The organism is uncultured Phyllobacterium sp., from assembly GCF_902479695.1.
Taxonomy (GTDB): Bacteria; Pseudomonadota; Alphaproteobacteria; order Rhizobiales; family Rhizobiaceae; genus Phyllobacterium; species Phyllobacterium calauticae.
Genome location: NZ_CABSQF010000001.1, coordinates 57,672 through 173,014, shown reverse-complemented (window position 1 = coordinate 173,014; position 115,343 = coordinate 57,672). Strand labels below are relative to the sequence as shown.

Here is a 115,343-nt window from a genome sequence, read left to right as displayed (position 1 = left end):
CATCGAGGGTGGGGCCGACGAGGCCATGGCTGTTCCGGCCATGCTTTCCGAAATACGCAAGGGGCAGGCGCAAGGCGTGGATGCCTATGTCATTGCCTGCTTCGATGATCCCGGCCTGCATGCGGCACGCGAGATTGCACGGGGCCCCGTGATCGGCATCTGCCAGGCCGCCATACAGGTCGCGATGACCATCAGCCGGCGCTTCACGGTGATCACGACATTGCCCCGCTCCATTCCGATCATCGAAGATCTGGTCAGTGCTTACGGCGCGAACCATCATTGCCGCAACGTGCGCGCCATCAATCTGCCGGTGCTGGGACTGGATGAAGACCCGGTCGAGGCAGAGCGTCTTCTCGTGCTTGAAATCGGCAAGGCGAAACTGGAAGACCGCGCGGAAGCGATCGTTCTTGGCTGTGCCGGCATGTCGTTGTTATGCGACCGGCTCAGCGCCGCGACCGGTATTCCCGTCATTGACGGCGTCACGGCAGCCGTCAAGGTTGCCGAAGCGCTGGTCGGGGCCGGATACAAGACATCCAAGGTGAATGGCTATGATTTCCCCCGGATCAAATCGCCGTCCCCCGCATCCAACGTGGAGCAGGTGGGCAATTTGGCGTGATCATCCGTCAAGGTAGCGGCCGATATGGGTTGCCTGCCGGGGCCGTTAAAGGTGCTCAGCCTTCAGAACGGAGACTGCAACTTCGCTGTTGTGAATATATTCATGGGCATCCGGTTGCCCCTGAATGAGCAGGATGAACAACAGGTCGGTCAGCGTCAGTTGCGCATCCCTTGCCGTGATGGATGAAGAGCGAACGCGTTCTTCATCGGCAAAGGTGTAAAGCCGAATGTCCGCGACGCGGCTCAGCGGGTTATCCTTCAGCCCGGTCACGGCAATGACGGTCGCGCCGCGCTGGCTGGCAAGCTCGGCAATGCGCAACGTCTCGATACTGTCGCCTGAATAGGAGAGGGCGAACAAGACGTCATCAGCGCCAAGCGTGGATGCGTTGGCCATCTGGACATGGCTATCACTGTCGTGCAGCACATTGCGCCCAAGCTTCATCAGCTTATAGGCAAAATCCCGTGCCACCAGCGAGGATGCGCCGACGCCTGCCATATGAATGCGCCGGGCCTTGCGCAGGATTTCCAAAGCGATGCCGATGTCCTTTTCATTGTTGACGGCAACCGTCTGCTGCATCGACAATTGTTTGCTGCCGATCAGTTTCTGCAGGATGACGAGATAGCTGTCGCCTATTTCGATCGTACCGTGGATCATTCCCGCCGGAGCTGTCCATTCCTGTGCCTTGGCTTCGCTGACAGCGAGCTTCAGCTCCATATAGCCGGCGTAGCCGAGTTTCTGGCTGAACTTCACCACACTGGACTGGCTCCGGCCCGTCTCCACGGCCAGAGCAGCCGATGACAGCCGCAGCATCTGATCCGGATTGTCGATGATGAACTGCCCGATCTGGCGATCGGCAGGCGCCATGGAGTCCAACTGTGCATTGATTTTCTGCAGTATAGACATGCGTTCCTTTGCGCGTTGGCCGTTCAGGCTGCTCGCGCCAAAGCGCGGACCTATGGAATAATCGGAGCCTCCAGGCTCGCCGAAATGACATACCTACCGTCAATTCAAAGCACTGGCTACTCCTCGCAATGGCGTCAGAAGCGTTGCCGATAAAAGCATCACGCCGCAAATAATCTGACGTAGAATAATATATTCCTAAATCAATTGACACCGTGGAATGATCAATTAGTTTTTGTGCATCGCCATGATGGTTGTGCCTTCTATGTCGGACGCAACCTGCAGGTGAAGAGGGTGTCGAACGAAGCCCACCCTATTTTCATGCTCCTCAGATCAGGCAGTGGTTATCATGGATAGATTACGGATCATCGGGGGAAACAGGCTGGAAGGCGCGGTGACGATTTCCGGCGCGAAAAATGCGGCACTCCCGCAAATCGCCGCTGCGCTGCTGAGTCCCTATCCGCTGGAACTGACCAATCTGCCAGCTGTCAACGATGTCGAGAACATGCTGGGCGTGGTGCAACTCCACGGCGCGCGCATTGACCGGTCGCTGCATGCGGCAACCATCGATACAAGCGCCGTTGTGTCGAAGGAAACATCCTATGACACTGTCAGGCGAATGCGTGCGACCATACTGGTTCTTGGGCCGCTGCTCGCCCGCTTCGGGCATGCCAGGGTTTCGCTGCCCGGCGGATGTGCAATTGGTGCCCGGCCCGTCAACATGCATGTCAGTGCACTTGCCGCGCTTGGGGCCGATATTGCCATCGAGAACGGCGTCATCGTTGCATCTGCGCAAGCTTCGCTGCGGGGAACGCGCATTGTTCTCAGTTCTCCCTCTGTGGGGGCGACCGAAACCGCCATGATGGCGGCCACCGCAGCAAAAGGTGAAACGGAAATCCTCAATGCTGCACGCGAACCGGAAGTGGTTGACCTCGCCGCCTGCCTCAGTGCAATGGGAGCCCGCATCGAAGGGGCCGGGACGCATCGCATTCTGGTGGCAGGCGATACGACGTGGCGCTCCGCCCGGCATGCTATCATCCCTGACCGGATAGAGGCGGGCACCTATGCAATCGCTGCGGCCATTACCGGCGGTCAGCTTGAACTGACCCATGCCCGTCTGGAGCATCTGGCTTCTGTTGTGCAGGCGCTTGAAACAGCAGGTGCCAGCGTCTGGCCCAGCGACCGGGGCCTGATTGTGTCTCGGGAGGGGCCGCTGAAGGCCGTTGACATCACCACGGAGCCCTATCCGGGGTTCCCCACGGATCTCCAGGCCCAGTTCATGGCATTGACGTGCCGGAGCCAGGGCGCATCACTGCTGCGCGAAACCATATTCGAAAACCGCTTCATGCATGTCCCGGAGCTCATGCGTCTGGGGGCGAACATAACGCTGCAGGGAACGACTGCGCTGGTGCGCGGCGGGGAACCGCTGCACGGTGCGCAGGTTATGGCGACGGATTTGCGGGCTTCCGTCTCGCTCGTCCTGGCGGGGCTCGTTTGTGAAGGTGAGACGATCATCAACCGGGTGTATCACCTTGATCGCGGCTATGAGCAGCTGGATCGCAAGCTTCGGCTCTGCGGCGCTGATATCGAGCGGATCAGCTCATGAGCGACGCCATGCATGAGAAATTGTTTTTTCTTGGCGTCGATGGCGGCGGCACGGGCTGCCGCGCCCGCATTGAAGACGGCTTTGGTGCGGTCCTCGGCCAAGGGCTCTCCGGACCCGCGACAACCCGTCTTGGCGTGGACGCGGCCTGGGCTTCCGTTGCCAGCGCCTTTACCTCGGCAATAGCGGAAGCCGGTTTCACGGAGCGGGAAACCGCACGCATGCATGCCGGTATCGGTCTTGCCGGCATCGGCCGCAAGGGCGCGCTTGAGGCGCTTCGGGCTATCCCTCATCCGTTTGCCAGCATCGCTTTCACGAGCGATGGCGTTGCCGCCTGTCTGGGGGCTCACTCCGGCGCGGATGGCGCGATTGTCATTGCCGGAACGGGTTCCATCGGTCTTGGTTTCGCCGGGGCGCGCGATCTGCGGGTTGGCGGGTATGGCTTTCCAATATCCGATGAAGGCAGTGGCGCGGACCTGGGGTTGAAGGCTGTCCAACTCGCGTTGCGGGCTTTTGATGGTCGCCACGAACAGAGTGCGTTGCTGGGCGAGGTGATGCAGCGGTTCCAGAACGACCCTGTGGAGGTGGTTGCATGGATGGATCGGGCGACGGCGACCGATTATGCCGTGCTCGCACCCATGGTGATGCGCCATGCAGATCAGGGTGACATGGTGGGGCGGCGTCTGGTTCAGGGAGCGGCCGAACAGATTGACTCCATCGTCCGCGCGCTGATCGAAAAAGGTGCGCCCCGCGTCACGCTTCTCGGAGGGCTGTCGACGCCGCTGGAGCCATGGTTGGCTCCCGACATTCGCCGCCGCCTGAAACCCGCCGATGGTGATGCGGTTTCAGGTGCGATCATTCTGGCGAGAAAATCGTGCTGAGACTTCAGACTACGACTGCCCATCATCATTGTCGGTAAGCGGGCTCAATCATGGCCGTCCGTTTGCGGAAGGCAGGTGAACTGCCAGTTTCAGCCGATGGATAAACGCGTCTGGTTAGGAATATATAATTCCAAATTTATATTGACATAAGGAATAATAAATCATAAAAAGTTAACATAAAAAGAATGAGAGCTGTTGCAGCAGGGAGCGAGCGGCCGCATTCCGAATGCGGAATAGACAATTCATGCAATGCGCGGACGACCCCGGTGAGATGCGATCTCATCGCTTTAGCCGGTATCGCATTTTGATCAAAAGCAGTTCTCCCGAAAGTTGGCCGATGACTGAGCAAGCGTTGATATCCGAGTTGGAAAAACTGGTCTCCGAGGGCCGAAATCCGCAGACGATGCAGATCGATCTTCTGCCGACTGCCGATATTTTGCAGAAGATCAATGATGAAGACAAAGGCGTGCCATCGGCTGTCGAGAAGGTTATTCCGCATATCTCTACGGCAGTTGACCGGGTCGTCACTGCCTTCCAAGCCGGTGGGAGGCTGATCTATATGGGAGCGGGAACCAGCGGCCGTTTGGGGGTTCTGGATGCGTCGGAATGTCCGCCAACCTTCGGCGTACCTGAAGGCGTGGTGGTGGGGCTGATCGCGGGCGGTCCCGAGGCGATGGTCAGGGCCATAGAAGGCGCTGAGGACGATCCGCACAAGGGGGAACAAGCGCTGCGGGACATTGGACTGACGGCACAGGATGTGGTTGTGGGTATCGCGGTCAGCGGACGCACGCCCTACGTGATCGGTGGGCTGAATTACGCCAAACAGGTAGGGGCTTCGACCGTTGCCTTGTCCTGCAACCCGGATTCAATCATTGCCGGAATTGCCGATATCGCGATTTCTCCCGTTGTCGGTCCGGAGGTTCTTACCGGGTCAACCCGGTTGAAATCCGGCACCGCGCAGAAGCTCATTCTCAACATGCTGACGACGGCCAGTATGATACGGATCGGAAAGAGCTATCAGAATCTCATGGTGGACGTGCACGCGAGCAATAAAAAACTCGTGGCCAGGGCGTCGCGTATTGTCATGCAGGCAACCGGTTGTACCACTGAGCAGGCGCGCCAAGCTCTCGATCAGACAAGCAATGATGTGAAGCTGGCGATATTGATGGTCAAAACGGGAATGGACGTGGAAAAAGCGCGGGTGGCGTTAAAAGATGCAGGAGGTTTTCTGCGAAAGGCGATAAATGCAAAGCCGTCGTAAGACCATGCCGGTTTAGCAGGAAGTAAAACGAATCAAGCGTCCATAAGGCCGCTCAAAATAGCTCCAGAGGGAAAAAGAAAAATGAAAAGGCGTTCAACAGCGAAACTGGTTTCTTGTCTTGCAATAGCTGCAGCCCTTGGCGTGGCGATGGTGGGTTCGCCAGCAACTGCGGCAACGCTGCGCATGGCCTGGTCGCAGGACGCGACGGGTCTCGATCCGCACAAGCAGACCGCATTCTCTTCCATAAGGCTGCTTGAGCTCATTTATGAGCCGCTCGTGCGTCTGGATGCCAATCTGCAGATTGTTCCGGCTGTTGCCGATTCCTGGCAGTTTTCGTCCAACGGTACGGAATTGACCTTCAAACTCAACCCGAATGCAAAATTCCAGAACGGGGATCCGGTCACCTCAGCGGATGTGAAGGCGTCATTTGAGCGTATACTCAACGAGACGACCGGTGCGGTGGCGCGGGCCAACTTCTTGTCGATTGCCAATATCGAAGCCGTTGACCCTCACACGGTGGTTTTTCATCTGTCCCAGCCGGATGTGCCGCTTCTGACGGCGATGACAAATCTGAACGCGGCGATCATTTCCGCGCGTGAAATTGAAAAAGGAGCGATCAGCACAACGCCTGTAGGTTCGGGGCCTTTCAAGCTTGAGAAGTGGGATCCGAATTCCCGCGAGATACTGGTCGCCAACAAGGCGTGGGCGGGAGGTGCAACAGGTGTCGAGGGCATCAATATCAGTGTTCTTCCCGACGAAACGGCGATCCTGGCGGCCATGCGCACCGGCCAGGTTGATTTTGCGCTGCTGAACGACCCTCTGATTGCAACACTCATCCCACGGGAAGAGCGACTGGTCCTGAATCGTGCGCCTGTGCTTGCCTATCACGTGCTGCAGCTTAATCCGTCGCGCAAGCCAATGACCGAGCTTGCGGTACGGCAGGCCATTTCCTGCGCCATCGACCGGAAGGAAGTTCTCGATACGGCTTCCCTGGGAGAAGGCAAGGTGACAGGCCCGATAACGACACCATCCTTTGCAACAGATCCCAACAGCCTGTTCTGTTACAAGCGGGATGTCGAGAAGGCCAAGAAACTCATGGCCGATGCGGGATATGCGAAGGGTTTCTCGGCCACGGTCATCGCGGCAACCGGCGAACCGCCAACAGCCGCCGCAGAGGCTCAGGTCATCCAATCCCAACTGGCCGAAATCGGCGTCAAACTCGATATCAAGGTCATGGAACTGAACGTCTATGTCGATACATGGCTGAAAGGCGATTTCGACATGGCTGTTGCCCTGAATGGCGGCAGCGCGGATCCCTATTCGATGTACAGCCGGTACTGGACCAAGACCGGAAACCTGCAAAAGGTTGCAAATTACATTGACGATACCCTGGATAGTCTCATGCAGAAGGGCCGCGCCGAGACCGATCCTGCAGCGCGCAAGGTCATTTTCAGTGATTTCGAAAAACATCTCGCAGAGATGTCTCCCTGGATCTGGCTCTATACCTCCTACAGCTATACGGCACAGCAAAAGAGTGTCCAGGGCTTCACTGCAACGCCCATCGGTTCGCTTTTCGGTCTCAGTAAGGTGACCGTCCAGCAATAGCTGGACTGGGATTGCCGATCACTTCTTACCCGGAGACGTTTCTGGATGGGTTATGTTACACGGCGTCTGGTGACGTTTCCGCTGGTTCTGATCGGCGTCTCAATACTTGTGTTCGTTGCAATCCGTCTCGTTCCCGGCGATTCCATCACGGCGATGCTGGGGACAGAGGCCGGACTATTGACGCCGCAACAACGCGTGGCGTTGACGGCCTATTTCGGCCTCGACCAGAATTGGCTCGTTCAATACTGGCACTGGTTGCTCGGGCTTTTCCGTGGCGATCTGGGTATCTCGGTCGCCTACGGAAAACCGGTGCTCGACGTAATATTTGATCGCTTTCCGCTGACTTTGGAATTGGCCTTTCTTTCCATGATCATCGCGCTTGCCATCGGTCTTCCGGCAGGGGTGTTCGCCGCAACCCATAATGGCAGGCCATCCGACCTGATAGTGCGCATCTTTGCCATGATCGGCCAGTCAACACCGAGCTTCGTTGTCGGCCTTCTGATTATCTACATGCTGTCTGTCGGCTTCGGCGCGCTGCCGACGATGGGAGAGTTTTCGCCCTTCTGGAAGGACCCGCTGCGCAACCTTAGCCAGTTGATCTTTCCGGCCATCACGCTCGGATTGGCATTTGCCGCTTCCGTCACCCGCATATCCCGGTCGGCCATGCTCGATGTCCTGAGCGATGATTATGTCAGGACCGCACGCAGCAAGGGGGCGTCGGCGCGCAGTGTCATCTGGCGGCATGCGCTGCCGAATGCACTTATCCCGGTCGTCACTCTCAGCGGTATGGAATTCGGTTATCTGCTGGGCGGCGCCGTTCTCGTCGAGAAGATCTATGCGCTGCCAGGATTGGGGCGCGTGGTTCTCGATGCGATATTGCAGCGGGATTATGCCCTGTTGCAGGGAAGCGTGCTGTTCATTGCCTTCAACTTCATGGTCGTCAATCTTCTGGTCGACCTCGCTTATTCGGCGCTCGATCCCCGTATTCGTTTGGGAGAACGGTAATGCGCATCCTCCGCGCGATTTTTGGACATACAAGCGGCAGAATAGGCGGGGCCATCGTCCTGCTCTACCTCGTGATCGCCTTGCTCGGCGTTATGGGTTTCACACCGCATGACCCGTTGATGCAGAACCGCCTGGACCGTCTGCACTCTCCCACCATCACCTATTGGATGGGCACCGACCTGTTTGGCCGCGATGTCGCCAGCCGTCTCATGCGTGGGGTAGGGCAGTCCTTTACGGTGGCCTTCCTGTCGGTTGCCTTTGCATCGCTTGCGGGAACTGTCCTTGGCCTGGCCGCGGCATGGTTCGGCCATCGGCTGGATGGCATCATCATGCGCCTGATGGATGTGTTGCTGGCATTTCCAGCCATTCTTCTCGCCCTTTTGGTTGTGGCCATTGTCGGACCGGGAACCTGGACCAGCGTTGTGGCGATCGGGATTGTCTACACGCCCATATTCACCCGTGTCGTGCGCGGGCCAGCCCTGTCGCTGAAGGCGCGTGATTTCGTTGACGCGGCGCGCACGTTCGGCAGCAGCCGCACATACATCCTGACGCGGCATCTCCTGCTCAATCTGGTGGCGCCGCTGACGGTTCAGATCACCTTGGCGCTGGCATGGGCTCTCCTGACGGAAGCGGGCCTCAGTTTCCTTGGGCTCGGCACGCAGCCGCCCGCATCGTCGCTCGGTCTGATGCTGAGCGACAGCCGCAATCTGATGGAAACAGCCCCATGGCTGCTGATCTTCCCCGGCCTTGCGATCATGGTGAGCATCCTTGGTTTCAACCTGCTCGGCGATGCGTTGCGCGATATCCTTGATCCGAGAATGCGGAGGTCAAACCCATGAGCCCGCTGCTCTCTGTCCGTGATCTGCACGTCGGCTTCGGCCACGACCCCGAGGTCAATCAGGTTGTGCGCGGCGTAAGCTTTGATGTGGCGGCCGGAGAAACACTGGCGATCGTCGGTGAAAGCGGCTCCGGAAAATCCGTCACGGCGCTCTCGATCAATCGGCTCGTTGATTTTGGCGGGGGGCGCATCGTCTCCGGTTCCATAAAGCTGAAACGGGCCGATAACAGCATTCTGGACCTGACGGCCGCGACGGAACCGCAACTGACAAAAGTGCGCGGCGCTGAAATCGGCATGATTTTTCAGGAGCCGATGACATCGCTCAATCCCGTGCTTTCCATAGGCACGCAGATTGAAGAATCCTTTCGACTCCATCGGGGGCTGACTGGAAAGCAGGTGCGTGCGGCTGCCAAGGACGCGCTCGATCGCGTGCGGATTCCGGACGCTTTGCGACGCTTGAAATATTATCCGAACCAGCTATCGGGCGGTATGCTCCAGCGCGTCATGATAGCAACGGCTTTGGCGTGCAACTCCCGTCTGCTGATTGCCGATGAGCCCACGACGGCATTGGATGTCACCGTGCAGGCACAGATCATGGCGCTTCTCGCAGAATTGAAGCGGGAAACCGGGATGTCGATGATTTTCATCACGCATGACATCGGCCTGGTCGCGGGAATTGCCGACAGGGTCATGGTGATGCAGAACGGGCAGGCGGTGGAACAAGGGGAGTTGAACCAGATACTCGATCACCCGCAACATCCCTATACGCAACATCTCCTGCATGCCGTCCCGCATTTCGCCAGCGGGCAGGCAGCGCGTACCGACGGCAAACGCGACAGCGAGGCATCGGTCGATCCGGCTCTCAGGGTTGACGGGCTTACGGTGCGGTTTCCGGTTACGTCAGGTGTTTTTCGCCGTCCCGCCGGTGCGGTTCACGCGGTGGAAGGCGTGGATTTTGATCTGATGCCAGGGGAAACACTGGCGATTGTCGGCGAAAGCGGCTCGGGGAAATCGACAACGGCGCGCGCCATTCTGGGTCTGACAAAATCCACGCGCGGCACCTTTTCTGCCGTCAGGCAGGAAGCCTCCGCACGGCAAAGCCAGCGGCCGGTGCAGATGGTTTTCCAGAACCCCTATGCTTCGCTCAATCCGCGGCTCTCCATTGCGAGCATTCTTGCGGAGCCGGTGATTGCCGCAGGCGGGCGGCTCGATGTCCAGACGCGTGAGAGAATGTCCATGCTGATCGAGCGTGTCGGCCTGCCGTCCAACAGCCTTGACCGCTATCCGCATGAATTCTCCGGCGGTCAACGCCAGCGCCTGTGCATTGCCCGGGCGCTGATGCTGAACCCTTCCGTTGTGGTTCTGGATGAAGCGGTTTCGGCGTTGGATGTGTCCGTGCAGGCCAAGGTATTGGATCTGCTTGTCGACCTGCAACGGGAATTCAATCTGGCCTATCTGTTCATCTCGCATGACATGGCCGTTGTCGAGCGGATCGCCCACAGGATTGCCGTCATGTATGCCGGACAGATTGTTGAAATCGGTCGTGCTGCAGCGGTGCTGGCAAATCCGCAGCATTCCTATACGCAAAGGCTCATTGCCGCCGTTCCGACGGTCAGCCGCCGCAAGGAGCACTTTGAACTGGATACGCGGCAGGTTCCGTCCCTGGTGCGCCAACTGGGCTTTGAACCCGATGCAGCCGACTGGACACATTTTGGTGCCGATCACAAGGCACGTACCGAAGCTCCACCATATTCGCAAACGGCGGGATAGATCATGAGTGCATCTGATCGTACGGAACAGTTCGCCAATGCCGCGCTTTCCCGGTTGTTCAATCGCGCTTTTGCACCACTTGCCAGTTGCGTAGCAACCAACCGCATCCCCGGGGGCGTGTTCGGCATCGTTGATCGGGATCAGCGCCGGATCATCCAGGCGATTGGCTCAGCTCAACTCATTCCGAATATCAGGCCGATGCGGATCGACACGTGGTTCGACCTTGCATCGCTGACCAAGGTCATCTTTACGACACCGCGCATCCTTGCTTTGGCGGAAGCGGGCATCATTGATCTCGACGCACCGCTCATCTCCGCGCTGCCGGATTTACGCCAATATGACGCAAACGCCTGGGAGCGGAAAATCACCTTTAGGCAATGTCTCGGCCATCAGACGCCCTTGCCGGCCGTTGGTCCGATATACACCTATGGCCGCGATCCGGATTTGCTGCGCAGCTTCATCCTGCAGCGTGAATGGCAGGCCGGGGAACCGGTCTATTCCGATATCAATTTTATTCTTCTGGGTTTTGTGTTGGAGCGCCTATCCAAGTGCTCCATCCGTGACATGGACCCAGGACCAGGTTTTGCGTTCTCTGCTGCATCTGATGCTGCGGCGGCCACCGAGGACTGCACTTGGCGGCACCGGGTGTTGTCGGGCGAGGTGCATGACGACAACTGCGCCGCCTTGCAGGGAGCCGGTCATGCCGGGCTGTTCGGAACGGCCGATTCCGTTCTGGATTTCGCGCAAGGTCTGCTGGATGGAACCGGAGCGTCCGAGCATGCGATCGCGCTCATGAAAGAACCTCTGTCCGCCAAACGCACCCATGGGTGGGAGCGGCCATATGAGGACTGGTCAGGCGGAGGATTGTGTTCTGCGAACACGATCGGTCATACGGGCTTTACAGGTACTGGCCTGTGGATTGATTTCGACAAGGGCAGGGCCTGGACACTGCTCACCAACCGCATTCATCCGACGCGCCATTTCGACAGTGGAATAACCTTGCTTCGGCAGGAAGTCGGCAATCTCGTCAACGGACAGTAGGAATTCAACCATGGAACCAATGTGGGCCGTTGGCCTGATGACCGGTACCGTACTTGACGGCAACATTGATGTTGCCCTGATCAAAACCGACGGTGAGCGCATAGAGGCGTTCGGCGCTTATGCGTTGACCCCCTACGACGCATCCGTTCGAAGCCTGCTGGAGGAGACGTTGAACCAGGCCCGTGCCTGGAATTTCAACGGTCCCGAACCGGTGATCTTCCGGCAAGCCGAAGAGGCACTGACGCGCGCGCAATCCGCGGCAGTCCGGGATCTGGTCAACGGTGCCGGCCTGACAATGGCCGACATCGGCATTGTCGGTTTTCACGGCCAGACCGTCCTGCACCGCGCACCTAAGGGCGGCCGTCTTGGCGCAACCCGCCAGCTCGGCGATGGCGAACTGATGAGCGCCATTCTTGGAACAAAGGTCGCCTATGATTTCCGCTCGGCTGATATGCGCATGGGCGGGCAGGGTGCTCCTTTGTCGGCGGCCTATCATGCTGCACTGCTGCAGGCTGCCGGGGTTGGAAACGACACCGCCATGCTGAACCTGGGCGGTGTTGCGAACATTACCTGGTGGGATGGCGATGGTGGCTTTGTCGCGTTCGATACAGGGCCTGCCAACGCGCCGCTCAATGATTTCGTCAAGTCGAAAGGGCTGGGTGAAATGGATCGGGACGGCGCTCTGGCTTTGGCTGGAACGGTTGACGAAGTACGCCTTTCCAAGCTCCTGCAGCATCCTTATCTGACAGCACCTTATCCAAAATCATTGGACCGCTTTGATTTTGGTGCGGAAATGGCCGATGGCCTCAATGCACGGGATGGGGCTGCGCTCCTGTCGGCATTTACCGCATCTGCCGTCGGGAAAGCGCTCGATCTTTTGCCGCAGCGGCCCGGCAGGCTGGTGGTTTGCGGAGGCGGCCGCCGCAATCCGGCGATCATGGCCATGCTTTCGGATCGTGCTGGCGTCGAGGTCTTGGCCGCCGAAGCCTTGGGTTTGCGCGGCGATGCGGTCGAAGCGGAATGCTTTGGTTTTCTTGCGGTGCGTGCTCTCAGGGACCTGCCGATCAGTTTCCCGACGACGACAGGCGTTCGCGAGCCCACGCGCGGCGGACGCATAGCAGGCTAGTGGAACGAATTTGACATTCGCATCCCATCTGACATGAAGCGCAGCATGCGAATGTCAGAATCGGACCACTAATCAGAGCTGTTTCTGCAGGAAGATGCGGTCACGCCCCATCGGAAAATCGGGCAGGGTGGCAAAGGTCTGGTATCCCTGCTTCTGGTAAGTCTTCGCGGCCCTTGGATTGAACGTATCAATATATGCGCCATGGCATCCGCGTGCCGCCGCTTCCTGTTCTGCGGCATCCAACATTCTGGCTGCCATGTGCTGTCCGCGAAAACTCTCATCCACCCACAGCCATTGAACGTAGAGCCATCCCCACGCGGTGTAGCCCGATATTCCACCGACAACCCTATCCGTTTCATCGCGCACAAAGACCGCAAGGGCCACTCTTTGGCTCGGCCCGACGTCGCCATCATTGAATGCCGTCAGCTGATCTCCCAGGAATTTGAGATCGGTTGGCGAGGGGGCTTCTGTGACTTCGAGATGGATGTTCATTCTACCGCATGGATAAGTCAGGTCAGTAAAATCAGGCTAGAATAATAAATTCCTGATTTCAATGTTCTATGGATATTTTATTCCTTTGGTGCCGTCACGCTGCCGGAAACCGGCCTTCAGCCGTGGTTGATCATGATATGGCGAACGGCCGTATAATCCTCCAATGCGTAGATCGACATATCCTTGCCATAGCCTGACTGCTTCACGCCGCCATGCGGCATTTCATTGGTCAGCATGAAGTGGGTGTTGATCCAGGTACAGCCATATTGCAGCCGCGATGCGGTTCTCATCGCCTTGGAAATATCTTTCGTCCAGACCGAAGAGGCGAGGCCGTAATCGCTGTCATTGGCCCATCTTACGGCCTCATCATCGGCACGGAAACGCGTGACCGAAACCACCGGACCGAACACCTCGCGCCGGACAATCTCGTCCTCCTGCGTCGCACCGGCAACGACGGTGGGCTGGAAGAAGAAACCATTGGTGCTGCCCGCATGGCCGCCCGTGGTAATCTCAATGTGCTTCTGTTCCGTTGCGCGCTCCACAAAACTCGCCACGCGGTCGCGCTGGCGGCTGGAGATAAGCGGTCCGATCTCATTGACCGTATCGTCGGCGTCATTGAAGCGGATGGTGGAGACGGCAGAGGTGAGGTCCGCCACCAGTTTCTCGTAGATGCCATCCTGCGCATAGATGCGGCAGGCAGCCGTACAATCCTGGCCGGCATTGTAATAACCGAAGGTACGGATACCGTTGACCACCGCTTCAAGGTCCGCATCGTCATAGACGATGACAGGCGCCTTGCCGCCCAGTTCCAGGTGAGTCCGCTTGACCGTCTTGGCGGCGGCCTGCAGCACCTTCTTTCCCGTGGCGATATCGCCGGTGATGGACACCATGCCAATCTTGGGGTGGTTGATCAGCGCGTTGCCGACCGTGTCGCCGCGGCCAAGAATGACGTTGACTACCCCTTCGGGGAGAATATCCGCCAGAAGCCGCGCCATTTTCAGCGCTGTCAGCGGTGTTTGTTCGGATGGCTTGAACACCACCGTATTGCCACCTGCAATAGCTGGCGCAAGTTTCCACGCCATCATCATCAGCGGGTAATTCCATGGCGCAATCGATCCGACAATGCCGACGGCATCGCGGCGGACCATTGAGGTATGTCCGGGCAGATATTCGCCGGCGACGGGCGCATGCATGGAACGGATGGCTCCGGCAAAGAACCGCCAGCAATCGATGATGGCGGGAAGCTCGTCATTGCGCACGGCGTTGATCGGCTTGCCGCAGTTGAGCGCTTCAAGCGCGGCGAAATCATCCGCATGTTTTTCAATGGCATCGGCAATCCGCAGGAGGTAACCGGAGCGCTCGGCAGGTGTCGTCAGCGACCACATCGCAAAGGCCCGTTCGGCCGCGTCGACAGCTGCATCAATCTGAATGTGGGAGGCTTCGGCAAGATCAATGATTGTCGCGCCGGTCTTCGGATTGAGGATATGTTCCTCGGCCTCGGTTCCGGCGACGAATGTCGATCCGATCAGCAGTTGCGTATCCATGTGTCGTTCTCCCATAGTCTTTGCATTATTTGCCGGAACCAGCGATCTGGTCGCCGTCGCGTGTGAGGTAATAGGCGGCAAGGATCGGCAGGAATGTCACCAGCACCACGACCATCGCGACCACGTTGGTGACGGGCCGCTGGCGCGGGCGGATGAGTTCCTGCAGCATCCAGATCGGCAGGGTGGATTGCTGGCCGCCGGTGAATGTGGTGACGATGACTTCGTCGAAGGACAGGGCAAAGGCGAGCATGCCGCCTGCCAGCAACGCCGTGCTGATATTCGGCAGGATGACATACCGAAATGTCTGGAAGCCGTTGGCACCGAGATCCATCGACGCTTCGACCAGTGAACCCGAAACACGGCGGAAGCGGGCGACCGCATTGTTATAGACAACCACGACGCAGAACGTGGCGTGACCAAGCACGATGGTCCAGATCGAGAAGGGAATGTCCGCCATGCTGAAGGCCGATCGCAGGGCAATACCGGTGATGATGCCGGGCAGCGCAATCGGCAGGATGACCAGCAGTGAAATCGTCTCGCGCCCGAAGAACCGGGTCTGGCTGACCGCGGCGGCGCAGAGCGTGCCAAGCAGCAATGCGACGGCCGTGGCGATCGAGGCGACGCGGACCGAGAGGCTCAGCGCCTGCCACACATCCGGTCGGTTCCAGGTCACCGCGAACCATTGCAGTGTCAGGCCGGGTGGCGGGAATTGGTAACTCTTTTCTTCTGTGGTGAAGGCATAAAGGAAAATCAGCAGGATCGGCAGATGCAGGAAGAGCAGCCCGCCGGCGGCGGCAATCTTCAGGGCCAGCGGAGCAGAGGCGGAACGATCAGAGCGCATCGAAAGCTCCCATTCTGCGGGCGGCCCAGAGATAGAGCCCCATAATGACGATGGGCACGACGGTGAAAGCGGCAGCAAGCGGGATGTTGCCCGCCGTGCCCTGCTGCGCATAGACGGCCTGGCCGATGAACAGACGCGAAGAACCGATGATCTGCGGAATGATGTAGTCACCCAGCGTCAGCGAAAAGGTGAAGATCGATCCGGCAACGATGCCGGGCAGAGCCAGCGGAAACAGCACATGGCGGAAGGTCTGCTGCGGGGTGCTGCCAAGATCGGAGGAGGCCTCGATCAGATTGACCGGTACGCGTTCCAGCGATGCCTGGATCGGCAGGATCATGAAGGGCATCCAGACATAGACAAATACGATGAAGGTGCCGGTATAGCTGACCGAGAGGGAATTGCCGCCGATCACCGGGAGTGACAGCCACGCATCCAGCAGCCAGAGCAGGTTCAGCTTGGTCAGGAGCCAGGTCAGGATACCTTCCTTGGCAAGGATCAGTTTCCACGCGTAAATCTTGACAAGATAGCTCGACCACAGCGGCAGCATTACCCCGAGATAGAACAGCGCCTTCCATTTTCCCCTGGCATAGCGCGCCGCATAGTAAGCGATCGGAAAGGCGATCAGTGCGGAAAACAGGGTCACGATCGCCGCCATGCACACGGTGCGGATGATGATGTCGAGATTGGTCTCGTTCAGCAGCTGCCCGTAGGTGGCAAGCGTGAACTCGTAATTCACCAGGCCCGAATAATCATCGATGGAAAAGAAGCTCTGCAACAGGAGCGCGAGCAACGAACCCAAATAGATGATGCCGAGCCACAGCAGCGGCGGAGCCAGCATTACTGCCAGGAAAACATGCGGATGTTTCCAGAAGAAATCCGATATGCGGCCGGCAAGACCGGACCTTTGCGTTGATATGGCCTGTTCGCCGGTGATGGCGCTCATCACACCGCCTCCATGAGATGAAGATCGGCCGGGGCAAAACTCAATGTGACCTTGCTGCCTTCTTCCGGAACAGGACTTGCCGCCGGGCTGGTCACATGAAGTTTGGTCCCGCTGACATCGACGGTGATACGGTTCGATGCACCAAGGAAGCTGCGCGACAGGACAATGCCGGACAGCGAAAGCTGGCCGTCCTTTTTGCCGGTAAGCTCAATGGCTTCGGGACGCAGGCTGGCGAGTTGCCGGCCCGCGCCAAGCTGGGTGACAAATTCCGGTTGCAGGATATTGGACGAGCCGACGAAATCGGCGACAAACCGCGTCTTCGGCCGCTTGTAGACATCTTCCGGCGTACCAAGTTGCTGGATCCTGCCTTCGTTGAACACGGCGATGCGGTCGGCCATGGACAGGGCTTCGCCTTGATCATGGGTGACAAAGACAAAGGTAATGCCGAGCGATTTCTGCAGGGTCTTCAATTCCTCCTGCATCTGTTCACGCAGCTTGAGGTCAAGCGCACCCAGTGGCTCGTCCAGCAGAAGGACTTTAGGCTTGTTGACGAGGGCGCGCGCAAGCGCAACGCGCTGGCGCTGGCCGCCGGAAAGCTGACCGGGCCGCCGCGTGCCGTACCCAGGCAGCTTGACCATGGCAAGCGCATCTTCCGCAGCCTTGCGCCGTTCTTCCCGCGCCACGCCCTTGACCATCAGGCCGTAGGCGACATTATCGAGGATACTCAGATGTGGAAACAATGCGTAGTCCTGAAACACCGTATTGACGTTGCGCCGGTACGGCGGCACGCCCTCCGCTGTCTCGCCGAAAATCTCGATATGGCCGCCGGTCGGCTGTTCGAACCCCGCCATCAGGCGCAGGCAGGTGGTCTTGCCCGAGCCAGAGGGGCCAAGCATGGCAAAGAATTCGCCTTCGGCAACAGCAAGATCAACCGCATCGACGGCGCGGACCGCTCCGAAATGGCGCGATACGTTTTCAAACAGGACAGCAGCTGTCATGTCTCACTCCATGTTTCAGGCATGCCTGCGGGGCGAACCAGGCACCGCAGCGTGACATCGGGGATCAGCGGCCGCCAATGACACCGATATAATCGGACACCCAGCGGTGATACGGTACGCATTCGCTCTGGCTTTCGCACTTGGCAACCGGCGTCCTCCAGAATTTGATCTTGTCAAAATCATTGTAACCGTTGGTGGCGCAGCCTTCGTCCGTGAGGAGTTCATTGCCTTTGCAGGCTGCACCGACGGATGGATTGGCGCCGAACCACGCGGAAACATCGCCTTGCACCTTTGTGGAAAGGCTGTGTTCCATCCACATATAGGCGCAGTTCGGATGGGTGCTTTCCGCATGCAGCATGGTCGTATCAGCCCAGCCGGTCGTGCCTTCTTCCGGGAAATTCGAAGCAACGGGTTGCTTTTCCGACTTCAGCAAATTGACCTGGAACGGCCACGAACCGGAAGCGACAACGCCTTCATTCTTGAAGTCATCGACCTGGATCATCGCATCGTGCCAGTAACGACCGGCAAGCTTGCGCTGTCCGCGCAACAGCTCAAGCGCTGCCTTGTACTGGTCTTCGTTCAACTCATAGGGGCTTTTGATGCCAAGTTCCGGCTTGTGGAACATCAGGTAGTTGGCGGCGTCGGCTATATGGATCGGACCGTCATAGGCCTGCACGCGGCCCTTGTTGGACTTGCCGTCCGGCAGGGTCATTTCCTCAAAGACAACGTTCCAGCTCTTTGGCGGCTTACCTTTGAAAACCTCGGTATTGTACATCAGGACGTTCGGACCCCAGACATAGGGCACACCATAATGCACGCCCTTGACCGTGTACCAAGGAGCATCCTGCAGGCGTTTGTCGATTGTCTTCCAGCTCGGGATAAGATCAGTGTTGATGGGCTGGACGCGTTTGCCGGCCACGAGGCGCAGCGAGGCGTCACCGGAGGCGGTCACGAGATCGAAGCCGCCTTCGTTCATCAGCGCCACCATCTCGTCCGATGTGGCGGCCGTCTTGACGCTGACCTTGCAGCCGGTTTCCTTCTCGAAGCCGGTAACCCAGTCATAGGCCTTGTCGGTGTCGCCGCGCTCGATATAGCCGGCCCAGGCAACGATGGAGAGTTCGCCTTCGCCCTTGCCCAATTGCTTCAAGGCTTCCTGAGCCATGACCTGCGTGCAGAAGGCAAGCGAAAGGGTCAGCGCTGTGCAGGATTTCAGAATCTGCTTCATCTCGAAATCTCCCGATTGTGGTGCCGCCTTTGCGGCGTGTGTTCCCGGGAGAAAAAGTGCCTCTCTTTTGCCGCTTTCGCAAATTCATTAATCAGAAGGGCGCTATCGGTTTTTCCGATATCATCGCGTACGGCCGCTGCGTAGCGCTTCGGCGATGCCGACAAAGTCACGCGCCGCCTGCGGTAGGCTGGATCCCTTGCGCCAGACCATGCCTACCTGCACCACCGGGAGCGCGCCGGAAACGTCACGGCTTTCGATGCGGTCGCCTTCCAGCGACCAGGGGCGGTAGACCAGATCGGGCAATAGCGCGATGCCCGCGCCAGTTGCCACGAGGCTGCGGACGGCTTCAACGGACCGGGTACGGAAAGCGACGTGCGGACGGGCGCCCAGTGCTGTCAGCAGCTTGCCGGTGTTTTCCTCGATTTCATCGACCGTCAGCATGATCAGCGGTTCCCTGACGATGTCATTGATGGAAATGATATCGGCGCTGACCAGGGGATGGCCAAGCGGCAGCCAGAGCCGGTAGGGCGAGGTCTCGATGATTTCCGCCTGCAGGGCCATGCGGTCGCGCAGGTTGGAAATGACCATGACGGCGACATCCAGCTCGCCGCCGATCAGCAGGTGTTCGAGATAAGAGCCATTGTCCTCGATGGCGCTGACCTCCACTCCCGGGCACGCACGGCGATAGCGGGCGAGCAGATCGGACAGGACATAACCGGCGACGAGCGAGGTGACGCCCAATTGCAGCTTGCCGGCATCGGTCGGTCTGTCCTCGGAGAAGGAGCGGCGTGCGTCGGAAACGTCGGCCAGTATCTTGGTGGCATGGCGCAGGAACTGATGGCCGTTATAGGTGATGTGCAAGCCGCGTGGGTGGCGTTCGAACAGCTCGACGCCCAGATCGGTTTCAAGTTCCTTGATGGCTTCGGTGATGGACGACTGCGAAATCGACAGGTTCTGCGCGGCGCGGGTGATCGAGCCCTGTTCCGCGACCGCGACGAAATATTGCAATTGCCGGAGTGTGAATGCCATGCACGGATTAATACCGGCAAAGCGGAGCATGGCAAGCGGTCTGACGCGGGACGACCCATGCGCGCCAGACCGCCCGTTTCTATCAAACGAGCTTTATGATGTGCGGCAGTTGGGCGCCCGCCACCACATTGCCATCGGCCGCAAAAAGATGGGCCTTGGCCGGATCAAAAAAGGCCTCCAGCCTTTCTCCAACTGCCACCTGTCCATCAAGAACAACCGTAATGGTTTGTCCGTTCGCTGCGGTCGCGTAGACCACGGTTTGACCGCCCAGGCTCTCGACCAGCACAACTTTCAACGGACCGAGCGCGGCACCGGTATTGGGGTCGATGGTGATATGTTCAGGGCGGATACCCAGTGTCATCGGGATGTCCGGCCGCCCGCCCGCTGCTGATCCAGTTGCGTCAGCATCTACCTCGATCTCTGCGGCGGAGATCTGCAGGAAGTTCATTTTCGGCGAGCCGATGAAGCCGGCGACAAACAGGTTGCGCGGATGATTGTACAGATCAAGGGGTGCACCGACCTGTTCGATCCTGCCGTCGCGCAAGACAACGATCTTGTCCGCCATGGTCATCGCCTCGACCTGGTCATGGGTGACGTAGATCGTCGTGTTACCCAATCGCTGCTGGAGTTTGGCGATCTCCACGCGCATCTGTACGCGCAGTTCCGCATCCAGGTTTGAGAGAGGTTCGTCGAACAGGAAGATTTTCGGTTCGCGCACAATGGCGCGGCCAATGGCAACACGCTGACGCTGCCCGCCGGAGAGCTGCTTCGGCTTGCGGTTCAACAGCGGTTCAATTTGCAGAATCTCAGCGGCCCGCTGAACCCGTTTTGCTATTTCAGCCCGCGGCAGCCGCGCGGTTTCGAGACCAAAAGCAAGGTTCTTGTAGACGCTCATATGGGGGTAGAGCGCGTATGACTGAAAAACCATCGCAATTCCCCGCTCTGACGGCGTGACAGCATTCATGCGCTCGCCGTCAATCAGCAGGTCCCCGTCGCTGATGGCTTCAAGACCTGCAATCATCCGCAGCAATGTCGACTTGCCGCAACCGGACGGACCGACGAAGACGGTGAATTCGCCGGGATCGATCGTCAGGTTGACGCCGTGGATGACCTGAAGATTACCGTAGCTCTTTACAACATTCTGGAGCTCAACTGCGGTTGCCATGCGGGACCTCATCAGTCTGACGGAATGCGGCGGGAACCCAGCTTTCATAGTTCGGGTGGTCGTTCGGAATTGGCAACTCCACATCCTGGTGCGTCAGTGATGAATAGTAGAATGCGGTGACCAGTTCGAGTGCCCTGCGTGAATCGGCGCTTGTCACCGGAAGCGCGCTATCATTTTCAAGCGCATCGAAGAACCGCGCCATTTGTGTCTGGAAGCGCGACGGAACATGCTTCCAGTCTTTGAGCAGGGCGTCGATCTTGTCCTTCGTTGCCTGATCCCGTGGCAGGATAACCCAGGGTTTTGCGCCGGGGTTATAGGCCTCGTGGTCGCTTTCGAACGTCACGTGCTCGAAGGTGAGACGGATACGGGTGATTTCATCGGCAGAGCCCAGGGTGGCGGTGAAGCTGGCAAGCGCGCCATTGGTCAGTTCGATCGAGGCGGTGACGCAGTCCTCCACCTCGATCTTGTTGACCCTGGTGGCGACCCGGCCAAACAGACGTTTGATGTCGCCCATCAGATAATTGAACAGATCGTGCTGGTGAATGGCGTGTGTCATCAACACACCGCCGAGTTCCGTTGCCCATTTGCCGCGCCATGGCACCTCGTAGTAGTCCGGTCCGCGCGTCCAGAATGTTTCGACGGAACCGATGAAGGGTTTTCCGGCGATGCCGGCGTCGATAATGGCCTTTGCCTGCTCGATCCCATCACCAAAGCGGTACTGGAACACTGGCATCAGGCGGCCCTTGGACAATTTCTCCTGGGCGATAACCTGATCCACCTCGGATAGCGACCCGACGAGTGGCTTCTCGCAGATGACGTGTTTTCCTGCCTTCAGCGCCTTCATGACCATCGGGAAGTGCAGTTTCGGCGGCGTGCAGATATCGATGATATCCAGATCGTCCATGGTCAGCAGGTCGTCGAAATCAGTGATCCGGCGCTCGACGGAGAATTCATCCGCAAGCGCGTGCATTTTTTCCTCGTCTATGTCGCAGATGGCGAGGAGTCTGAATTTGTCGGCATTGGGGACATAGCCCTCGACAATATGGCTTCTGCCGATACCGCATCCGACGACGGCGACTGTTCTGAGGCGTGTCATTGTTTCCACTCCGTACCGCGCTCGGCCAGTTGCTGAGCGGTCAAGGCAAGTTTCATGGCGTTGAAGCATCGTTCCTGCGGCATTGCCGTTTCGGTCCGGTTGCGCACGTCTTCAAGGAATTGCCGGCCAAAAGGCAGATCGACGGCCGTACAGTCCAGGTGCTGGATACCATCCGCATTGACCAGGAAAAGGTGGTCTGTTCCAGGACGTCCATTGATGTCGATATATTTGCGAAGCTCGATATATCCTTCCGTGCCGAGAATGGTCAGGCGACCGTCGCCCCAGGTGGGAAGTCCCTGCGGCGTGAACCAGTCAACGCGGACATAGCCGGATGTGCGTTCTGTCTTCATATGGACGTCGCCGATGTCCTGCAGGCCGGGTTGACCTGCATTGGCCCGGTTGGCAACGGTGGCCGAAATGATCTCTCCGTCAATCGCATTGGAAAAGAACAGAAACTGTTCAAACTGGTGGCTGGCGATATCGCAGAGAATTCCACCGTATTGTGCTCTGTCAAAGAACCAGTCAGGCCGGTGGTTGTTGCGGATGGCGTGGGGCCCGAGACCGACGGTGTTGATAACCTCGCCAATCGCTCCTTGAGCGACAAGGCTGCCCGCTTTGACCGTGGCCGGCACCTCAAAATGCTCGGAATACAGGACGCTGTATATTCGCCCGGTGGCCTTCTGGACCGCGCGAATGTCCGACAGCTGTTCAAAGCTTGTCATTCCCGGCTTGTCCGAGAGGACATCCTTGCCGTGCTGCATCGCGGTAATCGATATCGCGGCGCGCTCGGCGGGAATTGCGGCTGTCGTTATGATCTGGATGGATGGATCGTCGAAAATCGTGCGCGGATCGGCAACGCGTATGGCTTCCGGAAATTTGCTGGAAAATGCGGCGGCAAGATCATCTTCCCGTGCATGGAAGGCGACGAGCCGTGCGCCTGCTCGTTTCAGGCACTCGACCTGGCCATAGATATGGCTGTGATTGATGCCAATGGCTGCAAAATTCAGATGGGACATGGCTTATCGTTTCATTCCTGTGGTTGCTATGCCTTCGATCAGAAGGCGCTGGAAGAAGAGGAAAAAGGCGAAGATCGGCACTAGGGACAGAACCGACATCGCAAAGAGGCTGCCGTAGTCGGAAACGCCGGTTGAGTCCGTGAAGGTGCGAAGCCCCAGCATCACGGTATATTGCCGCATATCGCTGAGATAGATCAGGGGGCCGACGAAATCGTCCCAGGTCCAGATGAAGGTGAAGATTGCCGCGGTCGCCAGCACCGGCGTTGAAAGCGGCAGGATAATCTTCCAGTAAATCCGCCAGGGCGAACAGCCATCCATCATGGCAGCCTCGTCCAACTCCTTCGGCAGCCCGCGGAAGAACTGCACCATCAGAAAGATGAAGAATGCGTCGGCCGCGAGAAACTTCGGGACAACCAGCGGCAGGATGGTGTTCACCCAGTCGAGGTGCCGGAACAGCACATATTGCGGGATGAGCGTGACCTGATAGGGCAGCATCATCGTCATCAGCATGAGGGCGAACCAGAAGCTGCGCCCCCGGAATTCCAACCGGGCAAAGGCATAAGCCGCCATGGAGCAACTGAGCACGTTGCCCGCCACTGACAAGAGCGCAATAACGAGTGAGTTCTTGAAGAAGGTCTCGAAACCGACCTTCAGTCCGTTCCATCCGCGGACGTAGGCATCAAAATGACAGGATGACGGCCAGATGCTGACCGATGTGAAGATCTCCTGTTCAGGACGGCACGAGGCCGCCAGCATCCACAGAAGCGGATAGAGCATCACCACGCAGGCGATGATCAGGACGATATGCGTTGCGCCCAATGTTAGATATTTTCGCGCGTTCTGTGACGTCTCTGCCGATACAGCCGGTTGCTTCGCGGTATCAGTCATAGTGCACCCAATACTTCGCTGTGAGGAAGGCAAAGGCGGTGAAGATCGCCACGAGCGCAAGAAGAACCCAGGCAAGTGCCGAGGCATAGCCCATGCGGAAGAAGCCGAATGCCTCCTGATAGAGGTAAAGCGTATAGAACAGGGTCGAGTTGATCGGATTGCCGGTGCCGCCGGAGATAATGAAGGCCGGAGTAAAGTTCTTGAATGCTTCTATGGTCTGAATGATCGCGTTGAAGAAAACCACCGGGGACAGCAGGGGCAGGGTGATCTTGATGAACTGTCGCCAGCGTCCGGCACCATCAAGGCTGGCAGCCTCATACACATCCGCAGGAATTTGCCGCAGGCCGGCGAGAAAAATGATCATCGGTGAGCCAAACTGCCAAACCGACAGGATGATAAGCGTCCACAGCGAATAGGAGGGATTGGATATCCAGCTTGGCCCGGCGATTCCGAAGAGCGCCAGAAATTTGTTGACCAGCCCGTTCCCCGCAAAAATCTGCCGCCACAGTATGGCGATTGCCACGCTGGCTCCTAGAAGCGACGGCAGGTAGAACAGGGCGCGGTAGATCGGCAAGCCTTTCATGCCGCGGTTGAGCAGCAGGGCTACGGTCAGAGCCGCGATCAGTTTCAAGGGCACGGACAGGACGACGAAGAACAGTGTGACACGCATGGACGTCATGAATTTCGGATCGGTCGTGAACATGCGGATATAATTGCTAGCGCCGACCCATTTGGGATCGGTCAGCAGGTCGAAGTTTGTGAATGACAGATAGAAGGACCAGATCATCGGCCCGACCGACAGGCCGAAGAAACCGATGAACCAGGGAGCCAGGAACAGATAACCGTAGCGCTCCCTGGAGCCAAAACCGCGTGAGAGCTCTCCTGTCGCTGCCCGCCGGTTTGCGCGGGCAGCTGGATTAGAGGCGGTGATATCCATGATCAGCCCCTGCTCAGCAGATCATTGGCAAGTGCGACAAATTCAGGTCCGGCATTTTCGGGTGTCTTGGTCCCGAATGCGACTTCCTGGCTGAGGGTTCTGAGGACAGAGAGTTCGATTTCTCCAGCAGCTTTGGGCGGTGACGGAGGAATTGGTCCAAGCAGGTCGCCGAGATTGGTGACGAAGTCGAGTGCCATTCGGCTGTTTTCGTTGAGGGTTGACGCAATAGCTTCGCGCGCGGCAGCCGAACAGGGGATACCACGCTCTGTACCGAGCAGCTTGGCGGCATCGGGGTCGCTGACGAAAAAGCTGATGAACTTGGCCGCTGCCGCCTTTTGCTTGGATGAACCGGCGACGGAGAACAGCATGGCGGGTTTCCGGTAGTGGCCGCCGCCCATGGTTGCCGCGACGCGCGGATAACCGCACAGTACGAGCTTGTCTTTGACGAGCGCCTGCAGGGCGACAAGCTGGTTGGAATTTGCAGGAAACATCGCAGCCTTACCGGTCACAAGCATCGAGGTCTCGAGCGAGCCCGTGTCAAGCGCCTGGTCTTCCGCGGTCACGCAAATTCCGGCCTCGCGCAGCTCGGTCCACAGTTTGAACCACTGAACAATGTCGTCGGCATCAAATGCAAGTTTACCGTCTGCGGTGTAGAGCGCCTTGCCACGCTGCCGCAGCCAATTCTCGAGAACTGGCTCCAGTCCGGATGTATCCGCAATCGCCCTGATACCGCCGCGTATATTGGCTTTCTTGAACGCCGCGCCAACGTCGCGAAGACTGTCATAGGTGAGGGCGTTTGTCGGGACTGCAATGCCTGCTTCCTTGAAAGCATCCGTATTGATCATTGTGGCGCATGAATTGGCACCCAGACTGATGCCATACAATTTTCCGCCGACCGAGCCACCCGCAAGCTGATCCTTGTCGAATTGACCGAGATTGAGTGCGTTGCCGATGAACTCGTCGAGCGGCGCAATCGCTTGACGCGCGGCGTACTCGACGATGTAGCGGTAATCCATCTGCAGCACATCCGGCGCGTTGCCGCCGGCGGTTTGCGTGGCCAGTTTTGGCCAGTAGTCGTTCCATGACAGGAACTCGCTTTGAATGCTGCCCCCCTCTCTCTTTCCGTAAAGGTCGGCGGCTGCGTTGGTGACTTGGGCTCGCGTCTGACTTCCCCAGAAAATAAGACGCAGATTGCTGCCTTCTGCAAAGGCCATCCGGCTTCCCATGGCTCCCATTGCCAGCAGTGCGCTTGTCGCCTTGAGAAAATGACGCCTGTCGATTTGTCCGTTCATAGTGCCTCCCACTGAAACGAGCCGGCATCGGTCTCCTCACCGGATGACGGCATGCAACAGTAACAGTTCAACAGACTATGGAAAAATACGAAATTGACATCGTATTATAGATAAAATCTATATCGTGAAGTAGCGTTGACGCCGGAAGCAAACGAACGGGCAGCCATCTGCCAGGCTTTGTAGGAGAGCAAATGTCATGGACAAGGTACTCCAGCAGTTTCTTGCTATTGCGGAAGCCGGCACCATCAGCGGGGCGGCAACCACATTGTTCGTGACCCAGCCCACGCTGACGTTCAACATGAAAAAGCTGGAAGATAGCCTTGGCGTGCCGCTGTTTGTGCGCACATCACGCGGCATTACCCTCACCAGCTACGGCGAGACGTTGTACGAGAACACCCGCGTCATGCGCCGCCTCTACGACAATACGATTGCGTCCATCGAGGAGCAGCGCGCACGCCGCGAACAGGGTCTGAATATCGGCACCGGCTATTCCTGGTGGTCACTTTTTCTCAAGGACCTCATCCTCGATTATCGCCAGAAAAATCCAAATGCGCCGATTTACGTGAGCATCGGCAATCAATTGCGCTGCATGGATCAACTGCTCTCCGGCGATACCTCACTTTTCATCGGCCATGAGGTGAAGGGCATGGCGCGGGATACGGGGACGACCTTCCTCCCGCTGACACAGGTGCATAATGGCTATTTTGTCCGGGCGGATCATCCTTTGCTCGGCAAACCGCGAAAACTGGCCGAATTGGAGGAATATCCGGCTGTGGTGAGCAGCTCTCCGGAAACAAGGCACCTGAGGCTCTTTGGCTATAATGTCAGGGAACGGGCGGACATCGCTTCCAATGCCTACAAGTTTGCGTTCGCCTCCAACTCACTGGCGGCTTGCCTTGATTACATCAAGGAGACCGATGCTGTCTTCCGTCACTCGGCAGTGATGTCACACACGTTCAGGCAACGGGACGTCTATCCCGTCATTATCGAAGACGAGAATGTGCTCGAGCGGTTCAATGTGGGAATTTATGTCCTTCACGAGCGGATGGAGGACATGTTTGTCAGCCGGTTGATCGACGATATAAAAGTTGCAGCCGCTCGGGTAGTACCGGCGGGGTGACGGTACAGTGCCTTCGTCCATCAAAGCGGTGAGCGCAGCCTTGATCGGTGCTGCGCTCCACCACCATGGATTACCGTTCGATCTTGCGGTTCCAGCGGTTGTTCCATTCGGGCCGGTTCTTGTTGATTGCGTCCCAATCCACAACCCTAGCATTGCTCATGTAAGCCTGAAAGGCAGTCAGCTTTTCTTCGCCCCCGGTCGTTCCTGCATGGGTTTTGACGTTTGAAGGGACGATGTTCCCCTTGTCCAACGCCTTGGCTTGCGCCTCGGCAGAGAGAAGATATTGGGCCAGTTTCTGGCTGAGTTCCGGTTCGCTGTTGTTTGCGATCACACATTCGGAGACCGTCAGCACAACTGATCCTTCCTTTGGCTGGGCATATTCAACCGGAATACCCTTCTCCTTCAGATTGTTGACGGCAGTCGGCGTGAGCGGAAAGATCGCAGCGTCGCCGGTCTGGACCATTTCCGAAATTTTTGCCGAACTGGAGATATATTCCAGGACATTCTTGCCAACCGTATCCGCGAATTTCTCGAATCCCGGTTCGACATTGTTCTCATTGCCGCCCTGGATGCGGTTGAACATCAGAAACGCATGGAGACCAAACGTCGAGACGGAAGCCGACTGGAAGACCACCTTGCCCTTGAATTTTGGATCGGCAAGGTCCATCCATGATGTGGGTGCGCTCCAGCCATTCTGGTCAAACATTTGCTTGTTGTAGGCAAGGCCCGTCATGCCCATGTCGATGCCGACAGCCATGTCGTCCTTCATGCGTGCCCCGGGCGTGACGTCGTCTAGAACCGGTGACGGCCGCAGTTTCTGGCAAAGTCCGGTACCGATTGCCCGAACCATGACGCCGTCGTCCAGAAACATGACATGCATCTGCGGGTTATCTTTCGCTGCCGTCGCTTTGGCGAGAATATCGGCGGATGTTCCGGGCACGACGACGATCTTGACGTCATTGGCCTTTTCGAATTCAGGAAAAACGTCCTGGGTGAATGTGCGTTCGTAATTTCCGCCATTCATTCCCACGTAGAGCGTTTTCGTTTCAGCCTGAGCGTGCGAGGCGGTTAATCCTGCGACTGTCAGAGCGATCGTGGATACCAGGCAATTATTCAACTGTTTCATTGTGAGTTCCCTTTTTCTCGTTGTGTTGTGAAGACATGTTTCTGAAGCGTTCGATCGAAAAGGCGTCGATTGGCGTTACTGTTTCGCCTGATGTGACGAGGTCACACAGGACGGCACCAACCGCCGGTGCCACCTGAAAACCGGCGCCACAAAAGCCGAATGCATGGAAAAGGCCCGGTGTCGTGCCGCTTGGGCCAATGACTGGATTGTTGTCGGGAAGTTGGCCTTCCGTACCCGACCAGAAACGGATCACGTGCGCGCCGGCAAGGTGCGGGAAAAGTGCGGTGGCCCGTTTCATGACGGATTGCGCAGCCGTGGTGGACGGACGGGAAAAATCAGGATCGGCAAGGGCATAGCCACGCCCGCCGCCCATGATATAGTTTCCGCGTGTCACCTGCCGGCAGTAGAAACCGCCGCCTTCCTCTCCGAGGCTGACGGGCAACCGCGGTGCAAGCGGCTCGGTCACGACCATTGAGGGATATATGCGAGAGAGCGGCACGGGCTCGGCGAAGTCGGCGGCAATTTTGTTGGCCCATGCCCCGGCACTGTTGATGAGGAAGCGGCAGGTTATTTCGCAGTCCGCGCCCGCCTGAAGGGCAAACCCGTCATTTGCGCGCACCGCCGCATGGACAGCGGTCTGTTCAAGGACAATCGCCCCGGCATCTCGTGCTGCCTTGGCGAAGGCTGGCGATACCAGCCGGGGATTGGCCTGTCCGTCGTCCGGACACAGCGAAGCGCCGGCGATGTTTCCGGACAGCCATGGAAAACGGGCTTTTGCCATCGCGCCAGTGTACAGCTCGAGATCAAGACCAAAGGATTTTACGGTTTCTGCATAGTGTTCGAGCTTTGCGAAGTCCTCCGGCGTGCGTGCGAGTTTCAGATGCCCGCTGCGCTGGTATTCTCCATCGATCCCGATCAACTCCTTCAATCTCGGCCAGATCTGGTGGGCGCGTTGTGAGAGCGGGAGCTGAGCTGCGGAGCGGCCTTGACGCCGCACGCCACCATAGTTGACGCCGCTTGCCTGCGCCCCGCAAAAGCCCTTGTCGATGAGGATGACCGACAGGCCAGCCAAGCGCAGCGCAAGGGCGGCGGAACTGCCGACCAGGCCGCCGCCTATTATGGCAACGTCTGCAGAGAGACGCCGGGTCATGCGCCGCCCTCATGCAAAGAAAGCGGTAGTGGCTTGACCGGCGCCTGCGCCCGCAAGCGTCCGATTTCCGTTAGAGTGAGCTTTTGCGTGGATGAAAGAACTTCCGCCAAAGCCGCGCTGCACATGCGGCCCTGACAGCGGCCCATACCCGCGCGGCTCAGCGCTTTCAGCCGGTTGAGCTCACGAAGGTCATTTCCATGCAGCGTGTCGACAACGGAGGAAACGGTGATTTCCTCGCAACGGCAGAGTTTAGTCTCGCCCGGAACCTGTTCAAACCAGTTTTCCGGGAACGGGAATGCTTTTTCGAGAGCATCCCTCAGTTTGACTTTCCGCCGGCGCGCTCCCGCAAGCACAGACATTCGCCCGGGATCAGCCGGTGCTCCGGAATCCTGAATCAGGGCGAGGGCGGCGAGTTCGCCTGAAATCTCCGCGGCATCGGCACCGGCAATGCCGCTGCCATCACCGGCGAGGTAAACGCCCTTGCGGTTCGTGCGGCCGGTCTCATCCGTTACCGGCAACCACGTACGATCCCTGTCATCAAAGCGGAATGAACAGCCCGCAAGGTCTGCCAATTGTGTTTCGGGACGAAGCGCGAAACCGTATGCAACTGCGTCACACGCTATGGAATGTGTCTTTGCTCCGGATTTAAAACTCAGCCCCTCGACATGTTGAGAGCCGTCCACACCCGTTGGACGAACGTTGTAGCGAATCTTTACGCCGCGGCGAACGAGCCTTGCCGCGTAGGACATCCCGATGAGCACGAGACGCGGATCGAACCGGAATGCGGAGAGAAGATTGAGCTTGGCAGTGAACGGAGCTGTGTCGAGTACAGCGGCCACGTTGGCGCCGGCCTTCAGATATTGCCAGGCAACAAGGTAGAGAAGCGGGCCTGATCCGAGAAAGACGACCTTTTTGCCGATGGTGCAGCCCTGTGCTTTCAGTGCGGTCTGGGCTGCGCCCAACGTATAGACGCCCGGCAAAGTCCAGCCGGGAAAAGGCAGCACGCGGTCGGTGGCGCCAGTCGAAAGGATCAGATTTTGAAAGCTGATCTGCTGATGATCTCCATTGGCCATAAGGTGGAGCTGATTGTCCGCAATATTCCAGACCAGTGTCTGCGGCCGGTAATCGATGGACGGGAGCAGGGCATCGAATTCACGGTGCAGTCTGGTGGCCTTGGCCGCTTCCGAGCCATAGAGATCTGTGGCACTACGACCGTCATCGAGGAGCGGACGGCGATAGATCTGACCACCGGCACGCAAACCTTCATCGATCACGATCGGGCGCAACCCTGCGGCGACAAGCGTTTTTGCGGCGCAGATTCCTGCGGGCCCGGCTCCGACAACCACCGCGGGTGACGTATCATTCATTGCCGGATTCTCTTGTTATGAATGCCATCTGCGCCTCGAGAGGCGTGGTGCACGCCCGCACCCGCATTCCGCAGGCAAGGGTCACGAAGCAATCCTGACACGCTCCGATAAGACAGAACCCTGCACGCGGTTCACTGGTGAACTCGCTCTGGCGCAGGCGGTCTGTTACGGACATGATGGCCACGAGAACCGTGTCGCCGCGCCGTCCGGAATATGCAATGCCATCGATCGTGAATGGGATGGGCGCTTCATCGCGTCTGAAGTGACGCTGAAACTGCGACCGGGAATGATGTGCCGCCATCAGCCTTTTCCAACCAGCAGTTGATCAAGCCCGAACAACCTGTCGAGAATGATCATGGTGATGCCCGTCAGGGCGATCATCAGGGTCGAGACGGCAGCCATCATTGGATCAATCGATTCGCTCGCATACATGTACATGCGCACCGGCAGGGTGATGGTTGATGGTGCAGTCACGAAGATCGACATGGTCAGTTCGTCAAAGCTGTTGATGAAGGCGAGCAGCCATCCGCCACTGATGCCGGGCAGGAGCATCGGAAAGGTAATCCGCCGGAACACGGTCCACTCACCGGCGCCAAGCGTACGCGCCGCCATTTCAGCGCTGAGGTCCATGCCGTTCAGGGCGGCCAATATCAGGCGGAGGGCGTAGGGCATGATCACCATCACGTGGGCAGCCACGAGCCAGCCGAAAGAACCGGTTGCGCCGATGAACGAAAAGAGCCGCAGGAAGGCCACGCCAATCACCAGATGCGGAATGATGAGCGGCGACAGAAACAGGGCATTGAGTGCGTCCCGGCCTTTGAATGAATATCGGGTGATGGCGAGCGCTGACGGTACTGCGAGTGTCGTGGAGATGGTTGCCGAGAATAAAGCCAGACGCGCACTGTTCCAAAATGAGGCGACGAAGTCGGGATGATGGAAGACCGCCGAAAACCACCGCAGAGACACGCCATCCCATGGCAGGGAAAGCGTGTTCTGGGGCGTGAAGGCGACGAGGCAGACCACAATCAGGGGTGCCAGCACGAAGAGGACAATCAGGCTGTGGAATGCGAGGGCAAAGAGACCGTTCTTCTGCATGGCGTTATCCGAGCCTCCGCTTTGCCTGACGCTCCACCATGCGGTTGTAAGCCAGCATGATCGCAAGATTTGCCAACAGCACGATGATCGCAATCGCCGCTCCGAGCGGCCAGTTCAGCTCGATCAGATATTCATCGTAGACCACCGTTGCAGCCATTTTGAGCCGCCGACCGCCAAGCAGGCCCGGAATGGCAAAGGCACTGGCCGAAAGCCCGAAAACGATCAGGCTACCGGAGAGAATGCCGAGTGTTGCCTGAGGAAAGACAATGCGGCGCAAGGCGGTAAACCGCGAAGCGCCCAGCGATAGTGCGGCGGCTTCAACCGTCGGATCAAGCTTCTGTAAAGCCGTCCACACAGGAATGACCATGAAGGGCAGCATGATGTGAACGAGAGCGATGACGATGGCCGTTTCCGTATAAAGCAGCTGTACCGGCTCGAGGCCGAGCATGGCCAGGGCGTGGTTGACGAGGCCATCGCGGCCAAGCAGCATGCTCCAGCCAAAGGTCCTGACAACGACGGACACCAAAAGCGGCCCGATGATGACAAGCAGGAAGATCGAGCGCCACGGCTTGCCCATGCGCGTGAGAATATAGGCCTCCGGTGTTCCCAAGAGGACCGTGATCACCGTGGTGAGCAAGGCAAGACGCAACGTCCGCCAGAATATGGCGAGGTAATAGGGATCCTGGAGAACGGTCAGATAGTTTGCCGTTGTGTACCGGTTCTGAACGCCGCTGCTGTAGTCATAGACATTGAATGACAGAACGGCCGTCAATGCGAGGGGTAAGAGAATAAGCCCGATGAACAGCAGTGTGGCCGGTGCTGCGAGAAAGAATGGTGCCGGCAGGCGCGGCGAGGGTCTGATCGCTACGCCTGTCATGATTGTAGAATGCCTTCCTGCTCAGCGGCCAGTATCCGGCATTCTTCTATGTTCCACGCGAGCCCCGTGACCTCTCCTTCAGATGGCGGCGGAGCGCCCAGATTGGCCACCGAGACGGATATTTCGCCCGCTGGCGTCGCGACACTGAGAAGCCATTGGTTTCCAAGAAAATAACGGCTCGATACCGATCCACGCAGCATACCGCCGGCGGGATCCGTCAAGCGGATCTTTTCCGGCCTGACCGACAGGCAAAGTTCGCCGCCCGGATAGTTTCCCGTTGCCGGTATTTTCAGATCCGTGTTGTCAACGAGCAGCGATACACCAGCAGTTTCTTTCACCGCGCGGGCGGCCAGAAAATTCGACTTGCCGACGAACGAGGAAATAAAATTATTCTTCGGGTGTTCGTACAGGCTGTAGGGATGATCGACCTGCGTGATCCTTCCACCTTCCATCACCACGACGCGATCGCTGATGGACAGGGCTTCCGCCTGATCGTGGGTCACCATGATCGTGGTAATGCCGACGACGCGTTGAATGCGGCGCAATTCGAATTGCATTTCTTCGCGCAGCTTGGCGTCGAGATTTGAGAGAGGTTCATCGAGAAGCAATACGGGCGGCTTGATCACGAGCGCCCTGGCAATTGCCACCCGCTGGCGCTGACCACCGGACATTTCGCGCGGATAACGATCGGCGAGGGCGGTCAGCTGGACCAGCGAAAGGATTTCCGCAACTTGTCTGTCACGCTCGGCCTTTGCAATTTTCCGCATTTCCAGTCCGAAGGCGACATTCTGCGCGACGGTCATGTGCGGAAAGAGCGCATAGCTCTGGAAGACCACGCCAAGCCCGCGTCTGGCCGGTTTCTCCCGCGTGATATCCCGGCCGTCGAGGGTAATTCTGCCGTTTGTCGGCGCCACCAGTCCGGCGATCATCTGAAGGGTTGTTGTCTTGCCGCAACCGGACGGCCCCAACAGCGAAATGAACTCGCCCTGTTCGATTTCCAGATCGAAATCACGAACGGCGGCAAACTCTCCGTAAAGTTTGGAAACCCGCTCAAGGTGTAAGAATCCCATACCGCAATCCCCTGAATTCATATCCGCCATCGTGGTTGCTTTGTGGCAGTTTCACTATTAGTGACCCAAATCCGAAGGGTTCATCAAATGAAATCTTGTATTTTGGAATAAAATTAATAAAAATTCTGAAATACAAAATTACCATACTAATTTTCAGAAAAATGGTTGTGGAAATGAAACAGCAGATCGAAACAAGTACGAGTCTGAACAAGGCTGTAAACCTCATGAAGGCGCTTTCGCATGGGCCGGCAGAAGGCATGCGGCTGAAAGAGTTGGCCCTGACTGTTGGGTTGAATCAACCGTCTGCCCACCGCTTGCTGAAATCACTGGCTGCCGAGAGCCTGGTCGAGCAATTGCCAGGCAGCAAGCTATACCGCCTGTCCCTCGAGTTCTTCTCAATGGCGGCTCAGGCCCGCCGCCGCGACGGTATTCTTGAGATCGCACGGCCGTCGCTCCTTCGGCTCTCGGCAACCCTGAATGACACGGTGTTTCTTCTCGTTCGCAGCAACTTTGACGCTGTCTGCCTCGATCGCGTGGAAGGGCCGTTTCCAATACGGTCCTTCACAGGCGATATCGGCGGGAAGGTGCCCCTTGGAATCGGCCAGGGAAGTATTGCAATCCTGGCTTTTCTGCCGGAACCTGAGCGTGACGCAATCATTCAGTTCAATATGCCACGCATTCTGGATCGCTCGCAGATCGATGAAGTTGATCTGCGTATCAAGATAGAGGAAGTGCGGCGTCTGGGGGCGGCGCACATCAATTTTGACATGATAGCAGGCATGGCGGGGCTCGGCGTGCCTATCATTGACAACAGGGGCTGTGCAGTCGCCGCTCTTAGTATCGGCACACTGTCCGATCGTTTGACTGATGCGCGCCGCGCTACGATGACAGAGCTCTTGAAGTCAGAAGCCGCTGCGATCAGTGCGAAACTCAATCCTTTTGATCCGACATTGCGTTATCCAAGCCAGGCGCTCTCGCGTTAGGCGCGGGCGTACAGTTTCGCTGAAAGAGGACCGTTGGCAGTGAAAGCGATGAAGAGAGATGAGATGGGCTTTGGAGCAACCCACGGCATTATTTCCGCGATGTGCTTGGCTCGCGCCGGAGTGGGAGACATATCGGCCGTTTTTGCGATTTGAACTTGATCTATTGTTTCAACGACAAGAACAGAACCCGGTCGTAATAAGCTATCATGCTCAATACCGCTTGACACCGCTTGAAAAGCCCGCTGCAAATGCTCAGCGCTCTGCTATCAAATTCGTTACAGCAGGTTAAGACAATTTGACCGAACTATCGGCGCAATAGGTAACAACTGGCTGGTAGGGTGAAACAAGAATATTCAAAGACTACAACATGACGCGAAATTTCAGGGGAATGCGCGGTGTTGGCTTGGGGGGTCGGGTAACGGTTCGTTGCTTTAGGCTGACAATTTTCTCTAACTGCTGAATGATGAACCATGTCTTTAAACCGACTATCACATATCGATGGCCTGCGGGCTATCGCTGCGCTCTCTGTTTTGGTTCAACATATGTTCGGCGACATGCTACGCAGCAGTGCTGCTGGACCAGGAGCTTTGTTCAGCTTCGCGGGCCAGTCGATTGACAATATCGACCTTGGACGGTTCGGCGTCGTTTTATTCTTTCTGATCAGTGGTTTCGTTGTCCCGTTCAGCATTCGCGGCGATCGGCCTCTCAAGAGATTTGCGATATCGCGCCTGTTCCGGCTGTATCCGGCGCTATGGGTTGCGATTGCTGCGCTGACGGCGTTGTACTGGAGTGACGGGAACACGCCGAGCCTTGCGACGATCACAGCGAACTTGACGATGGCACCGACCCTGTTCGGGAAAGCCTGGCTTTCCAGTATTTACTGGACATTGTTCATCGAGCTTGTGTTCTATTTCCTGGCTGCTGCATTGTTTGCAACCGGATTCCTCTTTGATTTTCGTGCGATCTTTGCGTTTGGACTTCTCCTTGTGGCGTCGACAGTTCTGCCGATTTTGGCCCGGCTTTATTTCTCTGCAAACATTCCCGTCCAATATATCGGGTTGCATCTGTCATTCTTGTTCTGCGGATTGCTGCTGCGTCTGGCGATCATGGAAAAGGTTAGATATGCCGGGCTTGCTGCGATCGGCCTGCTTTGTGTGCAGTTCGCTTCAATAGCGGCAGTATCAGATTTTTCACTTGGGCGTGACGATGGTTTTGTCATCACCGGATTGCAACCGGTGCTGGGAGCCTATGGGCTCGCGGCGGTTGTTTTCATTGCTGCGGTCTCGAGCGCGCGACCAAATTTCGCGTTCCTCTCGTTCATTGGTCAGATCAGCTATTCGATATACCTGTTCCATTGGATCGTCTGTACGCTTGTCTACCGGGTTTTTCCATTGACCGGGCAATGGAGCGACCTGCTTGTTATGAGTCTGTGTGTTCTTCTTACGATTTTGGTCTCATGGGCCGTATTTGTGGTCGTGGAAAAGCGGATGATCAATTTTGCAAAATGGTTGACAGCCGGCAGCAAGCCACTGCGGCCCGAGATGGTGATTTGACATGGGGATTGCTGTCAAATTCCAAAGGATATCCGGTTCACTTGACTAAATCGTCCGGTCGCGTGGGCGGGGCGGGTCAAGCAAACCCGACCGGACCACTGCCGCGAACAAGGGCGAGGGCGACCACTCTTGGCGCAATGCAGTATGTGAGACTCACCCTGCGTCCCGTGCTGGTCATCGCGTGGCCTGCGTTCAAATCCACCGCGATATCGTCATAGTCCAGCATGTCGTGGTCGAGCGGATACACAGCCTTGTAGACGGCCTCCTTGGCCGCGAACAGGACACGGCCGGCAAGGCTCGGCTCCACCGCGTCTGTCACATCGTCCCGGGTTGCAACGAGCGAAAAAATATCATCCGGGAGCGCTGTGGCAGGTTCGACATCGATGCCGATTGAGCCGATCTTGGCTGAAAGAGTTGCAACCGCGGCTACGGCCATTTCCTCGTCATGGGCCAGAGAACCGGTCATCCCCATGGGCCATACCGGCGCACCGGATGACGCGCGCAGGATCGCAACGTCGTTCAAGCCATGTTCCGCCAGCAATCCATGTGCGACCCGCCGCGCGGCGCCGCTGGCCCGGCGCCTGGCCGGGTGGCGTGACGGAATGGAATGCGCTTCCCGGGGCAGCAGGCAGGCCTCATCCCCGTCACGGATAGTCCGGCATCCGACCCGGACGCCCTCCGGTGCAATGCCATTCATGGCTTCCAGGAGGGTTAATTCTGCTGACGGATTTGCGGAGATGTGGGGTGGGTACGTCACGGGTCAACCGTCTGCGTCGGCAGAACCAGATCGGCAATCATTTCTCCGTCTTCGTCCAATCCTTCTTCCACGAAGCCTGCGGCGCGATAGAGGTGCCGCGCACCTTCGTTTTCCGGTTCATAGCAGATCGAAACGTGCCGCACGTGTCCAAGGCCACTGATTTCGTCCAGCACCTTGCGCAAGGCAGCTTTGCCATAGCCTTTGCCCTGATAGGCGCGATCGATCATAAAACGGTAGATCGTCGCCTCGTCATCGTCTGCGGGCGCCTCGTACATGAGGAATCCGACGACGCGGTCCCCGGCCATCACGACGCGCGGCCGTGCATCCGCATCAAGCGCGGCCTCATCCAGGGATTCCGTATTGCTTGCAACAAAATCCAACTGCTCCGGGGCAAGTTCAAGCGACGTCACCAGGGCCCTGACGGCCTCGGTGACGGGTGCGAGCTGGATGTCAACGACCTTCCCGTGGCGGTCTGTCAATATGCGATCTCCGACACAATCTCCTGGGATGCAAGCATTTCAGGAGCGTTTTGCAGTTCAACAATCCACATCGCGAAGGCGAGGGTCAAGCGGTTGTCTTCATACCACTGTTCAGAACAGGCGTGACAAACCGGTGAAGCTTGGCCGGGTTACCCCGCCATATGGAGTTGGGCTCCAGTACTTCGCCTTTCATCACGAATGAATCCGCATCCACCACCGACCCGTTGCCCATCACGACACCGTAATGGATGAAGGCAGCAGGTCCGAGCGTGCAGCCGCGGCCGATGCGGATGAAATCGGACTTGAATGCACCTTCTTCGAGCGAATGGGCCTGAATGACGCTACCTTCATTGAGGGTGGCATCATCGCCGATTTCCACCAGCGAACGTTCGGTCAGATTGCTGCCGCCGTCATAGACCCTCCGGCCCATCTTGACGCCCAGCAGGCGCAGGATCATCGGCCGGAATGGCGTGCCGGCGAACAGGCGGATGATAGGCGAATCCGCCAGCTTCCAGTGGCGTTCGTGATGCCAGAAAGTAACGTCATAGATCGTCGTCATCTGCGGCTTCAGCTTGCCGAAACCGAGGCTTGCCCGCTCCACCAGAATATAGAATGGAATGGTGATGACCGACGTCAGGAGCACGGCGACGAAGAGCGCGGTCTGCGCCCATTCGGTATAGTAGTTGAGCGCGCGGTCCCAGATCACCAATGTGACAAACAGCATGACCCACTGCGCTGCCAGAAACAGCAGCGCTGTCATCGCATTGTAACGGTTCTTGAACTTGAGGCGACGGCGCCGGTCCTCTTCGCTGATGCCGGCAATAAGTTCCTTGTCGCGGTTGACCATGCGAGGGATTTCAAAGGACGGCGAGCCGAGAAGGCCGACATTCTCACGGACCGGTCCGTCAATGGGGATCATCACTTTCGTGCCAAGCAGGCAGTTGTCGCCCGTCTGTCCGTCCGGCGGATAGTAGATGTTGTTGCCCAAATAGTTGCGTTCGCCAATCTTCGTATGCTCAAGCCGGAATGAGGAGGCGGACTTGTGCATGTTGATCATGAACAGCCCATCCGACACCATGGTTTGGCTGCCGATTTCGCAAAGGAGCGGATTTTCGTGCTGCTGGTTGCTGCCAAAATTGGAACCGGTCTGCACCACCTTGTTGAGGTTCCAGCCGATGGCGCGCATGTAATGGACGATTGCTGAGCTGTCGCCGAACATGAGATTGAGAACGCGCGAATTACTGGTGAATTCGACCACAGTCTGCAACCAGTACCGGAACCCGTAAAGCGTGTAGGTGCGGCCAGATTTCAAAATCAGACTGAGCAAGCGAGGCACGATTGTTGCTGCCAAAAAGGCCACGACAATATATCCGAATAACGTGACGGTGGTGCCGATCGCCACAATGCCGATGGTTTCCTGGTAGTCGTCGCTGACATTCTGCCAATAGCTGTGGAACAGCAGCGGGATGGGGGTGACGAGGGTAAACAAGCCCACCAGTTGAACGGCTTCAAAGAGGAAGCGCCGGATATTGGACGGATTGACGTTGCGAACCTTGCAATAGTCAGCGGTCGTCGGCACTGCCGGCGATCCATGCCAGCGGATACCGTCGGGGATGCTCTGCCCACGCTGAAGCGAGGACGAATGGCCGAGCTGGGAGCGGTCGCCCATCTTGGTGTCGATGTCGAGCGTGCAGCCCACACCGACAAATGCATCATGACCGATGGTCAGCGATCCCGTCTGGATATAGCCGGCTTGGGCTCGATAGCCAAGGATCATCGATTCCTTGCGCAGAATCGCATTGTCGCCAATGGATATGAGGTCCGTACACACTGGAACGGTGCGGCACTCAATGACTGCGTTTCGTCCGAGCTTGGCTCCGAGGAGCCGCAGATAAAGATTATAGAGCGGGCTGCCGCGGAACAGCACAACGGGGGCTGTGCGGATCAACGTCTGCAGAACCCAGAAACGATAGTAGCGCCAGCCCCAGATGGGGAAGACTTCCGGCTTCCAGCGCCCCACAAGCACCCATTTTGCAACAATGGCAACGCCTGACATTCCAAAGAAGATGCCACCCGAAAGCAGGACACAACGCAGATAGAGTTGCAGCGGCTCGTCGAGCTTGTCGTAGGTCCAGTTGAGTCCGCGGTCCAGTGCCCACAGTCCAAAGTAGCTATAGAGACCGTAGAAAAGCAGCTGCGCCGCTCCGCAGGTCCAATAGGCAATGTTCGACGCCCGGTGCGTAAGAACGCGCTCGTTGACGGCGGTCGCCATCTCCTCGGGTATGCGCAGATGCTGCGCAAGGCGGGCGACGGTGGGATAGAGATAGATATCCCGCATGGACGTCGTCGCCCACTCTTTCCGGGTGCGGACGCGCGCGCAGAAACGGGCCATCAGCAGAGAATTGGCGCCGAGATCGTCGAAGAAGTTGTCCTCCACGGACACCTCGTCGAACTTCAGCACTTCGGCCAGCACGTCGGCCAAAAAGCGTTCGTCATCATTGCTGGGCGGGGTGATGGTTCGTTCGGCCGACAAACGCACGCTTGTCGGCTTGGGAAGCTGGCGCAAGTCCACCTTGTTCGAGACGGTCATCGGGATGGCGTCCAGCTCTTCCAGATAGGATGGCACCATGTAGTCGGGCAGGCGCCGTTTGAGCTCTCCGGCAATGTCGGCGCGGGAGATCGGCGGCATGCCGCTCTTGGGAGCATAGTAGGCAACGAGTTCGACACGGCCGGGTTCAATTTCCCAGGTCGTGACGGCGGCCTGTGCGATTGCGGGCTGCTCCAGCAGCACGGTTTCGATTTCTCCGAGTTCGATGCGGTAGCCGCGGATTTTGACCTGGGTGTCGATGCGCCCGTGATATTCAATCTCGCCATCGTCATTGATCCGGCCAAGATCACCCGTCCGGTAGATGCGCTTTGAAGGATTGTTCGGCAGGTCGAGAAAATCGGGAATGAATTTCTGTTCCGTCAGGTCCGGCCGGTTGAGATAGCCCACCGCAAGACCGATGCCGGCAATGCCGATTTCGCCAAGCTCGCCTGGCTCGGTCAGTGCCGACACGGAAGGATCGATCACGACAATGGAGTAAGTGGGCAGCGGCGCGCCGATGGTCACGGGCCTGTCGGGTGTGAGCAGGCCCATCGTGGCGGTAACGGTGGCTTCGGTGGGGCCATAGGTGTTGAGGATTTGCCGTCCTGGTTTCGACCAGCGCACCACAAGGTTGTGCGAGCATGCTTCGCCACCCACCAGCAGCGCCCGCAGACTTGGCACATCGCTTTCGATGGAGGAAAGCAGGGTCGGGCTGCAGGCCATGCATGTTACATCATTCGCCCGGAGAAAATCAGCAAGTTCCTCGCCAACCAGTGTCAGCGGTCCCGGCGCGGGCACCACCGTTGCACCGGCGGCGAAAGGCACCCAGATCTCTTCCGCAGAGAAGTCGAAGGCGATGGTCATGCCCTGATAGACGCGGTCGCCCGGCCGGTAGCCATAAGATGCGGCGGCGACCCGGACAAAGTTGCAGATGCTCTGATGTGTGATGGCCACGCCCTTGGGCCTGCCGGTGGTACCCGAGGTGTAGAGGATATAGCAGATGTCCTCGGCCGCGGAGGCTGCAGGATTCAACGGCAAAGGCTTGTCGGGCTTGGCGGTGATTTCGGCTGCAGCCCCGTCGATCAACACATGGGGAACAGGCAACTGCTCGACCCGGGAAGAATAGGCCGCAATGGTGATGATCAATCCGACATTGGCATCTTCGATGATGAGCTTCATCCGCTCTTCGGGAAAGGCGGTGGCGAGCGGAACAAACGCCGCACCGGCCTTCATCACGGCCAGCAATGCAACGTAGGTCTCGGCGGAACGGTCGAGCAGGAGTCCGACCCGGTCGCCGGGCTGCACGCCCCGATCCGCCAGGAGACGGGCGAACTGATTGGCGCGCCTGTTCAGCTCGCGATAGGTCCAGACGCGTCCTTCGGAGATAACCGCCGGTGACGCATCATAGGTTTGTGCAAGCTCCTCGAAGAAGCGGTCAAGCCGTTCACCCGGGCGCCCTTCTTGCGCAAAGTCAGCACCCGTCAAAATCTGCGGGCGTGCAATCGTTCCGGAGTCGGAGGCGTTTTTTACAATCGCATCAATACTTCCGAAGCCAGTCCTTGCTACAGGCTGGTTACTTGAATTTTCCGCCGCGCCCCTGTCGCGTCCGGCACCGTCAACACCATGGTCCATTTCCAAACTCTCTCGTCGTAGGTCGAGCATCGCCGGGCTTATGCCCGCAGAAAACACCGTGCTGCCTCTTCAGCGAGCACTGTCTATCGGCTGATTGTGCGCGGTAGCTGCAATTGACCTTTCAGTCATGGACGGCGGAATAGCCTAAGCTTCCATAAAAGAAAAGCCCGCAACTCTAACTTGCTTTTGCTTTGAACCCCCGTCCTCTGCCCATCACAGGTGTGACGATATCATATAACGCCAAGATCAAGAACTTTATTGATAATATAACTGACAGATAAATCTTTTGAAAAATCGTGAACAGGAAGTAATCTCCCCTTGTCTCCGTGGAAAGAAGTGCCGACCGCAAGCAGGAACCGACCAACCGGAGAAAAGTGCGTTGCAAGGGACCGCTCCTTATTCCATTTTCAGTATAGGCAGCCCATTTTTCGACAGATTGCAAGTCCGACTATTGCTGGCAGAAGAACGAAGACAGCAGAAGAGATCATTCAGATGAAGAATATTATTCGGGTTCGGGCTTTTTCGGGCGTCTTCGCGGTGACGTTAAGTGCGACCGGGTAGGCATAAGATTTTACGCTGAGTGATATTGCCGCCACAAATGACGCATGGGCAATGTAGCCGAGGCTCTGCATCGATCCCGTGTCGGTAAAGTCATCGTCAAGGAAATGAAAGCTCAGCTTTATACCTGTTGGAAAATGATGTCTTGTCGCCACACTTAGTGCATCCGCAGCAATTCCCGCCTATTCTCAGCCGTGAATCAAACAAGGGTTGAATGATGCGTCTGAGCGATTGCCACAATTTCCACGATTTCAGAATGTTGGCCAAACGGCGGCTGCCGAGGCCAATCTTCGACTATATCGACGGGGCAGCGGATGATGAAGTCACCTATCGCCGGAATACTGAAAGTTTCGACCATTGCGATCTCATTCCCAATGTGCTGCGCGGGGTAAAGAGTGTCGATACATCCGTTGTTGTCATGGGACAAAAGCTTGCCGTGCCCTTCTACTGCTCCCCGACAGCCCTGCAGCGGCTGTTTCACCATCAGGGAGAGCATGCGGTTGCAGCCGCAGCGGCAAGGCACGGAACGATGTTCGGTGTTTCATCGCTTGGTACAGTCAGCCTTGAGAAACTGCGCAAGTCCTATAGCGGCCCGCAGGTCTATCAGTTCTACTTTCACAAGGACCGCGGCCTGAACCGGGCGATGATGCAGAGGGCCAAGGACGCTGGCGTCGAGGTGATGATGCTGACCGTCGACAGCATTACCGGGGGTAACCGCGAGCGTGATTTGCGCACCGGCTTTTCCATTCCGTTCAGGCTCAATCTTGCCGGCATGCTGCAATTTGCCATCAAGCCGCAATGGGCACTGAACTATCTCACGCATGAACGCTTCAGCCTGCCGCAACTGGAAGAACACGTGGACATGGGCAGCGGCGCCATGTCGATCAGCCGGTATTTCACGGAGATGCTGGATCCCTCGATGACCTGGGACGATGTTGCCGAGATGGTGCAGCACTGGTCAGGGCAGTTCTGCCTGAAGGGCATCATGTCGGTGGCGGATGCCAGGCGCGCAGTCGATATCGGCTGCACGGGTATCATTCTCTCCAATCACGGCGGCAGGCAACTCGACGGATCGCGCGCGGCATTCGACCAACTGGCTGAGATCGTTGATGCCGTGGGCGACAAAATCGATGTGATCATGGACGGCGGAATCCAGCGCGGGACGCATGTGCTCAAAGCCTTGTCCATGGGCGCCAAGGCGGTCGGGATCGGACGTTATTATCTTTATCCCCTTGCCGCGGCCGGTCAGGCTGGCGTCGACCGCGCGCTGGATCAGCTCAAGATCGAGATAGAGCGGGGAATGAAGCTCATGGGCTGCACCTCCGTCGATCAACTGACCCGGGAGAATCTCAAGCTGCGATAGATCGGGAAATCTTGACTGGAAGGAGCTGCCTCATTGCAGCGCGCCGCCTTTGGTGCGGCCCCAGCGCCTGCGGGCGGCATCACTGGCGCGATAGATGAATGATGCCGGTGCCGGCAGGGTACGGCGCATGAACGCGACCTTCTTCAGATAGCGGTCTATCTTCCAGGTTGCCCATGTTCCACCGGTAAAGTAGGCAACATCTCCCGCACGCAAGGTACGGGTGAGCCCTTCGGCGTCCGTGACGTGTACTTCACCTTCGAGAATGCAGACGGTTTCGTCCCAACCGAAATACCAGCGGAAGGTTCCGGCCGTGCAATCCCATATCGCGGTGTAGGCCGCCCGGTCGCGGCTTGCGGATTGTTCGCGGGCGCGCGCCTGCGGGTTACCGTCCAATATCCAGTCGGGATTGATGGGAGCGGGGTTCAACTGCATTTCGAGGGCGTTGTCCGATACGAGACCGGAACTGCGCGGCCCTGTGAAAACGTTCGGTATCGTCCGTGTCATGGCAAGTACGGCACTTGCCAGCATAAGTCTCCACGCCATTGTTTCCCCCTTCAGAATGGAACACCTTGAATAGCGGCCATTCGTCAGAATTAGGTTAAACCCGGGACGCAAATTGCATGTAATTGGCACTACGCTTGCGTGGGCTTAACCGGCCCGCGCCGTCACCCAGTTGTGCCATTCCTCCTCACTGCCATGGAATACGTTGAGGTCAATTCGGCCGCTGACGCCATGGGAAAGGCCCGAACCGGAATACTGCCAGAACAGCCAGCGCCGGCCGGGATAAACCTTGGAGGGATGAGCGGCGACCGCGCGCAACCAGAAGGGATAGTCGGCAAGCTCGCCCCTCAGATTGTCCCGATAGAAATCCGGGGCGGTGTAGATGATCGGCCGCTGGCCATAATGTTTCTCCAGCTTGTCCATGAAGACCTGCATCTTTTCCAGCACCTGCGCGCGGGAAGGGCGCCGCTTGCAGCTCGATTCGCCATTCCATTCCACATCTATTGCAGGTGGAAGCGCACCGGGTTCCCGGGGAACATTGCGGATGAACCAGTCAGCCTGCTCGCCCGCAGTGCGGCACCAGTAGAAGAAGTGATAGGCGCCCCGCTTCAGACCGGCTTCCTTGGCCTTGCGCCAGTTGGTCTTGAACATCGGGTCGATATGATCGCCGCCATCGGTAGCTTTGATATACGCGAAATTGGCGCCTTGCATACGCAGGTTCGCCCAATCCACGTCACCCTGCCAGCGCGACACGTCAACCCCGTGCACGGCGAGTTTTTTTGGCGATGCCGGCCCAAAATTAATGGGTTTGGCATCGCGGAAACGGCGGCTGTAGATCTGCATTCGGGCCTGCGGTGCAGCCTTGACCATCGGATCCGCGGGGGCAGGCGGGGGAACCGGCTTTCCATTGGGGCGGCCATGACAGGGGATGGTGCCGGTGGCAGGATCGCTGCCGATTCCGGGACGGGTCCGGCCCATGCCAGAATTTCCTGCTGGGGTACCGGCGAGGGGGGAACGGTTGCCATGGCGATACGCGTCACCGAACGGCTTGGCCGGACCACCGAACTGGTCATTTCCTGCGAAGGCCGTTGTGCCAGCACATCGTCCACGCCCGAACTGGATTGGCAGTTCGTCAGCACGAGGCACGAAAACATGATTGTCAGCACACACGAAACACGCATAGGCACCCGTACTCGAAATAATTGTCGATGGCGCGAACGAGGCCAATCGGTTTCACTGCTGTAATTGCTAACAGGAAATTACCAAGAAAGACTGAATCCCGATTTTAACCATAAGGTGCCGTCAACCATGCCGCCCAGGTCTTAGCGTGAAAGACCTGGGAGCTGGAAAACTTTGTCGTGTGTGCCGACAAAGACATCACCGTTGCTGGTGACCCAGCCGCGGAACATACCATCGGTATTATACGGCGCGACGATGGAGCCGTCGGCACCTACGGCAACCAGCCCGGCGCCTGCATTGTGCCGTTTGAGGTCTTCGTGGATGACCTTGTCTGAAGCTGTCTTGAGGTCTTCGCCGAGATAGGCCATCCGGCTTGCGATCTCGTGACCGACGACATGGCGGATGAATACTTCACCCTTGCCGGTACCGGATACGGCACAGATGCCATCCCGCGCATAGGTGCCTGCGCCGATGATCGGGGAATCGCCGACACGGCCATCGGGTTTGTTGTTGTAGCCGCCCGTTGAGGTCGCTGCTGCGAGATGACCGGCGGCATCAAGCGCAACCGCGCCGACCGTGCCGTGTTTCTCAGCCTCCTTCGCCAGCGCGGACGTGCCCCGGGCCTCATGGGCTTTCATGGCGGCAAGAGCAATGAGGCGGCGTTCGGTCGTGAAATAGGCTTGCGGTTCCGTGGCCAGTCCAGCCACTTCAGCGAAGCGATCGGCTGCCGTTCCATTCAAGAGAACCGCATCTCCCTTTTCCATGACTGCACGTGCTGCCCTTATGGGATTGCGGATAGCCCTGCTGGCGCAGACCGCACCGGCAGCCAGACCGGAGCCGTCCATGATGGATGCATCCAGTTCATGGATACCGTGTTCGTTAAGCGCGGCGCCATACCCTGCATTGAAATGAGGGCTGTCCTCCATCACCACCACCGCAGCTTCCACCGCGTCGAGCGAGGAGCCGCCGGAACTCAGAATTGCCCAACCGGCTTTCAGTGCCGATGCCAGATCGGCGCGGGCGCCGGCCCACTCAGCCTCGCTCAGATCAAGTTTGGCCATCACGCCGCAACCGCCGTGAATGGCCAGAGCTATGTTCGTCATGTCTGTCTTTCCTGCGTGTGAAATAACAAAAGGGCCGGATCAGTATCCGGCCCTTTCACGTCGATGTTTATTGCTGCGCCGGACGGATATTCATCGCCAGCGTGTCTTCGTCCGCCCGGGGTGTGAGGACAACTTTGGCCTTCTTCACAGCCCAGGCGCTGAGCTGGGTTGCGAGAGGCAGGTCGGGGCGGTCCGTTGCGACGAGATTATTGGCCTTTTCCAGAAGGACGCGACGCTTGTCCGTATCCATCTCGGCTCCGGCGTCTTCAATCAGCTTGTCCATCTGCGGATTAGCATAACCGCGGACATTGAATGCGCCCAGCGATTTTGCGGTGTCGTGGGCGTGCATCAGCGACGAGAGCATGTAATTTGCTTCGCCCGTCAACGTGCCCCAACTGGCCATATAGAGTGAATACTCGCCCCGGGTCTTTGCCGGATTGAACACAGTCGCAGGCACGCCATTAACATCGGCTGTGATGCCGATTGCAGCCAGCATCTGCGCGACTGTCGGTCCAAGCTCGTTCGGCATGCGATCATTGGCATAGCTGAGCGTGATCTTGAAGCCGTTGGGATAACCAGCATCCTTCAGCAATTCCTTGGCGCGCTTCAGATCGAAGGCCGGTGCCTGGAGCGACTTGTCATAGCCGAAGATATTCGATGTGACCAACTGGGTCGGCACGACAGCCATCCCTTCCAGGGCGAACTCGACGATGGTTTGGCGGTCGAGTGCGAGATCGATGGCTTCGCGCACACGCGGGTCGAGCAGGGGATTCTTGTCGAGCTTCGCGCCGCTCTTGTCGAAGACCTGCGGGCTTTTCTCGCGGAAATCGAACTCGAGATAGCTGATGTAGATGCTCTCGTTCTTGACCACGGCAAGCGATGCATCCCGTTCAAGTACCGGCACATCCGCGGCGGGCACTTTCGAAATCACGTCGACCTGTCCTGCCTTCAGCTGTGCAACGCGCGCGGCATCGTTGGGGATTTCCTTGCGAATGACACGATCCCAGGGCTGTGCTCCGCCCCAATAGCCGTCGAAGCGCTGGAGAACCAGATCCTGTGTCGGAGCCCAGGAAACGAACTTGTAAGGGCCGGTACCGATGGTTGCCTTGCCTGAATTGAAGCCTTCGGCCGCTGTTTCCTGCGTTGAGTAATTGGCGGCTGCCGTGTGCGAGGTGATGAACAGACGCACAAAATCATTCGGCAGAGTGGGTGCGGGGCCTTCCGTCTTGACACGCACGATGAATGGATCGATCACCTCCACCGATTTGACCCGGCGCACAAAGATTGTCGCGGGGTTGGGGCCGGTGACATGAGGAATGCGTTCGATGGAGAATTTCACATCTTCCGCCGTGAAATCTGATCCATCGTGAAACTTGACGCCCTGACGCAGCTTGAATTCCCAGGTCGTCTGGTCGATGGCTGTCCAGCTGAGCGCAAGCGATGGCTCCAGCTCGAGATTGCTGCCCGAGCGGATGAGTGTATCGAAAATATGCTTGGTTGCTTCCGCGTTGGCTGCGGTGGCGGTGAAATGCGGATCCATCGAAGCCGGCCCGGCCTTGATCGCCATGACAAGGTCTGCGGCGATGGCTTGGCCTGTGCCCAGCAGGAGTGCGGTTCCCAATAAGAGGGCTCTCAGTCTTCTTTGCATTGTTGTTCCCTATTCCAGAGGTTGCTTCTTATTCTTCGAATGCGGTTGCGTCGGAAGAAATCGTGTCGGGCCAGCCGCGCGAAGCGATGACCATTTTGGCGAGGATGTCGGACAGCATCATGCGTTCGGCGGGGCTGAGTGCCTCCAGCATCATGCGTTCCCGGTCGATCATGGGCGCCATCTTGGCTTCGACAATCGCCCGGCCTTCCGGCGTCAGGCACAGGACGACGCGGCGAAGATCTCCCAGATCCTCCTCGCGCCGGACCAGCTTGAGGCGGTCGAGCTTCTTGGTTGCGCGGCTCAACGTGTTCTTTGGAAAACCGGAACCGGCCACCACTTCCGAAAGCGTGGTGCGGTCCCGCAGAAACAGCGAATAGAGCACGACGAATTCGGGGCGCAGCAGGTCATGATCCGCATTGATCGTGCCATATACGGGGTTGTTGTAGTGCAGTGCCAGATAGTTGATGCGGAAGGAAAGCCAACAGGGGTTCGACCATAGCTTTGCATAAAGAATATCGCTTTCCGCAATACTCTCGTTCGGCGCTGTCGTGCGTCCGGCACGGCCCTCCAGCAGCGCGATATCGATCAGGTTCTGCATGCGCGCTCCTCGCCATTAAGTTCCATTAGGGACAAAATATCTTGCTATTGCTGTATGTCAAACGTAATTTTTGTACCATTTGGAACTTGTATGCACATGATCCTTGTGTTTATGCTTGGGGACGAAATCAGCAGAGGTAAGTGGCATGCGCATAAGTGCGATGAACTGGAGTCAGGTTGAGGAACGCGTCCGCAGGGATGACCGGTGCATCCTGCCCATTGGCAGCGTGGAGCAACACGCGCGGCTGAGTCTCGCGACCGACATGATCCTGGCGGAAAAAGTATCGGTCGATGCAGCCGAGCCGCTCGGCGTTCCGGTTTTCCCGGTCTTGCCCTATGGGCTTGCTTCAAGTTTTGCCGATTTTCCGGGAACCGTATCGCTGAGCCTGCGCACCTATGTCGGTGTGATCGAGGACGTCCTTGATAGCCTCTATCACGGCGGTTTCCGCCGTATCCTCATTGTCAACGGACATGGGGGCAACACGCCGGCGGGAACGGTTGTTTCCGAATGGCTCAATCGCAATCGTGATGCCAGTGTGAAAATGCACGATTGGTGGCGTGCACCCAAGACCATGGGCAAGGTTCTCGAAATCGACAATCGCGCGTCGCACGCCTCCTGGATGGAAAATTTCCCCTGGACGCGCCTTCCGGGTGTCGCCCAGCCAGACCATGCACAGGAACGCGTTGATTTTGGCGCGTTAGCCCGCGTCGGCGCCGGCGGCAAGCGGGCACAGCTTTCTCAGGGCGAGGGCAACTACCACGGACTGTTCGAGCGGCCCGATGCTGACATGCTGGCGATCTGGGATGTTGCCGTCGGGGAAACACGGGAAGAGCTGGAAAACGGCTGGCATTGATTGTTGTCACCGGCGGATGCAGGGAAGCCCGCCGGTGACAGCCAATTCAAACAAGCACGAATGTGCAGGGGAAGGTTGAGCGAATGGTTGCGTTCATTGTCAGGCGATTATGGCAGGCGGCACTGGTCATGCTCGTCATGTCATTGCTGGTTTTTCTGGGTGTCTTCGTCATCGGAAACCCGGTCGACGTGCTGATTTCTCCGGATGCAACCCAGGACATCCGCAATCGCGTCATTGCGCAGTATGGCCTCGATCTGCCCATCTGGCAGCAGTATCTGCACTTCGCAAGCAACCTTCTGCATGGCGATCTGGGTCGTTCATTCGTCTACAACATGCCGGTTTCCCAGCTGATTGCCTCGCGCTTCCCCGCGACAATGGAGCTCGCGGTTATCGCTGTTCTCCTGGCAAGCCTCATCGGCATACCGCTTGGAATATATGCGGGGTACAAACCGGAAAGCTGGACCGCGAAGGTGATCATGGCCCTGTCCATTCTCGGCTTCTCGGTTCCCACCTTCTGGATCGGGCTCATGCTCATCATGGTCTTTGCCGTGCAACTGGGCATCATGCCGGCAGGCGGCCGCGGCGAGACGGTTTCTGTTTTCGGCGTTCCCCTCAGTTTTCTGACGTTCGATGGCATGCGCCACCTCATCCTGCCGGCCGTCAACCTGTCCCTGTTCAAGATGTCGATGATGATACGGCTGGCGGCCTCTGGCACGCGGGAAGTGATGCTGACCGATACGATCAAGTTTGCCCGGGCGGCAGGCATCCATGAGTGGACGATCCTGCGCCGGCACGTGCTGCGGTTGATTTCCATTCCGCTCGTGACCGTATTCGGACTGGAACTGGGCTCGACCATTGCGTTCGCCGTCGTGACCGAGACGATCTATTCGTGGCCGGGTCTCGGAAAGCTGATCATTGACAGCATCACGTCGCTGGACCGGCCGGTGATGGTGGCCTATCTCATGCTGGTTTCGCTCATGTTCATTACGATCAACCTGGTTGTCGATCTGGCCTATGCTGTCCTCGATCCGCGCATGCGCCATGGGGGCGGCAAATGACCCTATCCGTCGAAAAAGCCCGTACCTCATCCGATTTCTGGGCAGAGTTTGCACGCCATCCCGTTGCTGTCATCGCTGCCGTCATACTGCTCGTTGTCATTGTGCTGGCTGTTTTCGCGCCGCTGATTGCGCCGCAGGACCCCTACGATCTTTCAAGCCTTGTGATGCGTGATGCACGCAGGGCACCGGGATATATCGGCACCGGCGGATATACCCACATTCTGGGAACCGACAGCCAGGGCCGTGATCTCTTTTCCGCCATCCTCTACGGCCTGCGCATTTCGCTGGAAATGGGCCTTCTCGCGGGCGCGATAGCCTTTTCGATCGGCGCGCTGGTCGGCTGTACCGCCGCCTACGTGGGCGGGCGTTTTGAAGCCCTCGTGATGCGGCTGGTGGATCTGCAGCTTTCGTTCCCGGCGATCCTGCTCGCTTTCGTGGTGGCGGCACTCCTCGGCCAGGGCAAGGGGCAGCTGATTGTCGCACTGGTCTTTTCGCAATACGCCTATTTCGTGCGCACTGCCCATGGCGCGGCCGCCGTTGAACGGAACAAGGACTATGTCGAGGCCGCTCTGTCCGTACCCATGAGCGGCTGGTTTGTGGTGACACGGCATATCCTGCCCAATGCGCTGCCGCCGCTTATCGTCGTGGCGACCGTTCAGGTGGCGAGCGCCATTTCGCTAGAAGCAACCCTGTCATTTCTCGGGGTCGGTCTGCCGCCCACCGAACCATCGCTCGGCATGCTGATTTCCGGCGGCTTCCAGTATCTTCTCTCCGGCCGATACTGGATTTCCATCTATCCGGGCGTGGCTCTCATCGTTCTCATCATGGCGATCAATCTTGTCGGTGATCAGGTGCGGAGTCAGCTCAATCCGAGGTTGAAACGATGACCGCTCCCCTTCTCGAAGTGATCGATCTTTGCACCTATTTCGAAGCGCGGACGGGAACCGTGAAATCAGTCGACGGCATCTCGCTCCATCTGGAAAAGGGCGAGATTCTGGGACTGGTGGGCGAGTCAGGCTCGGGCAAGTCCATTACCGGCTTTTCCCTGATCGGTCTCATCGACAAGCCAGGGCGCATTGTCAGCGGTTCGATCAAACTTGATGGCCGCGAACTTGTTGGCCTCAGCGAGCCGGAATTGCGCAAGATCCGTGGCCGGGACATTGCCATGGTCTTCCAGGACCCGATGATGACACTCAATCCGGTCCTGACCGTATTGGATCAGATGACCCTGGCGCTGCAGGCGCATGAACGGATTTCAGACGCCGATGCCCGCCTGCGTGCTGTCGAGGCGCTGCGAAAGGTTCGCATTGTCGATCCTGAACAGAAGGTGGATTTTTATCCGCACCAGTTCTCCGGTGGCATGCGCCAGCGCGTTGCCATAGCCATTGCGCTGCTGCACCGGCCCAAAATTGTCATTGCCGACGAACCGACCACCGCACTTGATGTGTCGGTCCAGGCGGAAATTCTCATTGAAGTAAAGTCGCTGGTTGCCGAGCTTGGCATTTCCATGATTTGGATCAGCCATGACTTGGCAACCGTGGCTTCCATCTCGAAGCGCATCGCCGTGATGAAGGCGGGCAAGATCGTGGAAACGGGCCTTGCCTCCGAGGTCCTGCGCACGCCAAGCCATCCCTATACGCAATCTCTGCTCGATGCATTGCCATCGCGGTCAAAGCCCGGTCAGCGGCTGGGTGCTGGCGCCAATGACATTGACGGCGAAAGCGCTGCGCGTCCCATTGCCGCCGCGATGGCCGATCCGTCCTTCGTCGCGATGGATGGGCTCGTCAAAGTGTTTGAACAGAAGCGTGGTTTCTGGGCGCGGCTGGGCGAGCGGTCCGGCCTGCTCAAATCAAAGAAGCCAGTGCTTGCCGTTGAAAACGTTGATCTGACCATAGCAAGGGGAGAGGCGCTTGGATTGGTCGGGGAATCCGGTTCGGGCAAATCGACGCTCGGCCGTATTGTTTGCGGCATCTATCAGCCGACCGAAGGCAGGGTAACGCTGAACAACAGCCCGGTGATGTCCGCCGGCCCGCAGCCGAGAAAGCTGACCACCAATGTCCAGATGATCTTTCAGGATCCCTTTGCGTCACTTGACCCGCGCCGCACGATTGGACAGTCCATCGCGGAAGGACCGATAGCGCATGGCCTGACCAGCAAGGCCGAAGCCCGTTCGTATGTGGCGGAGTGGCTGAAGGCCGTCTCGCTCGATCCGGCATTTGCGGACCGCTATCCGCACCAGTTTTCGGGCGGCCAGCGCCAGCGTATCGCCATCGCCCGCGCCTTGGCCATGCGCCCCGACGTCATTGTCTGCGACGAACCGGTGGCATCGCTCGACGTTTCCATTCAGGCGCAGATTCTCAACCTTCTTTTGCAATTGCGCAAGGAACTGGGCCTGACGCTGCTGTTCATCAGTCATGACCTTTCCGTCGTGCGTCATCTCTGCGACCGGGTTGCCGTGATGTATCGCGGCAAGATCATCGAAGTGGGGACGGCGGAGGAAATATTCGACGCGCCGCAGGAGGCCTATACGCGCGCGCTCCTCAGCGCCATACCAAAGCTCGCCTGAGGCGCTCACGCATTGATTTGCCACCCGGGGGCGAGGGTGGCAACGCGACTTTCCCATAAAACTGCGGAGAGAAAAGCGCGCAACGCAGGCAGCAGATGATCCGCTATTTGACTTTTGTCAGATCACGTGAATATTGTCTAATCAGCGATATTTTGTGAGGAACTTCAATGCCTGTCCGGTCCGCCGATCAGATAATCCATAAGGCCGCCTGGCTCTATTATACCCATGGTTTGCGGCAAGACGAAGTGGCCAAGCATCTCGATATTTCCCGCGCATCCGTGGCGATGTATCTGCGCCGTGCGCGCGAAATCGGCATTGTCACCATCTCCACATCGACGGAATTGTTTTCCGATGACGTTCTTGCGCGCGAAACCGAGGATGCCCTTGGCCTTGAAACCGTATGGATCATTCCCGAAGACAGGCAGGCTTTCAATCCATCTGTTGAAATGCCCGTTGTTGCAGCGGCTGCGTTCATTGAGTTGATCAACAAGGGTGATCGTGTCGGCGTGGCCTGGGGGCGGACTGTCTATCATATCGCCGACGTCATGCCTTACGCAGACCTGCAGGGCGTGGCGGTCGTGCAGCTCTGCGGTAATCTCGGGGCGCCGTATTCCTATCGCCCGGATCAATGCACGACTGAAATTGCCCGCCGGTTGAACGCGGAAGGCATCAACCTTTACGCACCGCTCGTGCTCAGCTCTGAACGTCTGGCGGAGGAGTTGCGCCGGGAGCCGGTTATCCGGGAGCAGTTATTGGCAATCACCGACTGTCAGCTGGCGCTTTATTCTGTGGGTGGCATCGAAGATGACAGCCATCTGGTGAAATGCGGCGCAATCACCGCGGCTGAAATGCATGCACTCGGGCAGGCCGGCGCTGCGGGTGTGATTGCCGGGCAACTGATCGACGTGGACGGGCAGTGGCTGGACTGCGCCCATAACCGGCGCTGTATTTCTGCGGATCTCGATTCCATCCGGAAAATTCCTAAAAGGATGCTGGTGGTTCAGGAGGACAGCAAGTACGAACCGCTTGTGGCAGCAATCAAGGGCGGGTTTGCGTCCCATCTCATGGTCACGGCATCCATGGCGAAACGCCTGCTCAAACGCGCCAAGGGCGCCGGGCTAAAACAAGCATAGCAACAGTTGGAAACATTGGCGGATCGCCTGGCCCGTTGCCAGGCCGTGAGACCATTTGCCGGACGGGAGGAGTTCGCATGAAAAATTTGTGGAATGACAAAGAGGCCGAAGACATGGTGGCGGCCTATGCCGCCAAGGGTATCAACCGCGATCTCGCATTGAGAACTTATACCACGCGGCTTCTCGGAAGCGTGCCGCAGTTGGTGTTGCACGGCGGCGGAAACACCTCCGTCAAAACCACGGTCAAGGATCTGATTGGTGACGAGTGGGATGTGCTCTGCGTGAAGGGGAGCGGCTGGGACATGGGTATCATCGAGCCCGCCGGCCTGCCGGCCGTCAAGATCGCCCCCCTGCTCAAGGCCCGCAAGCTGAGTAAATTGTCCGATGAGGATATGGTCACCCTGCAACGGGCAAACCTGATTGATCCGGCTTCGCCAAACCCGTCAGTGGAAGCGCTGCTGCATGCCTTCATCCCGCATAAATTTGTGGATCACACCCATTCGACCGCAATTCTGGCTATCGCTGACCAGGCGGAGAGCCGGGCCCTCAGTGAGAAAATCTTTGGCAGCAAAATGGGCTTCGTGCCCTACGTGATGCCCGGTTTTGATCTGGCAAAGCGGGCCGGCGAGGTTTTTGATGCGGATCCCACCGTTGACGGTCTCATTCTCGACAAGCACGGCATTTTCACGTTTGGCGCGACGGCTCGGGAAGCCTACGACCGCATGATTCATTATGTCTCGCTCGCCGAGACCTATGTCCGCGACAAGGGGCGGAACCCGTTTACACCGGCGGCGTTGCCGGAAACGCTCGCCAAACCAGGTGATATCGCTGCTATCGTGCGCGGCGCCGTCGCCGTCAATCGGGGCGAAGGCAAGTTTGATCGCATGGTCAGCGAATTCCGCTCGTCACCGGCGATCCTCGAGTTTGTCAATGCTACCGCCGTTCACGAGATGGCGCAGCGCGGCGTGTCGACCCCTGACTTGTCCATACGGATCAAGACTGGTCCGATGGTGCTCCCAGCGCCTGATGGCAGTGATATCGATGCGTTCAAGGTGGCGGTGGAACGCGCCGTGGCGGCTTATGTGGCGGATTATACCGACTATTTCACAACGAATGATCAGCGCAGCAGCGGAAAGCGGATCATGCTCGATCCGATGCCCCGGCTGACGCTGGTGCCAGGCCTCGGCATGTTCGGACACGGCCGTACGCTCAAGGATGCCAGAATTGCCGCGGATGTCGGTGAGATGTGGATCGAAGCAGCGCGGGATGCGGAGTCCATCGGGCGGTTCGAACCGGTGAGCCGGCCCGATCTGTTTGATCTGGAATACTGGTCGCTGGAGCAGGCCAAGCTTGCCAGCGCGAAGGCAAAGCCGCTCACAGGCCAGGTGGCCTTGGTGACGGGTGGGGCGGGCGCCATCGGGGCCGCAACGGCCAGGCTGTTCGCCCAGCAGGGCGCTCACGTTGCCGTGCTGGATCTCGACGCGGCAAAGGCGGAGGCCGTTGCCCGGTCCGCCGGCAATGATTCCATCGGCCTGGCCTGCGATGTGACCGATCCCGCATCCGTCCGTGCGGCGTTCGAGGCTGTCGTTGCCGCCTATGGCGGCGTCGATATCGTTATTTCCAATGCGGGAGCCGCATGGGAAAGCCCGATTGCAACCCTTGACGACGGTTTGCTGCGCAAGAGTTTTGAACTCAACTTTTTTGCACACCAGACCGTGGCGCAATGTGCCGTACCCATAATGAAACAACAGCGGACCGGCGGCGCCCTTCTGTTCAATGCCAGCAAACAGGCGGTCAATCCGGGTGCCAAATTTGGTGCCTATGGCCTGCCCAAGGCCGCGACCCTCTTCTTGTCGCGCCAGTATGCCCTGGAACATGGTGCGGACGGCATACGCTCCAACGCGGTAAACGCAGACCGTATCCGGTCCGGCCTATTGAATGACGAGATGATTGCGAACCGTTCGGCATCCCGCGGGCTTTCGACCAGCGAATATATGGCGGGCAATTTGCTCGGGCGGGAAGTCACGGCCGATGATGTGGCCCAGGCGTTTTTGCACCATGCACTGGCGGAGCGGACAACAGCCGACGTGACGACCGTTGATGGCGGGAACATCGCGGCGGCTCTGCGCTGATCGGGGCGTGCTGGTACACAACAAAAAGGCGGCCTTTCGGGCCGCCTTTTTCGTTTGTCATTTTCCCTTGGGAAGCGGCATCCATGCGGGCACCGCGACATCCGCATGGGCGAATTGCGGCAGTTTGGCCGCCAGTTCTTCCATGTTCTTGATATCGGCGCTGTTGAGCTGGCTTTGTGTGATCAGTGTCGGGGGCACAATGACGTTGTGACCGGGATCCTGACCGGCAAGCAGCATGGCCAGCGCGCGCACGGAAACCTGGCCGACAACGGCCGGATTGGTCGCAGCGGTCGCTGTCCAGGCACTGGCCGGCTCACGCATTGCCGCGATGTCTGATGTCGAAATATCCGCCGAGTAGATTTTGACACTGGAGGAAAGTCCGGCCTCGTCAACGGCAATTTTTACGCCCTTGGCGAACTCATCATAGGGCGCAAACATCACGGTAATGTCCGGATTGGCAGAGATAACCGAGCGCGCCTGATTGGCTACCGAATTGGCGATCGGATTGTCCATCGTTCCGAACATAGCGGCTTCATGAATGCCGGAATATTTCTTCTTGAATTCCTTCCAGGTCTCGTCGCGACGGTCGAGAGGCGCGATCCCTGCGACATAGACATAACCGGCTTTCCAGCTGTCGCCATTGTCCTTGACGGCTTGCTCCAGGGCCAGCCGCGCAAGGTCGCGATCGGACTGTTCGATTTGCGGTATCTTGTCGTTGCCGACATTCACGTCGAACGCAACGACCTTGATCCCCGCGTCCACGGCGCGTTGCGCAGCATCCTTCATGGACTCCGTCAAGCCGTGCTGGATGATGATCCCATTGACACCGAGGGCAATCGCCTGATCGACCATGTCAGACTGCAAGGCAGCATCCTGCCGGCTGTCCAGCACGCGAAGATCGACGCCAAGCGCCTTTGCCTGGGCCTCGACGCCGGAAAGATAGGACTGGAAGAAGTCACCCGTCGAAAGGTATCGCACCAGGGCAATCTTGACCTTGCCGGGATTATCAAACGGAGCGGGCATGCCATCGGCAAATGCAGCACCGCCCAACATGGTCGCACCAAGCAAGCCGAATCCGAGCTTGGCAAAAATTCTCCGCGTCACCTTCATTTCATTTCCTCCATTTTTGATTTTCTTGTACTTGTCCCAATTGCCTCGGGGTATCCGCCCGCTCAGCGTTTGCCTCTTTTGGAGAGTGCAAATGTAAACACCAGTGCGACCACCAGCACCGCGCCCTTGACGAAATCCTGCGTATAGTAGGGGGCGTTCATCATGGTCAGCCCCTGCAGCAGCACGCCGACAAACAGCGCACCGATACCGGTGCCGAAAGCATTTGGTTTTGCAGCGCCCAGCACGGCAAAGCCGATCAGTGCCGCAGCGACAGAATCCAGCAGCAGATTATTGCCTGAAGCGATATCGCCGCGGCCAAGACGCGCAGCGAGCAATATGCCGCCAACGGAAGCAAAAACGCCCGATATGATATAGGCGCTGATCTTGTATGCTTTAACCGGAGCGCCGGCGAGTTCGGCCGCGCGCTCATTCGAGCCAACGGCATACATCATGCGTCCGAAGCGGGTGTATTCGAGGAAAAACCAGATCAGCACGGCCAGAACGATCAACACGACGACGGATACCGGCAAGAGGTTTGGCAGGATGAAGTCGAAGCGGTGACGGCCCAAGGCGAGGAAAACCGGGCTGAACGTACCGTTGGCGACGCTGCCGTCCGGCAAGGTCATTCCCGTGGCGATGGAGCGCCCTTCGGTCGGAATGCGTTGAAGCCCGACCAGCAGGAACATCATGCCCAGGGTCGCGAGGAGATCGGGGACCCGCATATAGACAATCAATATTCCATTGATAAGCCCGACGATGATGCCGATGGCAAGACAGACGAGCGTCGCGGTCAGGGCGTCTCCGCCCATCACCACCATGACGTAGGACGATGCCATCATGGCGGTGGTCGCCACGGATCCGATTGAAAGGTCGAAACCGCCAACGACCAGCGTTGCCGTAACGCCTAGCGCCAATATGCCGGTGATAGAGACGGACTGGAGAATGAACACCGCGCTTTGCGGCGAGGCAAACCCGTTGGTCACGATACAGAAATAGATGATCAGACCGGCAAGCAGAGACAGAAAACCGTATTTGATTGCCAGATCGCGGACAGGCAGCGCGCTGCTTTTCGTCCCGTGCTTTGAAGCGGGGGCAATAATGGAGGTCGGTGGTGTATTGGTATTCATTCAAATGACCATTCTGTGCTGGCCGGCGATTTCAGCCAGCAGCTTATCGATGTTGACATCGGCGTTGCGATGCTCGCCGACGAGTGTGTGTTCCGACATGACGACAATCCGGTCCGCAATTTCGAAGGCTTCGTCGATCTCGGTCAGGAAGACCAGGGTCGCACGCCCATCGGCGGAGGCGCGAAGTTTCGAGCCGATATCCCGTCTTGCGGCGATATCGACGCCCTGAAACGGTTCATCGAGAATGAGCATGCGTGATGCCTCGCTCAACCAGCGGGCAACCATGACTTTCTGCTGGTTGCCACCGGACAAGGTGTCCATTTCGTCCCGCTCGGTGCGGCAGACGACGCTGAGCGATGCGATCTGCTCGCGCGCCCTGTTCCTTTCACGCCGCCGGTTGGAAACCGAAAAGAAGCTGCTGCGTTTGAGAAAAGGCAGGCTGATATTCTCGTATATGTTGAAATCCGGCACGATACCGCTGTCGGCGCGGTCCTTGGCGACAAGGAAAACACCCTGATTGATGGCTTGTCTGGTTGTGCGGGGCGCATAGGGGCGGCCGTCCAGACGCATACTGCCCGCTATCGGCCTTCGGACGCCGAAAAGCGTCTCGGCAAGGGCCGTCTTGCCGACGCCGACGAGGCCGGTGACGGCCACGATCTCGCCGTCGCCCAGCGTGAGGGAGAATGGCCGGCTTCCCGGAGCGATGCACAGGTTTTCGATCTGCAGAACCGGTGCGCTGGCATCTCTGGTGACGACGTTGCCGAGGCTGATCTTTTGACCGAGCATGGCGTTGACTGCGCCGCCGTAGTCCAGTTCGGGGCCATCAAAAACACCGCTGATCCGGCCGTCGCGCAACGTCACAATAATGTCTGCCAGCCGGCGTATATCGGACATGCGGTGGGATATGTACAGGATCGCCACACCGCGGGCGCGCAAACGATCGATCACCTGAAACAGCCGTTCTGCTTCCACGCTCGACAGGGACGATGTCGGCTCATCGAGAATGAGCACCTTCGGCTCATGCGCCATGGCCCGGGCAATGGCGACCATCTGCCGCTCCGCCAGCGGCAGATCAGCAACAATCGCACCAAGATCGATATGCAGCCCCATGCGCTCGGCGACGACTGCCGCCTCCCGCCGTACGCGACGCGGGTTGAAAATTGCCCGCGCCCCACGCCCGTTCAATCGATCCAGTGTCAGGTTCGTTGCAACGTCCAGATCTGCTACGACGCCATCATTGATATTCTGGTGAACCGTTACAACGCCTGCACGAATAGCTTCCGCGGGCGATGCCGGCGAAAACTCCCGGCCATCGAGGCTGATTGCTCCCGACGTTCGCGCATATACACCGCTGACAATCCGGACAAGCGTGGATTTGCCAGCGCCGTTGGCACCCATCAGGATTGTGACAGTTCCTGCACGCAATTCCAGATCGATCCCATCCAGTACCTGGATTGAACCAAACGATTTGCGCAATTTTTCAATACGGAAGACGGTTTCCTCGACCATCTGCTCCTCCCCTTGCGAGCATGCTAGGACGCCACATCATCAAATGTCAAGGCCATTGACATTTGCCAGTTTGCTGCCTTAACAAATGGAGGACAAGGGCACAAAAAGCTGAGAAATGGTTCTTGTCAGCAGGGAGGAATATCGAAATGCCTGTGTTTGAGGCCCTGAATGTGGAAACACTGCCGCTTCGTCTCGGTCAAAATACCATGCTGCTGCAACGACTCGGTGAAGACTGGAGGAGTTGGAAGGTCCGCGAAGTCGGCGACGGCAATTTAAACCTGGTCTTCATTGTCGAAGGCGCCGCGGGCAGCGCAATTGTCAAACAGGCACTGCCCTATGTGCGGCTGGTCGGCGAGAGCTGGCCATTGCCGTTGAAACGTTCATTCTTCGAGTACCATGCATTGACACGACAGGCGGCCCGTGATCCGGGCAGGGTGCCTGAAGTTTTCCATTTCGACGGTGAGCAGGCCATCATCGTTATGGAATTCCTGTCACCCCATGTCATTTTGCGGCGAGGGCTGATTGAAGGCAATCAGTATCCCAATGCGGCCCGTGATCTCGGTCTGTTTCTCGCCCGTACCCTGTTCCGTGGCTCAGATTTTTCAATGAAAGCGGCGACGCGCAAGGCGGATGTCGCGCTCTTTGCCGACAACGTCGAACTCTGCGACATTACCGAGAGCCTGGTTTTTTCGGATCCCTATTTCAACGCCCCATTGAATCGGCATACCGCGCCGCAACTGGACGGGCTTGTCGCTGCACTGCGCGCCGACCGTGACCTCAAGGTGGAAGCCCAGCGGCTCAAGCATCTGTTCGCCACGAAGGCCGAGACCCTGCTGCACGGTGACCTGCACACCGGGTCGGTGATGGTCACACCCGGCGAGACGCGGGTCATCGACCCGGAATTTGCGTTCTACGGCCCCATCGCCTTTGATGTCGGCATGCTGCTCGCCAATTTCTGGATGAATTATCTGGCGCAGCGCGGTCATGAGCAGGATGACAACCGTCGCGACATGCGCCGTTCCCTGCTTGAGGCTGTCGCGACGATTTGGGAAACGTTCCATTCCGAGTTCTCTCACCTCTGGCGTACCGAACGCAACGGCATCTTGTATCAACGCACCTTATTTGAGGATCAGGATGACAGCCTCGGTGCCGAACAGGCGCTCAACGAAGTGCTGCATGACATCTGGCAGGACATGCTGGGGTTTGCCGGAATTGAAATACACCGGCGCATTCTCGGCCTTGCCCACAACGCCGATTTTGAACTGATCGAGGATCCGGACCTGAGGGCGCGATGCGAATCCAAGGCGCTTAAGTTTGGCCGTCATCTGGCCTGCAACCGGCGCCACATCCATAGTTTGGCTGAAATCAACGGTTTGGTTGAACGGCTTGAAAAGGAGATTACCCTGTGAAAGTCGCAGACCGTCACTATCACACCATCTGGCTCAACAATGATGGTCGCTCGGTCGATATTATCGATCAGCGCTGGCTACCCCATGAATTCAAGGTGGTGACACTGAAAACGGTCGATGATGTCGCCATTGCCATCCGCGATATGTGGGTGCGCGGCGCACCTTTAATCGGGGTGACGGCGGCCTATGGCGTTGCGATCGCCATGGCGAATGATCCCTCCGATACCGCGCTGCACGATGTGTGGGACAAGCTGCATGAAACCCGGCCAACGGCAATCAATCTCCGCTGGGCGCTCGATACGATGCGCCAATATCTGCTGCCGCTACCGGAAAAGGACCGCATGGCGGCCGCCTATCGCCGGGCGGCTGACATTGCCGAGGAAGACGTAAAGCTCAATCGTCAGATCGGCCTGCACGGCCTCGAAATCATTCGCGATATTGCCGCAAGGAAAAAGCCGGGCGAGCCGGTCAATATTCTCACCCATTGCAATGCAGGCTGGCTCGCAACCGTCGACTACGGCACAGCAACCGCTCCTATCTATGTTGCGGCGGAGGAGGGGATCAACGTTCATGTCTATGTTGATGAGACACGTCCGCGCAACCAGGGAGCGCAACTGACGGCATGGGAGTTGAACGGACACGGTGTGCCGCATACGCTGATCGTCGACAATGCGGGCGGACATCTGATGCAGCATGGCCAGGTAGACATGGTTATTGTCGGTACCGACCGGACGACGGCCAACGGCGATGTGTGCAACAAGATCGGCACCTATCTGAAAGCCCTGGCGGCCAAGGACAACAACGTTCCCTTCTATGTGGCTTTGCCTTCCCCGACAATCGATTGGACTGTCCATGACGGGATCAGCGAGATTCCCATTGAAGAACGCGCCGGTGCGGAAGTGTCTCATGTGCAGGGACTGGCAGCCGACGGTAAAATCGCCTCCGTACAGATTTCCCCGACGGGCAGCCCCACTGCCAATCCGGCTTTCGATGTGACCCCCGCGCGTCTCATAACCGGGCTGATTACCGAACGCGGTGTTGCGCAAGCCTCGGCGGAAGGTTTAAGCGCCTTGTTTCCGCAAAGTAAGCGGTGATAATTCCGTCGGGATGCCATGAGCAGCGGGAAGATGCCTGAATGACCACATCAGTACAAGATTCCATCGATCTTCGCCGGGAAATGGTGACGACGTGCCGGTTGATGAACTCGAGCGGCGTCAACCAGGGAACGTCGGGGAATCTCTCCGTGCGCACGGATCGCGGATTTCTTGTGACACCGTCGTCCCTGCCTTATGAGACCATGCAGCCGGACGATCTCGTCGAGATGCACTTCGATGGCAGTTATGTGGGGCGGCCGCCATCGTCCGAATGGCGCTTTCACCGCGATATCCTGCAGAAGCGTTCCGATATCAATGTGGTTCTGCATTGCCACTCGGTCTATGCGACAACGCTTGCGTGCCACAACAAGACAATCCCGAGTTTCCACTACATGACCGGGATTGCCGGGGGAACGACGATCCGTTGCGCACCCTACGCCACTTTTGGAACGCAGGCACTGTCCAACAATGCGATCGTCGCACTGGAGAACAGGCTGGCATGCCTGCTCAGCCAGCATGGTCAGATATCCCTGGGGGTGACGCTTGAATCCGCCCTTTGGCTTGCAATCGAAATTGAAACCCTGTCGCGCATCTATGTCCAGGCACTCACTTTGGGCGAACCGCCGATCCTGTCAGACGAGGAAATGGAACGTGTCATCACCCAGATGCGCCAGATAAAGTACAGCATGAGCCAGCAAGGCTGAGCCTCTTGCCAGGGCTTACTGGCTGTTTGTCATGTCGAGTGCACTGGTCAGGTCGCCCAATGGCGGCTGATTGTAGGAGGCAACCGCATCATCGCGGACCGTGATCCCATGCAATGTCGGCAATTCGAAACGCTTGGTCAGGAAGCGTAGAATCGAGGTTGTGTCCATTGGCGTGTGATCAACGAAACCGCGGCGGGCGAACGGCGAGACAATGATGGCCGGGATACGGCTGCCAGGTCCCCAACGATCGCCTTTCGGCGGTGCGGCGTGGTCCCATATACCGCCATTTTCATCGTAGGTGACGATGACCAGCATATGCGGCCATTGCGGACTTTTTTCCAGATGCCCGATGATGTCGGCAATATGGGCATCGCCCGCCTCGATATCCGCATAGCCCGAGTGCTCGTTCAGATCACCTTGCGGTTTGTAGAAGGCAACTTGCGGCAGTGTGCCAGTATCGATTGCCTTGATGAATTGCGATCCGGCCAAGCCGCCATCGAGCAGATGCTCGGTGCGTGCCGCTGTTCCCGGCGCAAAATTCGCATAATAGTTGAACGGCTGATGATGGTACTGAAAATTGGGAACCGGCGTTTTGTTGCCGTGGTCCAGCACATCCTGCCACGCACCGCCATACCAGGCCCAACTGATATGCTTCAGGCTGAGCATATCGCCGATCGTCGGTTCGGTCTGCGGCGGGAGGGTTGTCGGGTTTGCGGGGTCTGCGGTCGCTGCATCGGCGTTCTTTGCGGGCGTGTTGCCGCTCGGCTGATAGGGCGGCTGCATGGTGTTGACGGCGTAGAAGTCCGGAGTGAGATTGCCATCGCCGGCAAATTTTGGGATGCCATCGATTGCCGATTTGGGTGAATTGGCAGCGAGCGTCAGCGAGACGCCATCCGGTTCCACCACGGCGACAGAAGGCTTGGCCGGGCTGGTGTCGGCATGGGCGTAATAGGGCGCGCACGCGCATATCAGCCATTGGTGATTGAAGAATGAGCCGCCAAAGCCGCCCATGAAAAATTCATCGGCAAGCGTGTATTTTTGCGCGACCTTCCACATCGCCGTCTTTGAACCGTTCCAAAGCCCCATGACCATTGCGCCGGAATCGGCATAGGCGACGAACTTATCGTTCTTGCCGCCATTGATCTGCATCTGGTTTTGATAGAACCGGTGCCACAAATCGTGGGTGATTGTGCCGAGGGGGAGATTGAACCCCTGGGGATCGTCGACCCGATAGGGGTGATTGGCAAGGTGCTCGGTCTCCGCCTGCGTGACCGGTGGAGTAACGCCTTTCGCGGTCAATCCGCCCCAAACAGGCGGTAATTCGCGTAGCGGAGTGTTGTCGCGGTCAAGCTGTGTGAGCGCTGCGTCCGAAACCCCCTGCAGGCCGTCTGCTCCGGGGAAACTGCCATAAAGATTATCAAAACTGCGGTTTTCTGCGTAGATCACCACCACGGTGTCGATCAGGTTCAGAGAGTTGGAATGACCGTCATTGTATCCTGCCGCCGACGCCGGAGAGAGCCCACCCATGGCGGCACTGATCACCGAAGCGGTCGCAATCATATTTATCCGCATGCTGGCAGTCTCCTTGTCGGCTATATGTTGATAACTTTTCAAGTTTACTCCACCATACCCACAAGCCGTCCAAACGTGCCCGGGGATCTGACGGAGGAAGCTAATCATAAAGCCTCTTGGATACACAAGCACAAAGCACCGGGCGGTGATCCTTTGCATCGTCGCGACGATCGGCGCTGCGGCGGCGGCGCACAGTGCGGTCACGGAAAGTTCAGGTAGAGCCGCGCCGGAACCATCGCGCGCGCAGGTGCGCGAGCAGGTGAAAGCACTTGGCGCGCTCGGTCAGGCCATGTTTTTCGATCCTGCCTTGTCAGGCTCCGGCAAGCTCTCCTGTGCGTCCTGCCATGATCCCGCCCACGGCTTTGCCGCCGCCAATGGTCTTGCGGTTCAGTTTGGCGGCGGCGATCTGCGGCAGCCTGGGGTGAGGGCGGTGCCATCGCTCAAATATTTGCAAGCTGTGCCGCCGTTCACCGAACATTTTTTTGAATCGGAAGATGATGCGGACGAAAGCATCGACAATGGCCCGACGGGCGGGCTGACTTGGGATGGCCGGGTCGATCGCGGCCAGCAACAGGCGAGGATCCCGCTGCTTTCCGATTTCGAAATGGGCAACAAGAATGATGAGGACATTGCTCGGCGGCTGATCGCGGCAGATTACGGCGCCAGGATTGCAGCAGTCGCCGGTCTGCAAGGCACGGCGGACTCGTCTGTTCTGGTCAATACCGCCCTCAAGGCACTGGAGGTGTTCGAACAGGACTACCGCACCTTTTACCCCTATACGAGCAAGTACGATGCAGTACTCGCCGGAAAAGCCGTGCTGACCGCACAGGAAGCGCGAGGCCTGGATCTGTTCAATGCGCCCGCGAAGGGCAATTGCGCGTCATGCCATGTGAGTCAGCGCGGCAATGACGGAACGCTGCCGCAATTTACCGATTACGGTCTGATTGCCCTGGGTGCGCCGCGCAATCCCGAGATTCCCGCAAACAAGGATTCTCATTATTTTGATCTGGGCCTTTGTGGCCCGCTCCGGACGGATTTCTTGAACCGCACGGACTATTGCGGTCTCTTCCGCACGCCCACACTGCGCAATGTGGCGCTTCGCAAGACATTCTTTCACAATGGCGTCTTTCACTCTCTGCAGCAAGCCGTTGAATTCTATGTCGAGCGCGAAACCAAGCCAGGGCGTTGGTATTCACGCAAGTCTGATGGCAGCGTTGACAAATATGACGATCTGCCGATGGACGCCAAAGCCAATGTGAACATGGATCCGCCCTTTGACCGGCATGCCGGGGAAGCGCCGGCTCTCACACCTGACGAGATCCAGGATGTCATCAGTTTTCTCAATACGCTGACCGATGGTTACACCCCGCCCGAACAATAGCGCTGCCGAGCCGTCAAAGACTTCTTTGTTCAAACAGCAAAGCTCTAGGATTGTCCGGGCAGGTCAAGCAACCTTGCCACCTCTACGGCTCCATTGCCGGATGCGGACAGCGCACCGCTGTCTTTCACATCGACAACGGATCCGTTGGCAAAGCTCAAAGACCAGCCGTCATTGCTGGCATTTCGGCGGCGATCGGTGAGTTCGATGCCAGACGCGGAGATCAGTGCAATGGCTTCATCGGCATCCATGATCGTCGCTCCATCTTAGCGGTTTCCTCGTCGTAGTTGAGTCTTCGCGCGCAGTTGAGTCAAGCGGAAACCGTCGCCACGGTAAGGTGCAATAGGCGCACATGTTCTATCTTCCGAAGACGAGCGACTGATGCGCGCCAACCCCGGCTTTGACACCGGCCGCTGCGGCCATCGTTGCATTGGCCATGGGACTGGCTGCATCGCCGGCCGCATAAACGCCCTTGACCGTTGTCTGCATCCAGTCGTCCACACGAATGAATGCCCCAAGCGGACCATCGTCGAAAGCACAGCCAAGCTGTTCCGCCAGCGGGCTGGCCATGCTGGTTTTCGGCGCGGTGAAAATAGCGTCGACAGGTACAACCCTGCCATCACTGAGTCTGACCGCTTCAAGCCGGGGTGCATTGCCCAGAAGCTCGACAACCGGTGTCCGTTCGATCGGTACATTCCTCGCCGCTAGACTGGATAGGTGCTCCGCATCCGGCTCAAACGTATTTTGAGTGAAGTATGTGGCCGGTCCCCAATCCGATATCAGCAGTGCCTGATGTGCCGACAGGGGTGTATTGGCCAGAACGCCCAGTGCCTGGCCGCCAACTTCATAGCCGTGGCAATAGGGGCAGTGAAGAACCGATAGGCCCCATCGCTCCGGCAGGCCAGGGATTGCAGGCAGATCATCTTTCACGCCGGTAGCCAGAATGAGACGCATGGCCCGCTTTTCGGTGCCGTCGGCCAACTCAACGGCAAAATGGTCGTTGGCTTGGCGGGCCGACACAGCCTCGCTATCGATAAACTCCACTGTCGGGTAGAGGGAAAGCTGCCGCCGCGCATCGCCAATGATATCGTGGGGCCGCCTGCCGTCCTGGCCCAGAAAACCATGGGATGCTTCGGCGAAGCGGTTGCGGGGCAGGCCGGCGTCAATCAGGAGCACGCGCCGGCGAGCACGGGCAATCTGGATGGCGGCGGAAAGACCGGCAAAACTGCCGCCGATAACAATGGCATCATAGGTCATGGAAGCTCCTTCATTGCGGGGGGCAAGATATTTCCAATGCCGGATCGCATCGGAATTTGAATTAAATAACAACATAAGTTACGTGAAAATTTCCGTCAATATTCATGTAACTTATTCTATTACGTATCGTTTGCGTGTGCTATGCATGCAGAAGGAGAATAGCCAGTATGAGACATGACAGCCGCCTATCGAGAATGCTCCATGTCCTGATCCATATGGATCGGCACGACGGCTCGATCACGTCCGACAACATTGCAAAGATGCTGAACACCAATCCGGTGGTGGTGCGGCGAACCATGGCGGGCTTGAGAAATGCCGGTTATGTCCGTTCCGACAAGGGGCATGGCGGGGGCTGGATACTGGCGCGCCCGCTTGATGAAATATCGCTGCTTGACGTGCATCAGGCATTGGGGCGACCGGAAATGTTTGCAATCGGCATAGCCATCGACCACCCGGATTGTCTCGTGGAGCAATCGGTCAACGCAGCCTTGACTGACGCTTTCGACGCGGCGGAACAAATGCTCCTGTCGCGTTTTGCCGAGGTGAAGCTTTCCGATATCGCGCGTGATTTTGATCTTCGATTCCGGAATTTGACCGAAAGGCCGGCACAAACGGTTTGATTGATCAGGCGGCTGCTTTTCCTGTTTGATGGAGGCAATGGTTTGCCCAATATTGGTTTGGCCTGATGCAGACTGCATGAGGAAGCTGGACTTGTGGCGATAAGCCATTTGTGCCAGAAGGCTATGAGTTCAGCGTCACCTTGGAAAGTTATAGCCCGTTATGGAATTGGCATATCGCGAATTGAATGGAGAGGTCACTCCAGAGAACGCCGGTGTCCAGTTGACGCGGTACCCCATCGTCGTTGATCTGGATAAGACACTTATCCTGACTGACACGCTGCACGAACAAGTGGTTGCAGCTCTTTTCACCCAACCCGCGACGCTTATTCGCGCTGCTCCCAGCATGCTGCGGGGCCGCGCTGCCTTGAAGGCCGCTTTGGCGTCAAAGGTTGACCTGGCATCAACGGTTCTGCCGCTTCGCGAGGACCTTGTGAAGTGGTTGCGTGAGCAGGCTGCTGCCGGCCGGGAGATTCATCTCTGTTCTGCGGCAAATCAGGCAGTGGTTGACAATATTTCGCGGCGTATCGGTATTTTTGCGAGCGCCATCGGCTCCGATACCGCAAATCTGAAGGGACGTGTGAAAGCAGAACATCTGGCGCGTACTTTTCCTGATGGCTTTGTCTATGTCGGCGACAGCAGGGCAGACTTGGCGGTGTGGAAATTGGCCGCGGGAATAGTTCTGGCAGGCGTTTCCGCCGGCGTCGCAAAGGCAGCGCGTGATCTGGGCAAGCCGATTGAAGCGGAATTCAGCAACCATCCTCTGACTTTGAAGGATAGTCTCAAAGCCCTGCGGGTGCATCACTGGTCGAAGAATGCTCTGATTTTCGTTCCGCTCATTCTGGCGCATGCCTGGGGCGATTTCACCGTTCTTCGCGATACGGTTCTGGGTCTTTTCTGTCTGTTGATTGTCACATCCTCGACTTATCTTCTGAATGATTTGGCCGATCTCAGTGCTGATCGGCAGCATTGGTCGAAGCGCAATCGCGCGCTGGCCAGCGGACGGCTTCCGATCGCCACGGGCCTGGCGATGGCCTGCATCGGTCTCGTCGTGGCGTTTGTCGGTTCTCTTCTGCTAACGCCTTATTTTACCCTCGCATTGGCAAGCTATCTCGTGCTGACGCTTGCGTACTCCTTTGGCCTCAAGCGCGTGCCTATTCTTGATACGCTGGTCATCGGCATTTTGTTTACAACGCGTCTCATCATGGGGATCACGCTGCTTCGGCTGCCTGCGTCTGCCTGGCTTTTGACCTTTTCAGTGTTCTTCTTCTTCTCTCTGGCGGTTGCCAAGCGTCATACGGAAATTATTCGTGCCGCTTCCACAGGGTCTCACAGCCTCGCCAGCCGGGGCTATATGCTCGAGGACGCACCACTAACCCTCGCGTTTGGCATAGCGTCCGCCGTAGCGTCCCTGTTGGTCATGGTCCTGTTCATCGTTGAGGAGATGCTTCCGGGGTCGGTTTATTCTCATCCGAATCTGCTCGGTGGAATTCCCGTTTTTCTCGCGATCTGGGTCGGCCGCATTTGGCTGCTGGCGCATCGGGGGCGCATGAATGACGATCCCGTCAGTTTCGCTTTGCGTGACAAGCCCAGTGTCGTGCTCGGCTTTTTAGTCGCGGTGCTCTTCGTGGCTGCTCTATGAGATCATTTGTCTCGAAAGACGATATCCGCTCGTGGGGTGGAATCCTGCAGGGGCAGCATTTTGTCAGCCGGCCGAATTGGCGGGATCAGTTGCCGCGCAGTATTGCAGAAGCACGTGATGCCGACCACAGTCTTCTCGCCATAGGCCTTGGCCGCTCTTACGGTGACAGCGGACTGAATCCCGGCGGGGCGCTTGTCGACATGACTGCGCTTGGCCGGATTATTTCGTTTGATCCGGCAACAGGATTGTTGCGTGCAGAAGCCGGAATCTCTTTTGCCGATATACTCGATCTGTTCGTTCGTCGCGGATTTTTTTTGCCGGTCACCCCGGGAACGCGTTTTGTAACCCTGGGCGGGGCCATTGCAAATGATGTTCATGGCAAGAACCACCATCTTGCTGGAACGATCGGCAGATGGGTGCGCCGCATCGGGCTGCTTCGGTCGGATGGCACCGAGATCGAGCTGAGAGATGATGATCAAACCGGATTGTTCGCTGCGACGATCGGGGGGCTTGGGCTGACGGGACTGATCACATGGGCTGAAATTGAGCTGATGCGCATTCCCAGTGCACTCATGGACGTTGAGACGCTTCCCTTTGCCAATGTGGATGAATTCTTTGCCGTGGCTGCCGAGAGCGAAGGCAGTGCCGACTACACGGTGGCGTGGGTGGACTGTCTGGCAAAGGGAAACGCTCTCGGAAGAGGCTTGTTCACGCGTGCACGGCATGCACCCAGGGGAACAAAGCTGGCAAGGGTCGAAAAGCCGAAGTTAACGGTGCCCTTCTCCATGCCGTCGTTTGTCCTGAACAACCTGTCGATCGGGCTGTTCAACAGCCTGTACTTTTACAAGGGCCGCCGTGCGGCCGGCAATGCGACCACCCCTTATCTACCGTATTTCTACCCGCTCGACAGCATCGGGCATTGGAACCGGATATACGGTCGCCGGGGGATGTACCAATACCAGTCGGTTGTGCCGCCCGTCACGGCAAGAGATGCAACCACGGAAATGCTCAAGGCCATCTCGAAGGCGGGTGAAGGCTCGTTCCTTGCGGTGCTCAAGACGTTCGGTGAGAAGGTATCGCCCGGCCTTTTGTCCTTTCCACAGGCTGGTACAACGCTTGCCCTTGATTTCCCCAACCGTGGCCAGTTGACCCTTGATTTATTGAGCCGTCTCGATGACATCGTGCGCGAAGCCGGCGGACGGCTATACCCTGCGAAGGACGGGCGCATTTCCGCGGCGATGTTTCGCGCCGGTTATCCCGCTTGGGAAACGTTTGCACAGCATGTCGATCCAGCATTCTCGTCCGCCTTTTGGCGCCGGATAAGCGAGTAAAGAAGAGGAATAATTTCGTGCGTGTCATCATATTGGGAGCAACGTCGGCGATTGCCGAAGCGACGGCTCGCCTCTACGCAAGCGAAGGTGCCGACCTGTTGCTGGTCGGGCGGCAACAAGCCAAGCTCGACGCTATCGCTGCTGACTTGAAGGTAAGGGGCGCCGTCCGCGCCGAGACTGCCGTTTATGATCTGGCAGCGCCAGAGAATGTGCGCTCTGCGCTTGCGCAATTCTGTGCAACGCTCGGCGGAGTGGACCATGTGCTTATTGCCTATGGCGTGCTGGGCGAGCAGGATGAGGCGGAGCAGTTGACGGACGTTGCCGAGGAGATATTGCAGGTCAATTTCAACTCGGTTGCCGCATGGTGCCTCGCTGTCGCCGATGTATTCGAAGGGCAGGCGAGGGGTTCGCTTGTCGTTCTGGGATCCGTGGCTGGCGATCGGGGGCGACGTGCCAATTATGTCTATGGCGCAGCCAAGGCCGGGCTTGCCACACTGGTTGAAGGCATCTCCCATCGCTTTGCCAGCAACGGTCCGCGCGCTGCCATCGTCAAACCAGGGCCAACCATCACGCCCATGACGGAGGGTATGAACCGCGAAGGCGCCTTGTGGGCAACGCCCGAACAGATTGCGCGAGTGGCACGGCGCGCCGCGGATCGCACTGGCCCAGTTTTCTACGCCCCCGGCCGCTGGCGTTTGATCATGCTGATCATCCGCAATCTGCCGACGGTGATTTTCAATCGGATGAGCATATGACACGACGGATTATCATAACTGGCGCTGCAGGACTTGTTGGTCAAAACCTGATCGCCAGGCTGAAAACGAACCCGGATATCAAGATCGTGGGGATCGACAAGCACCCGACAAACACCGCTTTGCTGCGGCGGATGCATCCGGAAATCGAGACAATCGAAGCCGATCTCGCCAAGCCGGGCCCATGGATGGATGCACTGGCCGGCGCCGATGCCCTGGTGCTCAATCAAGCGCAGATTGGTGGTCTCCAGGAACAGGAATTCACCGACAACAATGTCACGGCCACTGAAAATATTGTCGCGGCCATGCGAAAGCACAGCGTACCCTATTTCGTGCAGATTTCTTCTTCGGTCGTGCACTCGCAGGCCGATGATTTCTATACGCGCTCCAAAACCACCCAAGAGAAATTCATCGATACCGTCGGCGACATTCCGCATCTGATATTGCGCCCGACGCTGATGTTTGGCTGGTTCGATCGCAAACATCTGGGCTGGTTGCGCAGGTTTATGGACCGGACCGCCATCTTTCCCATTCCCGGCGATGGCAAGTTTATCCGTCAACCGCTTTATGTCGGCGATTTCGCCGCAATCATCGCGTCCGGTTTGACCAGCCGCGCAACAGGAACCTATGATATATCGGGGCTGGAGCAGATTCACTATGGCGATCTCATCCAGCTGATACATGACACGGTCAAGCCGAAAGCCAGGATCGTTCATCTGCCCTATCACCTGTTCTGGGCGCTGTTGTTCGTGTACGGCAAGTTCAACAGCAATCCGCCGTTCACCACCCGGCAGCTCGAAGCGCTGGTCATACCGGAAACATTTCCTGTGATCGATTGGCCGGAAATATTCGGTATCAAAGCAACGCCGCTGCGCACCGCGCTGGAAGAGACATATCTTGATGCCCGCTATTCCGGCATCGTTCTGGATTTCTGAGGATTTTACATGAGCAGGATCATTGTCATAGGTGCTGGCCCGATGGGGCTTGCCGCAGCGCACCGGGCCGCAACGCTTGGTCATGAAGTTGATTTGATCGAGGCAGACAGCAAACCGGGCGGCATGGCCGCGCACTTTGACTTCGGTGGAGTGTCGATCGAGCGGTACTATCACTTTGTCTGCAAAACCGACAAGCCGACTTTCGCCTTGATGGACGAGCTCGGTATCGGCGACAAGATGCGCTGGACGCCAACCTCCATGGCCTATTACATGAAAGACAAGGTCCATCCTTGGGGAAGCCCCATTTCGCTGCTGATGTTCCCGCATCTGAGCTTCATTGCGAAGTTGCGCACTGGCGCGCAGATGTTTTTGACGACGAAGGCAAAGGTCTTCAACAGCATTGAAAAATTGACTGCCAAACAATGGATCGAGCGCGGGTCCGGCAAGGAAGTCTATGAGACGCTTTGGCGCCGGCTGATGCAGCTCAAGTTCTACGAACTGTCGGACGATATCTCCGCATCCTGGATCGCCACGCGCATCAAGCGCATCGGCAATTCCCGTCGTTCGATATTTCAGGAGGAGCTGGGCTATATCGAGGGAGGAAGCGAGACCCTCGTCAAGGCACTGGTATCTGCGTTTGAAGCAAAAGGCGGGCGGCTGCATCTCGCAGCCCCGGCCGAAAAAATAGAAACTGAGAACGGAAAAGTCATTGGTGTTACGGCAGGCGGGAGGTTTTTCCCGGGCGATGCGGTGATTTCTACGGTGCCGACGCCATTGGTGTCCAAACTTGCTCCGGATCTTCCGCAGTCCTGGCGGGATCGATACGACGCCATCCGCAACATCGGCGTTGTCTGCCTGCTGTTCAAGCTCAAGCGGTCGGTCACGAAGAATTTCTGGCTCAACATTGTCGATGAAAACATTGATATTCCCGGTATCATCGAGTTTTCAAATCTGCGTCCGGTGGATGACACGATTGTGTACGTGCCCTACTATATGCCGACCAGCCAGCCGAAATGGCAGTGGACGGATCAGCAGTTCATCGATGAGGCGTTCGGCTACATCCAGCGCATCAATCCGGCCATCACCCGAAACGATCTCATCGATGCAACGGTGGGCCGTCTTCGGTATGCCCAGCCGGTCTGTGAGCCCAATTTTTACGAGAAACTGCCGGAGGTCCAGACCCCGATCTCCGGTCTGCAGATTGCCGACACCTGCTTTTACTATCCCGAAGACCGGGGTGTCTCGGAGAGCATCCGCTTTGGCAGGTCCATGGCCGAGGCGGTTGCCTGATGCGTGAACGAGCGACTGCAATCGTCGCCTCACCATTTCTGCGTTTTGTCATTTCGGGTGGTATCGCAGCTGCAGTGAACATTGCCTCGCGCATTGCCCTGTCGCAAATCATGCCGTTCAGCGCGGCAATTGTGCTGGCTTATCTGGCCGGAATGACAACAGCCTATATTTTGATGAAGCTGTTCGTCTTCGATCAGTCGGGCAGTTCCGTGCGCCAGGAATACATACGGTTCGGTCTGGTCAATCTGGTGTCGCTCCTGCAGGTCTGGCTCGTCAGCGTCGGTTTGGCCCGCTGGTTTTTCCCCTTGATAAATTACACGTGGAACGCGGACACGACAGCCCATATCATCGGCGTCCTGAGCCCCGTTATCACCAGCTATCTCGCGCATAAATCATTCACTTTCGCCCGTAAGGATGGACAATAATCAATGCTTAGAATGGTCACAAGGAACGCGATGTTTCTGGCGCTGGTCTGTTTGATCTCCTTGGTTCTCATAGTTTACTCGATTTTATTCGTGCGGGCGAACTATATGGTCCCCCTTTATTGGGATCAGTGGGAATTTGCGACTGAACTGGCGAGATCAAAGCAAGACACACTCTCGCTCCGGTATCTTTTTGCTGCACATAACGAGCATGTCATTGCGACGACAAAGTTGATTTTCTTTCTCGATTATTATTTTTTCAGCTTAACCAATGGCCCCCTCATCGTTTCAATCGGCATCGCAACATTTTGTATTGCGTGGCTTTTGGCCAAGCTGTTGTTCATCAATGATAGAGAGAGCAAGTATTTCTATCCCTTCTTTCTGCTTTTCTCTGCATCGGGATTTTCGCTGGCCCAATGGGAGAACTTGCTGTGGGGGTTCCAACCTCAGTTTTATCTCGTGCTGATCTTCACGCTGATAAGCTGTCTCATCGGATTGAAAATCAGCGATCGTGAGCAAGTCACATCCCCTTGGTGGTTTGCTGGATTGATCGTCACAACGGGTTTGGGCGTGTTTTCAATGGGCAACGGCGTCGCATTGCCTGTTTCCATTCTCATCCTGCTTGTTCTGCGGCGCTACCGGCCTGTCAAAGCGGTTCTGTATGGATTTGTCGGGGCATTGTTCATTGGTGCTTTTGTCGTCCTGACAAAAGGTGCGACTGCCGTTGGAGATCCGACATTAAAGACACTCGGTAATCTCATATCTTTCTTCCTCGGCATGCTTGGAAGCCCCATCAGTAATCGAGGAGTTATTGCCGCGATATGTGGTCTGGTGTTGTTTGGTGCTTACTGTATTCTGTTTTTGCTTTATGTTCTGCTACCGTTTCTGCGCAAACGGCCGCTCGATGAGGCTTTGGTGGGGCTCTTTGCCCTCGCAAGTTTTCTCTTCGCAACAGCGGTTGGCGCGGCGTGGGGGAGGACGGCGCTGGGTACAGGTGCAGCACTGTCGTCACGCTATTCGACGCCTATGCTTGTTTTGTGGATGACACTTTTCGCCATTCTGTTTCGAGTGACAGTTTTAGCCGATTATCGGCCGTCGCTTCGTCAGGCGCGATTGGGATTATGGATTCTTCTTGCCTTAAGTGTTGCGGCGTGGACCAGTTTACGGCCGGGTAATGTTGCTGGTGCCAGCCACACGAATGAAGTCAACCAGGCTGGATATTTTCTGTCTTCCGGTTTGCTTCCTGATGAGCAGTTGCTGAAATTGTACCCCTTACCAGACCGCATAAAGCCGACTATTGATTTTCTGCGAGACGCCAAACTCAATCTATTCGCAGATAACCCAGGACTGTCAGGATCGAGTTGGAAACAGTGGACTGATAAACCAGCCCAGGCTTGTGAACTTGGATCCGTCGATAAAGTCCAGCGTCTTTCTGCTACGGCGTGGCAGGCGACTGGCTGGGTGACAAATGCTAAGCGACAAACTCCACGGTGGATTGTTGCCGTCGACGCAAGCCAGAATGTTCTCGGATACACGGCCCCACTTCAGCGCCGTCCCGATATTGCTAAAACTGTTGGCGCAAACAGGAACTATCGTGGTTTTGTGGTGCCCGTAAATGGGGCAGCAGGCAATACAAGCCTTCCCATCGCTTTGCTGGTGATTTTCGGCGAGAACGAAAAGCCGTGCCGTGTGGATCTCCCCCTCTTGCCAGATGGACCATACCTGGTCCCAGCTGGGAAATTAGCGCCCCTGCAAACGCAGGTTGTGCATTTGGGTGCAACGGCTAGCCCCGGCGTGCCAGCCATCCTTTCCATAAGCGTACCCTATGAGGGGGCCGAAATCAGTGGCACTTGGGTTTCGTCCGATGAGGATGTAGGCAGCATAACCTACAACATTCGCGATGCCACTTGTCAGACCGTCATTGTTCCAATTTTGCGTGGGCCCTCAACAGAAGGGTTAAGTCTTGTCATCAAATCCAACGGTAGGATGGTATCTGATGAGACACCGGTGTTTGATTTGCTGCGACCCCATTTATGGCAATATTTGCAGATAAAGGCGTTTGATGCATGCAAGGAAGGTGAGAAATCGAACCTAAGTATAACGCTGGAAGACAAAGGACGGGGATGGGGAGCGTGGGGTGCCATGGCAACTCCAGCTTTGCAACGGTAGTAGTCCACTATGTTCAACCCTACACCCTTCGCGGTGCCGCGGTTAAGGCGGAAGCCGTTGTACGTTTAAACAGGAAGCTTTGGACGTGAAAACAACCAAACTGAATGAGTATTCCCAACGGATCCAAGAGTTGGAAGTCAAAGTGGAACATAAAAATAATCTAAATAACCTGCTGAAACAAGAAAATGACCGCTTGAGACTTAGCAATGGTAAGCTCGGCAACGAAATTTTAGAGCTAAAGTCAAAGTGTCTTGGGATGAGTGACGCTGCGAAAGAGCTTCAAAGCCAGATCTTCCAGAAAACGCAACAAATTTCGGCATACGAGCGTTCGACGAGTTGGAAAATGACTGCACCCTATCGATTTATCAGTAATCGCATTCAGGGCATCTTGAGAAAAATCATTCTTCTGTCGAAGCTCATAAAGTATGGCGGCGGTGTGAAATCATCGATGGGTTATGCTTTAAAAATAATTCAACGGGAAGGTGTGTTGGGTTTACTGCAACGGATCAAGGCAGCGGATAGCACAAATCCCAAGGGAGGCATGTTTGGAAATGACTACTCGGAATGGCTGGATCGTTATGCAATGCTGGATCGAGTGGAATCTGAGGATGTAAATGCGCATTTGAAACGGTCGAAGAATACCCCTCTGATTTCCATTGTGATGCCTGTTTACAATCCCAATCTGGTGTGGCTTGACGAAGCGATTCAATCAGTTCGCGACCAGCTCTATCCACATTGGCAGCTTTGCATCGCTGATGATAAATCCACTGATCCAAGAGTTCGCGAAGTGCTTCTCAACTATCAGGCACTGGATGAGCGGATAAAAGTCACTTTTCGCGCTGCAAACGGTCATATTTCTGCGGCTTCCAATAGCGCGCTTGAACTCGCAACCGGCGAGTGGACTGCACTTATGGATCAGGATGATCTGCTTACGCCGGAGGCGCTATACTACGTTTTTGAAGCCATCGAGTGCAATCCGGACGCGGTGTTGATTTACTCAGATGAAGATAAAATTGACGAAGTCGGAAAACGTTTCAGTCCGTATTTCAAATCCGACTGGAACCCGGATCTGTTCTTGTCGCACAATATGATCTCTCATTTGGGCGTCTACAAATCAGACTTGGTGAAGAGCCTTGGCGGCTTTAGAGAAGGCAGAGAGGGCTCTCAGGACTATGACCTTGCTTTGCGCTGCATTGAGGTGTTGAAAGCCGATCAAATCCTGCATATCCCGCGGGTACTTTACCATTGGCGCAGCCACGCAGATAGCACTGCTCAGTCGGGAAGCAACAAGGGCTATGCGCTCCGCGTAGGACAGCAAGTGCTCAATGAGCATTTCCAACGCATGGAAATCAAAGCCACGTCGGAACTGCTCGACTTCGGGATGTACAGAACTCGATACGATTTGCCTGACGCACTTCCACTCGTGAGTCTCATCATTCCAACGCGGAATAGATTAAACCTGTTGCGGCAATGTATAGACAGCATTGTTGCAAAGACAGAATACGCGAATTATGAGATAATTATTGTCGATAATAATTCGGATGATGAGGACACTCTGAAGTATCTCGATACGATTTCTCGCGAAAAGCGGATTCGTGTCATGCGTGATACGAGGCCGTTTAATTATTCTGCGTTGAATAACGGTGCGGTGCAGGAAGCCAAAGGCGAGTTCATCGGTCTGATCAACAACGATATCGAAGTTATATCCGCTAATTGGTTGAGTGAAATGGTCAGCATAGCCAGCCAGCCTGGTGTGGGAGCGGTTGGTGCGCGTCTGTGGTATCCGGACGACACGCTTCAACATGCGGGCGTCATATTGGGCCTCTTGGGTGCCGCTGGCCATGCTCACAAAGGACTACCACGCGGTGCACCGGGGTATTTCGGGAGGGCGCAACTGACGCAAACCCTCAGTGCTGTTACCGCAGCCTGTTTGATCGTTCGAAAGGATATTTTTACACAAGTTGGCGGATTGGACGAGGAGAACCTGAAAGTAGCCTTTAACGATATCGACTTCTGCATTCGTGTCCGGGAAGCAGGGTATCGAAATGTTTGGACGCCCTTTGCAGAGCTTTACCATCATGAATCGGCGTCGCGCGGGATTGAGGATACACCGGAAAAGCAGGCAAGATTCCTGGGGGAAGTGAATTTTCTAAAGGAACGTTGGGGTAGAGTTCTTCGAGAAGATCCCGCCTATAGTCCGAATTTGACTCTCGATCGAGATGATTTTTCGCTCAGTTGGCCGCCGAGAATTAAGACAAGGAATACGTTACAAGAATGATCTGCTGCGAGTAACGACAATATCTGACAGTTTTGTATGACATGTTGCGGTCTGTCGGATTGATGCAATGAAGTGATCAGGAAACCGGAATATTCGCAAACCGTGCCACGGCCGGGACTGTCTTGCCCGCGCCAAGGCAGCGTGCCCTATCGAATACGCTCATGGGCTGTTCATTTCTTTGTCCTGCGCATCCAATTGAAAAATATCCGCATCTTTTAGGCGCGGATCAAAATCTTAATAACAGTTGGTTCTCCCGAACGGGCCGCATCGTTGAAAAGTATACGTGGAACATTCCCACGTTCCAGAATCTGTCGTACAGCCCTGCGCTGACACGATGGTATGCGTGCTGAAATACCGCCGAAGGCGGTGATTGGCCAAAATCTGCGCTTGCTGACGATCGTGAGGAATTGGGCATTTCCTGTGGTTATGGCCTTTCATTCTCGCTGGTATCGCCGTCATTTTGCTGAGCAGCTGGCCGGTGAGCAGTTCTGGGATTGAAATGATTTCCTGACCGAGATGCGTCCATCTTGATGGCGCTTAGGCCTTTTATGAAATTATTCCATTGGCATAGCGTGCGTTCCGTTGTTGCGAGGAATTCAGCCAATCCCCTCTCAAATCCTTATAGTTTCCTTATACCTCCTCTCTGTGTCCCGTCTCGAATTCTTATGTCCGAGGCGGCATAACTCCTTTGCTCAGCAATTTGTCTGAAAATACTTTTGAGTAATGATCGGCAATATTGATGCTGTCTATATAAGGAGTTCTCCAGATGGACTTTATTGTTCTTGGAATTGGTATTTTGTTCTTTCTCATTTCGCTGGCTTATACAAAAGCCTGCGAAAATTTGTAATCGGAAGGATCGGATAATGACCATCGATTACATTCTCGGAGGTGGAGTGACCTTGTTCCTTCTTGCCTATCTCACTTACGCGCTGGTTCGCCCAGAGCGCTTCTGATCGCCTCTGACACCAGGCTTGGAAAGCTACACCTATGACTCTCAACGGCTGGATACAGATTCTCGTTTACTGCGGGATCATCATCTTACTTGTGAAACCGCTTGGCGGTTACATGACGCGTGTTTTTAACGGCGAGCGCACATTCCTTTCGCCCGTCCTCGTTCCGGTGGAACGGGGCCTTTATCGTATCGCCGGAACAAGCGAGCGTGACGAGCAACACTGGACCACCTATACGGCTGCATTGTTGCTCTTCAGTCTGGGCGGACTGATTGTCCTTTATGCCTTGCAGCGGTTCCAGGGAATTCTTCCCTATAATCCCGCTGGCATGACGGCAACGGAACCCGGTCTTGCCTTCAACAGTGCTGTCAGCTTTGTCACCAACACCAACTGGCAGAACTATGGCGGCGAAAGCTCCATGTCCTATCTCGTTCAGATGGCCGGTTTCACCGTTCAGAACTTCGTATCGGCAGCCACAGGTATTGCGATTGCCATCGCCCTCATTCGCGGGTTTGCCCGCACGTCAGGCAGGTCCGTCGGCAATTTCTGGGTCGATCTGACGCGAAGCACGCTCTACATACTGCTCCCCATCTGCATCGTTCTGACGCTTGTCTACGTGTATCTCGGTGTTCCGCAGACACTCGGGACCTATGTGGATGCCACAACGCTCGAAGGCGCAAAGCAGACCATTGCAGTCGGCCCCGTCGCATCCCAGCTGGCGATCAAGATGCTCGGCACGAATGGCGGCGGTTTCTTCAATGCCAACTCGGCCCATCCCTTTGAAAACCCGGACGCCATCTCGAACTTCATCCAGATGGTCTCGATCTTTGCGATCGGTGCCGCGCTGACCAATGTTTTCGGCCGGATGGTTGGAAACCAACGTCAAGGCTGGGCTCTCTTCGCCGCCATGGGGGTTCTTTTCCTGGCCGGTGTCACCGCCTGCTACTGGTCGGAAGCCGCCGGCAATCCGCTGGTGCATGCCCTTGGGATCGATGGCGGCAATATGGAAGGCAAGGAGACCCGCTTCGGCATCGCTTTGTCGGCGCTTTTCGCCGTGATCACAACGGCCGCATCCTGCGGCGCGGTCAATGCCATGCATGACAGTTTCATGGCCATTGGCGGCATGCTGCCCATGATCAACATGATGCTGGGTGAGGTCATCATCGGCGGTGTGGGTGCCGGTCTCTATGGCATTCTGCTCTATGTGGTGATCGCGGTTTTCGTTGCCGGACTGATGGTCGGCCGCACGCCGGAATATCTCGGCAAGAAGATCGAAGCCAAGGAAGTGAAGATGGCCATGCTCGGCGTGCTGTGCCTGCCGCTTGCCATGCTTGGGTTCACGGCGATTGCATGCGTGCTGCCATCGGCTGTCGCTGCGACCGGCAATTCCGGCCCGCACGGCTTCTCCGAAATCCTATATGCCTATACGTCAGCTGCCGCCAACAATGGCTCGGCATTCGGCGGTCTCAGCGGAAACACCACCTGGTATAATCTGACGCTCGCCATCGGCATGCTCATGGGCCGGTTCTTCGTGATCATTCCGGTCATGGCAATTGCCGGGTCGCTGGTCGTCAAGAAGACCGTTCCGGAATCCGCAGGCACCTTCCCAACCCATGGCGGTTTGTTTGTCGGACTTCTCATTGGCGTCATCCTGATCGTCGGCGGTCTCACTTTTTTCCCGGCCCTGGCTGTCGGACCGATTGTCGAGCACCTCGCCATCGGTCTTGGCCAGACCTTCTGATGGAGCCTGTCATGCGTCACGGTTACCTGCAATTCAACGTCCATCCTCGCGCCGGCAAGCTGGCGCGAGGAGCAGCCAAGCGCGTGCGCGCCTCCGACATCATCCTTGGCATGACGCTGGTGATGCTGATCGTCTGGCTTGCGGCATACGCCTGTCTTCACACAGTCACAGCGTCATGATCGCCGCTGTGCCGTTACAAGAATTTCAAAACTGGAGTCTCAAATGAGCCAGTCCAAATCCGCGAGCCTTATGGACTCTCGCATACTCATACCGGCCATCGGAGGAGCTTTCAAAAAGCTTGATCCGCGCAGCCTCATCAAAAACCCCGTCATGTTCGTGGTTGCTGTGGTCTCGTTCCTGACGACGGTGCTGTTCCTCAAGGACCTGGCGACCGGCGGCCGCGATCTCGGATTTTCATTCCAGATCATCGTCTGGCTCTGGTTCACCGTGCTTTTTGCCAATTTTGCCGAAGCCGTCGCCGAAGGCCGCGGCAAGGCACAGGCGGATTCACTGCGCAAGGCGCGCACGGAAACGCAGGCCAAGCTTCTCACCGGCGATGACCGCACCAGCTTCAAACTGGTGCCCGGCACCAAGCTGAAGGTCGGCGATATCGTGCTGGTCGAGGCAGGCGATATTATCCCCTCGGACGGCGAAGTCATCGAAGGCATCGCCTCGGTCAATGAATCTGCCATCACTGGCGAATCCGCTCCGGTCATCCGCGAGTCCGGCGGTGACCGCTCGGCCGTCACCGGCGGAACCCAGGTCCTGTCGGACTGGCTGCGCGTGCGTATCACTGCCGCTGCCGGCTCCACATTCATCGACCGGATGATTGCGCTTGTCGAAGGCGCGGAACGGCAGAAGACACCCAACGAAATTGCGCTCAACATTCTTCTTGCCGGCATGACCCTGATCTTCGTGCTCGCAACGGCAACGATCCCAAGCTTTGCAACCTATGCAGGCGGCGCCATTCCTGTTGTTGTCCTGGTCGCTCTGTTTGTCACGCTTATCCCGACCACGATCGGCGCGCTTCTGTCGGCAATCGGCATTGCGGGCATGGACCGGCTGATCCAGTTCAATGTTCTTGCCATGTCCGGGCGTGCCGTCGAGGCCGCCGGTGACGTCGACACGTTGCTTCTCGACAAGACCGGTACGATCACGTTCGGCAATCGCCAGGCAACAGAATTCAGTCCCGTGACCGGCGTGACCGAGCAGGAACTGGCCGATGCGGCACAGCTTGCCTCCCTGGCCGATGAAACGCCGGAAGGCCGCTCGATCGTCGTATTGGCAAAGGAAAAATATGGCATTCGTGCGCGTGACATGGCGACATTGCATGCCGCGTTCGTGCCGTTCACTGCGCAAAGCCGCATGAGCGGCGTGGATATCGATGGCTCGTCCATCCGCAAGGGAGCTGTCGATGCGGTTCTTGCCTATGTCAATTCCACAACCGTTGCGACGGGAACCGTCCGGGCAAGCGCCGAGCTGGTGCGTGAGCTGCAGTCCATCGCCGATCAGATAGCCAAGGCAGGCGGAACACCGCTTGCAGTGGTACGCGATGGCAAGCTGCTCGGCGTCATTCACCTGAAGGACATCGTCAAGGGTGGGATTCGCGAACGCTTCTCGGAACTGCGCCGCATGGGCATCAAGACTGTGATGATCACGGGTGATAACCCGCTGACAGCAGCGGCAATTGCTGCGGAAGCCGGCGTTGACGATTTCCTCGCTCAAGCCACACCTGAGAACAAGCTCTCGCTCATCCGCGACGAACAGGCCAAGGGCAAGCTCGTGGCAATGTGTGGCGACGGGACCAACGACGCGCCGGCGCTTGCGCAGGCCGACGTCGGTGTGGCTATGAACACCGGCACGGTGGCAGCGCGTGAAGCGGGCAACATGGTCGATCTCGACAGCGATCCGACCAAGCTCATTGAAATCGTCGGCATCGGCAAGCAACTGCTGATGACGCGCGGTGCACTGACGACGTTCTCGATCGCCAACGATATCGCCAAATACTTCGCCATTATTCCTGCAATGTTTCTGGCGTTCTACCCGCAGCTCGCCGCGCTCAACATCATGGGTTTGCAGACACCGCAAAGCGCCATTCTGTCGGCAATCATCTTCAATGCCCTGATCATCGTTGCGCTCATTCCGCTGTCGCTCAAAGGCGTCAAGTACCGGGCGGTCGGTGCAGGGGCTCTCTTGAGCCGCAACCTTCTGATTTACGGCCTGGGCGGTGTCATCGTGCCATTCATCGGCATCAAAGCGATCGACATGGTCATCACCAGCCTCGGGCTCGCATAAAGGATCATTCCAATGTTAAAACAACTCAAACCCGCGATTGTCATGGTTATCGCCCTCACAGTGATCACGGGTCTCATCTATCCCCTGGGTATGACCGGGCTCTCGCAGCTGCTGTTTCCGCACCAGGCCAATGGCAGTCTGATCGAGAAGAACGGAACTGTCATCGGGTCCGAACTGATCGGCCAGGCATTTGCCTCTGACAAGTACTTTCATGGCAGGCCATCGGCCGCCGGTGATGGATACAATGCGAGTTCTTCCGGCGGTTCAAATCTCGGCCCGACAAATCCGAAACTGATCGACCGCATCAAGACCGATACGGCAGCATTGAAGGAAACGAATAGCGCTGCTCCTGTGCCAATTGATCTGGTAACCACTTCGGGCAGCGGTCTAGACCCACATCTTTCTCCGGCTGCGGCTCACTACCAGATTCCGCGCGTAGCAAAAGCCAGAGGTGTTGACGAGGCACGCATTCGCCAGCTGGTGGATCAGAACATACAGGCGCGCGAGCTTGGATTCATGGGTGAGCCGGTTATCAATGTGCTGGCGTTGAATCAGGCACTCGACGGTCTGAAATAAGCCGGTTAGCCTGAAATGCCGGGAACGTGCGATGCGGGTTCCCGGTATTTTCGAAGGGGTCATGACACATGCCTGATGACGGCCGCGACACTGAACGAAGACCATCGCCCGAGGCGCTGCTGGAAAATGCCGAGCGAGAGACCCGCGGTCGATTGAAGATTTTTTTGGGGGCAGCGCCGGGGGTCGGAAAGACCTACGAGATGCTGATGTCCGGACGGGCGGCGATTGCCGAGGGCATCGATGTTGTTATCGGTGTGGTCGAGACACATGGGCGCAAGGAAACGGAAGCCCTTGTCAAAGGTTTCGAGGTCCTCCCCAAAGCCCGTATCAACTACAAGGACCACCAGCTTGAAGAGATGGACATTGACGCGATCCTGGCGCGCCGTCCGGCTCTTGTCCTCGTGGACGAATTGGCACACACGAATGCGCCTGGTTCACGCCATCCGAAGCGGTACCTGGATGTCCAGGAGATTTTAAGACACGACATTGATGTTTACTCCACCCTCAACATTCAGCATGTGGAAAGTCTGAATGATGTCGTGGCCCAGATCACCCATGTGCGTGTGCGGGAAACCGTGCCTGATTCCGTCATCGACGAGGCGGACGACGTTGAAATCATCGATCTCACGCCGGCAGATCTGATCAAGCGCCTGCATGAAGGCAAAGTATATGTTCCCGACACCGCCAAACGGGCGATAGAGAACTATTTCTCTCCGGGGAACCTGACGGCACTGCGCGAGCTCGCCTTGCGCCGCACGGCGCAGCGGGTCGACGATCAGCTTCTCTCGCATATGCAGGCGAACGCGATATCGGGACCCTGGGCTGCCGGCGATCGCGTCGTCGTGTGCATCGATGATCATCAGGGAGGAACCTCCCTTGTCCGCTATGCCCGGCGTCTCGCTGACCGCTTGCGTGCGCCGTGGACGGCACTCTATGTGGAAACGCCCGGATCAACGCGGCTCTCGGAAGACGACAAGGATCGCATTGCCTCCACCTTGCGGCTGGCAAGCCAATTGGGGGGAGATGCGATCACGACGCCCGGACGCGATCCCGCCGAAGAGATTGCCCGCTATGCACGGGAGAACAACGTCACGCACATTGTGACGGGCAAGCCGACAAAGCCGCGCTGGCGTGAGTTCTTCGAAGGGTCGGTGTCGCATGATCTTATTCGGCACGCCGGGAATATCAGTGTGCATGTGATTTCCGGAAACGAGCAGAACGGCGAACCGGCCCGTCAGAAAGCGCCGGAAATTCCGGAAGGGCGTTTCCAGATCAAGGCCTATCTTCTGAGCACAGCATATGTCGCCGGAGCGCTTGCGGTGGGGCTGCTGATCTCGCGCGTGCTGGATGTGCGCAATATCGCCCTGGTCTTCCTGATGGCCGTACTTGCTTCGGCGGTGACGGTTGGACTCTGGCCGGCCCTGTTTGCGTCGGTGCTAAGCGCGGTTGTGCTGAACTTCTTCTTCCTTGATCCCCTTTACACCCTGGTCATCAGCGACCCGGAAAGTGTGATTGCGCTTGGCTTCTTTTTTGGTGTTGCGGTGATCGCCAGCAATTTGACGGCCAGGGTGCAGCGGCAGGCCGCGGCAGCGCGGCAACGGGCCAGAACAACGGAAGATCTCTATCTCTTCAGCAAGAAGCTGGCGGGAACGAGCACGCTCGATGATGTCCTGTGGGCCACAGCCTTTCAGATCGCATCCATGTTGAAACTGCGGGTCGTGCTTCTCCTGCCGGAAAAGGGTTCGATTGAAGTGAAGGCCGGTTATCCGCCCGACGATACATTGGATGACGCCGACATCGCGGCGGCGCGGTGGGCGTGGGAAAACAACCGGGCCGCGGGAAGGGGAGCCGATACCCTGCCGGGCGCAAAACGGCTCTATCTGCCCTTGCGAACGGGACGCATGGCCGTTGGTGTCATCGGTCTCGACAGCGACAAGAAGGGGCCTTTGCTGACGCCTGAACAGCAGCGCCTGCTTGACGCCCTGGCCGACCAGGCGGCGGTTGGCATTGAGCGAACACAACTGGCGGCTGATGTGGACAAGGCAAAGCTGGCGGCGGAAGCGGACCGTCTCCGCTCAGCCCTGCTGACGTCTATCTCGCATGATCTGAAGACTCCATTGGCTGCCATTATGGGTGCCGCCGGCACCTTGAAGGAATTCTCTCCCGTGCTTGCTGCTGCTGAACGTTCCGATCTTCTCTCGACAGTCATCGACGAATCCGAGCGTCTCAATCGCTTTATTGCCAATCTGCTCGACATGACCCGGATTGAGTCCGGGGCAATGGAACCGAACTTTGCCTATCACTATGCCGGGGACATTGTCGGTTCGGCTCTGAGCCGGGCAAAGAAGATCATCGGAACCCATAAGATCGATATCTCGATACCGGATGACTTGCCGATGCTGAGGATTGACCCGGTCCTGTTTGAGCAGGTGCTTTTCAATCTGCTGGACAATGCCGCGAAATATGCCCCCGATGGTTCGGCTCTGCGGATACAAGCCTGGTCGGATGACGGATCGGTCATCCTTCAGGTGATGGACGAAGGTCCGGGAATTCCCGTTGAGGATCTCGAAAGGGTCTTCGACAGTTTCTACAGGGTGAGCAAGGGTGATCAGGTCAAGGCGGGAACTGGATTGGGGCTTTCCATTTCCCGCGGATTCATTGAGGCAATGGGCGGCACAATCACGGCGGAACAAAGAACAGATCGGTCAGGAGCAGTTTTCACCATCAGAATGCCGGCTTCCCGGACCGTTCCCAGCATGGATGCCAGGCCGTGACAAATTCCAGCGTCAGGATCCTTGTCGTGGACGATGAGCAACCCATTCGGAAACTGTTGCGGGTCGGCCTTGGTACGCAGGGTTACAATGTCCTGGAGGCGGGGAATGCCACCAGCGCGGCCGAGCAGATGGAAGCCCATCAGCCCGACCTGATTTTGCTCGACCTCGGTCTTCCCGATGTTTCTGGTCTCGATCTTCTGCGCCGGTGGCGCGAGGAGGGCTCGGATATTCCGGTGGTCATACTGTCAAGCCGTACCGATGAACGGGGTATAGTGGAGGCGCTGGAGCTTGGAGCCGATGATTATGTCGTCAAGCCGTTTGGAATGAACGAGCTGGTCGCACGCATTCGGGTTGCCCTGCGGCATCGCCTGCAGCAGCAGGGGGAGTTGCCGGTTTTCGAAACCGGCGGTCTGTCCGTCGATCTGGTGAAGCGGATTGTGAAGGTCGACGGCAGTGAAGCGAAGCTGTCGCCGAAGGAATACGATATCCTCCGCGTTCTGGTGCAGCACGCCGGCAAGGTGCTTACGCACCGCTTTCTCCTGTCACAGGTGTGGGGTGGCTCTGCGGATGTCCAGTATCTGCGCGTCTACATCCGACAACTCCGGCAGAAAATTGAGCAACTGCCGGATCAGCCGCGATACATCGTGACGGAGACCGGCGTGGGGTATCGTCTGAAAGAAGCTGACTAGGATTGCCGCGTGCTTGTACGCAGGGATTTGCAATTGGAAATGAGAATGAAATTGGCTGATTATCTCAATCTTGATGATGTGATGTATGATTTGGAGGTGTCATCCAAGACGCAGGCACTGCATGCCATGGCGGATGTTGTGAGCAGGGATGCGGGAGTTCCGGCGGCGGCTCTCTTGGCTGCGCTGCAAAAGCGCGAGCGCCTTGGTTCCACCGGCATCGGACAGGGCGTTGCTATTCCGCACACGCGGATGGAAGGGATCGATAAGCCAAGAGCCTGCCTGGCAAGGCTGAAGAAGGCCGTCGAGTTCGATGCCATTGATGATCTGCCGGTGGATGTCATTCTCATGCTGATCACGCCTGACGCTGAAGCAAACAGGCACTTGAATGTGTTGGCGCATTTTACGCGAAAACTGAGAGTTCCCGGGGTGCTCGAACAAATGCGAGCCGCCGGGGATGCAAGGACGCTTTGCGCGTGTCTGACAGATATAGCGTGACATCCGCTGTGTCCCGTGCGCAACAGACGGCCTCAGCATACGCCATATTCTGTGTCGTTGCCGACTGGAATTCCACCGCGCGTTCGCAGTATTCATATCAAAAAGTATAAGGAACCGATGTCGCCGGTCAGTGTTCAAGTCGAACATCGGCGTTTCATGCGGGGCCTAAAAATTATATGAGATTTTTATATTCTGGGTATGGTGCTGCAATGGATTTCATATGTTGAATTCATTATTTTAAACAGGGACATGAACCAGATATAGTTGAATAGAATGCGCGATCTTACCTACGTTCTGGCTATCATTGCCATCATGCTTCTTGCGTGTCAGGCCAAGCCAAGGTCTGGAATATCACCGCTTCGGACGGCAAAGGTCAGACTCAGCGATGCGGATGTGGCGGTTCTCGTTTTCACGCTCACCCTGGCCGTGCTCATCGTTGCCATGGCTGTTTCAATCTGAACGCCTGGCAGCTACCTGAATAGGTACAAGTACGGATACATTGTCATGTGAGTCTGTGATCGTGTGGCGGGGTATTCTCCGCCTGCTCGACGGCAAGGTTTCGGTTTGCCCATTGCTGCTGCCGCCAGACAAGGTCACGTTTTGATGCGCTATCCAGTCTACCTCGTTGACGATGATGCTGCCGTCCGGGAGGGGCTCTGTCTGCTCTTCGAGGCCTACAGGATCAATGTCATTGCTTTTGATGGCCCGTTGACCTTTCTTCGTGAGGTCAGCCTGTTGCCACCCGGATGCCTGCTTCTGGATTTGCAGATGCCGGAGCTGAACGGGCTGGAATTGCAGAAGGAACTGATCGGCAAAGGCATTGACTGGCCTATCATCATTGTTACCGGCTATGGAGATCTGAGGAGTTGCCGCACGGCGTTTCAATCGCGTGTCGTTGATTTCCTGGCCAAGCCTGTCGATCCGGAGCAGCTTTTTGAAGCGCTCAGGAAAGCTGAAGTGCTTCTCGAAATTGTTTTGGAAAAGCGAGAGGCCGAAACGTTGTTCGCGTCATTGACCCCGCGCGAAAATGAAATCATCAATCTCGTCTGCCGGGGATGGGGTTCGAAGGAAATTGCAACGTCATTGAACATCTCATTGCGGACGGTCGATGCGCACCGGGCCAATATTTCCGAGAAACTGGGCACGACATCCGTGGCTGAATTTGTGCAGATGAAAATGAGGGTTCAGTAGGGCATCGAGGCGCTTTGTTCTTTATCCGGCATATCGCTTGTTGGCGCGGGCGGTGAAATGCTTGATGTCATGTTCCCGTTGCATTCCGTTGGTTGCGTCGGAGGCGACTAGCGGTATGCAAGGTGCTGTTGCTGGACGAGTCTCCGCTTTTGGCAGCGTAATCGTGAAGACCGCGCCATCTTTGTTCGAAGCGGTGAGCAGCCCGCCGACGCGTTGCACTATTCTTTGGGACAACGAGAGACCCAATCCCATTCCGCTGCTCTTGGTTGTGAAGAAGGGCTGAAAGAGCTGTGCAAGTGTATCCGGGCTCAAACCGGGCCCGTTGTCTGACACTTGGATGATATTCACGGTGTGATCTGCGATGGTGTGGATGGTTATACGCTTTTGCGGCTGCTCCGATGTGCCGAGTGCTTCAATCGAGTTGCGGACCAGATTGTGGACGACTTGTTCAAGCTCTACCCGATTGATGTTTGCAACGGGCGAAGGCTCTGCAAGACAAAGCACCAACGAAACGTTCCTTTGTTTGATCTCCAAATTGAGAATCTCGACAATCTCCAGGATCGCGCTGTTAAGCGTCGTGATTTCAGGGGCTGCGGCTGTATTTGCAATGTAATCACGGATCCTTCCGAGTATTCGGCCGGCTCTTCTTGCATCCCGGACGTTGGCATCCATTGCCTGTTTCAAGAGGCCGGTGCGGGGGGCTTTTTCCTCGAGTACCTTGAGGCTCGCCTGGCTTTGGCTGAGCAGTGATGTGAGAGGTTGCGCCAGTTCGTGGATAATGCCGGCTGCAAGCTCCCCGATGGCATTGACGCGTGCCGCATGCTCCAGCCGGTTCTCCTTTTCCAGTCTCGCGGCACGCCCCAGTGCTTCTTCCTCCGATTGCCGCAGGCGCTGGGAGAGCCGGCGTTGGTGCAGGGTATGATAGGCTGCCGCGACCGCTGCGGCGGAAAGACAGCAATATGCTGCAAGTCCCATCGGATTAAACAATTCACTCAGATCAACAGTTTCGCTTATGCGAAACACCGTCCCTTCGGGGAAGTTGGTGAGGTCCTCCGATGCGGTTTTGTGCAGACTGGAAACGATTGTTTTTTCGAGCCGAAGCCAGGGGGAGAAAAACGAATCCTGTTCGTCATTCAGTAGGATGGCAGGGACGCCGCCAATGATCCACTCGACCTCCGGTGAGCCGGACAGCAGGAGTGGCTTGATCATTTGTGCTACATCCAGAAGCATGACAATAGCGTAATGTGCATTGCCATTTTCAACATGCGCTGTTGTGAAATAACGCCCGGGAAAGCGTGGATCAGCGAATCCGCGGATCATACCACGGGGCTGGTTAATGACGGTTGGGAGCACTGCAGGTATTGCCGCAACGTCAGTGGTCGAGGGAAAACTGGCCATGAGGGTAGCGTGAGAGGGGTGATCGCCTTTGGGGAGCTCGTACAAATGGATCAGGTGTATGCGAGGGCAAGCGTCCATTATATGCTGAACCAGCGAGCTGAATACCTTCATGGATTCAACACCGGATACGGTTGAAAAACCCTCCAGGGATTTGACGAAAGCAAAATTCTGGGCAATGCGGCGATCAACACTGGTTGTGATCTCATTGGCCTTTGCCGCGAACATGTCCGACTTGTCCCGAAAAATCGTGACGGCCGACACGGAAACATACACCAGCAGGGCAATGCACCAGATGGATACCGCAATTATCAGGGAAGGCTTCAGGTCTTTCTGCATGTCTCTGCAACTTATAAATTTGTTTATGTATGAAATATATTGCGTGCGGATTTCTGGTTATCTCAGAAGCCCAGAACGAAAATACGGTTCATGCGTTTTTCAGAGCATAAAACCGTCACCAGCCTAAATAATATTGCCTGCCGATATTAGGTGCTTCCCGATTGTGAAAGCCCGGCATCGTAATAAGGTAACTTATCTCTAGACGTATTTCAATGATGTTGACGAGCCGCAGTATTGGCCACATCAGCACCGGCATCAACAACGCTCGGATACTGTAAAGAATTGCGCAGGGGCCGGGCATTGTCCCGGCCCCGTCGCTTAACGATCTTATTCGTCGATGTCGACATCTTCAAACAGATTGCCGCCGAATGGATCAACGCGGAAATCCTTCACCTTGGCGCTAATCGGTTGCTGGACGATCTGATGGGCAATCGTCAGCCAGGGTGCCTGCTCCTTGAACACGACCTGAGCCTGTTCATACAGCTTTGTTCTCTCAGCCTGGTCCGTGGTCAGTTTGGCTGCCTGGATCAGTTTTTCAAAGTCTTCGTTGCACCAGTTGGCGCGATTGCCGCTGCCAATAGCCTGGCAGCCCAGAAGGGCCGCCAGAAAATTGTCCGGATCGGCAATGCCGCCCGTCCATCCGAGAATGACTGCGCCGTCCCGGTCTTTTTCCAGTGACCGCTTCAGGTACTCGGTCCAGTCATAGGAAACGATTTCAGCCTTGATGCCAACTTTTGCCAGGTCAGACTGCATCATTTCGGCGGTCCGGCGCGCATTGGGCATGTAGGGACGCTGAACCGGCATGGCCCAGATTTTCATCGAAAGATCTTTGACGCCAGCCTCTGCGAGCAGTTTCTGCGACTGCGCGGGATCATAGGCATCGTCCTTGACGGCTGCATTGTATGACCAGACACCCGGCGGAATGGCGTTGACGGCAACCATGCCGGTCGAGCCGTAGACCGCGTCGATGATCGCCTGCTTGTTGACGGCCATGTTGATGGCCTTGCGCACGCGCACATCGTTAAAAGGTGCGACCAGCGTGTTGTAAGCCATGAACGCAATGTTCAAGCCTTCCTTTTGCAGGAGGTTGATCGCCGGGTCGGTTTTCATCTCAGCCAGATCGGCCGGGTTCGGGTAAGCCATGACATGGCATTCGCCAGCCTTGAGCTTCTGGTACCGGACAGAGGCATCCGGGGTTACGGCGATGATCAGATTATCGATCTTCTGCTTCCCGCCCCAGTAATCGGGATTAGCCGTATAGCGAACGGCCGTGTCCGGCTGATAATCGACAAACTGGTAGGGACCGGTTCCAATAGGTAACAGGCCAAATTCGTCCTGCTTGCCCTCGGCCAAAAGCTTGTCCGCATATTCCTTGGATTGAATGACTGCGAATGTGAGGGAAAGGGAAGCGAGCATCGTGGCTTCCGGACGGGTAAGGACGAACTTGACGGTATGCTCGTCGATTTTTTCGATTTTGCCGATGAGGCTCGGGAACGAATAGGAATTGTATTGCGGCCAGACTCCCTTACCATTGTAGGGATTGGCCTTGTTCCCCTGACGGTCGAACGTAAAGATGACGTCATCCGCATTGAAATCGCGCGTCGGGGTAAAGTAGCTTGTTGTCTGGAATTTCACGCCCTTGCGCAGGTGAAACGTATATTCTTTCCCGTCGGCGGAAATATCCCAGCTTTCGGCGAGGCCCGGCTCCAGTTCGGTCGAACCGCGTTTGATCTTGATGAGGCCATTGGAAACATTGCGTGCGGAGGCGTCATATGTCGCACCCGATGTGGTGCTCGCAGCGTCAAAGCCGTCTGGTGCGGCTTCCGAGCAATAAATCAATGTCTTTGCGGAAGCGACAGCCATGGTTGTTCCGCTCAATCCGAGGGCAAGGATAGTCGCTGAAAGAATTTTCTCGGGAAGTTTCATGTCGTCCTGTCTTTTCTGGGAATCAACGTATCACATGGATGGGATCGGAATTTATCGGCGAGGGCTCAGGGCAATGCAATACAAATATGTCACCTAAACGCTTGTCCTGAAAAGTGGAATCATCGAAACCAGCATCTTTGATCAGAGGCAGAGAACGCAATGGACATTGTTGAACGATTTCTCAACTACACACGCATCAATACCACGACGGTCCCCGGCGCAGGTCATTTGCCTTCGAGTGCCGGTCAATCAGTATTGGCGCGCTTGCTGGCCGGAGAGTTGCGTGACCTGGGGCTGGATGTCGAGGAACGGGAGCATTCGATCGTGGTGGGGACACTGCCGAGCAATGCAACCGACAAGAATCGCACGATTCCAACAGTGGCGTGGGTCGCCCATCTCGACACCAGCAGCGAGTACAATACGGATACCAAAGCCCAGATCGTGCAGTATCAAGGCGGCGATATCGTCTTGAACGAACAGCTTCAGGTCGTTATGCGCCCGGGCGATTTTCCCGAGCTGGCGCGTTATGCCGGTGACCGGATCATCGTTACCGATGGAACAAGCTTGCTCGGCGCGGATAATAAGTCAGCCATAGCCGAGATCATGCATGCGATGCAGACGCTTCAGTCGAACCCTGTGATTGAACATGGCGAGGTGAAGGTCGTGTTTGTCCCGGATGAGGAAATTGGCCTTCTGGGAGCCAAGGCGCTGGATGTCAAAACCCTCAATGCCGATTTCGCCTACACGCTGGATTGCTGTGAGATTGGCGAGATCGTGCACGAGAACTGGAATGCGGGTGAGTTCCACATCACCTTCCACGGGCAGACCGCGCACCCGATGTCGGCCAAGGGCAAGCTGCGCAATGCCGTGCTCTTTGCCCAGCAATTCATCGCCATGCTGCCGGCAGGTGAAAGACCGGAATATACGGAAAACCGCGAAGGCTACTACTGGGTCAAATCCATCCATGGCACGGTTGCCGAGACACGGATCGTTCTCGACATCCGCGATTTTACCCAGGCGGGATTCGACCACCGGCGCCACTTTGTCGAGACCGTCGTCGAGAGTTTTAATCAACTCCACGGTGCCCAGACTGTAACGGCAGCATATCAGCCAATGTATCGCAACGTCGCCGACAGTTTGCAGGGTCCCAATCATTATCCGGTACAGCTGGCGCTAGAGGCGATGCGGGCGATTGGCGTATCGCCGAAGTCGATCCCCATGCGCGGCGGCTATGACGGCGCGGTGCTGTCGGAAAAGGGCCTGCCTTGCCCCAATCTGTTTTGCGGCGCCCATAATTTTCATTCGATCTACGAATTTCTGCCGGTGCGTTCGCTCGAAAAGGCCTCCGAGATGGTGGTCGAAATCCTGCAACGCGCTGCGCGTGCGCCGCAGGATTGACCCTGGTCATTCAGACCAGGCGTGTGATGTGGTGAGGTTGCCATGAAAAACGAAAGTACAGCATCTGAAAGAGCAGTGTTGTGACGAAGGTCGTGGCATAGGCAATCCATATTCCAGTCAGCCCGATCTTGGCATTCATGAAGTAGGCCAGCGGTATTTCCACTGCCAGGATGGCGAGAATTGACAGGCCAGCCGGATTGAGCACAGTACCGCTGCCGCGCATTACGCCGGTCAGGACACTGGACGCTCCGGCCGCCAAAAGACTCCAGAGCACAATATGCAGAAGCTGTATTGCTGTAGCGGCGACCTCACTATCGGTTATGAACAAGCCGACAATCGGGTTGGCAAACGCATAAGCGAAGATGACGAAGCCACCCGTTGTGACGACATTCAGCCATAGGCCGGTGTGCAGGATTTTGCCGATCCTGTCTGCCCGGCCTGCACCGATGGCGTGGGCGGTCAAAATCGACGTTGTGATGCCAAGCGACATTACTGGAAGCTGTACCCAGTGCATCGCCTGATTGATTGCCCCGTAGGCTGCTGTTGCATTGGCGCCATGCCGGTTTACCAATCCAAGCAGGACCATCTCAGCTACCGCCATCGTCAGCATCTGCACAGCCATTGGAAGACCTATGCGCAAGATGGCTTTGGCAAGATGGAGATTGATCCGCATCTGGAAAAGCTTTCGGAAATCCGGCGCAAGAGGGTGATTTTTGCGTCGCCAATGCCCAGCAAGCCACAGCATCGCAATGATGGCGCCGACAAAAGCTGAGATGGGTGCGCTGGCTACACCAAGGGACGGTATGCCAAACCAGCCACGAATGAATGCGGGGGTGCAGACAAGAGAAGCGACTGTAGCGATTGAGAGAGCTAGTAACGGTGTCACTGCGTCGGATACGCCACGGCTCATCGACGTTGTCAGCCAAAGCGCAAAGATGATCGGCATCCCTGCCAGCATTGTGCGCGCATAAATCGTGGCATCGGCTTGGATGTCTGCGGGTGTCCCAAGCATCAATATGATTTTTTGCGCAAACAAGCTTCCTACTATGCTGACGATGAAACCCGTAAGGATCATCATTCCCAAAGCTGTGCCCGCCACAGTCCGGACCTTCCCGCGGTCGCCGCTACCCCAGGCTTGACCGATGAGAACTGTCGCACCACTGCTCAGGCCGATAACGATTGAGAACAACAACAGGACGATCGGAAAGAATGCCGATGCAGCTGCAATCGCTTTGACGCCGAGAAACTGGCCCAGAAAGATTCCGTCAATCGTGCCTGATGCCGCCTGCAATACATTGGTCAGCATCATCGGCAGGAGGATGGCAATGAATGTGCGCCATAGGGGCCGTGTAGCTCTTGGCGCGATACTCTGTTGGGTCATGTCAAGTGTCAGGCACAAGCCTGCCCTTCGGGAGCGGCATTTCGCTCCAGTTCTGATAGGTTGGATAGTCGTATATTTTGTCGAAGTGCGCCTTCCCGCCCGGAAAGTGGTGCTTACTGTCTGCCGTATGCCAGCTTTATCGCATACTGGCGCACGTCGGTTGGCCATTCGCTGACCCTTTCGACAAAAGCGGTCTGGTTGCCGGCAAACAAAGCCCGGATTGCGTCTTCAAAGCCGGGCATATTGCCCGCCATTGCCAATGCGAAATGGTAGGCTGCTTCCTGGGCGGCACGGGTTTTGGTTTCACTGCCGCCCGCCTTTCTGGCTTCGTCGATCAACCGCCTGAGCGCAACGGATGCACCCCCGCTTTGCTCGGCAAGCCACTCCCAATGCCGCGGCAGAAGTGTGACTTCCCGGGCAATGACGCCGAGTTTTGGCCGTCCTCGCCCACGCGGTGCAGGTGTGGGCAGGCCGTCCTCGGGTTCCCGCGACGCTTGGCTTGCATTTTGCCAACCGTCATCATCCTTCGACGACTGCAACAACCGTGCGATGATGTCGGTCTTTGTACCGCGCAGATCGAGATCCACGACGCGGCCAGTCATGTCGTCAAAGACGAGGAGAGATCCGGAAGTGTCGCTTTCTTCGGAAGTATTCTTTACGGCCAAGGCCACTTCGACCAGGGGGCCGGACAAGAGAAGGTGTGTGCCGTCGAAAGCGGTGCAGGGTCGGGAAAGATGGTCGGTCATGACAGGTACTCGATTGGAATTTTGATTTATATCCGGGTTTTAAAATGAGAAGTCAATATCACCCGGGTAATAAATTGACGAAATTCGGATTGACTGCTATGGGGGCTTTGACTTGAAAACTCTTGTGAACGGAATGACAGATGAAGACCGAGGACAAAAAGGCGGCGATCGCGGCCTATAAGGAAAGAAAAGCGATCATCGGCATTTATGCCGTCCGCTGCCTCGCGTCGGGCAAAATCTGGATTGGCCAAAGCACCAACCTTGATACGATCCAGAACCGCCTGTGGTTTACACTTCGTCTTGGCAATCATCCGTGCCGGGACCTGCAGCAGGCCTGGAACCATGGGACATCGGGCGATTTCGTGTTCGAGGAACTCGAGCGAATGGAGGACGAGAAACTGGCCTATGTCCGTCAGGCCCGTCTCAAGGAGCGTGTTGCATATTGGCGTTCTTCGCTTGGCGGCGCTGCCATTTAACCGGCAGCAGGGCCTGCCGAAATCGCCAAACCAAACGTGTGAATTCTTACCGGGCATGCCAGACTGTCACAATGTTTGCGCTCGCACATGGTGGAACCCGCAACGTTCCTCATGTGAGATTTTGAATGGCTCAAACAGATATTCTTCGGTTCTTCAGTGCCTGGCTGCGCGCACCCCTGCGCGTCGCATCGGTAACACCATCCAGCAACAGTCTGTCGGCTTTGATGACCGAGCACATATCGCCGTGTCACGGCCCTGTTCTGGAGCTTGGCCCTGGGACGGGCGTGTTCACATCGGCCCTGCTGAAACGCGGCATTGCAGAGCGCGACATCACGCTGATTGAGTATGGGCCGGAGTTCGTGCCTCTCCTCAAGGTGAGATTTCCCGATACCAAACTCTACCAGATGGATGCGCAGCATATCGGGGAGCGCGGTCTCTTTGAAGGCGCGGTTTTCGGCAATGTCATCAGTGGATTGCCGCTTCTGTCGATGAAACCCGCCATAGTCCTGGCGATCCTTGCAGGATGTTTTTCCCGGTTGCGCCGGGATGGAGGATTTTACCAGTTTACCTACGGACCCAAATGCCCGGTGTCACCCCTGCTCCTGCACAAGCTCGACCTCAAGGCAGAGAAGACCGGCTGGACGTTCCGCAATTTCCCGCCGGCTTCGGTCTACCGCATCACCCGCCATCAGGTTCCCTCGCTCGGGAATGCGCGCTGATGGATTCTCCGCTTTATGCATCGCTGCTGGACATGGGATTACTTGGCATTGTCGCTCTTGCCTTCGCGGAGAAGCTGATCCCGGTTCTTCCGTCTTATCTCATGCTGGTGTTTCTCGGTGCGACATATGTGTCGGGCGTCCCGGAACTGATTGTTCTCGTGCTCGCCACCGTGTGCGGGTCCACGCTGGGTGCCCTGTTCTGGTATGGCATTGGCCGGTTGGCGGGAAAGGAACGAACGGATGCGCTTGTCGCCCGTTTCGGCCGCTATATTTTCCTGCCGGTCACCCGGTACCGCGCCATGGCCAACGCTTACGAGACAAATCAGTTCTGGGTTACGCTCGTCGCCCAGACCATTCCGACCATCCGGATATTCCTGGCAATGCCAGCTGGTGTCTTGCGATTGAAATTGCAAGGCTTTCTGCCGGCAACCATTCTCGGCATCTTTGTCTGGAATACGCCCTTGGTCGGTCTCGGCTTCCTGTTGCGTCAATCGGAACGTGATCCGCTGCAGATGGGAATAGCTGTTGTTGGCGCTATTCTTCTGGGTGAACTGGCCGTTGGATTGATCTTTCGCCGTGTGCGTGGATGAGGTGGCACCTTCCGCATGCAAGGACGTGGCGATAAAGTCGGGTGAATCGGGGGCGGAGTGGCAGATGCGCATATTGCTGGTCGAGGACGAACCGCAACTGGTCGCGGCGCTGAGAGCAGCGTTTGCGCGCCACAATCTGGTGATGGACCATGTCGGCAGTCTCTTTGATGCCGAGCTCATTCTCAATGACGGAGTCTACGACGCGCTGCTGCTCGATCGCCAACTTCCGGATGGTGACGGATTGAGCCTCATTCCAAAATTGCGCAGCAATGGCCTTACCCTGCCGATTATTGTGTTGACGGCGAAGGGGCGGGTACCAGAGCGTATCAGCGGCCTCGAGACCGGTGCCGATGATTACATGGCCAAACCATTCGACTTCGACGAGCTTCTGGCTCGGCTGCGGGCGGTTCTGCGCCGTCCGGGGCTGGCGCACTCGCAAATCATCACCGTCGGGCGATTGAGCTTCGACATGGCCTATCGCGATGTTCTCGTCGGCAATTGCCGGCTCGAGATGCCGCGGCGCGAAATGCTGGTACTTGAAAGCCTGGTGCGCCGCGTCGGCCGCATGGTTCCGCGGCCCGCGCTGATGGAAGCTGTTTTCGGCTTTGACGATGAGATTCAGTCGAACGCGCTCGATTCCCACGTCTCAAGACTTCGCCGCAAACTGGCCGATGCGAAGGCCGGGGTTGTGATCAATGTCATTCGCGGGGTGGGTTATCTCCTGCGGGAAGAGTCATGACGGAGCAGCCCCCGCAATCCCTCAGGCGGCGATTGTTCTGGCGGTTGCTGGCGGTTCAGTCCGTTGTGCTCATTCTTGTCATCGCAGTGCTTTTCGGTTCCGGGCAGTTGTTCGACTTCCGTTCGACGGAAAATACCGTTGAAATTCTCGAAGCGGGCATTGGAAGAGACCCGCACGGTGGTCTGATACTGAAGGATACGGATGCAATAAGGGCGTTGCGAAAAGATGTGCCGGACCTTTGGTACATCATTCGGGATGCGCAGGGGCATCAACTGACGGAAGGCGATATCCCAGAGGAATATGCTGGCATAGGAAATGCTCTGGACCGGATTGGCCAGGCTCGTTTCGGTTGGAATATCGGTGACCGGGAGAGGCCGACGGCCCGAATGCGCTGGGTCGAGACCGACGCTGGCCGTGTACAGATACTGACAGGGTCATCCGCACTTGCGCCGTTCTTCATGGTGTTCCTGGGAATTTCACTGATCCTGCTGAAACTTGTCGTTCCGATACTCGGGATCATTGCGCTCGGTGCTTTCGTGGCAACGCCAATCGTCGTGCGGCGATCACTGCGGGGATTGGAACAGGCTGCCGCGCAAGCGGATTCAATCGATATCGAAAAACGCGGGGTTCGATTGACGTCGACTGGCATGCCCTCGGAAGTCACGCCTTTTGTGCGCGCGGTCAATGGAGCGCTGGGTCGTCTGGACGAAGGCTATGACCGCCAGGAGCGTTTTCTCGCCGATGCCGCCCACGAACTGCGCACGCCCATAGCGATCCTCAAGACGAGGGTCGCTTCGTTGCCGCAAGGCATGACCAAATCTCTTCTGACAGAGGATACCGCAAGACTGGCGGTTCTGGCGGAACAAATGCTTGACCTGCAGCGGCTGAAGCAGGACGTGCGCCATTTCACCGATGTTGATCTCACCCAGCTCGCGGAGCGCGTCGTTCTCGATATGGGGCCTTTGGCGTTCACCGCGGGGTATGAAGTCGGTTTTGAAGCTGCCGCCGCCAATGCGGTCGTGCAGGGCGATCCCGTTGCCTTGGAAAGAGTGATGACCAATCTCGTTCAGAACGCCATCGATCACGGCGGTCGAACAGGCACCATCGCGGTGATTGTCGGGCAAAACTGGATCGAGGTTGCGGATGAAGGGCAGGGCGTTCCCGCTGAACTTCGCGAGCGCGTGTTCGAGCCGTTTTTCAAACGGCATCAGGGCACCAAAGGCTCCGGCCTCGGTCTCAAGCTGGTCCAGGAAATCATGGAACTGCATGGCGGGAATATTACCATTGTGCAGAGACCGCTTGGCGCCTGCTTCCGTGTCGAATTTGCGCCTTCCACTACCGATTCCGGCCAGCCAGCAGAATGACTGGCAGGAGATTGTGCTGAATTGTGCCCTTTTCCGGCGCTCTTCAACGATAGATTGCGTGCCGGGACGCAACCGTAATTTCGTTGCAATGAAAGGTGATTATGATTGTGGTGTCAGTAAGCAGAAATTCAAGAAACGGGAATACGCATGGACGGAACAATCCAGCCAGTGTTCATGGCTGCACTGCCACTCATCGTGGGGATGGGAGCGGTTCTGATTGGCATTGTGGCCATGATAGGCAGTTGCCGATTTAAGGTGAGTACGGAGCGTTCAGCGCTCGTCGCGCTTCTGGCGTTGTTAGGTCTGTTCGCCGTTTTCTATTGGTTTGTCGGCGCGCAGATGCCTGTCATACTCGTGCTTGGCGTGGTGGGGCTGGGTTTTGCGGCTGCGCTCGTCATCAAACGCGTCTGTACCGAAACCAAAAGGCATAGGACTGAAGGAATATGAAATCCTTCCCTTTTGGGATGAAACCTACAACCGCAGCGCTTGACGCAGCGGCGCATTGCCAGCAGCCCTGTAGTCAAGATCTTCTTCGATATGATCGATATGGTGGAGGATCGTGCTGGCGGCTTTTTTTCCGTCCCGTGCGATAAGTGCGCCGAGAATATCCGCATGTTCCGATCTGGCGCAGCTTGAAGCTCCGGATTGTCCGTATAATGCGATGACGAGGGATGATCGGGCGATCAGTTCCCGCATGAAACGCTCAAGAATCTGATTTCCGGCAACCGCAGCGAGCATCAGGTGAAAATCGCCCGAAGCCTTGATCGCCGCGCGCCGCGCATTTGGTCCTCGCTCTGCAAGCAACCGTTCTTCTTCTCTCAGATGGCTGCGAAACATGTCGATGTCAGCCATTGCCATGCGCTCAGTCGCACGCATGGCAATCTCCGGCTCGATGACCCGGCGGGATTCAAAGATTTGCCGGGCTTCGTCTGGTGAGGGATAGGCGATGAACGCGCCCCGATTGCGCTCGATCTTGACCAGTCCCTCAAATGCCAGCATCTGCAATGCGGCACGCACGACCGTGCGGCTGACGTCGAACAGCTCGCCCACCTCGGTCTCGATCAGCTTTGTCCCCGGGGCCAGCCTTCGCTCGACGATAGCATTGTAGAGCGCCTCACGAATGAGTTGCGAACGGTCATCTTGCGCATCATCGCGTAACGGGACTGTCTCAGTTGCTGGCTTCATCGGTTCCTGCCTTCCAAGTCTCTTTTTAGCGCGATTTCCAGCTAAGACCAGCACCCAAGATTGCACGCTGTGGAAATATAAATTGCATACAATTTCACCGAGGATTGAAAACATTGAATATAAATTGTGCATTGCAGCATTGCGGCATGCGCTGGGAAACTGATCCTGCGAAAATTGGCGCAAGGATTCCAGAGGCTTAGGAGAAAGTCTCGGAATTGGCACGGTATATGCAGAGCTCCAGTGGGCAGAAAAGGGAACGCTGCATGAGCAAAGCCGCTGAAATTGACATCGTCTCGGTTTCGAAAGTCTACGGTACCGCAACGGCCGTGGACACGATCAGCCTGAAGATTCCCGCCGGGACCTATTGCTGTCTTCTGGGTCCATCCGGCTGCGGCAAGACGTCGACATTGCGGATGATTGCGGGCCACGAAGTGATTTCAAGCGGTGATATCCGACTGGGCAACACTGTGGTGACGGACTTTCCTCCGGCCAAGCGCGGCACGGCGATGATGTTTCAGTCCTATGCCCTGTTTCCGCATCTCGATCTCATCGACAACGTCGCCTTCAGCCTGAAGATGAAGGGCGTCGGCAAGGAAGAGCGGCGCGCCAAGGCAATGGCCATGCTCAAACTGATGCAGATGGACGCCTATGCGACCCGCCGGCCGGCACAACTCTCCGGCGGGCAGCAGCAGCGGGTCGCACTTGCACGCGCCCTGATTACTGACCCGGAAGCGCTCCTGCTTGACGAACCGCTTTCCGCTCTCGATCCGTTTCTCAAGATACGCATGCGCGCTGAGCTCAAAAAACTGCAGACCAGCCTGGGCATAACCTTCGTCCATGTCACGCACAGCCAAGAGGAAGCGATGGCGCTGGCGGATCTCATCGTTGTGATGAACGATGGCAGGATCGAGCAGGCGGCGCATCCGCGAACCGTGTTCGAGCGGCCCGCGACAGCTTTTGTGGCGCGCTTCATGGGCGATCACAATGTGGTTTCCGGACGGGTTGCGAACAGTTCGAAGGGCTTTGTCCATTTTGATATTCCGGGCGGTATTTCGCTCGCTGCCGCAGGTCATGCTGAGGCCGGAGCGGCCATCGATATCGCCATCCGCACCGATCGCGTCCGTATCAGCGGCGCGTCGGCGGCGGGTTTCGGGTTTACCGGCGTGGTTTCCAACATCGAATACCGCGGCGCGTCGATAAAGCTCTCAGTAGCCGGTGCCGGCATCGATGATTTCACGGTCATCGTCAGCGACCAGGCCTTCGATGAAAAGCCTGTTTTCGTGGGTGAAGCCATCCCGCTCGCCTGGGACAGCAATGACGCCATCATTCTCGGGCGTCTGAACTCCTGAATGAAACAACCAAAAAAGGGGAACTGAACATGACAGATACAATCAAACACAAGGCAGGATTGAACAGACGCGCGTTTCTGAAGACGGGCGCTGCCGCTGCAGGTCTGGTCGCCGGGTCCGGCGCCATTACCGGCTTTCCGACCATCTGGGCGCAGAACATCAAGAATGTAACCCTGCGCCAGTTCGGAACAGGCGTTTCCAATCTCAATGACGTTGCCAACAAGGTGAAGGAGGATCTCGGCTTTACGCTGCAGATGACGGCGCTCGATTCCGACGCGGTGACCCAGCGCGCGGTCACGCAGCCGGACAGCTATGACATCGCCGATATCGAATATTGGATCGCCAAGAAGGTCTTTCCGGCGGGTGTCATGCAGCCGATGGATGTGTCGAAGATGAAGTATTTCGACAAGATCGCCCCGCTTTTCGTAACCGGCAAACTGACACCGGAAAGCAAGATTGCGCAGGGAACAGCGCCCCATACGGTGGGCTTTGTCGAAAGCGCGGACTCAACGAAATTTGCCTCCGAACCGACCAAATGGATGACCCTGATCCCGACGATCTACAATGCCGATACCCTTGGTATCCGGCCGGATCTGGTCGGCCGCGACATCACCAACTGGGCGGATATCATGGACCCTGCCTTCAAGGGCAAGGCGTCGATCATCAATATTCCGTCCATCGGCATCATGGACGCTGCCATGATCTGCGAATCCATGGGTACCATCAAGTATGGCGACAAGGGCAATATGACGAAGGCGGAAATCGACCAGACGGTTGCCTTCCTCATCAAGGCAAAGACCGATGGCCAGTTCCGCTCCTTCTGGAAGACATTCGACGAAAGCGTAAATCTCATGGCTTCCGGTGAGGTGGTCATCCAGTCCATGTGGTCGCCGGCCGTCGCTGCCGTCCGCTCCAAGGGCATTGCCTGCAAGTATCAGCCGCTGAAGGAGGGCTATCGCGCCTGGGGCGGTGGGCTCGGTCTCGCCAAGCACCTGAGCGGCATCGAGCTTGATGCCGCCTATGAATATATCAACTGGTATCTCTCCGGCTGGGTGGGCGCCTATCTCAATCGGCAGGGCTATTATTCCGCAGCGCCTGAAACCGCGAAGAACTTCATGACAGCGGATGAATGGGGGTATTGGATGGAAGGCAAGCCGGCTGCGGGCGACATCGTTGCTCCCGATGGCAAGGTCATGGAGAAGGCGGGGGCAGTTCGCGATGGCGGGGCATTCGAAGCCCGCATGGGTGCTGTTGCATGCTGGAATTCCGTCATGGACGAGGATCGTTACATGGTCCGCAAATGGAACGAGTTCATCGCCGCCTGATGTGCAGCTTGGCCGCCTTTTCCCCCGGGGGAAGGGCGGCCTGTCCTTCCAGAGGAACGTTCCATGACAACAACAGATCTTTCCGCTGATACAACCAACGAGCCGGACAAGTTCGCCAGGCCATTTCGCAGGATGTGGCCCAAGTCGAGCCTCCCGTTGCTCTCCTATCTCCAGGCGATGCCGCTGGCGCTTATCCTCGGTCTGTTTCTGCTGTTGCCGATCCTCACAATCGCCATGGTCAGTTTCTGGGACTATGATTCCGTGCGGATCTATCCGGATTTCGTCACCTTCAATTACACCGAAACACTGGGCTCATGGGTCACATGGAAGATTTATCTGAACACCTTCAAGTTCACGCTGATCGTCTGGGGCCTCACCTTGCTTATCGGTTTCTGGGTGGCCTATTTCCTTGCCTTCCATATCCGCTCAACCACCATGCAGATGGTGCTGTTTCTTGTCTGTACCGTGCCGTTCCTTACCTCGAACATCATCCGGATGATTTCATGGGTGCCGTTCCTGGGGCGCAATGGCCTGATCAATTCATCGCTGATCCAGCTTGGCATTGTTCCCAAGCCACTTGAGTTTCTGCTGTTTTCAGAGTTTGCGGTCGTCCTGGCGATGGTACATCTTTACACGCTCTTCATGGTCACGCCCATCTTCAACACGTTGATGCGTATCGATCGCTCGCTCATCGAGGCCGCACGCGATGCCGGCGCCTCCGGATTTCAGATATTGACGAATGTGATCATACCGCTGGCCAAGCCCGGCATTGCCATTGGCTCGATTTTCGTCGTCACGCTGGTGATGGGTGATTTCATTACCGTGCGCTTTATGTCGGGCGGACAAAGCGCCTCGGTCGGCCTGATGATGGCAAACCAGATTTCGCTCCTGCAATATCCTGCTGCTGCCGCCAATGCGGTCATTCTCCTGATTGTCGTGCTGTTGATCGTTGCCGCGATCCTGCGTGTCGTCGATATTCGCAAGGAACTCTGACATGCATTCGGAGACCGGATCCCGCGAATTCTACATTCTCGCCTTCTTCTTCACACTGTTCGTGCTTTTCCTCTACGGGCCGCTCACGACAATCTTTATTCTGTCATTTCAGGGGCCGTCCGGAGGTTTGACCTTTCCGATGAATGGAATGTCGCTGCATTGGTTCAGCAATCTCTTCGAGCAGCAGGCCGTCGGTGATTTTGGCGGGTCATTCCGCCGATCCATGATCCTCGGGCTCATGACCACGGTCATCACGGTCGTGGTTTCGCTGTTGGCCGGCCTGGCATTCCGGCGCAAGTTCAGGGGATCGACACTGCTCTTCTATCTCGCGATTTCCAGTCTTGTCGTGCCTTCCATTCTGATCAGCCTCGGCATTGGCCTGTTCTTTCAGGTGCTCGGCATAAGGCCCGCATGGTGGTCATCCGGGCTCGGTGCACATCTGACCTGGACGCTGCCCTTCGGTGTGCTCATCATGTTCGCCGTATTCAATCGCTTTTCACCGGTCTATGAAGAGGCGGCGCGTGATCTTGGCGCCAATGCCTGGCAGACCTTTCGCCACGTGCTTCTGCCAATGATTGCCCCGAGCCTGATTGGTGTCGGGCTCTTTGGCTTTACGCTTTCCTATGACGAATTTGCCCGTACGTTGATGGCCGCCGGCACATTCAATACTTTGCCGCTCGAGATCTACGGAATGACGACGAATGTGACGACGCCTGTGCTTTATGCACTGGGTACCGTTACGTCGGTCTTCTCATTTCTGGTTATCATTGCTGCCCTGACGGCGATTATCGTTCTTGGCCGCCGCCGTGCACATGTCGGATAAACAGCGAATGCGCGTTCTGCTCGTCAATCCCAATACCACCGTCAGCATGACCAACTCGATCGAGAGTGCGGCCCGTTCTGTGGCTGGTCCCGCAACCGAGATCAGCGCTCGGACCTCGCGCATGGGACCGGTGTCGATCGAGGGCTACTATGACGAGGCATTTGCGGTCCCCGGCTTGCTCACGGAGATCGCCGAGGGTGAAAGAAGCGGGGCCGATGCCGCGATCATCGCCTGTTTCGATGATACGGGCCTTGATGCTGCAAGGGCCATGGCATCCATTCCCGTGCTCGGCATTTGCGAGGCGGCCGTCGCAACCGCAGCGCTCATTGCGCAGCGTTTTTCTATCGTGACGACCCTCGAGCGTTCGATCATGCCGGTGAAGGGTCTGGTGCATCGCTATGGAATGTCGGACCGCGCCACCGTAAGAGCTGCGGCCATTCCCGTATTGTCCCTCGACGATCCATCATCCGGTGCCACGACAAAGCTCCGCGCTGAAATCGAAAAAGCGCTGCGGGACGATCAGGCTGAAGCCATTGTCCTGGGTTGCGCAGGGATGGCTGACCTTGCCCGCCGGTTGCAACAGGAATATGGCGTCCCGGTTGTCGACGGTGTGGGCGCTGCGGTCAAGCTCGCAGAAGGTCTGGTGACGTTGGGCCTGACGACAAGCAAACGCGGTGGCTACGCTTCGCCGCTGATCAAGCCGTATCTCGGCATGATGGCTCCGTTCGCGCCGGCCCAAACCAGATAATCCATTTGTGCTACAATAAAATAATTTCGTGTAACGGGAATAAAACCGCATGGGCTCCGTATACACCATATGAAAACGCCGAAACCACGTTTTGATGTTGTTGGACAACTTGGTTCTCTTCGCCGTTATGCCCGTTCCCTGACCCGGAACGACGCGGATGCAGAGGACCTCGTCCAGGATACGCTTTTGCGCGCCTATGAGCGGCGAAGCGGGTTTCGTCACGGCAATACGCTTCGGGGGTGGTTGCTTTCGATCCTTCACAACCGGTTCATCGACGTCAAGCGTTCAAACGCGGCAGAGGCCCGAACGTTGGAAGCTGCCTATTCCCTTGCCGATGTGGCCATCGATGCGCCACAGGAACATTCCGTTCGGCTTGGCCAGGTGCGGGAAGCATTTTTTGCTCTTCCCGAAGAGCAGAGGTCCGCACTTCATCTCGTTGCACTGGAAGGCCTTTCCTATGAAGAGGCGGCGAACACATTGAACATCCCGGTCGGTACCTTGATGTCGCGGATCAGCCGGGCCCGCGCAACCCTTCGTTCCCACGAAAACGACCGGCAATTGGGAAAGGCCGGTCATTTGAAAATTGTAGGAGGCCGAGATGACTGAAACGATCGATCCCGTCGTCGAAGCGGATCTGGACGCCTATATAGACGACCAGCTCGATACCCTTCGCCGGATTGAGATTGCACGTTACCTGTCGCAGCATCCGGAACAGGCCGCTCGTGTCATGTCCGATCTGCAGTCGCGCGACGAACTTCGGCTTGCGCTGGCGCAGGGGCATACGGCCGGGTCTCCGGAAACGTCAGAACTCGCGCACCGGCTTGAACGGGGTCTCGGACGGGACCGGCTGTTTGGCGGTTTGCAACGCATTGCGGCGGTTGGGGTGCTGCTGGCCCTGGGCTGGATGGCCCATGCGGGGTTCGGTCCTTTGACCGTCTCCAAAGTTGTCGCCGCAACGCCGCCACCAGCCTACGTCTCAGACGCCATCATGGCGCACAAGACATCATCGCTCCGTGCCGAAATGGTATCGCAGCCGGAAACCCGCAGCTACGACCCTGCGGAGATACGCGCGTCGACCGGAATCGTTATACCCGCAATGCCTGAGAAGTGGACGGTGCATGACGTTCAACTGTTTCCGTCCAATTTTGGACCGAGTGTCGAAATGGAAGTCCGGTCCGACAGCCTTGGTCCGGTTTCGCTCTTTGCCGTGCGTCCCGGCACGTTTGATGTCGTCAAACCGCGTGCTCTCCGCGTGAACGGCACGTCTGCGGCCTATTTTCAAATTGGCGATGTCGCCTATGCGCTCGTTTCGGATGCTGCAACGGCAGATCTGGAAAAGGCTGCGCTGGGCCTTGCCAAAACCCTTTACTGATCCAACGAACCGAAAGGAACCGAGTTTATGAATACACCTCTGCGTTATGGGATGGATACGGCACGCGGCCAGTCATCCGCGGTCTTTGATGAAGGCCTGCGCCAGCATATGCTGCGCATCTACAACTACATGGGCCTTGGTCTGGTTGTTACCGGTCTTGTGGCCTTTGTCGTTGCCTCAACACCGGCTCTCTATGTGCCGATCTTTTCGACGCCGTTGAAGTGGGTCGTGATGCTGGCCCCGCTGGCCTTTGTCATGTTTTTCTCGTTCAAGATGCAGTCCATGTCGGCATCGTCGGCACAGGCCATGTTCTGGGCTTTCTGCGCTGTCATGGGCCTGTCCCTGGCATCCGTATTCCTTGTCTTCACCGGAACCAGCATTGCCCGTACCTTCTTCATCGCGGCAACGATGTTTGGCGCAACCAGCCTCTACGGATACACGACCAAGCGTGACCTGTCGCAGTTCAGCTCCTTTCTGATGATGGGTTTGATCGGCGTGGTCATCGCGAGCCTCGTCAATCTTTTCCTCGGCTCGTCGATGCTGCAGTTCGTCGTATCCGTAGCCGGTGTGCTTGTGTTCATCGGGTTGACCGCCTGGGACACACAGTCGATCAAGGAGCAGTATGCCGAGAGCCATGATTCCGAATCGCAACAGAAGCTCGCTGTCTTCGGCGCTTTCTCGCTCTACCTGAACTTCGTCAACATCTTCCAGTTGCTGCTCAGCCTGACTGGTCAGCGCCAGGAGTAGGCTGGTCGAGACGAACCGCAGGCAATGTATTCAAACCCGTGCTGAGTTCTTCAGTACGGGTTTTTGCTTTCAGCCATCCCTGGCTATGATCAGATGAGTTGCATTCGGGGTGGACATGTGTTCACGGCATTTATATCCGAGGCTCAGAAGATCAATATCGGCGAACAGGTTTTCGCCCTGTCCCAGAAAAACCGGCGAAATGGCGAGATGTAATTCGTCGATGAGACGGGCATGCATATATTGTTTGATCGTGCTGACACCACCACCGACCCGCACGTCTTTTCCGTCTGCTGCATCTCTGGCGCGTTCCAGAGCGCTTTCAATCCCATCCGTCACGAAATGAAACGTTGTTCCGCCCTCCATCACGATGGATGGACGCGCGTAGTGGGTGAGAACAAAAACCGGACAGTGGTAGGGAGGCGTGTCACCCCACCATCCTTTCCAGCTATCGTCCGGCCAAGGGCCTCTGACCGGTCCGAACATGTTGCGGCCGAGAATCCACGCGCCGATATTGTTGAATCCAAGTATCGCATAATCATCATCAATGCCGGTGGAGCCGCCGTTCTGACCGAACATCTTTTGAAACGTGCGTGTGGTGAAGGCCCATTGGTGCAGGGACATTCCGTTCACGCCAAGCGGGTTATCGATGCTTTGGTCAGGACCCGCACCGTAACCATCCAAGGACAAAGAGAAGCTGCGAACGTAGAGTTTCGACATTGACCGTTCCTCTCATTTCGACTGGCGGAGGAAACTAAGCGGTTCCCGGAAGCGAGCGCAACAAAAAAGAATGGCGCGGGATGTCAGAACAACGGCTTCACAACCAGCTCTAGTCCAAGCAGCAGGAGACAGACCAGGAACCAGCGGCGGAAAGTTGCTGGGCTGATGGCATCGCGCACCTTCTGACCACACCACATGCCGAACAGCGCAGGTGCCAATGCGAGAGCTGACGTGCTCATGTTATCGAACTGCAACGCTCCGCCCGATGTCAGTCCGATTGCGAGCGCCACGGTGGACACGGTAAAGGACAGACCAAGCGCCTGAATCAAATCGTCCTTTGTCAGGCCCAGCGCCTGCAGGTAGGGAACGGCCGGTATGACGAAAACGCCCGTTGCGCCGGTTATGACGCCCGTGACGATGCCAACGAGCGGCGACAGAAAGGGTTCCAGGCTGCGCGGAACCGACAACTGGCGGGCTGCAAGACCGAAACCCGCATAGAGCATCAAGGCAGCGCCGAGACCCATCGTGGTCCATCCAGCTGTATCATTGGCCATAAGCCAGGCGCCTGCAATGGTTCCCAGCAGGATGGTGAGCATCATGGCCCACAGCCGCAATGCGAGGACGGCAAAGCTTGGCCCGGAAAGCAATTGCAGGACATTGGTGACGAAAGAGGGAACGAGCAGCAACGCCGCTGCGCCTACCGGAGGCATGATGGTGCCGAGAATACCCATGGCGACGGTCGGCAGCCCCATTCCGGTCACACCCTTGACCATACCGGCAAGGAAGAACGTCAGGGCAATCATGAGAAGGGAAGCTGCGGACAGGTCAAACATGCCCCAGCATTGCGCGGGATGGTACTGTTCACAATGCGGAAGAACCGAACTCTGCCTAAGGCTATGCCGAAGGCAGATTGAGTGCTACACCCCTATGCATGCGTTTCGACCTGACTGATCTGCGTCTCTTTCTTCTGGTTGTGGAAGCCGGGAGCATCACCCATGGTGCCACGCAGGCCAACATGACGTTGCCATCGGCAAGTGCCCGCCTGCGCGGAATGGAAGACGTCATCGGTCTCCCGCTGCTCGAACGCGGCCGCCGCGGCGTCGTGACCACACCGGCTGGCGATGCGGTTGCCCATCATGCCCGTATTGTCCTGCGGCAGATCGAGCAGATGCGCGGGGAGTTGGGCGAATTCTCGAAGGGCCTGAAAAGTCACATTCGCCTGATGGCGAATACCGCGGCCATGACGGAATTCCTGCCGGAAAGGCTTGCGGCCTTTCTTGCCGTCCGGCCCAATGTCGATATCGATTTGAAGGAGCGTCTCAGCACCGAAATCGTCAAAGCGGTGGCAGGCGGTTCCGCCGATATCGGTGTGATCATGGATGCCGTGGATCACGGCAGTCTGGAATTGCGGCCCTTCGCCATTGACCGCCTGGTCCTGGTTGTTGCCCGCTCGAGCCGATGGGCGGGGCATAGCCGTATCGCATTCGCCGATGTCGCCGGGCAGGAATTTGTCGGATTGAGTGCCGGCAGTCCGCTGCAGGATTATCTTGGTGATCACGCGGCACGTGCCGGTCATGCTCTCGCCTTCCGTATTCGTCTGCGGACCTTTGAAGGCATTTGCCGTATGGTTGCTCGGGACGTCGGGTTGGGGATAGTCCCGGAGACTGCAGCGAAGAGATATCGCCGCTCGATGCCCATTCATTCGGTTCGTCTGACTGATAGCTGGGCCATGCGGCATCTGGCCATCTGCGCGCGCAGATTTGAGGATTTGCATCCCCATGCGCGCGAACTGGTCGAGCAACTGACGAAGCCCCAGCCGACGCGCCGTGGCGGTGCGGTGTAAAAGCCAATCGCCGGACCTTGAATTTGCGCGGATCGAATTTATGATCGGCTATGCCTTCAGATCAAGCGGCCCCTCCCATACCTGTAAACGGCGCGGATGCTCCCTCGGGACAGCACGATGCGCGCGCGCTGTTGAAGGCGGATATTGTCGTGATCGGTGCCGGGCAGGCGGGTCTTTCCTCCGCCTATCACCTGCAACAGCTTGGCCTGAAATCCTGGAAGAATTACCTGGTTCTGGACAAATCGCCCGGTGCCGGTGGCGCTTGGCAGTACCGTTGGCCATCCCTGACTTTGACGACGGTCAATCGCGTTCACGATCTGCCGGGGCTGCGGTTTGTCGAGGCGGTTGATGCTGGTGACGAAGTCAAGGCATCGGTAGCGGTGCCGCAATACTACGCCGCGTATGAACGGAAGTTCGAATTGCCGGTCTACCGGCCGCAGACGGTCAAGGTTGTGTGCGAGCGCAACGGGCGCTTTCGTATCGAGACCGAAGAGGGTGGTTTTTCCGCGCGTTGCATCATCAATGCGACGGGAACGTGGGAGACGCCCTATATTCCAGCCTATCCGGGGGCGGAAAATTTTGAAGGCCGGCAGCTGCATACCCATGACTACAAGACAGCCGATGAGTTTGCCGGAAAGCATGTCGTCGTTGTCGGTGGTGGCATTTCCGCGCTGCAACTGCTGGACGAAATTTCCCGAGTCACGTCGACAACCTGGGTGACGCGCCAGGAACCGCAGTTTCGCGATACACCGTTTACGCCGGAAGATGGGCGGGCGGCGGTGGCGATTGTGGAAGACCGGGTGCGACGCGGGCTGGTGCCGGGGTCGGTGGTCTCAGTCACCGGAATTCCGTGGACGCCGGCACTGCGGGCAGCGCAGGCGCGCGGTGTGCTCAAACGGCTGCCCATGTTTGCCGGGATCACCCGGAATGGCATACGCTGGTCCGATGGCCGGGAACAGCGGGCCGACGTCATTTTGTGGTGCACGGGGTTCCGCAGTTCGCTCGATCATCTTGCCCCGCTCCAGATCCGTGAGGAGAATGGCGGCATCATCATGTCGGGCAGGCTGGCGACACAGGTTGCCAAGGACCCGCGCATTCATCTGGTCGGTTACGGTCCTTCGGCGTCCACCATAGGTGCAAATCGCGCCGGGGGCGCGGCTGCACGCGAGCTCACGGATTATCTCGGGCTGCAGAAAGAGTAAACTATCCGGAATTGGCTGACCTGATGCTGCATCCCTCGAGGAACAATGCCGCTGCCATGGCCACGCGTTCTTCGATCTCGCGGTCTTCGGGAACGCTGGCCAGTCCCAGTGTCGCGATACGGAAGGGTTCTGCGGTCACCATGCCGAGCAGCATCGTTGCGGCAATCTTGGAATTATCGAGCTTGATCAGTCCGCGCTTTTCCTGCTGTTCCAAAAACCGGGCGACCATGGCCGAGCTTCGCGACGGACCTTCCCTGTAGAAGGCTCTGGCAACTTCAGGAAAGTTCAGGGCTTCGGCCGTCACCAGACGATAGAATGCGACGGTCTGGTCGGATAGGACGAGGTGCGCAAATTCGCTCAGGATATGTTCGAGCGCGTGTTTCAGTCCCAAATGGTCCAGTGATTCCGGATGAATCGTCTGCAGGAAGGCGTCGACCCTGCTGGCAATCTGCTCGCCGCGTTCTGCCACGATGGCCGCAAGCAGTTCGGATTTCGTTGTCCAGAAGCGGTAAATGGTCCGTTTCGCAACACCCGCCTCCCGGGCAACCGTCTCCATCCGGGTCGCGGTGTAGCCGTTTTCCAGCAACACATGGGTGGCCGTCTGCAGGATCAGGTGTTTCGTCTCCGCGTCAGACCGGTTTTGCGGCCGTCCGCGCGGACGTTTGATCTCTGGTGTGTTTTCGTCCTGATTGTCCCGCTCGATCTCGATTGTATCCGTTGGTTTTGTCACCAGTCTTCTGCTTTCGGTCTTCAAAAATAGTTGCTTGCGCATTTTCTGTCTTGCAAACGGAATTGTCCAGACATAATTAGGGAACTGCTGGGTTCCTTATTTATCCCCGACCCGAGTTCTCCCAACGAACCGTGCCGATCTAGTTCCTCAACTAAGGGCATTCGCCATGACCAAAAACACGCAACCCCTCGATCTCAAGGTTGAAAAGACACTGAGTGCCGACGAAGCCATGTCGGCGCCGCAGGAAGGCAAGATTGAGCCGCCGCACAAGCAGCCGCCGCGCAATGTTCGAAAGTTGCTGCTGATTGGCGCGGCCGTGATCGTTGTGGGACTGGGAGCGAAGTTCGGCTGGCACTACTGGACCGTCGGACGGTTCCAGGAATCAACTGATGATGCCTATGTGAAGGCCGATTCCACCATCGTTGCCCCGAAGGTTTCCGGCTATGTGCGCGAAGTGCTTGTGACGGACAATCAACCCGTCCGTGCCAATCAGCCCCTCGCAAAAATAGATGACCGCGATTACGTGGTTGCGCTTGAGCAGGCGAAGGCTGATGTCGCCGCGGCACAGGCTGACATAGAGAACATCGTCGCGAGTCTCGACCAGCAGCAGGCCGCGATTGCCCAGGCGCAGTCGACCGTATCGGTCGATCAGGCCAGCTTGAAATTCGCCCAGCAGGACAATGACCGTTACGGTGCCCTTGCAACGCAAGGCGCTGGAAGCGTGCAGAACGCCCAGCAGGCTGTTTCCAAGCTGGATATTGCCAAGGCGACGCTTCAACGTGACGAAGGCGCTGTTGTTTCGGCGCAGAAACAGGTTGGCGTGTTGCAAGCCCAACTGGCCAAGATGAACGCGGCCCTTGCACGCGACAAGGCCGTTCAGGATCAGGCCGAGCTCAATCTGGGTTACACGACGATCGTCTCGCCGGTGGATGGCGTGGTCGGCAACCGCACCCTGCGTGTTGGACAGTATGTCCAGTCCGGAACCCAGCTGATGGCGGTCGTTCCGGTTGACAATGTCTACGTCATCGCCAACTTCAAGGAGACCCAGCTCACGGATGTGAAAAAAGGCCAGCCTGTCGATATCGCCGTCGACACCTTCCCGGGTGTCGCCTTGAAGGGGCGTGTCGACAGCATTGCACCGGCCAGCGGCCAGGAATTTGCCTTGCTGCCGCCGGACAATGCAACCGGCAATTTCACCAAGATCGTGCAGCGCATTCCGGTCAAGGTTGTCCTGGACAATGATAGCAAGCTCACCGGCCTGTTGCGTCCCGGCATGTCGGTGACCCCGACCATCAATCTCAAGGATTCCGACGGCGCGGCCAAGTGCGG

The 115,343-nt window shown here is 57.1% G+C and carries 104 protein-coding genes and 1 pseudogene (2 of these 105 cut by a window edge); 62 read left to right on the top strand and 43 right to left on the bottom strand.

Features of this window, described 5'->3' with window-relative positions; translation table 11 throughout:
* Positions 1–616, top strand: the 3' portion of a protein-coding gene (locus RDL77_RS00795; RefSeq protein ID WP_288191447.1) for an aspartate/glutamate racemase family protein. 128 nt of this gene lie to the left of the window's left edge; 616 of the gene's 744 nt are visible here — the last part of the coding sequence; its start codon lies off the left edge, out of view; the stop codon is at positions 614–616.
* A 45-nt stretch (positions 617–661) separates the two neighbouring features.
* On the opposite strand, the gene RDL77_RS00790 is transcribed toward RDL77_RS00795, so the two are convergent.
* Entirely contained in the window at positions 662–1,519 is an 858-nt protein-coding gene (locus RDL77_RS00790; RefSeq protein ID WP_288191445.1) for a MurR/RpiR family transcriptional regulator, read from the bottom strand.
* A 346-nt stretch (positions 1,520–1,865) separates the two neighbouring features.
* Here RDL77_RS00790 and murA point away from each other — a divergent pair, with 346 nt between their 5' ends.
* The 9 genes from murA to RDL77_RS00745 all read left to right on the top strand — a co-directional run bounded on the left by murA (position 1,866) and on the right by RDL77_RS00745 (position 12,646).
* Positions 1,866–3,122: a UDP-N-acetylglucosamine 1-carboxyvinyltransferase gene (murA, locus tag RDL77_RS00785; RefSeq protein WP_288191444.1), complete on the top strand. Its 1,257-nt coding sequence runs from the start codon at positions 1,866–1,868 to the stop codon at positions 3,120–3,122.
* The gene (locus RDL77_RS00780; RefSeq protein ID WP_288191443.1) at positions 3,119–4,000 is read left to right on the top strand and encodes an N-acetylglucosamine kinase; all 882 of its coding nucleotides are present in this window, start codon (positions 3,119–3,121) and stop codon (positions 3,998–4,000) included. Before murA ends, RDL77_RS00780 begins: the two co-directional genes overlap by 4 nt.
* Positions 4,001–4,337: 337 nt before the next feature.
* The gene (gene murQ / locus RDL77_RS00775; RefSeq protein ID WP_288191442.1) at positions 4,338–5,261 is read left to right on the top strand and encodes an N-acetylmuramic acid 6-phosphate etherase; all 924 of its coding nucleotides are present in this window, start codon (positions 4,338–4,340) and stop codon (positions 5,259–5,261) included.
* An 81-nt stretch (positions 5,262–5,342) separates the two neighbouring features.
* The gene (locus tag RDL77_RS00770) at positions 5,343–6,866 is read left to right on the top strand and encodes an ABC transporter substrate-binding protein (RefSeq protein ID WP_288191441.1); all 1,524 of its coding nucleotides are present in this window, start codon (positions 5,343–5,345) and stop codon (positions 6,864–6,866) included.
* A gap of 45 nt (positions 6,867–6,911) precedes the next feature.
* The gene (locus tag RDL77_RS00765; protein ID WP_288191440.1) at positions 6,912–7,871 is read left to right on the top strand and encodes an ABC transporter permease; all 960 of its coding nucleotides are present in this window, start codon (positions 6,912–6,914) and stop codon (positions 7,869–7,871) included.
* On the top strand, positions 7,871–8,710 hold the full coding sequence (locus RDL77_RS00760) for an ABC transporter permease (protein ID WP_288191439.1): 840 nt from the start codon (positions 7,871–7,873) through the stop codon (positions 8,708–8,710). Before RDL77_RS00765 ends, RDL77_RS00760 begins: the two co-directional genes overlap by 1 nt.
* Complete coding sequence (locus tag RDL77_RS00755; protein WP_288191438.1) at positions 8,707–10,479, top strand: ABC transporter ATP-binding protein; 1,773 nt, start codon at positions 8,707–8,709, stop codon at positions 10,477–10,479. Before RDL77_RS00760 ends, RDL77_RS00755 begins: the two co-directional genes overlap by 4 nt.
* A gap of 3 nt (positions 10,480–10,482) precedes the next feature.
* Positions 10,483–11,520 carry a serine hydrolase gene (locus RDL77_RS00750; RefSeq protein WP_288191437.1) on the top strand — a complete coding sequence of 346 codons (1,038 nt, stop codon included), beginning with the start codon at positions 10,483–10,485 and terminating at the stop codon, positions 11,518–11,520.
* A 10-nt stretch (positions 11,521–11,530) separates the two neighbouring features.
* Positions 11,531–12,646: an anhydro-N-acetylmuramic acid kinase gene (locus tag RDL77_RS00745; RefSeq protein WP_288191436.1), complete on the top strand. Its 1,116-nt coding sequence runs from the start codon at positions 11,531–11,533 to the stop codon at positions 12,644–12,646.
* Positions 12,647–12,718: 72 nt separating this feature from the next.
* Here the strand turns inward: RDL77_RS00745 and RDL77_RS00740 are convergent, their stop codons facing one another.
* From RDL77_RS00740 to RDL77_RS00680, 13 genes are all read right to left on the bottom strand, one after another.
* Positions 12,719–13,138 (bottom strand): N-acetyltransferase, encoded by a 420-nt coding sequence (locus RDL77_RS00740; protein ID WP_223614301.1) that lies wholly within the window; start codon positions 13,136–13,138, stop codon positions 12,719–12,721.
* Between the two features lie 116 nt (positions 13,139–13,254).
* The gene (locus RDL77_RS00735) at positions 13,255–14,682 is read right to left on the bottom strand and encodes a gamma-aminobutyraldehyde dehydrogenase (RefSeq protein ID WP_288191435.1); all 1,428 of its coding nucleotides are present in this window, start codon (positions 14,680–14,682) and stop codon (positions 13,255–13,257) included.
* A 25-nt stretch (positions 14,683–14,707) separates the two neighbouring features.
* A complete protein-coding gene (locus RDL77_RS00730) occupies positions 14,708–15,523 on the bottom strand; it encodes an ABC transporter permease (protein WP_223614299.1) in 816 nt (271 codons plus the stop codon).
* Positions 15,513–16,466: an ABC transporter permease gene (locus RDL77_RS00725; RefSeq protein ID WP_223614298.1), complete on the bottom strand. Its 954-nt coding sequence runs from the start codon at positions 16,464–16,466 to the stop codon at positions 15,513–15,515. The genes RDL77_RS00730 and RDL77_RS00725 overlap by 11 nt, the downstream gene beginning before the upstream one ends.
* Positions 16,466–17,464, bottom strand: coding sequence for an ABC transporter ATP-binding protein (locus RDL77_RS00720; RefSeq protein WP_223614297.1), 999 nt, complete (start codon positions 17,462–17,464; stop codon positions 16,466–16,468). The genes RDL77_RS00725 and RDL77_RS00720 overlap by 1 nt, the downstream gene beginning before the upstream one ends.
* Positions 17,465–17,528: 64 nt before the next feature.
* On the bottom strand, positions 17,529–18,689 hold the full coding sequence (locus RDL77_RS00715) for an ABC transporter substrate-binding protein (RefSeq protein WP_288191433.1): 1,161 nt from the start codon (positions 18,687–18,689) through the stop codon (positions 17,529–17,531).
* A 120-nt stretch (positions 18,690–18,809) separates the two neighbouring features.
* A complete protein-coding gene (locus RDL77_RS00710) occupies positions 18,810–19,718 on the bottom strand; it encodes a LysR family transcriptional regulator (RefSeq protein ID WP_288191432.1) in 909 nt (302 codons plus the stop codon).
* 82 nt (positions 19,719–19,800) lie between these two features.
* Complete coding sequence (locus tag RDL77_RS00705; protein WP_288191431.1) at positions 19,801–20,883, bottom strand: ABC transporter ATP-binding protein; 1,083 nt, start codon at positions 20,881–20,883, stop codon at positions 19,801–19,803.
* Positions 20,867–21,979: a Gfo/Idh/MocA family protein gene (locus tag RDL77_RS00700; protein WP_223614293.1), complete on the bottom strand. Its 1,113-nt coding sequence runs from the start codon at positions 21,977–21,979 to the stop codon at positions 20,867–20,869. Before RDL77_RS00700 ends, RDL77_RS00705 begins: the two co-directional genes overlap by 17 nt.
* Positions 21,976–22,995, bottom strand: coding sequence for a Gfo/Idh/MocA family protein (locus RDL77_RS00695; RefSeq protein ID WP_288191430.1), 1,020 nt, complete (start codon positions 22,993–22,995; stop codon positions 21,976–21,978). Before RDL77_RS00695 ends, RDL77_RS00700 begins: the two co-directional genes overlap by 4 nt.
* 3 nt (positions 22,996–22,998) lie before the next feature.
* A complete protein-coding gene (locus tag RDL77_RS00690; protein WP_374042633.1) occupies positions 22,999–23,772 on the bottom strand; it encodes a carbohydrate ABC transporter permease in 774 nt (257 codons plus the stop codon).
* 103 nt (positions 23,773–23,875) lie between these two features.
* A complete protein-coding gene (locus tag RDL77_RS00685; RefSeq protein WP_223614290.1) occupies positions 23,876–24,820 on the bottom strand; it encodes a carbohydrate ABC transporter permease in 945 nt (314 codons plus the stop codon).
* A gap of 2 nt (positions 24,821–24,822) precedes the next feature.
* The gene (locus RDL77_RS00680) at positions 24,823–26,112 is read right to left on the bottom strand and encodes an ABC transporter substrate-binding protein (RefSeq protein ID WP_288191427.1); all 1,290 of its coding nucleotides are present in this window, start codon (positions 26,110–26,112) and stop codon (positions 24,823–24,825) included.
* A gap of 196 nt (positions 26,113–26,308) precedes the next feature.
* On the opposite strand from RDL77_RS00680, the gene RDL77_RS00675 reads away from it, so the two are divergent.
* Positions 26,309–27,232, top strand: a complete 924-nt coding sequence (locus RDL77_RS00675) for a LysR family transcriptional regulator (protein WP_223614288.1) — start codon at positions 26,309–26,311, stop codon at positions 27,230–27,232.
* 70 nt (positions 27,233–27,302) lie between these two features.
* On the opposite strand, the gene RDL77_RS00670 is transcribed toward RDL77_RS00675, so the two are convergent.
* The 7 genes from RDL77_RS00670 to RDL77_RS00640 are packed head-to-tail and all read right to left on the bottom strand — an operon-like array spanning position 27,303 to position 33,917.
* Complete coding sequence (locus RDL77_RS00670; protein ID WP_288191424.1) at positions 27,303–28,358, bottom strand: ABC transporter substrate-binding protein; 1,056 nt, start codon at positions 28,356–28,358, stop codon at positions 27,303–27,305.
* Positions 28,342–29,508, bottom strand: coding sequence for an FAD-binding oxidoreductase (locus RDL77_RS00665; RefSeq protein ID WP_288191423.1), 1,167 nt, complete (start codon positions 29,506–29,508; stop codon positions 28,342–28,344). The genes RDL77_RS00670 and RDL77_RS00665 overlap by 17 nt, the downstream gene beginning before the upstream one ends.
* A complete protein-coding gene (locus RDL77_RS00660) occupies positions 29,505–30,875 on the bottom strand; it encodes an NAD(P)/FAD-dependent oxidoreductase (RefSeq protein ID WP_288191421.1) in 1,371 nt (456 codons plus the stop codon). The genes RDL77_RS00665 and RDL77_RS00660 overlap by 4 nt, the downstream gene beginning before the upstream one ends.
* Positions 30,868–31,176 carry a (2Fe-2S)-binding protein gene (locus tag RDL77_RS00655; RefSeq protein ID WP_223614284.1) on the bottom strand — a complete coding sequence of 103 codons (309 nt, stop codon included), beginning with the start codon at positions 31,174–31,176 and terminating at the stop codon, positions 30,868–30,870. Before RDL77_RS00655 ends, RDL77_RS00660 begins: the two co-directional genes overlap by 8 nt.
* Positions 31,176–31,970 (bottom strand): ABC transporter permease, encoded by a 795-nt coding sequence (locus RDL77_RS00650; RefSeq protein ID WP_223614283.1) that lies wholly within the window; start codon positions 31,968–31,970, stop codon positions 31,176–31,178. The genes RDL77_RS00655 and RDL77_RS00650 overlap by 1 nt, the downstream gene beginning before the upstream one ends.
* A gap of 4 nt (positions 31,971–31,974) precedes the next feature.
* The gene (locus RDL77_RS00645) at positions 31,975–32,847 is read right to left on the bottom strand and encodes an ABC transporter permease (protein ID WP_288191419.1); all 873 of its coding nucleotides are present in this window, start codon (positions 32,845–32,847) and stop codon (positions 31,975–31,977) included.
* Positions 32,844–33,917, bottom strand: a complete 1,074-nt coding sequence (locus RDL77_RS00640; protein ID WP_288191417.1) for an ABC transporter ATP-binding protein — start codon at positions 33,915–33,917, stop codon at positions 32,844–32,846. The genes RDL77_RS00645 and RDL77_RS00640 overlap by 4 nt, the downstream gene beginning before the upstream one ends.
* Before the next feature lie 173 nt (positions 33,918–34,090).
* Here RDL77_RS00640 and RDL77_RS00635 point away from each other — a divergent pair, with 173 nt between their 5' ends.
* Both RDL77_RS00635 and RDL77_RS00630 read left to right on the top strand, forming a co-directional pair.
* Entirely contained in the window at positions 34,091–34,900 is an 810-nt protein-coding gene (locus tag RDL77_RS00635; RefSeq protein WP_288191416.1) for an IclR family transcriptional regulator, read from the top strand.
* 470 nt (positions 34,901–35,370) lie between these two features.
* Positions 35,371–36,453, top strand: a complete 1,083-nt coding sequence (locus RDL77_RS00630; protein WP_288191415.1) for an acyltransferase — start codon at positions 35,371–35,373, stop codon at positions 36,451–36,453.
* A gap of 76 nt (positions 36,454–36,529) precedes the next feature.
* Here the strand turns inward: RDL77_RS00630 and RDL77_RS00625 are convergent, their stop codons facing one another.
* The 3 genes from RDL77_RS00625 to RDL77_RS00615 form a co-directional block, all read right to left on the bottom strand.
* The gene (locus tag RDL77_RS00625) at positions 36,530–37,150 is read right to left on the bottom strand and encodes a 4'-phosphopantetheinyl transferase (protein WP_288191414.1); all 621 of its coding nucleotides are present in this window, start codon (positions 37,148–37,150) and stop codon (positions 36,530–36,532) included.
* A 56-nt stretch (positions 37,151–37,206) separates the two neighbouring features.
* Positions 37,207–37,689, bottom strand: coding sequence for a GNAT family N-acetyltransferase (locus tag RDL77_RS00620; RefSeq protein ID WP_288191412.1), 483 nt, complete (start codon positions 37,687–37,689; stop codon positions 37,207–37,209).
* 85 nt (positions 37,690–37,774) lie between these two features.
* Positions 37,775–41,908, bottom strand: coding sequence for a Pls/PosA family non-ribosomal peptide synthetase (locus RDL77_RS00615; protein ID WP_288191411.1), 4,134 nt, complete (start codon positions 41,906–41,908; stop codon positions 37,775–37,777).
* A gap of 775 nt (positions 41,909–42,683) precedes the next feature.
* Here RDL77_RS00615 and RDL77_RS00610 point away from each other — a divergent pair.
* A complete protein-coding gene (locus RDL77_RS00610; protein ID WP_288191524.1) occupies positions 42,684–43,829 on the top strand; it encodes an alpha-hydroxy acid oxidase in 1,146 nt (381 codons plus the stop codon).
* A 30-nt stretch (positions 43,830–43,859) separates the two neighbouring features.
* On the opposite strand, the gene RDL77_RS00605 is transcribed toward RDL77_RS00610, so the two are convergent.
* The 5 genes and pseudogenes from RDL77_RS00605 to RDL77_RS00585 all read right to left on the bottom strand — a co-directional run bounded on the left by RDL77_RS00605 (position 43,860) and on the right by RDL77_RS00585 (position 48,858).
* On the bottom strand, positions 43,860–44,372 hold the full coding sequence (locus RDL77_RS00605; protein WP_288191410.1) for a cupin domain-containing protein: 513 nt from the start codon (positions 44,370–44,372) through the stop codon (positions 43,860–43,862).
* Between the two features lie 105 nt (positions 44,373–44,477).
* Positions 44,478–45,511 (bottom strand): annotated as a pseudogene (locus RDL77_RS00600) (GH25 family lysozyme).
* 141 nt (positions 45,512–45,652) lie between these two features.
* On the bottom strand, positions 45,653–46,612 hold the full coding sequence (locus RDL77_RS00595; RefSeq protein ID WP_288191409.1) for an isoaspartyl peptidase/L-asparaginase family protein: 960 nt from the start codon (positions 46,610–46,612) through the stop codon (positions 45,653–45,655).
* 67 nt (positions 46,613–46,679) lie between these two features.
* The gene (locus tag RDL77_RS00590; RefSeq protein WP_288191408.1) at positions 46,680–48,260 is read right to left on the bottom strand and encodes an ABC transporter substrate-binding protein; all 1,581 of its coding nucleotides are present in this window, start codon (positions 48,258–48,260) and stop codon (positions 46,680–46,682) included.
* Between the two features lie 28 nt (positions 48,261–48,288).
* Positions 48,289–48,858 (bottom strand): MarR family winged helix-turn-helix transcriptional regulator, encoded by a 570-nt coding sequence (locus RDL77_RS00585; RefSeq protein WP_288191407.1) that lies wholly within the window; start codon positions 48,856–48,858, stop codon positions 48,289–48,291.
* 145 nt (positions 48,859–49,003) lie between these two features.
* On the opposite strand from RDL77_RS00585, the gene RDL77_RS00580 reads away from it, so the two are divergent.
* From RDL77_RS00580 to RDL77_RS00555, 6 genes are all read left to right on the top strand, one after another.
* Complete coding sequence (locus RDL77_RS00580) at positions 49,004–49,711, top strand: creatininase family protein (RefSeq protein ID WP_288191406.1); 708 nt, start codon at positions 49,004–49,006, stop codon at positions 49,709–49,711.
* An 83-nt stretch (positions 49,712–49,794) separates the two neighbouring features.
* Complete coding sequence (locus RDL77_RS00575) at positions 49,795–50,769, top strand: ABC transporter permease (RefSeq protein ID WP_288191405.1); 975 nt, start codon at positions 49,795–49,797, stop codon at positions 50,767–50,769.
* The gene (locus tag RDL77_RS00570) at positions 50,766–51,656 is read left to right on the top strand and encodes an ABC transporter permease (RefSeq protein ID WP_288191404.1); all 891 of its coding nucleotides are present in this window, start codon (positions 50,766–50,768) and stop codon (positions 51,654–51,656) included. The genes RDL77_RS00575 and RDL77_RS00570 overlap by 4 nt, the downstream gene beginning before the upstream one ends.
* Entirely contained in the window at positions 51,653–53,335 is a 1,683-nt protein-coding gene (locus RDL77_RS00565) for an ABC transporter ATP-binding protein (RefSeq protein ID WP_288191403.1), read from the top strand. The genes RDL77_RS00570 and RDL77_RS00565 overlap by 4 nt, the downstream gene beginning before the upstream one ends.
* Positions 53,336–53,502: 167 nt before the next feature.
* A complete protein-coding gene (locus RDL77_RS00560) occupies positions 53,503–54,468 on the top strand; it encodes a sugar-binding transcriptional regulator (RefSeq protein WP_223614266.1) in 966 nt (321 codons plus the stop codon).
* Positions 54,469–54,545: 77 nt separating this feature from the next.
* The gene (locus tag RDL77_RS00555) at positions 54,546–56,600 is read left to right on the top strand and encodes a bifunctional aldolase/short-chain dehydrogenase (RefSeq protein ID WP_288191401.1); all 2,055 of its coding nucleotides are present in this window, start codon (positions 54,546–54,548) and stop codon (positions 56,598–56,600) included.
* Positions 56,601–56,657: 57 nt separating this feature from the next.
* Here the strand turns inward: RDL77_RS00555 and RDL77_RS00550 are convergent, their stop codons facing one another.
* From RDL77_RS00550 to RDL77_RS00540, 3 genes are all read right to left on the bottom strand, one after another.
* Positions 56,658–57,710, bottom strand: coding sequence for a substrate-binding domain-containing protein (locus RDL77_RS00550; RefSeq protein ID WP_288191400.1), 1,053 nt, complete (start codon positions 57,708–57,710; stop codon positions 56,658–56,660).
* A 62-nt stretch (positions 57,711–57,772) separates the two neighbouring features.
* Positions 57,773–58,768 (bottom strand): ABC transporter permease, encoded by a 996-nt coding sequence (locus RDL77_RS00545; protein WP_165401922.1) that lies wholly within the window; start codon positions 58,766–58,768, stop codon positions 57,773–57,775.
* A 69-nt stretch (positions 58,769–58,837) separates the two neighbouring features.
* A complete protein-coding gene (locus tag RDL77_RS00540) occupies positions 58,838–60,346 on the bottom strand; it encodes a sugar ABC transporter ATP-binding protein (protein WP_288191399.1) in 1,509 nt (502 codons plus the stop codon).
* Positions 60,347–60,492: 146 nt separating this feature from the next.
* Between RDL77_RS00540 and mtnK the strand changes: the two genes are divergently transcribed.
* From mtnK to RDL77_RS00525, 3 genes are read left to right on the top strand one after another with little or no spacing between them, the layout of a single operon-like run.
* Positions 60,493–61,755, top strand: a complete 1,263-nt coding sequence (gene mtnK, locus RDL77_RS00535) for an S-methyl-5-thioribose kinase (RefSeq protein ID WP_288191397.1) — start codon at positions 60,493–60,495, stop codon at positions 61,753–61,755.
* Positions 61,752–62,849, top strand: coding sequence for an S-methyl-5-thioribose-1-phosphate isomerase (gene mtnA, locus RDL77_RS00530; protein WP_288191395.1), 1,098 nt, complete (start codon positions 61,752–61,754; stop codon positions 62,847–62,849). Before mtnK ends, mtnA begins: the two co-directional genes overlap by 4 nt.
* A gap of 41 nt (positions 62,850–62,890) precedes the next feature.
* A complete protein-coding gene (locus RDL77_RS00525; RefSeq protein ID WP_288191394.1) occupies positions 62,891–63,553 on the top strand; it encodes a class II aldolase/adducin family protein in 663 nt (220 codons plus the stop codon).
* Positions 63,554–63,568: 15 nt separating this feature from the next.
* On the opposite strand, the gene RDL77_RS00520 is transcribed toward RDL77_RS00525, so the two are convergent.
* Entirely contained in the window at positions 63,569–65,125 is a 1,557-nt protein-coding gene (locus RDL77_RS00520) for an acid phosphatase (protein ID WP_288191522.1), read from the bottom strand.
* A gap of 145 nt (positions 65,126–65,270) precedes the next feature.
* Here RDL77_RS00520 and RDL77_RS00515 point away from each other — a divergent pair, with 145 nt between their 5' ends.
* The gene (locus tag RDL77_RS00515) at positions 65,271–66,506 is read left to right on the top strand and encodes a cytochrome-c peroxidase (RefSeq protein WP_288191393.1); all 1,236 of its coding nucleotides are present in this window, start codon (positions 65,271–65,273) and stop codon (positions 66,504–66,506) included.
* Positions 66,507–66,550: 44 nt separating this feature from the next.
* Here RDL77_RS00515 and RDL77_RS00510 read toward each other — a convergent pair whose 3' ends face one another.
* Both RDL77_RS00510 and RDL77_RS00505 read right to left on the bottom strand, forming a co-directional pair.
* Positions 66,551–66,754 carry a hypothetical protein gene (locus RDL77_RS00510; protein WP_288191391.1) on the bottom strand — a complete coding sequence of 68 codons (204 nt, stop codon included), beginning with the start codon at positions 66,752–66,754 and terminating at the stop codon, positions 66,551–66,553.
* A 106-nt stretch (positions 66,755–66,860) separates the two neighbouring features.
* Positions 66,861–67,760 (bottom strand): NAD(P)/FAD-dependent oxidoreductase, encoded by a 900-nt coding sequence (locus tag RDL77_RS00505; protein ID WP_288191390.1) that lies wholly within the window; start codon positions 67,758–67,760, stop codon positions 66,861–66,863.
* A gap of 167 nt (positions 67,761–67,927) precedes the next feature.
* On the opposite strand from RDL77_RS00505, the gene RDL77_RS00500 reads away from it, so the two are divergent.
* The 20 genes from RDL77_RS00500 to RDL77_RS00405 all read left to right on the top strand — a co-directional run bounded on the left by RDL77_RS00500 (position 67,928) and on the right by RDL77_RS00405 (position 89,907).
* Positions 67,928–68,380: an Rrf2 family transcriptional regulator gene (locus RDL77_RS00500; protein WP_223614255.1), complete on the top strand. Its 453-nt coding sequence runs from the start codon at positions 67,928–67,930 to the stop codon at positions 68,378–68,380.
* Between the two features lie 160 nt (positions 68,381–68,540).
* Positions 68,541–70,019, top strand: coding sequence for a UbiA family prenyltransferase (locus RDL77_RS00495; protein WP_288191389.1), 1,479 nt, complete (start codon positions 68,541–68,543; stop codon positions 70,017–70,019).
* A complete protein-coding gene (locus tag RDL77_RS00490; RefSeq protein WP_288191387.1) occupies positions 70,016–71,350 on the top strand; it encodes an FAD-binding oxidoreductase in 1,335 nt (444 codons plus the stop codon). Before RDL77_RS00495 ends, RDL77_RS00490 begins: the two co-directional genes overlap by 4 nt.
* A 17-nt stretch (positions 71,351–71,367) precedes the next feature.
* Positions 71,368–72,105 (top strand): SDR family NAD(P)-dependent oxidoreductase, encoded by a 738-nt coding sequence (locus RDL77_RS00485; RefSeq protein ID WP_288191386.1) that lies wholly within the window; start codon positions 71,368–71,370, stop codon positions 72,103–72,105.
* Positions 72,102–73,037, top strand: coding sequence for an NAD(P)-dependent oxidoreductase (locus RDL77_RS00480; RefSeq protein ID WP_223614251.1), 936 nt, complete (start codon positions 72,102–72,104; stop codon positions 73,035–73,037). Before RDL77_RS00485 ends, RDL77_RS00480 begins: the two co-directional genes overlap by 4 nt.
* A 9-nt stretch (positions 73,038–73,046) precedes the next feature.
* Positions 73,047–74,327 (top strand): NAD(P)/FAD-dependent oxidoreductase, encoded by a 1,281-nt coding sequence (locus RDL77_RS00475; RefSeq protein WP_288191385.1) that lies wholly within the window; start codon positions 73,047–73,049, stop codon positions 74,325–74,327.
* Positions 74,327–74,752, top strand: coding sequence for a GtrA family protein (locus tag RDL77_RS00470; RefSeq protein ID WP_223614249.1), 426 nt, complete (start codon positions 74,327–74,329; stop codon positions 74,750–74,752). The genes RDL77_RS00475 and RDL77_RS00470 overlap by 1 nt, the downstream gene beginning before the upstream one ends.
* Before the next feature lie 30 nt (positions 74,753–74,782).
* Positions 74,783–76,918 (top strand): hypothetical protein, encoded by a 2,136-nt coding sequence (locus RDL77_RS00465; RefSeq protein WP_288191384.1) that lies wholly within the window; start codon positions 74,783–74,785, stop codon positions 76,916–76,918.
* Between the two features lie 85 nt (positions 76,919–77,003).
* Positions 77,004–79,196: a glycosyltransferase family 2 protein gene (locus tag RDL77_RS00460; protein WP_288191383.1), complete on the top strand. Its 2,193-nt coding sequence runs from the start codon at positions 77,004–77,006 to the stop codon at positions 79,194–79,196.
* Positions 79,197–79,535: 339 nt separating this feature from the next.
* On the top strand, positions 79,536–79,694 hold the full coding sequence (locus RDL77_RS00455; protein WP_288191382.1) for a hypothetical protein: 159 nt from the start codon (positions 79,536–79,538) through the stop codon (positions 79,692–79,694).
* A gap of 365 nt (positions 79,695–80,059) precedes the next feature.
* Positions 80,060–80,149, top strand: a complete 90-nt coding sequence (locus RDL77_RS00450; RefSeq protein ID WP_163593559.1) for a K(+)-transporting ATPase subunit F — start codon at positions 80,060–80,062, stop codon at positions 80,147–80,149.
* Positions 80,150–80,183: 34 nt separating this feature from the next.
* Positions 80,184–81,887: a potassium-transporting ATPase subunit KdpA gene (gene kdpA, locus RDL77_RS00445; RefSeq protein ID WP_223614241.1), complete on the top strand. Its 1,704-nt coding sequence runs from the start codon at positions 80,184–80,186 to the stop codon at positions 81,885–81,887.
* Between the two features lie 11 nt (positions 81,888–81,898).
* Positions 81,899–82,066 carry a hypothetical protein gene (locus tag RDL77_RS00440; protein ID WP_223614240.1) on the top strand — a complete coding sequence of 56 codons (168 nt, stop codon included), beginning with the start codon at positions 81,899–81,901 and terminating at the stop codon, positions 82,064–82,066.
* 43 nt (positions 82,067–82,109) lie between these two features.
* Complete coding sequence (gene kdpB / locus RDL77_RS00435) at positions 82,110–84,182, top strand: potassium-transporting ATPase subunit KdpB (RefSeq protein WP_288191381.1); 2,073 nt, start codon at positions 82,110–82,112, stop codon at positions 84,180–84,182.
* A gap of 12 nt (positions 84,183–84,194) precedes the next feature.
* Entirely contained in the window at positions 84,195–84,758 is a 564-nt protein-coding gene (kdpC, locus tag RDL77_RS00430) for a potassium-transporting ATPase subunit KdpC (RefSeq protein ID WP_288191380.1), read from the top strand.
* Positions 84,759–84,826: 68 nt separating this feature from the next.
* Entirely contained in the window at positions 84,827–87,532 is a 2,706-nt protein-coding gene (locus tag RDL77_RS00425) for a sensor histidine kinase KdpD (RefSeq protein ID WP_288191379.1), read from the top strand.
* Positions 87,529–88,221 (top strand): response regulator transcription factor, encoded by a 693-nt coding sequence (locus tag RDL77_RS00420; protein WP_288191378.1) that lies wholly within the window; start codon positions 87,529–87,531, stop codon positions 88,219–88,221. The genes RDL77_RS00425 and RDL77_RS00420 overlap by 4 nt, the downstream gene beginning before the upstream one ends.
* Before the next feature lie 45 nt (positions 88,222–88,266).
* Positions 88,267–88,716 (top strand): PTS sugar transporter subunit IIA, encoded by a 450-nt coding sequence (locus RDL77_RS00415; RefSeq protein WP_288191377.1) that lies wholly within the window; start codon positions 88,267–88,269, stop codon positions 88,714–88,716.
* 273 nt (positions 88,717–88,989) lie between these two features.
* A complete protein-coding gene (locus RDL77_RS00410) occupies positions 88,990–89,175 on the top strand; it encodes a hypothetical protein (protein WP_223614234.1) in 186 nt (61 codons plus the stop codon).
* A 105-nt stretch (positions 89,176–89,280) separates the two neighbouring features.
* Positions 89,281–89,907, top strand: a complete 627-nt coding sequence (locus tag RDL77_RS00405; RefSeq protein WP_288191376.1) for a response regulator transcription factor — start codon at positions 89,281–89,283, stop codon at positions 89,905–89,907.
* Positions 89,908–89,928: 21 nt separating this feature from the next.
* Here RDL77_RS00405 and RDL77_RS00400 read toward each other — a convergent pair whose 3' ends face one another.
* Complete coding sequence (locus tag RDL77_RS00400; protein WP_288191375.1) at positions 89,929–91,641, bottom strand: sensor histidine kinase; 1,713 nt, start codon at positions 91,639–91,641, stop codon at positions 89,929–89,931.
* A 327-nt stretch (positions 91,642–91,968) separates the two neighbouring features.
* Positions 91,969–93,567 carry an ABC transporter substrate-binding protein gene (locus RDL77_RS00395; RefSeq protein WP_223614231.1) on the bottom strand — a complete coding sequence of 533 codons (1,599 nt, stop codon included), beginning with the start codon at positions 93,565–93,567 and terminating at the stop codon, positions 91,969–91,971.
* 159 nt (positions 93,568–93,726) lie between these two features.
* Between RDL77_RS00395 and pepT the strand changes: the two genes are divergently transcribed.
* A complete protein-coding gene (gene pepT / locus RDL77_RS00390; protein WP_288191374.1) occupies positions 93,727–94,965 on the top strand; it encodes a peptidase T in 1,239 nt (412 codons plus the stop codon).
* Between the two features lie 10 nt (positions 94,966–94,975).
* On the opposite strand, the gene RDL77_RS00385 is transcribed toward pepT, so the two are convergent.
* A complete protein-coding gene (locus tag RDL77_RS00385; protein WP_288191373.1) occupies positions 94,976–96,346 on the bottom strand; it encodes an MATE family efflux transporter in 1,371 nt (456 codons plus the stop codon).
* A 113-nt stretch (positions 96,347–96,459) separates the two neighbouring features.
* Positions 96,460–97,092, bottom strand: coding sequence for a DUF2239 family protein (locus tag RDL77_RS00380; RefSeq protein ID WP_288191372.1), 633 nt, complete (start codon positions 97,090–97,092; stop codon positions 96,460–96,462).
* 140 nt (positions 97,093–97,232) lie between these two features.
* On the opposite strand from RDL77_RS00380, the gene RDL77_RS00375 reads away from it, so the two are divergent.
* From RDL77_RS00375 to RDL77_RS00350, 6 genes are all read left to right on the top strand, one after another.
* On the top strand, positions 97,233–97,568 hold the full coding sequence (locus RDL77_RS00375; RefSeq protein WP_288191371.1) for a GIY-YIG nuclease family protein: 336 nt from the start codon (positions 97,233–97,235) through the stop codon (positions 97,566–97,568).
* A 125-nt stretch (positions 97,569–97,693) separates the two neighbouring features.
* Positions 97,694–98,287 (top strand): class I SAM-dependent methyltransferase, encoded by a 594-nt coding sequence (locus RDL77_RS00370; protein WP_288191370.1) that lies wholly within the window; start codon positions 97,694–97,696, stop codon positions 98,285–98,287.
* The gene (locus RDL77_RS00365; protein WP_223614225.1) at positions 98,287–98,877 is read left to right on the top strand and encodes a DedA family protein; all 591 of its coding nucleotides are present in this window, start codon (positions 98,287–98,289) and stop codon (positions 98,875–98,877) included. The genes RDL77_RS00370 and RDL77_RS00365 overlap by 1 nt, the downstream gene beginning before the upstream one ends.
* 64 nt (positions 98,878–98,941) lie before the next feature.
* Positions 98,942–99,616, top strand: a complete 675-nt coding sequence (locus RDL77_RS00360; RefSeq protein WP_223614224.1) for a response regulator transcription factor — start codon at positions 98,942–98,944, stop codon at positions 99,614–99,616.
* Positions 99,613–100,980: a HAMP domain-containing sensor histidine kinase gene (locus tag RDL77_RS00355; RefSeq protein ID WP_288191369.1), complete on the top strand. Its 1,368-nt coding sequence runs from the start codon at positions 99,613–99,615 to the stop codon at positions 100,978–100,980. The genes RDL77_RS00360 and RDL77_RS00355 overlap by 4 nt, the downstream gene beginning before the upstream one ends.
* 147 nt (positions 100,981–101,127) lie before the next feature.
* Positions 101,128–101,427 (top strand): hypothetical protein, encoded by a 300-nt coding sequence (locus tag RDL77_RS00350; protein WP_288191368.1) that lies wholly within the window; start codon positions 101,128–101,130, stop codon positions 101,425–101,427.
* A 24-nt stretch (positions 101,428–101,451) separates the two neighbouring features.
* On the opposite strand, the gene RDL77_RS00345 is transcribed toward RDL77_RS00350, so the two are convergent.
* A complete protein-coding gene (locus tag RDL77_RS00345; protein WP_223614580.1) occupies positions 101,452–102,165 on the bottom strand; it encodes a GntR family transcriptional regulator in 714 nt (237 codons plus the stop codon).
* 263 nt (positions 102,166–102,428) lie between these two features.
* On the opposite strand from RDL77_RS00345, the gene RDL77_RS00340 reads away from it, so the two are divergent.
* The 8 genes from RDL77_RS00340 to RDL77_RS00305 all read left to right on the top strand — a co-directional run bounded on the left by RDL77_RS00340 (position 102,429) and on the right by RDL77_RS00305 (position 109,522).
* Positions 102,429–103,514, top strand: coding sequence for an ABC transporter ATP-binding protein (locus tag RDL77_RS00340; RefSeq protein WP_223614221.1), 1,086 nt, complete (start codon positions 102,429–102,431; stop codon positions 103,512–103,514).
* A 29-nt stretch (positions 103,515–103,543) separates the two neighbouring features.
* Complete coding sequence (locus tag RDL77_RS00335) at positions 103,544–104,839, top strand: PotD/PotF family extracellular solute-binding protein (RefSeq protein WP_288191367.1); 1,296 nt, start codon at positions 103,544–103,546, stop codon at positions 104,837–104,839.
* A 132-nt stretch (positions 104,840–104,971) separates the two neighbouring features.
* Positions 104,972–105,832 carry an ABC transporter permease gene (locus RDL77_RS00330; RefSeq protein WP_288191519.1) on the top strand — a complete coding sequence of 287 codons (861 nt, stop codon included), beginning with the start codon at positions 104,972–104,974 and terminating at the stop codon, positions 105,830–105,832.
* Between the two features lies 1 nt (position 105,833).
* Positions 105,834–106,655 carry an ABC transporter permease gene (locus RDL77_RS00325; protein WP_288191366.1) on the top strand — a complete coding sequence of 274 codons (822 nt, stop codon included), beginning with the start codon at positions 105,834–105,836 and terminating at the stop codon, positions 106,653–106,655.
* A gap of 7 nt (positions 106,656–106,662) precedes the next feature.
* Positions 106,663–107,403, top strand: coding sequence for an aspartate/glutamate racemase family protein (locus RDL77_RS00320; protein ID WP_288191365.1), 741 nt, complete (start codon positions 106,663–106,665; stop codon positions 107,401–107,403).
* Positions 107,404–107,472: 69 nt separating this feature from the next.
* Complete coding sequence (locus RDL77_RS00315; protein ID WP_288191364.1) at positions 107,473–108,009, top strand: sigma-70 family RNA polymerase sigma factor; 537 nt, start codon at positions 107,473–107,475, stop codon at positions 108,007–108,009.
* Positions 108,002–108,775, top strand: coding sequence for an anti-sigma factor (locus RDL77_RS00310; protein ID WP_288191363.1), 774 nt, complete (start codon positions 108,002–108,004; stop codon positions 108,773–108,775). The genes RDL77_RS00315 and RDL77_RS00310 overlap by 8 nt, the downstream gene beginning before the upstream one ends.
* 27 nt (positions 108,776–108,802) lie before the next feature.
* Complete coding sequence (locus tag RDL77_RS00305) at positions 108,803–109,522, top strand: Bax inhibitor-1/YccA family protein (RefSeq protein ID WP_223614215.1); 720 nt, start codon at positions 108,803–108,805, stop codon at positions 109,520–109,522.
* 69 nt (positions 109,523–109,591) lie between these two features.
* On the opposite strand, the gene RDL77_RS00300 is transcribed toward RDL77_RS00305, so the two are convergent.
* Together RDL77_RS00300 and RDL77_RS00295 are read right to left on the bottom strand one after the other, a co-directional pair.
* Positions 109,592–110,239, bottom strand: coding sequence for a dihydrofolate reductase family protein (locus tag RDL77_RS00300; protein ID WP_288191360.1), 648 nt, complete (start codon positions 110,237–110,239; stop codon positions 109,592–109,594).
* Between the two features lie 83 nt (positions 110,240–110,322).
* A complete protein-coding gene (locus tag RDL77_RS00295; RefSeq protein WP_288191359.1) occupies positions 110,323–111,072 on the bottom strand; it encodes a sulfite exporter TauE/SafE family protein in 750 nt (249 codons plus the stop codon).
* Between the two features lie 77 nt (positions 111,073–111,149).
* Here RDL77_RS00295 and RDL77_RS00290 point away from each other — a divergent pair, with 77 nt between their 5' ends.
* Positions 111,150–112,082, top strand: coding sequence for a LysR family transcriptional regulator (locus RDL77_RS00290; protein ID WP_308526333.1), 933 nt, complete (start codon positions 111,150–111,152; stop codon positions 112,080–112,082).
* 50 nt (positions 112,083–112,132) lie between these two features.
* Entirely contained in the window at positions 112,133–113,284 is a 1,152-nt protein-coding gene (locus tag RDL77_RS00285) for an NAD(P)-binding domain-containing protein (protein WP_288191358.1), read from the top strand.
* A gap of 1 nt (position 113,285) precedes the next feature.
* On the opposite strand, the gene RDL77_RS00280 is transcribed toward RDL77_RS00285, so the two are convergent.
* A complete protein-coding gene (locus RDL77_RS00280; protein ID WP_288191357.1) occupies positions 113,286–114,014 on the bottom strand; it encodes a TetR/AcrR family transcriptional regulator in 729 nt (242 codons plus the stop codon).
* Positions 114,015–114,180: 166 nt separating this feature from the next.
* Here RDL77_RS00280 and RDL77_RS00275 point away from each other — a divergent pair, with 166 nt between their 5' ends.
* Positions 114,181–115,343, top strand: partial view of an HlyD family secretion protein gene (locus RDL77_RS00275; RefSeq protein WP_288191356.1) — the 5' portion only. The gene runs 31 nt beyond the window's last position; the window shows 1,163 of its 1,194 coding nt (coding positions 1–1,163); the start codon lies at positions 114,181–114,183; the stop codon falls past the right edge of the window.

Bases quoted from the DNA above. Each gene is read 5' to 3' on its own strand.
- RDL77_RS00790 (WP_288191445.1), bottom strand. From the start codon at position 1,519: ATGTCTATACTGCAGAAAATCAATGCACAGTTGGACTCCATGGCGCCT.
- murA (WP_288191444.1), top strand. From the start codon at position 1,866: ATGGATAGATTACGGATCATCGGGGGAAACAGGCTGGAAGGCGCGGTG.
- RDL77_RS00780 (WP_288191443.1), top strand. From the start codon at position 3,119: ATGAGCGACGCCATGCATGAGAAATTGTTTTTTCTTGGCGTCGATGGC.
- murQ (WP_288191442.1), top strand. From the start codon at position 4,338: ATGACTGAGCAAGCGTTGATATCCGAGTTGGAAAAACTGGTCTCCGAG.
- RDL77_RS00770 (WP_288191441.1), top strand. From the start codon at position 5,343: ATGAAAAGGCGTTCAACAGCGAAACTGGTTTCTTGTCTTGCAATAGCT.
- RDL77_RS00765 (WP_288191440.1), top strand. From the start codon at position 6,912: ATGGGTTATGTTACACGGCGTCTGGTGACGTTTCCGCTGGTTCTGATC.
- RDL77_RS00760 (WP_288191439.1), top strand. From the start codon at position 7,871: ATGCGCATCCTCCGCGCGATTTTTGGACATACAAGCGGCAGAATAGGC.
- RDL77_RS00755 (WP_288191438.1), top strand. From the start codon at position 8,707: ATGAGCCCGCTGCTCTCTGTCCGTGATCTGCACGTCGGCTTCGGCCAC.
- RDL77_RS00750 (WP_288191437.1), top strand. From the start codon at position 10,483: ATGAGTGCATCTGATCGTACGGAACAGTTCGCCAATGCCGCGCTTTCC.
- RDL77_RS00745 (WP_288191436.1), top strand. From the start codon at position 11,531: ATGGAACCAATGTGGGCCGTTGGCCTGATGACCGGTACCGTACTTGAC.
- RDL77_RS00740 (WP_223614301.1), bottom strand. From the start codon at position 13,138: ATGAACATCCATCTCGAAGTCACAGAAGCCCCCTCGCCAACCGATCTC.
- RDL77_RS00735 (WP_288191435.1), bottom strand. From the start codon at position 14,682: ATGGATACGCAACTGCTGATCGGATCGACATTCGTCGCCGGAACCGAG.
- RDL77_RS00730 (WP_223614299.1), bottom strand. From the start codon at position 15,523: ATGCGCTCTGATCGTTCCGCCTCTGCTCCGCTGGCCCTGAAGATTGCC.
- RDL77_RS00725 (WP_223614298.1), bottom strand. From the start codon at position 16,466: ATGAGCGCCATCACCGGCGAACAGGCCATATCAACGCAAAGGTCCGGT.
- RDL77_RS00720 (WP_223614297.1), bottom strand. From the start codon at position 17,464: ATGACAGCTGCTGTCCTGTTTGAAAACGTATCGCGCCATTTCGGAGCG.
- RDL77_RS00715 (WP_288191433.1), bottom strand. From the start codon at position 18,689: ATGAAGCAGATTCTGAAATCCTGCACAGCGCTGACCCTTTCGCTTGCC.
- RDL77_RS00710 (WP_288191432.1), bottom strand. From the start codon at position 19,718: ATGGCATTCACACTCCGGCAATTGCAATATTTCGTCGCGGTCGCGGAA.
- RDL77_RS00705 (WP_288191431.1), bottom strand. From the start codon at position 20,883: ATGGCAACCGCAGTTGAGCTCCAGAATGTTGTAAAGAGCTACGGTAAT.
- RDL77_RS00700 (WP_223614293.1), bottom strand. From the start codon at position 21,979: ATGACACGCCTCAGAACAGTCGCCGTCGTCGGATGCGGTATCGGCAGA.
- RDL77_RS00695 (WP_288191430.1), bottom strand. From the start codon at position 22,995: ATGTCCCATCTGAATTTTGCAGCCATTGGCATCAATCACAGCCATATC.
- RDL77_RS00690 (WP_374042633.1), bottom strand. From the start codon at position 23,772: ATGCTCTATCCGCTTCTGTGGATGCTGGCGGCCTCGTGCCGTCCTGAA.
- RDL77_RS00685 (WP_223614290.1), bottom strand. From the start codon at position 24,820: ATGGATATCACCGCCTCTAATCCAGCTGCCCGCGCAAACCGGCGGGCA.
- RDL77_RS00680 (WP_288191427.1), bottom strand. From the start codon at position 26,112: ATGAACGGACAAATCGACAGGCGTCATTTTCTCAAGGCGACAAGCGCA.
- RDL77_RS00675 (WP_223614288.1), top strand. From the start codon at position 26,309: ATGGACAAGGTACTCCAGCAGTTTCTTGCTATTGCGGAAGCCGGCACC.
- RDL77_RS00670 (WP_288191424.1), bottom strand. From the start codon at position 28,358: ATGAAACAGTTGAATAATTGCCTGGTATCCACGATCGCTCTGACAGTC.
- RDL77_RS00665 (WP_288191423.1), bottom strand. From the start codon at position 29,508: ATGACCCGGCGTCTCTCTGCAGACGTTGCCATAATAGGCGGCGGCCTG.
- RDL77_RS00660 (WP_288191421.1), bottom strand. From the start codon at position 30,875: ATGAATGATACGTCACCCGCGGTGGTTGTCGGAGCCGGGCCCGCAGGA.
- RDL77_RS00655 (WP_223614284.1), bottom strand. From the start codon at position 31,176: ATGGCGGCACATCATTCCCGGTCGCAGTTTCAGCGTCACTTCAGACGC.
- RDL77_RS00650 (WP_223614283.1), bottom strand. From the start codon at position 31,970: ATGCAGAAGAACGGTCTCTTTGCCCTCGCATTCCACAGCCTGATTGTC.
- RDL77_RS00645 (WP_288191419.1), bottom strand. From the start codon at position 32,847: ATGACAGGCGTAGCGATCAGACCCTCGCCGCGCCTGCCGGCACCATTC.
- RDL77_RS00640 (WP_288191417.1), bottom strand. From the start codon at position 33,917: ATGGGATTCTTACACCTTGAGCGGGTTTCCAAACTTTACGGAGAGTTT.
- RDL77_RS00635 (WP_288191416.1), top strand. From the start codon at position 34,091: ATGAAACAGCAGATCGAAACAAGTACGAGTCTGAACAAGGCTGTAAAC.
- RDL77_RS00630 (WP_288191415.1), top strand. From the start codon at position 35,371: ATGTCTTTAAACCGACTATCACATATCGATGGCCTGCGGGCTATCGCT.
- RDL77_RS00625 (WP_288191414.1), bottom strand. From the start codon at position 37,150: ATGAATGGCATTGCACCGGAGGGCGTCCGGGTCGGATGCCGGACTATC.
- RDL77_RS00615 (WP_288191411.1), bottom strand. From the start codon at position 41,908: ATGGACCATGGTGTTGACGGTGCCGGACGCGACAGGGGCGCGGCGGAA.
- RDL77_RS00610 (WP_288191524.1), top strand. From the start codon at position 42,684: ATGCGTCTGAGCGATTGCCACAATTTCCACGATTTCAGAATGTTGGCC.
- RDL77_RS00605 (WP_288191410.1), bottom strand. From the start codon at position 44,372: ATGGCGTGGAGACTTATGCTGGCAAGTGCCGTACTTGCCATGACACGG.
- RDL77_RS00595 (WP_288191409.1), bottom strand. From the start codon at position 46,612: ATGACGAACATAGCTCTGGCCATTCACGGCGGTTGCGGCGTGATGGCC.
- RDL77_RS00590 (WP_288191408.1), bottom strand. From the start codon at position 48,260: ATGCAAAGAAGACTGAGAGCCCTCTTATTGGGAACCGCACTCCTGCTG.
- RDL77_RS00585 (WP_288191407.1), bottom strand. From the start codon at position 48,858: ATGCAGAACCTGATCGATATCGCGCTGCTGGAGGGCCGTGCCGGACGC.
- RDL77_RS00580 (WP_288191406.1), top strand. From the start codon at position 49,004: ATGCGCATAAGTGCGATGAACTGGAGTCAGGTTGAGGAACGCGTCCGC.
- RDL77_RS00575 (WP_288191405.1), top strand. From the start codon at position 49,795: ATGGTTGCGTTCATTGTCAGGCGATTATGGCAGGCGGCACTGGTCATG.
- RDL77_RS00570 (WP_288191404.1), top strand. From the start codon at position 50,766: ATGACCCTATCCGTCGAAAAAGCCCGTACCTCATCCGATTTCTGGGCA.
- RDL77_RS00565 (WP_288191403.1), top strand. From the start codon at position 51,653: ATGACCGCTCCCCTTCTCGAAGTGATCGATCTTTGCACCTATTTCGAA.
- RDL77_RS00560 (WP_223614266.1), top strand. From the start codon at position 53,503: ATGCCTGTCCGGTCCGCCGATCAGATAATCCATAAGGCCGCCTGGCTC.
- RDL77_RS00555 (WP_288191401.1), top strand. From the start codon at position 54,546: ATGAAAAATTTGTGGAATGACAAAGAGGCCGAAGACATGGTGGCGGCC.
- RDL77_RS00550 (WP_288191400.1), bottom strand. From the start codon at position 57,710: ATGAAGGTGACGCGGAGAATTTTTGCCAAGCTCGGATTCGGCTTGCTT.
- RDL77_RS00540 (WP_288191399.1), bottom strand. From the start codon at position 60,346: ATGGTCGAGGAAACCGTCTTCCGTATTGAAAAATTGCGCAAATCGTTT.
- mtnK (WP_288191397.1), top strand. From the start codon at position 60,493: ATGCCTGTGTTTGAGGCCCTGAATGTGGAAACACTGCCGCTTCGTCTC.
- RDL77_RS00525 (WP_288191394.1), top strand. From the start codon at position 62,891: ATGACCACATCAGTACAAGATTCCATCGATCTTCGCCGGGAAATGGTG.
- RDL77_RS00520 (WP_288191522.1), bottom strand. From the start codon at position 65,125: ATGCGGATAAATATGATTGCGACCGCTTCGGTGATCAGTGCCGCCATG.
- RDL77_RS00510 (WP_288191391.1), bottom strand. From the start codon at position 66,754: ATGGATGCCGATGAAGCCATTGCACTGATCTCCGCGTCTGGCATCGAA.
- RDL77_RS00505 (WP_288191390.1), bottom strand. From the start codon at position 67,760: ATGACCTATGATGCCATTGTTATCGGCGGCAGTTTTGCCGGTCTTTCC.
- RDL77_RS00500 (WP_223614255.1), top strand. From the start codon at position 67,928: ATGAGACATGACAGCCGCCTATCGAGAATGCTCCATGTCCTGATCCAT.
- RDL77_RS00495 (WP_288191389.1), top strand. From the start codon at position 68,541: ATGGAATTGGCATATCGCGAATTGAATGGAGAGGTCACTCCAGAGAAC.
- RDL77_RS00490 (WP_288191387.1), top strand. From the start codon at position 70,016: ATGAGATCATTTGTCTCGAAAGACGATATCCGCTCGTGGGGTGGAATC.
- RDL77_RS00480 (WP_223614251.1), top strand. From the start codon at position 72,102: ATGACACGACGGATTATCATAACTGGCGCTGCAGGACTTGTTGGTCAA.
- RDL77_RS00475 (WP_288191385.1), top strand. From the start codon at position 73,047: ATGAGCAGGATCATTGTCATAGGTGCTGGCCCGATGGGGCTTGCCGCA.
- RDL77_RS00470 (WP_223614249.1), top strand. From the start codon at position 74,327: ATGCGTGAACGAGCGACTGCAATCGTCGCCTCACCATTTCTGCGTTTT.
- RDL77_RS00465 (WP_288191384.1), top strand. From the start codon at position 74,783: ATGTTTCTGGCGCTGGTCTGTTTGATCTCCTTGGTTCTCATAGTTTAC.
- RDL77_RS00455 (WP_288191382.1), top strand. From the start codon at position 79,536: ATGCGTGCTGAAATACCGCCGAAGGCGGTGATTGGCCAAAATCTGCGC.
- RDL77_RS00450 (WP_163593559.1), top strand. From the start codon at position 80,060: ATGACCATCGATTACATTCTCGGAGGTGGAGTGACCTTGTTCCTTCTT.
- kdpA (WP_223614241.1), top strand. From the start codon at position 80,184: ATGACTCTCAACGGCTGGATACAGATTCTCGTTTACTGCGGGATCATC.
- RDL77_RS00440 (WP_223614240.1), top strand. From the start codon at position 81,899: ATGCGTCACGGTTACCTGCAATTCAACGTCCATCCTCGCGCCGGCAAG.
- kdpB (WP_288191381.1), top strand. From the start codon at position 82,110: ATGAGCCAGTCCAAATCCGCGAGCCTTATGGACTCTCGCATACTCATA.
- kdpC (WP_288191380.1), top strand. From the start codon at position 84,195: ATGTTAAAACAACTCAAACCCGCGATTGTCATGGTTATCGCCCTCACA.
- RDL77_RS00425 (WP_288191379.1), top strand. From the start codon at position 84,827: ATGCCTGATGACGGCCGCGACACTGAACGAAGACCATCGCCCGAGGCG.
- RDL77_RS00415 (WP_288191377.1), top strand. From the start codon at position 88,267: ATGAAATTGGCTGATTATCTCAATCTTGATGATGTGATGTATGATTTG.
- RDL77_RS00410 (WP_223614234.1), top strand. From the start codon at position 88,990: ATGCGCGATCTTACCTACGTTCTGGCTATCATTGCCATCATGCTTCTT.
- RDL77_RS00400 (WP_288191375.1), bottom strand. From the start codon at position 91,641: ATGCAGAAAGACCTGAAGCCTTCCCTGATAATTGCGGTATCCATCTGG.
- RDL77_RS00395 (WP_223614231.1), bottom strand. From the start codon at position 93,567: ATGAAACTTCCCGAGAAAATTCTTTCAGCGACTATCCTTGCCCTCGGA.
- pepT (WP_288191374.1), top strand. From the start codon at position 93,727: ATGGACATTGTTGAACGATTTCTCAACTACACACGCATCAATACCACG.
- RDL77_RS00385 (WP_288191373.1), bottom strand. From the start codon at position 96,346: ATGACCCAACAGAGTATCGCGCCAAGAGCTACACGGCCCCTATGGCGC.
- RDL77_RS00380 (WP_288191372.1), bottom strand. From the start codon at position 97,092: ATGACCGACCATCTTTCCCGACCCTGCACCGCTTTCGACGGCACACAC.
- RDL77_RS00375 (WP_288191371.1), top strand. From the start codon at position 97,233: ATGAAGACCGAGGACAAAAAGGCGGCGATCGCGGCCTATAAGGAAAGA.
- RDL77_RS00370 (WP_288191370.1), top strand. From the start codon at position 97,694: ATGGCTCAAACAGATATTCTTCGGTTCTTCAGTGCCTGGCTGCGCGCA.
- RDL77_RS00365 (WP_223614225.1), top strand. From the start codon at position 98,287: ATGGATTCTCCGCTTTATGCATCGCTGCTGGACATGGGATTACTTGGC.
- RDL77_RS00360 (WP_223614224.1), top strand. From the start codon at position 98,942: ATGCGCATATTGCTGGTCGAGGACGAACCGCAACTGGTCGCGGCGCTG.
- RDL77_RS00355 (WP_288191369.1), top strand. From the start codon at position 99,613: ATGACGGAGCAGCCCCCGCAATCCCTCAGGCGGCGATTGTTCTGGCGG.
- RDL77_RS00350 (WP_288191368.1), top strand. From the start codon at position 101,128: ATGGACGGAACAATCCAGCCAGTGTTCATGGCTGCACTGCCACTCATC.
- RDL77_RS00345 (WP_223614580.1), bottom strand. From the start codon at position 102,165: ATGAAGCCAGCAACTGAGACAGTCCCGTTACGCGATGATGCGCAAGAT.
- RDL77_RS00340 (WP_223614221.1), top strand. From the start codon at position 102,429: ATGAGCAAAGCCGCTGAAATTGACATCGTCTCGGTTTCGAAAGTCTAC.
- RDL77_RS00335 (WP_288191367.1), top strand. From the start codon at position 103,544: ATGACAGATACAATCAAACACAAGGCAGGATTGAACAGACGCGCGTTT.
- RDL77_RS00330 (WP_288191519.1), top strand. From the start codon at position 104,972: ATGTGGCCCAAGTCGAGCCTCCCGTTGCTCTCCTATCTCCAGGCGATG.
- RDL77_RS00325 (WP_288191366.1), top strand. From the start codon at position 105,834: ATGCATTCGGAGACCGGATCCCGCGAATTCTACATTCTCGCCTTCTTC.
- RDL77_RS00320 (WP_288191365.1), top strand. From the start codon at position 106,663: ATGCGCGTTCTGCTCGTCAATCCCAATACCACCGTCAGCATGACCAAC.
- RDL77_RS00315 (WP_288191364.1), top strand. From the start codon at position 107,473: ATGAAAACGCCGAAACCACGTTTTGATGTTGTTGGACAACTTGGTTCT.
- RDL77_RS00310 (WP_288191363.1), top strand. From the start codon at position 108,002: ATGACTGAAACGATCGATCCCGTCGTCGAAGCGGATCTGGACGCCTAT.
- RDL77_RS00305 (WP_223614215.1), top strand. From the start codon at position 108,803: ATGAATACACCTCTGCGTTATGGGATGGATACGGCACGCGGCCAGTCA.
- RDL77_RS00300 (WP_288191360.1), bottom strand. From the start codon at position 110,239: ATGTCGAAACTCTACGTTCGCAGCTTCTCTTTGTCCTTGGATGGTTAC.
- RDL77_RS00295 (WP_288191359.1), bottom strand. From the start codon at position 111,072: ATGTTTGACCTGTCCGCAGCTTCCCTTCTCATGATTGCCCTGACGTTC.
- RDL77_RS00285 (WP_288191358.1), top strand. From the start codon at position 112,133: ATGCCTTCAGATCAAGCGGCCCCTCCCATACCTGTAAACGGCGCGGAT.